Source organism: Alistipes sp. D31t1_170403_E11 (assembly GCF_015553985.1).
Classification (GTDB): domain Bacteria; phylum Bacteroidota; class Bacteroidia; order Bacteroidales; family Rikenellaceae; genus Alistipes; species Alistipes montrealensis.
In genome coordinates this window covers 1-100,946 of the sequence record NZ_JADNHQ010000009.1, presented here as the reverse complement: position 1 = coordinate 100,946, position 100,946 = coordinate 1, and the positions used below count along the sequence as shown (strand labels likewise).

Here is a 100,946-nt window from a genome sequence, read left to right as displayed (position 1 = left end):
AAACTGCTCTACCTGCTCTGTACGTCCGGGGTTCCGCTGCTCACGGGCGTGGGGATGCTCTCCGACGTAATCGGCTTTTATCCCTACCGGCAGTCGTTCGCCTCGATCTGCCGCGGCCTGGAGCACGGTGAACTTTTTTCGGCGTGCGTGGCGCGCTTCCCCGCGCTGTACGACCGCAAACTCACGGCCCTGATCCGTGTCGGCGAGGAGACCAACCGCCTTGCAGAGATGCTCCGCCGCCAGGGCGACGCCCTCACCGACGAACTCGAATACGGAATCCGCCGCATGGGCTCGCTGCTCGAACCCGCCCTGATCATGCTCGTCGGCCTTCTGGTCGCCGTAATCCTCATCTCCATGTACATGCCCATGTTCCGACTCGGCGGGATTATGGGATGAAACAAACTCCCGGCTGCCGGAACCGGGAGTGAGAGCATTACCCTTGACGGTTATTTTACCGTGTCCATGAATTTCGGTGCCGGCTTGAATGCTGGGATATCGTGCTCGGGGACGATCAGTGTGGTATTCTTGGAGATGTTCCGGGCGACCTTTGCTGCCCGTTTCTTGACATGGAACGTCCCGAAGCCGCGCAGGTAAACATTCTCATGGTTCCCCAATGAATCCTTTACGCTCTGCATGAACTGCTCGACAACGGTCAGTACGACCGTTTTATCGACACCTGAAGATTTGGCGATCTGTGCTACGATTTCCGCTTTTGTCATGGTATGGGATGATTTGAAGTTTGCTTGAGGACAAAGATAGCAAAACTTCCATTAGGTCAGCCACGGATTCTTATACGGGTCGAAATCCGTCTGAAAGGTCGCCAGCTGCCAGTCCATAACCGGCTGCTGATCCCGGGAAAGTTTTCGGGGAATCTGCGGATTGAGCCGTAGATTGGCCGCATCGTTAAGCCACTTCATCGAATCCTCGTAGTCGCGCAGGCGGACGACCGAGACGTTATTCGGGGCGATGAGTTTGGTCAGCTCATAGACGGCCAGGCGTACCATGTGCTTCTTGAGGTTGTAGTTGCGCGGGTCGTGCAGCGCGAGGTTCACGCCCGGTGCCGGAATGTCGGCGTTCACGTCCATCTCCGGCACGAAGACCTTCCCGCCATAGACCACATAGTCGTGCCCCGTGAGCTCATAGGCGTTATACTCCGCAGTGTAGTCGGCGATCTCACCCCAGCAGGGAGATTCGTCCGGCGGCAGGTTGTTGTCGAAGCCCTCGATGGTGGTCAGCGTATAGAACGCCCCGTTATAAGCCACCGTGTCCCAAAGACTATACAGCACAGGCTGCCAGGCCGTAGTTCCGACTCTGCTCCACCCTTCGACACCCGGAATGCGCACCTCTGCGAACCTGTAGCCATGTTCGCGGCGGCAGGTGTAAACCAAATTGTTATACAGAACCTCGTCGCCCGCGTAGTAAGTTCCGAACTGAGAGTATGGTTTCAATCCCGGTTGTTCCTGATTGCAGAACGGATTCTCGGTCCAGGCGGGTTCGGTGGCCGGGGCCTTGAAGCCGCTCAGCGAGCGGATCACCTCGTGAATCTGACCCTCGAAATAGATATGCACACCTACGGGATAGGTGATGCGCCGGTCGTATGGGGCGATATACTTCCCCCGGGCCAGTTCTTGCTCGACCTCATAGTTCTCGGATAGACGCTCCACCAGGGACATCTCAGCCGACTCTTCGGCCTGCAGAAAACGGTCTTCGTCGCCGCGCGTGAGCTGTGCGAGGGCTTCGGGTGTGATCAGCCCCAGATAGTCGTTGTTGTTGAGAAAACGTCTGTACATATTCTCTAGTAGGTAAATCCCTCGTGAATAGTTGCTGTGGTGACCACATAACCGGCCGCATCACCGCTCTTGTATTTGTACCAGCTATCCCGCAGGTAGTAACACAACAGGTAGTCCAGGCAGTCGGACAGATGGCCGTAGCGCTCGTATTTCACGCCCGTCTTGGGGTCGGTGGTCTTCTGCTTCGACTTGCTGCCGTCCTCGTTTTTGAGTTGGTAAATAAGGTCCTCGGTGAGCTTGCGGCACTTCATATCGATAGCGATCTCCCAGCCGTTGTAGCCGTCGAAGACCTCGTTGACGAACTCGCAGCGCGTAACCTGCGGCGGCTGTTTCTTCAAGAGCTTGACACGGGGCCGCAGCACTCCGCCCCCGAACGTATCGACGATCACGGTGAAATTGTTCACCCCGTCCTCGCTGGTGGTCGAGCGTTGCAGACCGGCGGGGTCGCCCGTCACGTCCACGCCGCCGACGTGCTTGTCGCGGTATAGTTTCGCGCGGAGCTTGCGGGCCAGCGCCGGGGTGTTGTTCTCCTTATTCTCCGGTTGGCCCAATACCTCTTCCAGAACGTAAACCTTCTTGGCCTCATAGTCGATCTGCGCCGTAAGCACCGACATACGGGGTGCGACGTTGAAATCCCAGACGGTGATCAGCGGCTTGGTGGGATCATATACCCGCTCCCGAAGCCCCGTCACCAGATGACGCACGCCGTCGAATCGGTGGTAGATAGCCATGTCGTTGGCCTCGACGAAATCCCAGTTGCCGTACAGCAGGCGTTCTTTGGTGGCCTGGTCGCGGATCTTGTTCAGCGCCGCTTCGTAGGTTTGGCGGAAGGCGATGTTGGGGTTGTCGAAGACCGAGAAGGGCACGTAGGCTTCGCCTTCGCGGCAGACGACTTTGTCTCCATTCTCGTCCTGCACGAAGCGAGACCGCACCCAGTTGACTGTGGGGTTCGTGGTCATCAGCATCCGAGGTGTCATGAAGGTTTCGTGCGTGCGCCATCTCAGACGCGAGAAAAGTACCTCTATTGCCCGCTCGGAAATCTCCGACACCTCGTCCACCAGGGCGATCGTATATTCCGAGGAGCCGAAGCGCTCGAAGTTCGGATCGCTGGGTATGTCGGCCATCTCCTTCATGATGATCACCGAATCGTTCCAGAAGGTGAGCGTCCCTTCGAGGTTATTGATCTTAAAGTTCACATCCTCCCGCAGGCCCCAATCTTTGAGAATCGACTTAATGGTGTTCCAGGTCGACTCCTTCAACGATTTGAGCGTCTTACGCGCCACCACGGCCCGGATATTACCGAAGCGGATGCAGCTGCTTATCAGCCAGACGCTGCCGATATAGGATTTTCCTCCGCCTGCCGCTCCGCCTCCCAAAATCAACTGTGGCAGGTTCTGTGTGCGGCATTGTTCGCAATGGGGTTTGTACTGGGGGTTGTGTTGTGCGTCGTATCCGATGAGAATCTGCTCGATCTCCCCGCCGCACTGCGGGCAGTGGTTGGGCTGGAGGAGTTTCCATAACTCAAACTGCCGAGGCGATGGCGAGAATTCGATTTTTAGGTTCCGGGGCGCTTTCAGACGATTGGCAGCCATCAGCAGATCGTGATGGTTATCTTGCTCTGCTTTTCCAATAGCGCATTCAGCCTTTCGGAAGCAATCCGCGATTCGAGGACCTTTCCCTTGACCTTGTTCTTGCCGACGAGAATACATCCGGAGCTATCGTTGGCATCATTGCCCGAGTGAATCATTATGCCGAGGAAATGCGGCACGTCATGCAGCAGCGGCAGTCGCCGTTTGAAGCGGGGGCTATATTCGAGGGTAATGCGGTAGGTTCCGGCGGGAATCGCCGTGCGGGCATAGATTTTCTCCCGGCAAGCACAGGGAAGCCCCCTCGGTGTGTTCGGACAGAGTGTAGGTAGGGAGCGAACGGCATCTTCGAGCGTGTCGCAGAGATATTGTCCGTCGATGAATAGCCTGCCTATTGTGTAGTCGGGGCCTTTGTGAATACGTTGGAGCGTAAGTATCATCCTTTGACATATATTAGGTTATGTCAAAGAATAGGAAAGGATAGCGTGGAAAGATTGAGAAATTATTATCTTTGTATAATCACTTAAAAGCGAGCGAAAATGAATGACAAATACGTAAAGAAAGATATAACCATCCATGTTCAGCCGTATCTGGCTTCTGCCACCATCGGGCTGATTCGCGGATTTCTGCCCGCCATCCTCGAACAGTTAAGACAGGCAGGTCTGCAATCCGGCATTACAGTCAACGATGAATACTACGGTGCTATGAAGGAAACCCTGGATGAGATTTACGAGAAGTGCATCGCTCATACCGACATCCGGGAGAGTGCAGCCGAATGGATGGATATGCTTGAGATGACAGACGGTGTATGGCCTGCCGACAAGGAAAGTTAAGTCTGGATCGACCTTATCGTTCGATAGCAATATACTCCGAATATTTCACCTCGACATAGGGATTGTCGCTCGAGATGGTCTGGTGCACGGCTTTCACCCGTTTCCAGAATATCCACCGGCGCTTGTATTCGATCCACACGGCCTGCCGCAGGGTCACCGGCAGCCGTATGTCGCCTTGCAGCCGACCCTCCTCGATGATGCCCTGCATCTGGATATGCGGGGTGTGCATCTCGACCCGCTGCACCGCAATGGGCATGGTGTCACGGAGGATGACCGTATCCCTCACGGCGGCATCGATGGGGCCGGCGACCTGGATTTGGTGCTTTGCCGCCGCCTTGAGGTTGCGGATCTTCACGCCCATGGCCTTGATTTTGGTCATATCTTCGGCCCTGTAACGCTCGAACTCCTCGATCGAGAGTCTCAGGGTGCGGACATCGAGGGCCGTAGTGGCCGAGTCGATACGAAAGCGCGTCACTTCCAACAGCAACGCCTCGTTGTTGTGGCGGTAGCGATCGCGCTCGTCAGTAAGCCGCACTGAGCGCCTGTGCTGGACATATACGACCAGACAGAGCGCCAGTACGACATACCATGCCAAGCGTGTGAGCAGCCTACTCATAGCAACCTGCGGATTCTGCAGGAATATACCAAAGGGTTTCGTCCAGATAAGGATGGTAGAGCTGTACCATGTATCCCTTGTCATTGCGATCCTGCGTAAGGTCTTCGACGATGACGCCCTTGCGGCCCACCAGCTCCGAGAGACGCATGCGGGTGAGTCCCTGCGAGGGTACGATTGTGATGTGTCTGTCCATGTTTATTTTTCGTATAAAAGTTGAAATTCCGTTTTACGGCGACGCTCGAGCGCCGGCAATACCTTGCCTTTGTATTTTCGGAAGGTGATGTACTCCGCATAAATATCCCGGTCGCCAGCTTCGAGTTTGCGGATCAGACGGCTGCGGGGCCGGCCCCCGCCACCCAGCAGCGTGTACTCCCCGACGTTGTAGGCCAGCACGCCCAGAAGCAGGGAGTCGCGCCCGAAGCGGCGGAATGCGGCGCACTTCTGCCGCAGGTCACTCCGTAGCAGGGAGTCGGCCCGCTCTTCGGTTATTCCGGCTGGGAACTGTTCTCCGGGCTGTAGCCGATGTCCATATCCTACATAGGGATGATGTTGTGCTGCGTGCATTCCCTCGGCTTGTTTGATGAGGGCTACGGCTTGCTCGAAGCGATCCTGCGCCTGCACCCCCGCGGATAAGACGACTGCGGCACAGAAGATGATGCGACGTCTCATTTCTGCATCATCAGCAGTTCGCGGATGTCGCCCCGCATCTCCCGCAGGTCGGACTGCATGATCGAGAGCTGGGTCATCGTGGCCTCGAAGACGGCCTTGTCCAACTTGATAGCATCGATTTTTTCATACTGGTCTTTGATCCGCAGTTCGATGTTGTTGCAGCGCACGGTCAGTTCGTTGATCCGGGCGATGTTGCCCACATGCTGGATGTAAATCGTCACGATGAACGACAGCACGATGGAGAGCATCTTGAAATTGCGGAGGATAAATTCTTTCAGGTTTTCCATATTTTCATTGTTCGATAATAAGTTGAAAGGCATCTCGCAGGGCACGGATCAGAGGCTCGGCTGCGGCGCCGTCCCTCAATCCGTAGAGCGCCCACAGCAGGATCAGGCCCAGGTAAATCCAGAAAGCCACCTCCTGTTTATCGATCTTCTTCCTCGGCATGCGTGGGTGCTGTTTGGGGTACGATGACGTTGAAGACGATGTTTCCGTCGCTGCCCTCGATGCGGAGCCTGCTCTGCTGGGCATGCTTGATGGGATAGAGGTCCATCAGGGCCTTGGCGGCATTCACCGACACGGCACGCAGAGGCGCCGGGGAGAGCGGCGACCCGAAGCGGTCGAGGTAGTTCTGCGTTGCCGCCTCGGCCATCACGGCTTTGAGGGTTTCGGCGACCTGCAGTTTCACGGCTGCGGTCTCCAGCTCGTACTGCTCCGAGGACATCATCTCCTTGATGCGGGCCGTTACCCAAGGCTGAAGCAGCAGGCTGCGGGCGGCCGCCGAGTCCCGTACGGAGCCTGTGCCGCCGAAAATTTCGCGGTAGCATTTCAATGTCCGGCCTGCGAACTCGATGCCTCCGTGGACATAGAGCTCGCAAAAGGCCGCCTCCTGCGCGGTCAGTTCCTTCTCTTGTGTCGTATCTTCGTTCATGGCGTCTCTTCTTTGGGAAGAATAGGCATTTGTGCTGCCGGTTGTTGTGCGAAGGATGCTTTCTGTGCCAGTAGTTGCTCCATCAATACTTCGTAGAATATGTCGGCCAGGGCATTGGCTGCCGCCTCGGCATCCGCGAGGGAGTTTATCAGCCGCATGTTGAAGCGTATGTCCAGGTCATAGCCCGAGATGACGGCCATCAGCTCCGAGCCGTCGTAGTTGACCGCACCGTACATCATGCGTTCGTTGGTGCGGAAGGTTACGATCTTCTTTTCTTCGTTCAGTTCCATCGGGTCATATTTTGAAGTGTCTGCGTGTCTTCTCGGCCTGCGGTGCGAGGGCCACACTGCCGCCGTTGCGCAGCCGCGCGGCATATACTGCGGCGATGTCGCGTGTTGCCGCGACGTCCGCGTCCGCGTCGTGGGCATCCGCGAGCTCCACGCCCAGGCGCTCGGCGATGAGTTCGAGTTTGTAAGAGCCGACCGACGGATCATGTGCAAAGGCCACATGGCCCAGGTCGAGCACGTCGATGTAGCGGGGCTGGAAGTTGCCGTAGAAATCTACGCTCCCGGCGAACGCCTGAGCGAACTCTTTCGTAAGATGGGCATAATTCATCATCTGCTGCAGGAATCCGATGTCGAAGAGGATATTCTGCCCGATCAATACGGGCTTGTATTGCGGGCCCTTGCTCAGAGTGTTCCGGGCGGCAAAGGCGATAACCTCGGCGGCTGCCGTTTTCAGATCGACGCCCTCGCGTCGCAGTTGTTCCAGCGTGATTCCCGTGATGTCGAGCGCCGCCTGCTCATAGCGCATGGGTTCGGCCTCTACGGCGAGCGCCTGCTCCCGGCGTGTGCGCAGCACCTTGCGGCGCGGTCCGCCACCCAACGCTTCCCGATTGTAAGGCGCGATATAACGGGCATAGCGGTCCACGAGCTGCCAGGTGTCGAGGCGCACGGCCTGCAGGGCGATCTGGGTACAGCCGCAGGTCGTGCAGTCCAGTCCTCCGGTCTCGAAGTCCAGGACGATGGCGACGAATATCTTGGGCGTTACTGCAGGTGCTGCCATTGTTCCAGAATTTTCAGCATGTCGCGGGCCGCCTGATAGAACTCACCGAGCGTGCCGTTGTTGAAGAGCGCGTAATCAACCCATTCATAGCCGAGGTCTTTCCTTCCGGCATCCCGTGCAAGGCGTGCGGGATCGACACCCCGGTCGATACGGATCTCGGGCTTGCACTGCACCGTGACGGAGAATACCCCATACTGTTCTGCGGCATTGCGTCGGAGCGCCCGGATGCCGTTCTCCTCCACAACGTAGGAGCAGAATCCCGAGCGTGGCAGCTGCCGGCGAAGGGCATAGTATTCGTAGCCGCCGAAACGGGTAAAGGTGAGCATTTCGCAGGGTTTCGGACGCACTCCGCCGCTGACGAAGAAGTAATCTTCGCCCTCGATCTCGCCCTCGCGGCGAGGCCGCGTGGTCGTGGAGACGAGGGTGGGTATGTGCATTTCCTGCTGCAGAAACTTGGCAAGGGTTGTCTTGCCGGCGCCGCTGGCACCCGAGATGGCAATTAGGATCGGTTTCATTATAAAGAGGATAGTTGGGATGATTTGGTGGTGTGGAGGCAGTTTTGGCCCGAATAGTCGCTATAGCGGACCATGGCCGAGAGGATCACGACCCTGTCCTTCGAAGCGGCGACCTCCGTGTGGTGAGCCGTGTAGAAGTCGTTCCAGCAGACCAGCTCCATGGTGTCGTTGTTCTGCTGGAGGCGCAGTTTGGCGAAACGTACCTTCTCGCCCGAGGTCTTGTCCTTGTAGGACGCCTCCGCGATGTCGGCGACCGTAGCGCAGACCACCACGCGGCGCCCTTCGTTCTCGCTGTCGGTCGCTTCGCGCAGGGTTAGGTAGGCCGTGCGCCCTTTGAACTGAGCACGGGCTTCGGAATTGTCATATATACGACGGTAGTCGATCGAGCCGATGCCCGAGAGTGCGATCTGCTGCTGCGACCAAAAGTAGTGCTTGTCGGCGAGCTGCGCCGGGATCTCCGCCTCGGAGAGCGCAAATCCCAGCAGGCGGGCCGCACGTTCGAGTAACGACCGCCGCTCACAAACGGACTTTACACCCTCGACCTTGTCGAAACATCCGGCGAGGATCAGGTGCTTCACATGCCGGGCATTGACGGGCAGGCGCTCCGTATCCTCGTCCTTGCCGCGTCCTTTACGCTGTCGGTCCCCGAAGATGCGGCGGATGAAATCTTCGACCGAGGCATACGCCCCGCCATGCTCGCGCACAGCAACGATATGCTCCACGGTACGTATTCCCAACTGTCGGATACGTGTCAGGGACCAGAAGATCTCGTCGGTGGCGTAGTCGGTGAAGAACTCCACGCCCGAGCGGTTCACGTCGGGCGGCACGATGCGCGCCGTGGAGCAGGCTTCCATCTCGCCCATGAGCTGCGCGATCTGCCGATCGTCGGCCCATTGCAGGGCCACGGTGTAGAAGGCCGTGGGATAGTTGGCTTTGAGCCATGCCCCGCAGTAAGCTGTGAGGGCATAGGCGGCGGCGTGCGATTTATTGAACCCGTAATTTCCGGCTACTTCGATCTTGTGCCATATTTCCTCGGCCTCGTAGTCGGGGCATCCGTTGGCGACGGCTCCGGCGATGAAGTCGGCTTTGAGCGTCGCCATCAATTCTGCTTTCTTCTTGCCTATGGCCTTGCGCAGAGAGTCGGTCTTTCCCAGATCGAAACCTCCGAGCGTGTGGGCAATAGACATGAACTGCTCCTGGAAGCACAATAGGCCATAAGTACTTTTCGTCGCTTCGAAGCATCCGTAGTTGTAAACCGGCGCCGCTTCGCCGCGGCGGAAACGGATGAAGTCCTCCGTGGCCCCGATGTCGAGGGTCGCAGGACGGTAGAGGGCATTGACGGCGATCAGATCCTCGATCGAGGCGGGCTTCACATCCTGCAGGAAGCGCGTGATGCCCGGCGAGGAGAACTGAAAGACATTCTGCGTGTTGCCCTCGGCCAGCAGGCGGTAGGTTTTTTCGTCCTCCAGCTCCTGCTGCGTGATCCGCTCGATGGTAAGCTGCCGGCCGTAATGGTCGTTGACCAGGGAGATCGTGGCGCTGAGCTTCGCCAGCTCCTTTGTCGCCAGCACGTCCTCCTTCAAAAGGCCGATTTCATCTACGGCATAGCCGTCGAACTCAGACACCAGCAACCCATCCATCTTTCGGATAGGCAGGAAATCGAAACATTCGGCCGGGCAGCCGTCTTTGGTTTCGGGCGTCACGATGATCGCCGAGGCGTGGATCGACGCGGCTTTGGGCTGTCCCAGGATGCCCCGCACATCTTCGATCACCTGCGGGTAGTCGAGGATGAACCTGCGCACGCGGCGGTGCACGGCCGCCAGGCGGAAGAGTCCCGTCCAGTCCATGTCATCCTCTAGGTTCGCAGTGATATAGTTGACCTCCTGCAGCGGCACGCGGTGCACGCGGGCCACATCTTTGAGCGCAGCCTTAAGTTTGAGCGTCGTGAAGGTGCCGGCGGAGAATACCCGCTGCCGACCCCCGACGTTGTAGCGCTTTTCCAGGTACTCCTTCATCTGCTGCCGCCGGTCCGAAGCATAGTCGACATCGATGTCCGGCAGCGACGCATGTCCTTCCGGCACAAGCCCCCGCTCGACGAAGCAGTCCATGACCTTCATTGGCCGTATTGCCCGCCGTATGTCGCATCGCGTAATTTTCATCGTATGTATTTCTTGTAGCGTATTATGGCGCTTACGGTCTGGCTACTCACGTCATATTGTGCGGCCAGCGCTGCCTGCGTCGATTGTCCCGAGTGGTACCTCGTACGGATCTCACGGGCCTGGGCATTCGTGAGCTTGGCATTTGCACTCTTCTCTCCATAGTCGTTCTTTAGCAGGTGAATGATCGAATGGCGAACATTCTCCTGGTGGGTGCACATCTCCAGGTTGTGCACGTCGTTGTTATCCCTGTTTCCGTCGATATGGTTTACTTCCAGCGTGGGGGTCCAATTCGGAAGGAAATGCTCCGCCACCAGCCGGTGGACGGAATATTTCTTCCTGTTCCCGTCTTTATAGAGCCGTACACAATGATAAAGCGATGTATATCCTCGCCAAGGCGATAGTATCCGTTCTTCTTGTAAAACAGTGGTTCCATTACGTATGATGTATCGTTCCAGACTACGGACCCGTCCCCGGTCGCTCACTTGATAATATCCTTCAAATCCCCTTATATCCCGCCACCGCTCCGGTGCGTCAGTCATGGGCAATATTATTCATTGACTTCGAGTTCTTTAAGCGTCCATATCGAATCTCGGCGGTCGAAAAGAATCTCATCGCCACAGGTCAACTGATCGGCATATATCGTCTTTTCCGCATCGTGGCGGAGAATTCGCAGTTGTGCGTCGGGGTGCAGCCGGTACCGGACGCCGGCAGCTTCGATCTCCACGTAGCGTTCACCCCGTTCGAGCGCCACATCCTGAGCGATGACCGTCAGGGCCTCGCGCCAGCCAAGTCCGCAGCGCTCGGGCACCAGGAAGCGCGAGAACAGCAGACCGTAGCGCAGCGGGTCGAGGGCGGTGATCCCCAGTAGGTACGCGACGAGCGAGCCTCCTGCCGAGCCGCGGCCGATGCCAGTGGCAATGCCCCGGCGGCGAGCCTCCTGCACCATATCCCACTGGATCAGGAAGTAGTCCACATTGTCCGTCGATTCGACGATGTAGATCTCCTCCTCGAGCCGCTCCCGATAACGGGCCTGCTCTATCGCCGGAACCTTCTGCGCCAAACCTTCGTCCAGCAGCCGGCGAAGCAGCGTGCGTCGGTCGCTACAGCGGGCCTTTTCTTCGTCCCGCATCATGTAGCGGGGCATGAACATCCGTCCCGTCTCGAACCGTGCATGCGCGGCATGAGCGATGCGTAGGGTGTTATGGCACATCAGTCCGAAAAGAGCCTCGAGGTTCCACTCTTCGCCGAACAGGGGTTGCAGGGCGGCATAAAGCTCATCCACGTCCTTGAAATACTGCTCCTCGCTCTGACGGTGGGCAGCTCCCGCAGCGATCTTGTTGAGCACCGTTTTGTTGCGGGCGTCGTCCCGATCGAGGTAGTAGCAGTCCGAAAGAAGAATAGGCTCCACAGCGAACGAACAGGTGGCTTTATCGTACGAATTCCGAAAGAACGTCTGCATGGCCAGGAGTCCTTCGCGGTCGATGCGCTCGGCCTTGTACTCCGCGGTGTCGATCTGGTAAAAGGTCATCCCGAAGGCCGCACGTAAGGCCGCGACCTCTTGAGGGTGTCGTACCATCCAGTCGGCGGCCAGCATGCCGAAGACCAGGGCACAACCCTCGGCGTGCGTAAGCAGCAGGTCATACGTAAGCACATGATCCGGGGATTCGACCATCACTTCCTTCTGGATACGTAGCAGCCCCTGCAACCCCTTTTGTGAGAGCGCATAGATTTTCATCTCGAGCTTCTCGCCTTCGTGCTCCATGCTCAGCGAATAGCCGAATACGGGCCGCAGATCTGCGGCCTCGCAGGCTTTCTGCAGGCTGAGGGTCGCGGCCATGGTATTGCGGTCGCAGATGCCCAGAGCCCTGTGGCCGAGGTGCCGTGCCTTGCGGACCCAATCGGCAAGGGCTCCCGAGCCGTTGAGCAGTTCGTATGGCGTGTGAACGCCGAGGTTGACAAATGGCATGTCCAGGCGGCATGGCTGTCGGCGGCCGACATATTTGAGGATGTTGAAACGGAACTCTTCCTCCAGGTCGTAGTAGTACCAGTTGTCACCGAACGGGAAGGCGACATAGCGGATGCCCTCGTCGAGCAGCACCTGCACATCTTCCGAAAGGTTGAAGCGCACACGCTCGCCTTCGACCTTGAAGATGGACTCCACGCCCGAGAGGTCGGCGCGGTACATGCGGCCGAAGCCGTCGATCTCGAGCACCTGGTCGTCGATCGGCTGAAAAGCTATTTTGTTGGCATTGAGCCAGCGAACCAGTCCTTCCATCATTGCTGTATTTTACGTAGGCAGTAGTCGAGCGGCCGCATCAGCCCGCTCATGAAAATATCCCGCACCTCGTCCTGCGTCAGCTCCTCCCAGTCTTTGGTCGGATCGGCGATGGCGGCAACCTGCACATCGAAATAGGGGCTCAGCTGCGCGATGGTTTTCTTCGTGGCTTCGACGGCATCCCCGTCATAGCCGACGATAACCTGTCGCACGCCTTTCGACTGGATCTTATATATCTGGGTCCGAGATATCTTCTTGCCGAAGGTGGCGACCGCGACCATGGCGGGATTGTCATAGAGATCGAGCGAGCGTGTGAGAGCTACCACGTCGAAAATACCCTCGCTCAGCACCACGGTCTGCGTGACGCCCGACCGGATGGCGTCGTAATTATAGAGGAGTCTGGAAAACTCATTCTCCGTGGAGTTGCGGTAACGCAAGATCTTGTGGCCACCCGTGCGCTTTGCCTGCCGGTTGTACGCATCGATTTTGGATTTGGACCAGATGTGGCGAGCGACGTAGCCGACCGTGTCGCCCTGGTCCAGAACCGGGAAGATGACGTAATTCGTGTAGCGACGGTTCAGACGGTCCGTGTCACCCACGGGGAAGTACCCGAAGTCATCGCTGGCGAAGCCGCGGGTCAGAAGATATGGATGAGCGAAACGGCGGCGGTAGAAGTCCGGCAGCTCCACGATGCTGAGCGTGTCATCGATCTCTTCCTGCTGGGGCGGCGTCAGCCACAGGGATGTCGCTACCGGAGCTGCGAGATCCGCGATTGCCGCAGGCAGCAGGTCCAGGCGGCCGAGGTCCTGCAGCAGCTGCCCGAGTGTGGTGGTCGAGTGGCCGCACGAGAAACAGTGTGCCATGAAGGGCTGCTTGCGCTCGGTAGGCTCCCCGACGTAGATGCCGTACTTGCCGCCCTCCTTGCCGCAATACGGGCAACGCGGAACGACGAGGTTCTTGCCCGTGCCATCTGGGCGCGCCCCGAGCTCGCGGGCGAGTTCTTGGATGATTTCTTGCTTCACATATGATAATAGAGCAGAAAAATCATCTTGGTTTTCAATTTAATAGATTTTTTGGTACTTTTACTGTCACAAAAATGTCATAACCATGATTACTGCCTTTATATCGCACAGCAGCCAACAAAAACGTTTTGTTGAACAACTCGTATCGATTCTAAGCAAAACCAACTGCTTGGTGGACGAATATGATTTCGAGCCAGCAAAAAAAAGCAAGGACGAAATATTCAGCAAAATTCGTAAGGCTGATATTTTCATTTTATTGATTTCCCGGGCTGCACTTGAATCGGAGTGGGTCGCCATTGAAATCGAGAAGGCCCGGGACAGAATGAGGAAACAAAGACTCAAATTCTTCCCTTATATTATCGATTATACAGTAAATTTTAATGACAAAAATATTCCGGCATGGATAAATAAGGAGGAAGTATTCAATTTGAAGACTTTCACCAACGTAGTACTTCTTTCACGTGACATCTTGCAAAAGCAACGTGAAATCATCTATCAGCAGCGGCCGGAGTTGAAACTTCGGGAAGAGTTGTTTGTTGGCCGCAATGCCGAAATTGAAGAACTTGAAACAAAATTATATACAGGCAATTACGCCGATGTAAAGGCTATCGTGGTTAGCGGTCGTCCAGGTGTCGGTCGCCGTAAGTTCATAAAGAAATATGTTCAATCCAAATTAGCCAACTATTCCGATGAACCTTATCGTATCGATTTGACCTCCAAGGATTATATCGAGAACTTCATCATGCAACTCAATAGTTATATGATGCTTTACAATCTCACTGATTTTGAATGGGACATATGGGATAAGGACAAAAAGGTTTCCGTGGCTGTGGAGTTGATAAATGAAGCGTACAAGACCAAGCAACACATTTTGATAGTCGATGACGGAGCCTGCATTACTCCGAAAGGAGGCGTTTCCGAATGGTTGGTCGATATACTCACCTATCCTACGCTTACTCGATTTTTGGGTTTGTTTATTGCAAGTTCGCGTACGCCGAAGACTCATAGGATCACCAATAGAAAGGAATGTATTTTCTTAGAATTGCATCCCCTGAGCGATGATGACCTTACAAAACTATTCTACGCATACATAGCACAAAGAGGTATTCCGGATTTTGATAAAGTAGAAGTTGAGTTTTGGGTGTCGAAGCTCCATGGCTCACCCGAACAACTTTTTTATGCAGCCGAAGCAGTAAATCGGGAAGGGAGAACTTTGGCCAAATCCAATGTGGATCGGATCGTTGCTTTCGGGGACAAATCGCTTAAAGATATTATCGAGTATTGCACCAATACGCAAATTGGGAAACTGAAATTGATTGACCTAATGGGTTTACTGACACATTTAGGGCCTATAAACGATCGTCTTTTGATCCGAATTGTTGGGGATGACTTAAAGGAGACCTGTGATAAGATGCTTGAAGAACTATTCAATCTCTCGATTATTGAGGTCTTCGGGCCCAGTAAGGAAATGATAAAGCTGGATGCAGGAATTGCAGATTATATCGACCGATCCGGCTACAAGATTTTAGACCGTTTCGGCAAGTCGATCGACAAAATATCGAAAGAGATTCTCGAGGAACCCATTGATCCACACGATGGAATAAACGATCTGTCGGACTATATGTACCGCATCCAGGTGAAAATCAACGCCGGACAATGCGATGCTAAATTGTTCATTCCATCAGTAGCCATAAAATCGATTATCGACCTTTATAAAAGCGAAAAGTACGATTCGGTTATCAACCTTTGCGAAGGCTTCCTTAAACACAAGGATCGAATTTATAATGACGCACGGCGCGAGATTATTTATTGGATGTGTTTATCGTTAGCTCGAAAATTGAACCGCCAAAAATTCATTATTGCGGTTGAAGAGATTACCGGTATAGCGAAAACCTTCCTGCAAGGTTTCTTCCTGCGGCTCTCGGGAGATCTTCCCGCAGCAGAGCGGAAATTCCGAGATATACTGGACAAATACCCCGATAATGCAAAGGCGTTGCGGGAATTAGTTACAGTCTTGCTCATGAAACGAGACTATCCGCAGGCACTTAATATGGCTAAAAAGAACCATGAAGCCAATCCCATAAACCCCTATCACATCGAGGCATATTTTAGATGTCTTGTGCGGAAGAATTCGCTCACATACGATGACCGTAAAAAACTCGAAGAATTGATCCATGCTATGGAGTCAAGCTACGACATACATAAAGATAAGATTGTTAAGACCATGAATGCCGAATATAAAATTTATGTCGAGCGGGAAGTACAAACCCCGCTAAAAATTCTGATAGAACTTAACAAACAGCCCCATGTTTTAAATTACACGCGCCAGGCTCTCAATGAACTACAGGAGAGACAGGGGATGCCTACCACCTGAATGTTAATAAATTAGCGCCAGTGAGCGCTGTGCATCGTAAAATATCTCATTGTCGTAGTCGGTGGCAATCTTTATGGTGTCGCCTTTCTTGAAGAATCGGCTCTTGGCGACGTGCAGGCGCATGATGTCCTCCTTACGCTCGGCCGAGGACTGGTTCAGGGAGATAAGGTGCGTGCAGGGCCGTGCAAGGCCCTTTGCTTCGGAGCAGTTGTATTCGGTCAAGACGTTGCGCTCGTCGTTGAGCCAGTCCCGATCCTCAATGGTCGACTGGTAGGTCACCACCATCCACACGTTCTCGTCGGCCGCGAGGTCCTTGAGGTCGTTGGCCACGGCGATACGCTTGGCCCGCTCATGCTCGGCGTTCCACACGCGGCGTGATGCGTCGGTCAGCAGATCCATGGAATCGATGATCACAATGTCGGGCTGCCGGCCGTTGATCTTGCGGTACTCGGCGATGCCGTTGCGGATGTCCAGGGTCGAGACGCGGGCGTTGAAACGCGGGAAGGAGCGCACGGTGATGCTCCCGGCATACTGCTCGACAAGGCGTGCGAGACGCAGCATCTCCGCCTCGGGGAGCTTCCCCTGCTCGTAGTAGTAGGCGTTGCGGGAGATCAACCCTCCGGAATAGGCGTTCAGGGCCTCCTGCTCGGAACCTTCGAGCTGGAAATGCAGCACATGGAGTCCGTCGTCGATGTCGGCACGTATGCCGATATGCTTGGCGATATGGCTCTTGCCGACACCCGTGGAGGCCAGGAAACAGGTGAGCTGCCCGCGCAGGCTGCGACCGTTGTTCAGGGCGTCCAGGTATGGGATGTAGAAACGTGCAACCTGCGGCATGTCGGAGTGTGCCTGCTGCTCTTCGCGCCGCCGGTTCTGCTCGTATCGCTCGGTAAAGGTGGCGGCCACATCCACGAAGGACGAGGATTTGAGGGTGAAGCCCGCGAGCCACTCGGCATATGCGCGCAGCACCTCCTCGGCCTTCTGCTGCCGGGACTGGTTGTACAGTTTCCCGACCTCTGCATACACGGCCTGGAGCTTCACGCCCTTGATGTAGGCTTCCAAAAGGTCCGTCAGGGCCTCGGTATTCTGCCCCTGGTCATACTCCCGGAAGGTGTTCAGCAGCTCCACGGCGTCGTAGTCGGCGCCCAGGGCTTGCGTCAAAACAGCATAGGTGGGCGGAGCCTTATAGGTCGTGTAGTGATTTGCGAGCACCTGCTGCACCTGCTGGAACGAACGATCCGGGAGATACTCGCTCAGCATGTGCTGCACTACGATTCCGCACAGGGCATCGCATCGCAACGCCGCGGCATATAACTCGTATAGGAACTCCGCGCTGAGCGGATTTGTCGTAGGTTTACTCATGCTTCATGCTGTGCCTCGCAGCGGAGGCGGTATAACTCGGGATACAGACGCTGTGTACGCTCGCGGCAGCGCTCCCCGTACAGACATCCTGCGCATGCGGGCGACTGCGGGGACCAAAGGAGTGTGGAACTGCCGCAGACAAGGTATCCGGCCTCGGTGGAGAGGACCCGCCGCTTGGTAGGCTCCTCCCACGCGGGGAAGAGGAATCTTTGCAGCGGATGCTCCCGCCGCTCCACCACGGCCGCCAACCCTTCACGCGAAAGACCATGACCGCGCAGCCACCGGTCTTCGTAGAAGCGATGGGCAGGCGTGGCGGCGGCGAAGCGTTCACGGGCTTTCACCCCGAACGAATGCGCCGGGCGCCAGCGGCGACGATACTCCTCTCCATAGCCGCTGATGACATACGCCTGGCAGATGCAGAAATCTGCTATCCGCTCGGCAGATAACGCTCCGTGGGTGCGCTCGAGGGCCTCGGCACATGCTTTTACCGCCCGCTCGGCCGAGCCGCCTCCGGGGAAGCGGAATCCGGGCCACAGCGTGCAGCGCAGCAGATAGCTGAAGAGCCTGCGGAACTTACACCCGGGGCTTGGTTCGCCGCTCACCGTCACGGGTTAGGAGTTCGCGCAGTTGCTGCTTGGCCAGGAACAGGCGGCTTTTGACCGTCTCGATGTTGCGGGCTTTGAGCGTGCCGTTGCGGAATGTTATATCCATGATCTCCTGGAGCTTGTAGCCGGCCTGCTGGAGCAGCAGCGCCTCGCGGTAGATAGGCTTCAACTGCGCCAGGGCCTGCAGGATGTCGTCGTTGTAGAACTCGCGGTAGTTATCCACCCCCATGCTGTTGGTATGGGTATCCTCGCCGGCCATGAACCCTGCGGGCAGGTCGCAGATCTCCATGTCGTGTGTGACGGGCAGCCGGCGCCGCATATTCAGGTCATAGACGTAGCGCTTGGTTACGATGTGCAGCCAGGTCTGGATGGAACGCTCGGGTTTGTAGGTTTGGATATAACGGAAGAAGTTGACGAGAACTTCATTATAGTTGTCAGCAATATCCTCTTGCCGAAACGTATAGCGGATGCAGAGGGCGTATATCAGATTTTTATGAGGCAGCACGTAACGGTTGAACAGCTCCGTGCGTATTTCTGCCGACTCCTCGTTTGAGGAGGTGTCGGACGTCTTTTCTTGTTTCACGTATCATAGGCTCATGCGTGGCACACAATCTGGTGTCTCAATCTCTCAGCCTTACGGGGGCGTCATAACCTGTGCTTGCGCAGGAAGTAGTAGAACAGATGGCAGGCGTCGGCGGCATTGTCATCGATGGGCAGGATGCCGTAGCGTTGGCGGCAGGCGTCGATCATCCTGGCCTTCGTGGCGCGGCCGTCGCCCGTGGCCCATTTTTTGAGCGTGGCGACGTTCACGAATTCCGGCTCCGGGAGGTCCAATTCATCGCAAACCTCCAGCAGGATACCCCGCAGCTCCGCCAGACGCCGCATGTCGTAGAAGTGGCGGTTGACGCACACGTCCTCGGCAACGATCTGCCGGATGCCATAGCGGCGGATGAAGGCCAGGAGCATGGCGCGGAAAGCCCCGTGGAGCTTGTTGCCGTTGCGACGCTGGGATTCCGTGAAGTTCCATGTTCCGGCCTCGTGCATCGAGAAATAGCCCGTGTGGGTTGCGATGTCGAGGGCCAACACCTGTTCACGCCGCAGCGTGTCAGGCGTCGATGCGGGACTCTCCATTCTCCTTTATGATCAACAATTTGTGAGGATAACTCTCGGCCACAGCACCGTGCGAGACCACCAGCGCCGTCATGCCGAGGCGGTTGAGTGCCGCGAACACGCCGGCCAAGCCGTCGGCATCCATGGCGTCGGCGATCTCGTCGATACACATCAAGTCGAAACCTTCGCCGGGGTCGCAGTTCCCGTTTACAAGTCGCTGCATGGCCACGATCGAGGCGAGGTTTACCCGCGCTCGTTCCCCTTCCGAGAACTTCCCGAAGCTCCCGGCGTCCAGTCCGTCCCGGATGATCGTGACGGAAATCTTCTCCCGCACCGTTCCGTTTTTCAGGGCCGTGTAACCCGAAAGATTTACCCGCAGGTCGGAGCCCAGGTCGGCAAGGACCTGATTCATCATCGCTCCGAGTGCCGTGATCTTCGTGTTCGCCAGGTAGGATTTGAACTGCATGAACAGTTGCTCCTGGGCCGTGAGCGCCGCCAGCCGCCTTTCGGTCCCGGTCTTTAGCGAGAGCACCTTGTCGGCCTGTGAGCGGTTGGTCTGGAGCGATGCCCGGAGCGAGCGGAGGACCTCTTCGGGCGATGTTCGCTCGATTTCGGCAATCGTCTCTTCGAGAGTTTGGATGGAGCCGCGGGCCGCGCTGGCCTGCTCCCGAATGCGGCTGATGCTGCGCTGGTTTTCCTGCATGGCGTCGTCGATTCGCTCGTAGCCTTCCGCAAAGACCTTTTCCCGGATGTGCCCGATCTGGGTAGTGCGTGCCGCCAGCCGCTCTTCGACGCGCTCCAGATTGAACCTGTAGCCCTGCATCTCGTATTGGGCTGCCTCGACGGCCCGCTTTCCTTTCGAGAGCCGGTCCTCCCACTCCTCTTTGCGGGCAACGAGTGTGCGGCTCGCGCCCCGCACCCGGCTCTGCATCTTCTCGACTTTCTCGGCTTCGAGGGCGGCATCCTGCAAGCGGGCGTCCAGCGTACTGAGCGTCTGGCGGTTCGCCGTCAGCTCCTCACGTGCCGCAACAATGTCGAACGCGCGGTCCGACACCAGAAATTCATGCCGGCACGCGGGGCAGATGATGCTGCCGGCGAGCTTAGCCCCGAGCGACTCGATGGCTCCGCAAAGGGCGATCTTGCGTTTCCGGAGCTCCTCCATCTGACCGTTGGCCGCCATAAGGCGGCCATTGAGGTCGGACATCTCGGCCGTCAGCTCCTCGCGCTTTTGTCCGAATACTGCGGCAAAGGCGTCGAAACCTGCGAGTAGGTCCCGGTACGCTTGCTCCGCCCCGGTGATCTTCTGGGATGTCTGGCCGAGGATCACCGACCATTTGTCGATCTCGGTGCGGGCCAGAGCGATTTCCTGCTTCTTCGTGTCGATCACCCGGGTCCAGTCCGTCAGGGGTTTCGATGCAAAGGAGCGCAGGAGCTCATGGACGCGGCGGACACATTCGTCCAGAGGGATATCCGATGCCTCTATTGTCTGCAACTGCCGGTTCATGCCGTCGATTTCTTTGCCTTTATGCTGATACTCGGCGAGTGTTTCATCCGCCTGCCGGATGACGCTCCGTTTCTCGGCGACAGAGGCTTGCAGCGTGGCGATCTTCTCGGCCCGCGAACGCTGCTTATCATCGCGGGATTCTTCTTCCTCGAGGATCTGCTCGGCGAGCATTTCGATGCGTCCGTCCAGCGTGGCCAGCTCCAGTTCGGAAGCTTTGAGCGAACGGCTCAACGGCTCGATATCCTCGCGGAGCTTTTCCACGGCCTCGTCCACCAGCACGCCGTTCGAGAAGCGGTTGATGATCTCTTTCTTCTCTCGGTCGGATGTCGAGAGGAAGTCGCTGTACCGTTGCTTGCTCAGGATGAAGGAAGCGTAGAGTTCGTCGCGGCGGATTCCCAGCTTGTCGAGGATGTATTTGTTAAAGGCATCCACGGAAGGCTGAGCCACCTCATGCGACTCTCCGCGGCATATTAGGGTGCAACGCACTTCCGACGCCGACTTGCGGAAGATGCCGCGCTCGATGCGGAGCCGCTCGCCGCTCACGTCATTGGTCAGGTCCAGACACACCCGGCACTCGTCGGCCGCATCGTTGATGATCTCCTCGGTGCGGACCTTGCGCAAGGGGCTGCCCGTGATTCCCACGGCAATGGCCTCGATCAGGGTGGATTTCCCCGAGCCGTTGCTCTGCTGGCTCTCGTTGTCGGCATTGTGTCCGAAGATCAGTGTGGTGACGCCCTGCACAGGCGTGTATTCCACATGGCGGAAGGAGCAGAGGTTCTGAGCCTCGATATGCGTTAATTTCCACATGGCGTTTCGATTTTGGAGAGGTAGGACAAGCCCAGCGCAGGGTCTTCGACCTGCTTGCGGGAACAAAACTCTTCGTAGGACGCGCGGATTCTGCGGCTGTCGAACTTTTCGAGCACCCCCTCTTCGGGCGTTTCGATCGTCTCGACGTCGGGGGCGACGAACTCCACCTTGGCGGCGCCGGCTTGGTAGAGTTTCTTCTTGTCCACGGCCGAAAGACGCGCCTGGTCCCCATGAATCCGCACTTTGATGCGACAACGTCCCTGCGTGCGCGTTTGGTCCAGCATATCCGCAAGGTGAATGTCTGCCTTCTCGGCCGACACGTCGATCACGCGGTAACGGATGTTGGCTTTGTTCTGGAGGAACTCGTGCCGCCCGTCGGTGTAAAGCACCGTGTAACCCTTCTGTTCGTCTTCTCCGAAGTTGTGCTGCCGGGAGGAGCCGATGTACTCGATGGCTGTGCCTTTGAGGAGCGTGCGGTTGTGGTAATGGCCGACGAAGACACGGTCGAAATCCCCGAACAGCGCGGCCGGCAGCTCCGTTTCGGACGGTTGCGCCAGGGCGCCGCGGATACCTTCATGGATGTAGAGGTAGTTGAGTTTGTCCGCTTCGAACGAGCCGGCGCACAGGGCTTTCAGCCGCCCGGTAAAACTGCCGTTTTCCGGGAAGTAGCTCATCATGTGGAGCACGAAATTCCACGCGGGATCGGCGAGGGTCAGAAAATCATCGACCACCGTCACGTTGGGATGCTGGTCGAAGACATGGCAGTAGCCGAAGGTCGCCTCCTGATCGACCAAATCGTGATTGCCCTCGGCCAGGATGACTCGCACGCCGGCCTCGGCGGCTTCAAGCAGGGCGCCCCGCACAGCCAGCAACACATCGAGGGTCTGGGCCGTGCGGCTCAGGAACAGATCCCCGCCCACGGCGAGCTGCGGAATGTTCCGCTGCCGGCAGATGTCGAGGGCCTCCTGCCAGTTGGCCGTGAATTCGGGAATATTATCTTTCGAAACGTGAAGATCATTTAACAGAAGCAGGCATGCAGTAGATTCCGCCATAGGTGTGTAAGGGATGGCAAGAAGCGCTGCAGCGCCCCTTGCCGGTTACTGGTTACATGAATCTTGCGGGATGCTACCTTCTGCGTCGTGCACGCTCCTCGCGCAGCTGCTCGGGAGCTGCTGCGGGCTCCTCATCCTCGGCGGGTAGTTTCTGCAGTTCCGCCTCGATCATATCGAGCACCTCGCGGTTGGAGGTCGTGCGGGTGATGCGCACGCTGAGGCCCTCGCGTTCGATGTATTCGCGGATGGCGGCCCGGAGCTCCTGCCCCTGCTCGGTCTTATCCCCGAGGCCCTGGGCATCGAGACTCTCGAGCCGCTCGAACAGATCGTCCAGGGAGATGTTGCCCCCGGCAGCTCCTGCCGAGGCGTTGTCGCGGGCATCCTTTGTACGTTTGTCGAAGCTGAAGGAGCTGGTGTCCTCACGCGGCAGGGCCCGGCGCAGCGTCTCGACGGCCTCGCGCATCTCTTCGAGGGCCATGATCCGTAGGTCGTATTTGACGTCGCACTGCGCGAGAAACTCTGCCGTCGCCTCGAATTGGTAGCGGGAGTAGCGGTAGATCACCTCCGGGATGCGGGGTGCTGCCATGAGTGCTGTCAGCTCCTCTTTCGAGAGGATGTCGTTGTCGGCTTCGTTGTCGATGGAGATCAGGTATTCGGTTTTCTGGCCGTTCTTGCGCTTCTCGATCTCCACAGGATAGGCATTGTAAACCGACGAGATAGGACAGGGATGATGCGGGTTTTTCTGGAGTTTCTTCTGCCACAAGCGGAACTTGCGCTCGTCGAGGTCCTTGAACTGGGAGTGCGAGAGGGTCAGAAGTTGCGGTCCCTTGGTGCGCTCCGCGAGGTCCAGCACATACAGGGCATGGCCGTAGCCGTACTTGAGGCCCCCGCCGAAGGAGCCGCCGCCGATCTTGTCGGCGAGTTTCTCGTCGCCCTGCTCCTTAGCCTCGGTGACGGCCAGACGGCGGTACACGTCGATGATGTCCAGGTCGTAGCCGGCATCCGTGGCACGGGGAACGGTGACATAGAGGTAGGAGGTTTTGCCGCCGGGAGCCGCAGGACGTTCGATTTCCAGCAGAAGCTGGTGCACGGGGAACTCGTAGCTGCGGCGCTCGGCCGTGCCGTCCATATTGGGCACGGCAGGCAGCACACGAAGGCGGTATGTGCCCATCTTGTCCATGCGCAGGAACTCCGTGCGGCGGAATGCTTTGTTCTCTTCGAGGGCGCGGGCCTGCGCCTCTTCATAGGATTCCTGAACGCCTAAGAAGAGTTCTTCGACGTTCATCGAGGGCTGCATCTCTGCGGCCTGTGTTTCGTTTTGCATAGCGATGCGTTTATAAGGTTATCATGCCGAAGTTTCGAATCTGAAGGGTACCCGCGGAGTTCGGTTGTTCCGCAGGTTTCAGCTGATAATATCGGCGCCGGACGGCGCACCACGCATCGCGGGGATGCTCAGGAAAAGCGTACGAATGTAGCCTTTTATACCCAAATAGCATGAGACGCAGAAAATAGTTTTTCCGCCTGACGATTATTTTGCTTGTAGGGTGCGATTTAATCTCTCTTTTTCAAAATCTCTTGTATGAAGTCCGTCATCGGACGCGGCTTCTCGCCCTGCGCGCGGGCCTCGCGGCTCAGGGCCGCAAGCTCTTCCCGATGGCGGGCGACGAACTCGGCGATCTTGCGCCGACGCAACGCTTCGTAGTAGGCCCGGCGAGAGGGGGTCAGGCGCTTGGCGCGGTGACAGCAAACCCCATGCTGACGGTACTCCTCGAGATAGCGCCGGAACTTGGGCTTGCGAAGCGACGGATCACCCGAGGCGTCACAGACGGTCTTCACCACCTCCCACTCGGGTTCGAAATACGCATGCCGGGGTGCTACCAGCTGCAGCAGGTGGTACACCAGCGGCGCCTCGTAACGGAGCATGAAGCCCAGGCGCGTTTCATGGAAGGCGAAACGCTTAAAGGTTCCTTTTGGCCTTCCGTCTTCCGGGTACCGCGGACTCCGCGTGAGCGTCGAGCGGGTTATCCTGCGGTTGCAGCGTCGCTTGGCTCGGGGCATGGGCTTGCGAGTTTGATGGTTGAACACCTTTTGCGGGGCTGCGCTCCGCAATGCGGCGACGGCTTTCGACATCGCGCTGGATGTTGAGTTTTTTGATCATACGAAATAGGTGAAGTTGAGTTCCACGTCCACGTTGTACATGCCGCTCTCGAAGAGCTGCACCTTGCGCGAACCGCCGTACACGACGAACGAGCAACCCCGGTTGTAGGTGTGGTCGTCGTTCCAGTTGGCCGCCGTGCAGCGCACGCTGTACTTCGGAGGCTGAAGAGCGTTGGGAATCAGCGCCAGCGTGCCGCCCTGATTGCCGCCGTCCCGCTTGGCCGTGTTGACAGATCCCTGGATGGATACGATGTTGCCGATCTGGCGGATAAATAAATTCCGGGCGTCAGTCCCCGAACCGCTGTCGGACATCCGGAGCCAGCCCGTGTCGGCCAGCCGGGGCTGGTACTCCTCGGCGTAGGCGGCTCCGAGCGTGCGGCATGCCTGACGCCTGGACTCGTCGCTCGCAAGTACGAGGTCCGAGAGCTTAGCGTCGCGCCGCAGATAGCCCTGCACGATCTCATCCTTAGAGAGCACGTCGAACTTCTCGCGCAGCGTCTGCTGGGCCTCGGCCGTGGTCTTGCCCTGCCCCACCAGGTAGGTGATGTAATCCTGCAAGAGACGCTCCACACAGGCGAAACGTCCGTCGGCCGCCGTGCGGGTGTAGATTCCGAGGTTCGAGGCAATCGTCTCCTTCTCCGAGGTGTTGTAACCATCCATCAGCCGTGCAGCCTTTTTGTCGAGCTGCTGCACAACCTCCGAAGTGGTGGCGTAGCCTTCGACAAGAGCATGTGAGGTTCCCTCGTCGTCCGTGTAGGCGAAGACCCCGCGCTGTATCGATTCCAACTTTCCCCGCAGCTCCTCGGTGAAGAGCACTCCCGCATAGGCATTCGCACTGTCGAGTTTGCGGGCCAGCAGGCCGTCGATGCGATCGATGGAGTAAACATCCAGGTTGCGACGTGCCGCGTCCTTATCCGCTACGTCCGCGAGGTTGGAGGCTTTCGAGAGCTTCAGGGCCCCCGTGCCGGCCTTCTCGGCGTCGAGGACCGTCCGCACGGCCTGCTGCCGCTGGGCTTTGAGGGCCCCGGCCTGCTCGGGCGAGAGTCCGTTGATCTCCTCGGCCGTCAGGGCCACCAGCTCCCCCAAGCCACCGGACACGGTGAGGAACCTTGCAGTGGCTTCTGCTTTGGAGTAAACATCCATGTTCAGCCGTGCCGCACCCTTGTCGGGAATGTCCGCGAGGTTCTGCGCCGCTTCCAGGCGCAGGTCGAGCGCCGCCGACACGGAGGCTGCGGTCACGTAGCCCGTGCCTTCCGACTGTATGCCGCTGGTGGTGATGGCTTCGAGCTTGCGACGGTGTTCGGAGGTGAAGTCCTCGGTCGAGAGCTGCTTGCCGGCAAGTACATCCACCTTGCCGGCCATTGCGGCCGCGAAATCCTCTTTCGAGAGATAGGTCGCGGCGATGTCGATGCCTCGAATACGCAGGTCACCCTCGATGTCCACCCATCCTCGGGGTCGCAGGACGATGCCGCCCAGCGTGTTGCGCAGCGAGAACTCGAAGTCCTCGGGCGAGAGGTATCCCGCCTCAGCGAGGATCTCGTCGTCGCTGTCGCGCCACGTCACGGCGCCTGTGAGCTTCGGATCATCTTTCAGGTAGGAAGTGTTGACGATCGATAGTCCGCGGCCGGCGCTCAGAACCGTCAGAAGACCCCCGACGCGGGTCTCGGCACTTCGACCCACGACAGCCAGAAGAGGCCGCGCAGAGCCTTTGCCGTCATAGACCTCGAAGTTGCGGAAGCATGTGGCGCCGCACTCGAAACCGGTGTAATTGACACATACAGCGCCACCGTCCGTATTATCCTCTATATTAGCGATATGATTGCCTTCAAGCAGAACGGAGCCCACACGCATATTCTGCGCCGCGGCCGAGGGAAGACGCAGACCCTCCGTCGTCAGGGACGCCAGCTCCCGCTCCTGCTTCATAAAGCGGACCTGCCCGTCGGTAGTGAGGAGGAGTTCGAGAACGGGAAGGCCGTGCAGGTAACATCCCAGCGATACGTCACCCGAGGGTCTGAGCCGCAGCTGCGCCGCACGGCCGCCGGCGTCATCCACGACCGTCAGAGCCGTGCGGGAGGCGACCTCCTTCCCGACGGTGAGGGCTCCCGACATCGTGAGGTCCCGATGCAAGGTCTGTCGCGCAAAGGGTGTGTCGGTCAAAAGGGCATAGCGCCCGAAGAAGCCGTCCGCAAGACGCGGAGCGTAGTCGGCCCGCACCTCGATATAGCGGGGTGCCGCACCCGTCACGAGGTCTGACACCGTGGGGATGCTGCCGCTGCCGGCACAGAGGTGGCACAGGCGCCCCAGCTTGTTTTCCTCGTTGGCATAGACCACCGACTCCGTGCGGTTGGTTTCGTAGAGGTAGTACGGGAACACAGCATCCGTGCAGCCCTCGAAGCGCCGGATCTTGCCCCCGAGCCAGAGGTAGCCGGGGGAGATTTTCATCCCTTCGACCTCGCAGCCCGCAATGATGAAGGGGTCGCAGCCCTCGAACAGGGATGTCATGCTCAGAGCCAGAGTCTGCAGGTTCTCGATATCGTCGGCATAGGTATAGCGGCCGCCGGCTTGTGCTATGTATTCCTTCATAGTGTATTTGTAATGTGGGGTTCAAACTCCTCGGCGTCGATGCGTATGAGATATGTGCGGCCTGCAAGGCGGTAACTATTGACCACGCACGAGAGCATGTGCACGAATTCTTCGTGCGGGATGGTGATGCGGGGCACGCAGACCATGAAGCTGACCTTGTTGATCGTCCTCTCCTCGGTGATGCGGTGCAGAGCCCGGGGCTGCTCGTCGGGGCGCACCGTGGTGACGGCCTCACCCTGGAACCAGACGGTATAGGGCCGGGCGGACTCCGCAGCCTCGTGGTAGATATCCACACCTACGGGCGTGCTGTCGCGCAGGAAGATACGGTCCGAAGGATTTGTGAGGTATCTGCCGAACCGATCGTTCAGGAACCACTCGAAGTAGAGGACCTGCGAGGTCATGCGGGCTTCGATATGCTTGCGGCGTGCGAACTCCCGAAAGCGCTCGTTGAGCGAGACGAGCGGATAAAGGCAGCTCTGCACCAGTAAGATGAAGCGCCGCCCCGCGAGGAAGTGCGGCACGAGCTGGTTCACAAGGCGATCTACGGGGAGCTTATACCTCATGGCTTTCGACCTTGAGGGTGAGAGCCTCGCGGAAGGTCGGCAGCTCGCATTGCTCCTGCGTGCCCGCCGACTGCGTCAGGTATCCCGAGGCGGTGTGCAGCACGCGCTCCACGCGGCGTGTGCCCGTCAGACACCCGTCCACGTCATAGGATGCCACGAAGATGCCCTGCGCCGGCACGGCCGCCGTGTCGATATACACGTCGGTCACATGCTCGGCAGCACGCATCGCCGCCACGACCTTCGAGACGTAGATGGCGGCATCGAAATCCACCGAGGACATGTACTCGTTGAGCTTCGCCTCGATGCCGTCCAAAGCCGCGGACTCACGCACGGCACCATCATAGTAAACCGTGACACGGGGTATGAGCACGTCGCCCTTGCGGGAGGTGACCTCTACGCGGGTGCCGGCGAACTTCAGGCGTGCGATGTAGGCGTTGAGCAGTACCAGGTCCTCGGCTCCGACGGGTTGGAGGCGCCCCTTCTCGCCCGTTGCGACCTTGAGGATCAACTTCGCATCCAGGTTGTCGTCCTCCACGCTCTCGGTGTAGGTGGCCTGCGTCACCAGACGCTTGGATTCGTCCACGGAGGCGTAACCGAAGGCCAGGCCGTCCTCGCGCACCGCCAGCTCGTCGCCTTTCTGGTATTGCAGCAGAGCCCGGACATAGTAAGCCGGGGTGCCGTTTATGCGGCTGTTGATGACCTCGGAGATATCCATGGCGAAGGTGTCCAGCAGCACCTCGAAGGTGTAGATCACGGCGGCCGTGACCCAGAGTATGCCGTTCAGGATCGAGAGCTTGGAGTCGCTGTTAAATTCCCGCAGCTCCAGGCGCCGGTCGCGCTCCGCGACAGCCTGGTCATATATTTCTTTGATCGTCCGGCTCATAGGTGTATGTCTTCTCGTCGATGATGAATTTCCAACTTGCAGCCTCGTTCCAGGACTCCTCGTGCGTGATGACCCAGAGGGCTTCCATGCCGCTTGCGGGGGCATAAGAGCCTGCGGCATCCCGGGCGGGCTCCCGGTAGTGACCAGTGGGAGCGCAGGGAAGATAGACGCTGCCGCTGCGCCGTGCGCCATAGCGACGTACCAGCTGGAGCAGGTAGCCGTCGAGCACCGAGGGTTTCAGTGGGCTGTCCCGCAGGTCGAGGGTCATCAGCTCACTACAGGCCACCAGGGACCGCAGGTCCGGGCATTGCAGTCCCTGCAGATTCAGGCAGTAGGTGCCGCGCAGCAGCGCCAGGGCCCCGATGCCGAGCGTCGCATCCCGCAGGGTGAAATGCTCGAGGGGCAGCGGCATGAGCAGGTACAACTCCGAGGGTGCCGCGGCCGAGAGGTCGAGTGTCCGGAGCTCCGCATCGCCGTAGAGCCGGATGCGGCGGCTCCCGGCCACGGCACTGTCGAAGGTATGGGTGTAGCGCCGGGGTGTGTCTTGTAAAGCGAGCATGTACGGCGGGGCGTTGTCGCCCCAGTCGACTTCGAGGATTCCCCGTCCCGAGGCGGTGAAGGACGCCGACGTTTTCCCTTTGTCCGTGAGCAGCTCCGCCAGCAACGGACGGGTGAAATCCTTGGGATAGACCTGCCGCTCCCCGCCTGCGGGTATGAGGCCGCTCGTGCGGAAGTAGGCCGCCACGTCCTCGTCCAGCAGAAAGTCGTCCGAGAACTCGAGTGTCTGCCCCGCCTGCAACCGCTGGGCGAGCGAGAGCGTCGGGTTGCACATCATAAGATCGACGATACCCTCGATAGAGCCGTAGAGGTGAAGGGCCACGTCGTATATATTCTGCCCCGCTGTGATCGTGTACCTACCCATCTTTCTCCGTTACTTCCAGCACCAGCTCCCCGGTCAGGGAGTTCATCGAGGCGTTGTGTATGATCATCCCGTCGTCGGTGAACTCCTTCAGAAGCCGTTCCGCGAGGCCCGTATTCTCGAAGTTGCCGTGCAGGAAGTCGATCAGAGCGACACCCGTGGTAGGATGCTGGTAGAGATTCCCCGCGGAGGCTTTCAGCAGCAGTCGCTCGTTCTGTGCCAGAGACGGTCGGATGCGGGCGTCGGTCTCGGCACCGCTGTACAGCGCCAGGTAGCCCTCGCACGGCAGCAGGTGATAGCGGCTCGCGGCGTTGACCTTGCGGTAGGCGCTCAGCAGCACCGCCAGGGGCCCCTCATAGGACTCGAGAGCCACCAGATGCCAGATGCTCCCGTCAAGCGGGTTGCGAATGAACGCCTCATCCCGACCGCCCTCACAACGCAGGCGCACACGCAGCTCCTTATAAACAGGCGTGTACGGGATCAGGGTGTGAAATCCCGCATGTGCGGCATAGCGGCGCTCGAAACCCTCGGGTACGAGGATCTCCCCATAGGCGTAATGCTCGTCATCGAGCCCCGCGGGGCTCTCCAGCAACGTGAAGGGATAGAGGGCTTTGCCCGCGATGTTGTCGGTGGTTTCCAGCTCGCCGTAGTTTACGTCGATAGCGATATCCTGTCTTGCCATAGCTCGAAGAGAACACCCCGGCCGCGAAGTGGCCGGAGTGCACTCCGTAAAAGAGTAGCCGGTGGCGAGAGGTTTTGTTTAGGATCCCGATGCCGCGTCGTACAGGGCCTCGATCGTGGACCACATGTCGTCCGGGAGCTGCTCGTTGGTGAGCTTCTCGCAGACGCTCTTCAGGTAGGTGATCTCCTCCTGCGTGAAGTCCACATGCAACGGTGTCTCCTTGTCCACGTTCCACTCGATGCGCTTGCTCTCGGGGTTCTCCCGCAGCCCCAGCGCCTCACGCTCCCCCTCGGAGATGGCCGTCTTGCGGCGGATCTCTTTTTTCAAATTGAATTCCTTGAAGGTGCCCTCCTTGGGCAGCAGAGCCGGTATGTATAGCCGGTCCTTGATCATCAGTTCCATCTTGTTCTCTTATGTGTTTGTTAGGAATAGTCCTCTTTAGCAGTGGGGGTTTAGAGCGGACCCGAAGTAATCCAGTCCGCCATGCTGATAACCTGAAAGGTGAAAGCCCCAGCTTGCGAAGAGTCCGTTTTCACGGTGAAGCCGGCCGTAGATTTCTGTGCCAGGAAGACATACCCTGCGGTGGCGGCGGCGCTCGACCAGGTGGCCATGACCGTGTAGTCGCCCACGGGCACGGAAGTTCCCGACGGGAAGGATACCTCATACGTCCCGGCGGCGCTCTGGCGGCAGGTCAGCATGCCGCCCTCGAAGGACTTGTACTTCACCAGCCGTCCTCCTTCCACCCAGCCCTCGTAGAGCACCTTAGCCCCGAAGCCGTACTTTTGTGTGGTTCCGAGGTCCCCGCGATGTATGACGATCCAGCCATAGAACGCGGAGCCCTCGCCGTAGCCTTTGAGGATGATGTATTCGCGGCTCAGGATGATCTGCTTCTTGAGCAGCCCGTCTTCAAAGAAGTACTTGCCCGCAGGAGCCTCGATGCTCATCTTGCCCCACGTGACATCTCCCTTGTATTTGTAGTTGACGATGGTCACCGTGCGTCCGTTCTGCGTCGCATCCCACGGGAAGTTGGTGCTCAGAATCGCACCGTCGCCGCCCGGCATGGTCAGGTTGTCGTGAGACTCGGCCTCCGTGGGCATGTCTTGGTCGCTCCACCACCAGGAGCCGTCGTAAGCGACGAAGGGCGAGCGCGAGGTGCCGGTCATGAAGATGTTCTCCAGCGTGGCGTCCCTGCACTTCAGGTTGCCGTCGCGGTCCCACGAAAAATTGCCGCCGGCCAGGTACCCCGCTCCATCCTGATCGAAGAAGGTCGTGCCGCAGCCGAAGGTCGCAGAGCCGTCGGCATGCAGCGCCCAGTAGTCTTCCCCCGTCTCGGGGTTGTCGTTATGTATAACTCCCGAAGCGGAAAGATAGACCCTGTGGCCGGAGGCCGGAGCGGCGGCATGGAGAGCCCCGCGCTCGAGGTTCCAGCCCCCGATGCTGCCACCCACAGCCGTGATGCCGGCACGGTCGAGGGTGACCATGACCCCGTCACCGGCGTCCCTTACCGATATGCTGTCCTCGTAGCTATGACCTCCGACCACAAGGGCCGAATCGATGCGCACCTGCGCGGCATGCACCTCTCCCGTATAGATTCCATTCGCATCGATGTAGGTTCGCTGGCAGGAGTTGGTGTTCACACCCTGCGGAATGCCGCCGATGACCGAGGTGCTGAGCTGAGCAGGGGTGTAGTAGTCGTCGAAGTAGGCCATCAGTCCGTTGTTGCGCCCCAGGCCAGGCATGCCGATCAGGGCGAAGGAACAGGGGTCGTCGTAGCGCAGCGCCGCAGCCCCGAGGCGCTGGAGGGCCCGGTCGAGAACCTCCGTAATGAGCACGTAGCCATAGGAGGCTACAACGACGATACAGCCCGAAGTCAGGGCATCGAGACTCCGGGCCAGGGCCTCGGCTTCCGAAGGGTCCTGGTAGGTTGCGTGGAGCGTGTCGGTGGCAACGGACAGGTCTTCGGCCCGGAGCACCACGACCCGCAGCCCCGGCTGCCGATCCTGCACGAGGGTACGGCCATTGACCACCAGAAGCCGCTCGTAGGTGGGGAGTCCTATACCCCGAACGTAGAGGGTACCGCGCACCAGGGCATCACGCATGTCTTCCTGCCATTGCAGGGACACCGACTCCCCGAAGATCACATGCCCGGCGGCATCCCAGGAGATGTTGCCTGCGGCCAGGTGCCCCGAGCCGTCATTGCCCAGGCGCCATAGTGCACCATTGGTGATCGAGCCGTCGCCCGAGAGGCAGACGTTGCCCTTGCGTATGGATGTTTTGTCCAGCAGCCACCCCGCAAGGGCGTTTGTGGAGCCCAGGCGGGCGACACACTCCCCGTCATTGTCACGGGCCTCGAGGCCGAAATCCTCCTCGCTCGCGTAGTGGAGCTGCACGCACGGGCCCCCGCGATCCGAGGCTTCAGGGCCATAGACGGCGATACGCTTATGTGCGCTGTCCAGGAGGATGTGATCCCCCGCAAGAGAACTCGAGGTGACCTCCCAGCCCCCGATAGTCCCTCGGGAGAAGGTGCAGCACAGCCCCTCGATGTACTCCGTGTCGATGATCCGGGCGCGGATGCTCGCGGCATCCAACTTCGAGGCGTCCAGGCTCCCGGCGGCGATACGCTCGGCACTCAGGGTGCCGGTGCGGATGCTTGCGGCGTCCAGCTCCAGGACGTTGACCTGCGCAGCTGTCAGGCTCCCGGTATAGATGCCCGTTGCGGCGATGTGCGTGAGCTTGGGGTACCCCTCACCGCCCAGCGCTGCGGCGATGCCCTCCAGAGGCTCCCGCCAGCTCAGGGACGCGGCGGCGGAGAAGGAGACCTTGCCGGCCGCATCCCAAGCGATGTTGCCCCCGGCGATATATCCCGAGCCGTCATTCCCCAGCTTCCACTTCGCAGCGTGGGCAAGCGAGCCGTCGGCGGCCAACGAGACGTTGTTTTTCCAGATCCGCTCGTGGTCGAAGCTCCAGCCGGCGATACGGTTGTAGATATCCTTCGCACCGGTGAGTCGAGCGTTGGCCGCGAGGCAGAAGTACTCCTGGCCATCCCAGCTCATCATCTGCAGACCGATGAAGTCCGTCTTGACGCTTCTGCCGCTCGCCGCCACCTGCCCGAATACCAGGTGTCCCGCATTGGCGCTCTTGCACCAGGTCATCGTAAGGCCATAGGGCCGGTATGAGCCGTCGTACCAGAAACCTGAGCCTTCGGCCGCAGCCCGGAGCTGCAGCGGCGTGGCGCCCGCAACCCCCGGAGTGCCGACCATAAGGCTCTGCTCGCCGATCTTCCAGCCTCCGATACGGCCCTGCACGAAGGAGCAGTCCAGACCGCTCACATAGGCGGCATTGATGATCTCGGCACGCAGACTCGCAGCGTCGAGTTTCTCGGCCGTAATGCTCCCGGCAGCGATGCGGTCGGCCGCGAGCGTGCCGGCGGTGATCTGAGCAGCCGACAGGCTTCCCGTGTAGATGCCCTCGGAGGTTATCTCGGTAAGACGCGGATAGCCCGCGCCACCCAGGGCTGCGCAGAGAGCCTCCAGGGGTTCCGACCACTGGAGACTGACACTCGGGTCGAAGAGGACGTTTCCCGCAGCATCCCAGCATATGTTGCCGCCGGCCAGAGCTCCGGCACCCGAGGACTCCAGACGCCATCCGTAGCCCCGCAAGCCGTGCGTGCCGAGGGTCATAGCCCCGGCTGCTGCGGTGAAAGTCCCTGACGTATCGGCCTTGGATTCCCGGAATATCGACTCCCCGTCCAGGGACCAACCCCCGACGGTGCCGCGTGTGACGTGCAGGGTCAGGGCCTCGATATTCCCGGCTGTGAGCAGAGCGGCCTCGAGCGCCGAAACGTCGATATGGTCGGCCGTGATCTTCCCGGAGGTGATCTGCGAGGCATCCAGTTGCAGGGCACGGATCGTCGCGGCCGAGAGTGCCCCCGTGAAAATGCCGTCACCATCGATATAGGACGCTCCGGCCCACCGCAGGCTCACACCCTCGCCGAACTCGATCTGTCCGGTGAGGGCGTTATAGCCGATACGCTGATCCCCGCATCCGAGCTGTACGTTGCCCCCGTTGTCCAGGCAGAAGGTCCTGACCCCCTCCTTGAAACCGCTGATGCCCTCGACCCTCTCCGTCGACGGCATCCCGGAAGCATTCCTGACCCTTACCGTATAGCTCCCCATGGCCGTACCCGTGATGGTGCCGTCAGGATTCCGGACCCCGGCAAAAAGCTTGGGCGTGATCACCGTGCTCTGGTCGATCTGCGTGCGTCCCGAGTTCCACTCCTTCACCCAGTCCAGCATGTCGGCATCGGCACCGGCAGGCCCCGCCTTGACTTTCGACCACACGAACTCCGGGCGGTAAGTCACGCCCGCAAGATTGACGGGTATAGCTACCGCACCATGGTCGGCAAGAGTGTGCGTGCCGGCGGCAACCTCGAAGGTGACGGTCTTCAGGTCATTGTCGATAACGATGGACGCGAAGCCCGCAGGGACGCAGACGGGGCCTATCACGAATGCGGTTACGGGCTCCTCGCCCTGCGTAACCGCTACATGGGTTACCACGGAGACGGAGACGGGGAGCACCCCCTCGTACGTGGCCGGGAAAAGGTATTCACCCAGGGACAGCGTAACGGTATAGGCATCCGTGATCGTGGCGATGGTCGCCTGGGCGCGGGCAACAAGCACTTGCGGCATATTCTTTTTGGAAAGAATAGGCTTCTGTCCGTCGCTCTGTTGAAGAGGATGGGCAATAAACAGTTTATTGACACGTAATTAGTTCCCGGCGGAACTAAAAAGTGTTCTGTCCGAAGATGATGAAGTCGAAAGCCGAGCAGTCCGGCTTACCCTCGCTGCCGACATTCTGGATGATGAAATAGCTGGCCGTACGTTCTACCAGTCTGTAATAACCGTGGTATTTGGTGTAGGACCATTGCTGTGCGAAAACCGTGTAGTTCAGGTGCCGCAGGTTATGCACCACTTTGTACTGCCCGTCGCCCAGGTGCGTAAAGGATGAGACGACGACCCCGTCGCCCCAGATTTTGCGGTAGCTGCTGTTGAATCCTTCCGTGTATTTGCACCCGATATAAAGCACGCCCGGGACGTTCCACTTCTCCGAGGCCCGCTGCCCCAGAATCACGGGACCGTAGGATTCGATGGCATAGTCGGAGCCGCAGTTGGCGACGATCTGCAAGCCTTTGGCTCCCGGGGCGTAGGTCTGGATGAAGATGGCCGTGCGGTCGCTGTCGGCACGCATGCTCAGCAACGCTCCTGTGCCGGTGCCGTTGATGATGAGCGACGCCTTGCCCATCAGGGACGTGAACTCGATCGACGAGTCGGCTGCCGTGTTCAGAAGCCTGTTGCCGTTGATGGTGAAGCCGGCAATGCGGCCTCCCGTGGCTGTGATGGTGCCCCGAAGCTCGACATTGCCCGCCGTGTCCCAGCGGATATTCTCGCTGGCCAGGTATCCCGAGCCGTCACGTCCAAAGCAGATGGTGCCATAGCCGAACGTTGCCGAGCCGTCCGGCTTCAGACCCCAGTAATCCCTCCCCGTGTTGGGATTGTCATTGTACAGGTAGCCCGAGGCCGTGAGGTACACCCGGTGTCCGGATGCCGGGGCTGCCGCGCAGATCGTCTCTTCGTTGATGATCCATCCGCCGATGCGACCCCCGACGGCCGTGATGCCCGTGCGGTCGAGGGTCGCCTTCACGGCGTTCGCCCCGTCCCGTACCGAGATGCTGCCGTTGTGATTGCCGCCCCCGACAACGAGCGTCGTGTCGATGTCGATCTGCCCGGCGCTGATCGATCCCGTGTAGATGCCTGCGGATGTGATATTCGTAAGCTTGGAGTACGACTCTCCACCCAGAGCTGCGGTGATCTGCCCGATTCCGGCGCTCCAGGCAACGGACACCGATTCCCCGAAGGTGACCTCCCCCGAGGCGTCCCAGCATATGTTGCCCGCAGCTATGCGGCCCGAGCCGTCGCTGCACAGCTGCCATTGCGTGCCGTTGGCTATGGTCCCGTCCTCGCCCAGCATCACGTCATTCTTCCAGATTCGCGCATGGTCGAAGCACCAGCCCGCAATACGGTTATAAACCTCCGTGCGGCCCTCCTGCGCATAGTTGGCTGCGAGGCAAAAATACTCCCTCCGCGCCGACCAGTCCATCATCTGAAAGCCCAGGAAACCCTCGCGTGTGCGCAGGTCGGAGCCCGCGACTTGCCCCAGAACCAGATGCCCCGCATTCGCGGGCCGCTGCCAGCAGAGCATGGTGCCCATCGGTCGGCATCCGCCATCCCAGGGTGCGGCACCTGCCGCGGCAGCGTTGTGGCATATGCTCACGCCCCGGCCCCCGGCATCCGGCATCTCGACGCTCAGGGATGCCGCCGCGATGCTCCAGCCTCCGATAAGCCCCCGCGTGAAGGAGCAGCTCAGACCGCTGATGTAGTCCGTGTCGATGATCCGCGAGCGGATGCCGGCGGCATCGAGCCGCTCGACGTCGAGCGTCCCGGTACGGATGCTCGCGGCGTCGAGACGCAGGGCGTTGACCTGCGCCGCGCTCAGCGTTCCGGTATAGATACCTTCGAACGAGATATGTGTGAGCCGGGGGTAATGCGTGCCACCCAAGGCCGTGGTGATGCCATCGATCGGACCGGTCCAGCTCAGGGAAACCGAAGGAGCGAAAGTGAGGACCCCAGCGGCGTTCCACGAGATACCGCCCCCGGCAAGCTGACCCGAGCCGTCGCTGCACAGCCGCCACTTCGTGCCGTGGGCAATGGAGCCGTCCGTGCCGAGGGAGACGTTGTTTTTCCATATCCGTTCATGGTCGAAACACCAGCCCGCAATGCGGTTATAGACCTCCTGCGAGCCGCTGAGCTGCGTATTGGCCGATAGGCAGAAATACTCCCGGCCGTCCCACGACATCATCTGCAGACCCGCGAAATCCTGCTTGACGCCATTACCACTCGCGGCGACCTGGCCGAAAACAAGATGCCCGGCATTGGCGTTCCGGCACCACAGCAACGACAGGCCATAGGGGCGATATGCGCCGTTATACCAGGAGCCCTCGCCACTGGCGGTCGTGCGCAGCTGCAGGGGCGTGGCTCCCGCGACCCCGATCCCTGCGCTTGCCAGGGCGTCGCTGCCGATCTCCCAGCCTCCGACTGTGCCACGGGAGAAGGTGCAGCGCAGGCCGTTGATGTATTCGGTGTTGATGATCGAAGCCCGGATGCTCGAGGCATCCAGCTTCTCGGCCGTAAGGCTCCCGGCAGCTACACGCTCCGCCGAGAGCGTGCCGGTGGTGATCTGCGCCGCCGAGAGACTCCCCGTATAGATACCCTGTGCCGTGATCTGCGTAAGACGCGGGTAATCCGCGCCGCCCAGCGCCGCCGTGAGCGACGAGATAGGACCCGACCATTGGAGGCTGACAGAGGCCCCGAAGAGAACCTCACCCGCGGCATCCCAGGAGATGTTGCCACCGGCAAGGGCCCCGGCACCGGAGGCTTCCAGGCGCCAGCCGCGGCCCCGCAGCCCCTGCGAACCGAGCGTTACGGCACCCGCAGAGGCCGTGTATGCTCCCGGGGTATTGTTCTTGGCACCCCGGAATATCGCCTCTCCATCCAGCGACCAGCCGCCGACCGTGCCCCGTGTTACGTTCAGGGTCAGGGCCTCGATGTTCCCGGCCGTGAGAAGCGAGGTCCTGAGCTCCGCAACGTCGATATACCGGGCGGCGATCTTTCCCGAGGTTATTTGTCCCGCATCCAGGCGCAAGGCCCGGATCGTCGTAGCCGACAGTGTGCCGGTGAACAAGCCCTCCTTGTCGATATAGGTGGCACCCGCCCACTGCAGACGCACGCACGCGCCGAACTCGACCTTGCCGCTCGACGCATCGTACCGAACAAACTGATCCCCACGCCCGAGCTGCGCGCTGCCGCCACTATCCAGAAAGAAAGTTCTGTATCCGTCCCGAAAGCCGCTGATGCCATCTACCGTTGCAGCACTCACCCCTCCCGCAGCGTCCCGGCCCCTCACCGCATACCGGCCTATGGCCGTGCCCGTGAGGGTGCCGTCGTCGTTCCTTACCCCTGCGAAGAGCTTCGGCGTGATCACCGTATTCCCGTCGATCTGCGTACGTTGCGTGTCCCACTCCTGCACCCAGTCGAGCAGGTTGGCATCCGCACCCGCAGCACCCGCCCGGGCCTTCGACCAGACGAATGCAAGGCGGTAAGTCAGGCCCTCGATGAAGATCGGGATATCCGCAGCTCCGTGGTCGGCCAGAGAGCTTGTGCCCGCCGTCACGGTGAAGGCGACGCTCTTGGCCTGGTTATCGACCTCCACCCGTGCGAAGCCCGAAGGTCGGGTGACGGCACCGATGGTGAAGTCCCTGTACGGCCGGTCGCCCTGCGTAACTTCGATATGGGTTACAACGGTCGCGGCAGCGACGATGCGCCCATCGTGCGTTGCGGGGAAGATATACTCGCCGGCCGACTGCGTGAGGGTGTAGGCGTCCGTGAGGGAGGCGATGGTAGCCTGCGCACGGGCCAGAAGCTCTGAGGCCATATTCTTTTTGGGAAGAATAGGCCGAAACGTAAGAACCTGTTGTTTCTATCTATTAAGATAAATCTAATGATAGAATGCGCTTCGGCAGAATCAAACCAAATTCATCAAAATACGATGTTATTTTAATTTTGTTGATTAGTAAATATTTTATATCTTTGATAAGAACAATTAATTAAGGGCCGCATTATGTCCAAGATTAGCAATGTAGATAAAATTTTATCTATCTTTAATTCTGCTTTAGGTATTGGAAGCACTACCTTCGTATATATTTGGAAACCGGAGTATTTTAATTTTGTGCTTATTGCTGCAATCTCATTAATAGTATTGACAATTCTTAGAATTACGTATGTTAATTACAAACAGAAGCGAATTAATAACGAATTAACAGTGCGTATAAATTATCAAGATGAAAAAATAAAAAAGCAGAACGAGCACATTGCTTTGTTAGAAAAATTAATCAATGTGCCATTTTTCAAAAAATGGAATCTTATATATACTTTTTTATGGCGTTCATCTAAAGACTCATTGAAAAATAATGTATCTATATTAGAGACGCACATTTCGAGGACCTTAAGTGGTAAGGGCAAGATAAAAGATAATAATCTGGTTTATAGGTTTACTGGTGAATTCCTTGATAAGTCAAAGGTTTTTAAGATATGTATAGCGGGTATTGATCATGATTTAACACTTGAAGATATTGAATTTACGGCTTTAGATATTCGGACAAATGAAGTTCTATTTGCTCAAATTGAACAAAATAGGCGTGATAATATTGTCAAGGATATTGTAATATTTTTTAAAGAGGAGAAGAAACAGGGGAGTTTATTCGAAATTGAATTAAAATGGAAGTGGCCAAAAACGGCTTTCTCGAAATCGGATTATTTTTCATTTCCTAATATCTATGCAATCAACAATAAGAAAATCCTAATGGATTTCAAGCCTGCTGATGATATGAAGTTGAAAAAAGTAGAAATCTGGAAATATGGAATAGATGACGGTGAACCAGAATTTGTTTCTCATGTTTATCCACAAGATGGGATTTATAATTATGAAATTGTAAACCCAGAAATGAATGCTGATTATATTTTATATTATGAATAATGATGTCATTTTGTTATTAAACGAATTTATTGATTTATCAGAATTATTAAAGAATGACAATATATTCAAATCAAATAAAATAGTTGTCGATTTGTTTTTTAGTAATAAATGTAATTTGAATTGTAAACATTGTTACTTTGGAAACACAATAAATATAAATTCTCCACTCAATTTTGATGAATGGACTAAAACAGTTGATTCTCTTTATGAAGGTGGAATTCGGCACTTCCATATTTCAGGAAAAGAGAGTGCTCTGGAACCCCACAGTAGAGATTTAGTCTATTATATTAAAAACAAAGCAGATACCTATTGTGGCGTAGTAACAAATGGCACGGGACCTAATACATATTATGAAAATTTAGTAATATCTAATATCGATTATATCGAGTTTAGCATTGATGGGTTAGAGCATCAACACAATTATATAAGGGGAAAAGATATATTTTCAGCTACTGTTAAAACGATAAGCGACATTGTGAGAATATCTTCTACCAATACAATAAATATTACATCCACTTTAAACAATAAAAATTGGACCGAATATATCAGCATAATTTCATTTTTCACTGAGATAGGGATAAAACGTTTTTTTGCGGCTCCCTTCCTTGAAAAAGGGAATGGCAGTTTGATTCATGACTTATTATTATCAAGTCAGCAATTTTCACAACTTATTGAAGACACATTCTCCTTTTTGAAATCGACCAAAGAAACAGGAGTGGTTATAAAGTATTGCATACCTCATCATTTAATTGTTCCTATGTCGAATGAAAATCCAGTTATAAAAGAAATCATAAGAAAATATTTATTGGGAGAAAATGATTTAATTTTTAGAATAAATGGTAATATTATCCAGCTATCTTTCTCATTTATTGAATTAGATTATTTAAATATGCTTATTATTACAAATGATGGGTATGTACTTCCATGTGCTGACGATATAAGTTGTCCTAATTACTCTAACTTTGCTTTGGGGAATATTCGTCGCGACTCGATCAAGGAAATTTTTGAGAAAAGGCAGAATCTAATAAAACAAGAAATAGCTAAACACTCATTTAATTTATAAAGTATGAAAGTAGAAACTATTAAAAGATCAATTCAGGAGATTATTGATTCTACACTTCAACCAAGTGCTGGATCAAAGGGTATTTTCCCAAGCTCTAATGAGGTCGAAGACCAAAAGTAAACAAGTCGTTGTTAAGCTAAGATGGGGCTGTCTAACAAGTCCCCAAAATTGGAAATCACCCCTGCCAGAGCTTGATCTGACGGGGGTGAAATTCTAAAAATCGGACTTGTTAGACAGCCCCATCTTTTTTTATATAAAATATCTGAAACACGTCATATTTTGAGAAAAGACCTCACTGAGCTATTTTGCTACTTCGCACATGAGCACCCCTTTACCCGTTACGTCGGCCTTCGAGACGGTGATCGACTTGCCGGTGTAGGTCTTGGCAACGGAAGTGCCGGCAGCATTCCACAGCTTCCAGGTGTACGTGTAGGCCGTACCTGCGGCGTCGAGCTCCTCGCCGTTGCGGAACAGCACGGCCTTGACATCCACGTCGTTCGCATTGTTTTTGATGGTGAAACCCTTCTGGCTGACCAGATCGACTGTGATGGGGTCCGACATATCCGAGAAGGAGATGATGTCGCAGACCACCTTATTGGCCGAAGCGTTACCCGAGGAGGTGTCCGTGTCTTTGATGGCACATTTGAAGGTCTCGAAATTCAACACCGCATCGGACGTGATGGTGATCTCGTTGGTCGTCCAGCCCGCCGTCACACCCCGCGGGTTCGAGGAGGTGAGGTATGCCCAGCCGATTCCCAGCATTGCGTTATAGTATGGGCAGGATACCGCCACTCCGGAAGCAGCCGCGGCGCTGAGCCCCGAGGTGAGGGTTACGACCTTTGTGGAGGTGTTCACCGAAGAGATCGTGTACTGCGCCGAGGCGATCGAGAGCTTGCCGCCGGCCTCCATGTTCGTGACCGAGGCTACGGTGATGGTCGTGGCATTGGCCGCGGCAGCGGCCGTGAGTGTCGTGGGTGCGAAGATCGTGGAGTCCTTGATTCCCCAAGCATAAGTCACGTCCGTGGTGTCGATAGTGGCTCCGCGCCACAGGTCGCAGTGGGCCCGAAGCGAGGAGACCTCGTCGTTCTTGAATACCACGCCGTCCGGTGCGTATGCCACGGCCGTGATGGTCGCACCGGCCGAGAGGTGCTGCGTAAACTGAATCTCTGCCCGGAACTGAACTTCCAGCCCATTGCCATCGATGTAGATGGCTTCGAAGGCGTAACGCACCTGCGGGGCCGCAACGGTCATGTGGTTGGCCTTGACCGTCAGGGCATATTTGTCCGAGGCTGCGCCGACGGTGCAACTGTCCTGCCCCGTAGTGATCGCCGAGCCATTCTTATACCATTTCGCCGAGCCGCTTTTGATGCCCGGCGTCAGGGTTGCGGCATTCCCTACGGAGGTGATCTGATCCGTGGCTCCCTTGCCGCTGACAAAGAGCGAGGGCGTGAGTACCAGGTAGGGAGACCCTACCCACGAAGGAACGTAGATGCCGGTATCCTTGTTGAAGACCTGCGTGAGCGGCTGCGAGGAGCCGACGAAAGCCTGCAGGGAAACAGCATCCGTCTGGTCGATGATCGTTACTTGCCCGCGGGCGACTTTGATAGCCATAGTATGTTCTTAATTTAGTGACACTTCACAATCGAATACCGCACGGCGGGCTACATCATCTCCATCGATGGTAAGGGTGCGGCCACGATGTTCTGCGGCGTTCCAGTCGGCATCGCCGTTGGGATCGTCGCTCTGCCGCGTCCACAAAAACTGCTCTTCGGCAATGCGCTCCGTTACTTCCTCGGCCCCGCGCATCACTTGGGCCCAGAGGGTCGTCTCACCCGCTCCGTTCTGCAGCACCGTACCACGGTCGGCACGGATATATACAGAATAGGCACTTTCCCCGTCGTATTGTTTACTCACAGTGCAGGTTGCCGAATGGTCCGTGTCGGGGCCGGTGGCGCTGTAACGCAGCGTCAGCACCTCGCGGCCTTCCCAGGCGTGGAAGTCCGGGGTGAGCAGGAACGAGGTAGTACGACCCCCGGCATCCTTCCAGGCGCCCTCTGCCGAGAGGTAGTCCCAGCGGCGGGCTTCGGCCGTGAAGTTCTGCTCCGTGGCCACGAGCGTGATGGATGCCGGCTGCGCCTGGGGATCGAGGGCATCGGCATAGTGGAACGTGTCGGGCCCCGAGATCGCCACCGACTTGGGCAGCAGAGCCTCCTGCGCCTTCTCGTCGAAGTCCTCCCAGCGGATCGTGATGCCCCGCAAATCGATGGTATCCCCCGTCCAGCGGAAGCGCCCGCCGGCGAAGTGCCCCGTACCATCGGCGTTGATGACGAACGAGCCATTTGCCGAGCAGATCGTACCGTCCTCTTCCAACTTCAACAGGGGATTTTGGATCGTGCCCCCGATGCCGCCGCGGGAGAACCAGGCTCCGTACTCGTCCGTTTCGCGCAGCACCTCGTCCGTAGGCTGGTAGAGCGTCGGACGATCTCCCGCCTCCAACTGAGGCGAGGCGACGTCCACCATCCCGGCAGCCGACAGGAGGATTTCCAGCCCCTGCCCGGCCATGTGCTCCACGGTGAAGGACACATGCCGCCGCTGCCAGGAGGTGGTGGCCCGAACGACCCCGAGGGATACGCTGCCCAGCGTGAGCGTGAGAGCCGTGGGCGCCGCGCTGCGGCACCAGAAGGAGAAGCAAAACCTTGCGCCCGCATGTGCCGCGGTCCACGTGTCCCCTTGGCAGACGAGCCGGTGTTCTCCCCGCGACAGCCGGCGTATGTTCCCCACACCGGTCGGAGGACGTTCGTTCAGCACCTCCGCGTGTGCCGAGAAGTCGCAGCCGAGGCTGTTGCGCAGCACGTTCCTATGGATGCGTCCTACATAGAAGGTGCTGGCGAAGCCCTCACAATCGCCGGCCGTGAGGGTGCCGGCAACATTGACGTTGCGCGTGGCGTAGAGGTTCTGGAAGTAAGCGCCATATCCGTCCAGCTTCCCGAACAGCGGGTCGGCGATGCCCGTGATCCGGCCGACACGGACTTTCGAGGCTGCGGAGAAATTGCTCAGGTCGCTTTGCAGCACGACCTTCAGCTCCCCGATACGCAGCACATCATCTTCCCGCGTGAGCTGCTCCGTAAGGTCGAGCGTCAGCATCCGCGCCCGCATGGGCGGCAGGTCGATGGTGATGGCAAAGAGGTGGTAGCTCCATGACGTACCGGCATCGAACGTTGTGCTGCCGTCCGCCTCCGAGCCGTCGGCATAGCCCACAAAGAGCGGAATACCCGAAAGGGGCCTGCCGGCACGAACGCGGAACGAGATCACGATTCGTTGGGGATGCGCGAGGTCCGGGAGCTCCTGCCGCAGCCCGAACGGGCCGGAGTATGCGGCGGCCGTGCGGCGAAGGGTGCAGATGCGCGTGACTCCCTCCTGCTCCGGAGTGTAGGTCGCAGCCAACGCCTCCGCACCCATGCAGGCATATCCCCCAGGTCCCAGGTACTCCGGATGGCACAGCGCGCGATCCGCAGCCATCCCGTCGATGACATCCAGATAGGGAGCCTCCGCATCGCCGGCCGTCAGGTACAGAGCACCGCTGCGATCCGGGGTCGTGAGGCTCGTAAGACGCACGAAGTCCAGCAGCTCCCCATCCCGCGGCGGGTCGCCCTCCAGCAACGCACCCACGAAATACGCAGATGCGCGTTCCACGCCCTCCCTTCCCGCTACGGCGTCCGTGCCGGTCGCCGTCACAACCATCAGGGAATAGCGCGTATTCTCACCGTCCGTATATTGGCGGCGCACCACATCGCCGGTCTGCAACCCCTGGCGTTTCCTGGAGTCGGGGGCCAGGCGGATCTTGAATTTCGGGTAGTCGTATATCGCCATGGCTATACTCTTTCCACGCTGTCCCCCGAGCAGCTGTCGCTGATCCACAGTGTTCCGTCCGTAGCGCGCGTTCGCTGCACCTCCATCTCATATACCCGCAACCGGCGGCGGACTACCACCTCATCGAAGGTCGCCGTGACGTTCCCGGTCGTGCCGCTGCGCCGCACGGCCCAGCCCGTGCCGGCGAAACCCGAGGTGAACGTCTCGGAGCTGATACCCGCGCAGAAGTAGGCCACGCCGAAATGCCGGATGCCATCGGCCACGTCCAGCAGATAGTGTCCTTCGGCAAGGTCGAGACGCCCATCCGCAAGGCGTGTAGGAGAGCCGTCGATACCCACATGCCCGCGGGCCTCGAGGGGTGCATCGACCGTCATAAAGTCGGCGTCGGTCGAAATCACGAAGCTGTCGGATGCTCCATTCAGGGCGGCATAGCTGCTCGTGGAAGGTCGGTGAAAAAGATGTGTTGTATGCGCTGCAGAGCGAATGCCACCGTCGGTAATATGCTCCACCTGGGTGACGAATTCCAGCCCAGTGGATGCACCTCTCAGGAAACAGCCCACGGACGTGCCGAACCGCAGGTGCTTGTGGATGACCATGCCTTCGTCCGCATCGTCCACACGATAGGATGAGAGCAGCTCGTCTCCGTAATTATGGCGCACGACAAGCGATGCCGGGAAACAGGCGGCACCATAGGGCGAGAGCAGCAGGTGCTCGCCGTCCAGATCCCCGATGCCGCTCAGAAGCCGCACCATGCCCGTTCCGGCGCCACCCAGCAGCAGGTCGCCGCCGATGCCGCCGAGCATAATGTCTTTTTCTCCGCTGCCAATGAGCACATCCTGTCCCTTCATGCGGATGCCGCAGCCCACGCCGAAAGAGAGGTTCCCGGCCAAGGCCAAAACCCCGGGATACAGCATGGCGACGGTAGCACCCGCAGCTCCCAGCTCCACACCCTGCAGAGCCCGGAAGAACCCCGTATGCTCGGTGGCTCCGAGCACCGAGAGGTTGCCCGCGACCGCCGCATCGCGCATCGTCCAGTCAACGGACGGGAGGTTGGCGTTGCCCGCATGGTACACGTTGTGGCCATGTAGCCGGATTGCTGCCGGGGAAAGGTAAAGCCCTCGCTCTTTGTCCTCCCCAATGATGATTTCACCCACTGTGGTCGTCGTGGCCGCTCCCATATCGATCTGAGCAGCATCCAGCCGCAGCTGTGCGTCCATCTTATCATAGCTTACGGCCCGGTGACCGTCGAAGAGCAGACTGCGACCTCCCAGCAGCACGTCCCCCGCGATCCGCACGCCGCAGTCGGTGCGCAGCAGGCTGCCGTCGTCATCCCTCACAGGCTCCGCAATGAGCTCCAGAATCCCCGTATTGCCGACCCCGGCCTCAAAGCCGTAACGGGCCCGCAGTGGCCCGGTCATCGCGCCCCCGGACTTGCGAAGGTACTCAAGCAGCACGCCGCCTGTGCCCGTCTCCCCGTCCCCCGCGACGGCCCCGGCGATCGCAGCGGCGAAATCGTAGGCCGTGTTATGCAGGCGCACGGAGGTCGCGTCCCCCTCGCTGAGGGTGCCCGCATCCTGCGCGTTGAAGAAGTTTTGGTAGAGCTGCGAATAGATCGTGTGGCACAGGCTCTGAGGGTCGAGTTCCGCGATGGCGGGATTCAGTTGTACGGTCATTTCGTATAACTCGTTTTCGAGAGAAATTGCTGGATACGCGACGTCAGGGACGCGAAGTTCGGAACGTTGATGGCCGGCATGGTTCCCATGAGCGTCGGGGTGGTGATCTGCGAGCACTCAGTAAGGAAGTCGAGCATGAGCTGCGCAAGCTCGTTGCCCAGCACCAGGGGTTCGGTGGCCTGCTCGTCCCCGAGCGATACCTTGCCGTCCGCGACCGTCACGGCGGTCTTGTTCACCTGCTGGGTGATCTTCTCCGCCGTATGGCTTACAGTGGCTTTATCGATATGCTGCGTGATCTCATCGGCTGAGATCGCCCACGAGGTCTCCTTGTCCCGGTCGTTTCTCACCACCGAGCGTATCCCCGTGGCCGTATGCACGGTCGAGGAGGCGTTGCCCGTAGCCGCCAGATGGTCGTAGTCGGGAGAAGACTCGTTCGTGGGGTCTATCTCCTCGGTCTGCGTGACCTCGATCGACACCTCGCGGTGAGCCCAAAGACGGATGATATCGGCATGGGAGTAACCCACGATATAGGCGTGGCGCGTGGCGGCATCCAGCAGCATCGTGACCTCCGAGAAAAGCGTCGGGATGATCAGGAAGCCCCCGTCGTTATTCCGCGCGGCGGCCGGCAGCACCCCTTTGTGTATCAGGGGTTCCGAGGAAGACGTCTCGTCGGGGTATTCACCCACATCGACCGTGCCGCCGTAGGTTTCAAACTCCTCGTCTGCGGGATCGGAATGCACCTTGGCCACATAACCGTGGATCAAGCGGGCCGTGCCCACGCCCGACAATCCGCCCGGAGCCATGTCGATGCGTTCCAACGAACGCCCCAGGGCGATCTTGCGGATCGCCTCACGGATAAGGTGTTGATTATTATGATAGGTCGACTGCTTGTCCTCCATCGTTTCTCTTTGTTAAGAATAGTCCTCCCGGATGATTCGGTATATAATCCCTATGTTATTTGAATAGTTCTGATTTTTTTATTAAGTTTGATTAACAAACAGTTTAACCCAATGATAGACGAGATACTAAGCGCTACTTATCCCAAAATCGATGATACGACCAAACCCATTCTTTTGATCGGGATTGGTTTTGCTGGCTGTAATATGCTCAGGCGTATCAGAGATAAATACGGAGAAGGGAATGCACAATTCTGTTATATTAGTTCGGATGCGAGTAATATCTCCGCCCTTAGAGCTATCAAGGGTGAAAAAATTCTCATAGGTGTTGGAAAACACAAAATCGCAACCCCCGACGATATAAAGCATATTGTTGAAGCCGAACATATCAATCGTATTACCGCATCTCTTCAGAAAATTCATCGTGAGTCCCAAGCTCAGGTAGCCATCATATACGCAGGATTCGGAGGTAAAACAGGTACGGGGGTTACTCCCGTGGTGGGAAGGATCCTAAACAATATGCAGATGACTGCTTTCTGCGTTGTGACGGTACCTTTTTCATTTGAGGGCACTCAGAGAATGCAGGTAGCCGATGCAGGGATAAAAGCTCTTCATCAGATTGATGGATTAAATACCTTTGTTCTTCACAACAATATGCTGATTGATAAGAATAAAGGCGGTATATCGATAAATGACGCTTTTTCGTTGTCCGATGATTTTTGTGTACTTCCCTATGAGTTTATCGAAGGACTGTTTATCCAAGAACGCGATTTGGTCAATGTGGATTTTCAGGACGTGCGACGCTGCTTGAGAAATTCTGCAACCTCTTTCTTTACCTATGGACGCGGGGCAGGAGAAAATCGAATTTCGGAGGCACTCGACGAAATCGTTAATTCCCCCTACCTGTATGGGATTGATTATGATGATATTTCAAGCATATTGATACAAATAAGCAGTTGTTCAGCAGAAAATTTACTGTATTCGGAAGTCGTTGATGCTCTTCAGAAAATTCAATCTCACTTCTCTAAGGATAATGGAAGAGTAGATTTATTATGGGGCACGCTTGAAGATAAGGAGCTAAATGATGATATTGTCATAAAGGCTGTCATTGGATGCAAGTCCAATCATGAAATATCGTATTTTACTGCACCAAGTGAATATTTAGTAGAAAGAAGTGTCCCCTTCGATCTGGAGTTACACGTCTCGCGGCTGAAAAATGACTATCCAGGTAAAAAAATAGCTTTTATCATTATGAGGTTTGGGACCGGTAAAGCATACGACTCGATCGTAGCATCCATCCGCAAAGTATTGGAGCCTTATGATATAGTCGCTTTGCGTGCCGATGATAAAGAATATCACGATGATTTATTCCCCAATATACTGACTTATATCTACGCTTGCGATTTCGGTATCGCAATCTACGAAAATATCATCGATAACAAACACAACCCCAACGTGGCGCTCGAAGTGGGTATCATGTTCGGGCTGGGCAAGAAAGTGTGTCTGCTCAAACAAAGAGGTACGGAAATGTATTCCGACATAACAGGTAAATTATACAAGGAATTCGACATCCAGGATATTGAGGAAACGATTACAAGCAGCCTGAATAAATGGGTGAAAGATAAGAAGCTATACGAATAGCTCCGGGTGTCATGCGTTGCTGCTCGATGCTACACGATACGGGATGGTAATTTTCTGCCTGTACCCGTTTACCCCGAATGTCGTTGTAACCTGCTCGACGATGTACACGCCGTTCTTCGAGGGGTTGCGGTCATCGATAAGTTCGACCTGCACGGCCGTCGTAAGCGCCAGATCACCGAAAAGTGTGAGGCTCCCGGTAATCCCGTTCTGGTTGTAATTACGGAAATATTCGATGGTCTCCTCCACCAGTTTGTCCGAGTCGATACGCATATTGGGAGATATATAGGGCACCACGGTATAGGTCGAGAGATCGACCTTGGTCTTGGTCGCGGCGCCCTTGGCTGTGGTGTTGCCCGTCACCTTATGCGTCTTGCGGGATATCTGCGTGGCATTCACGACCTGAAACTCACGGCTCGCCTTATTGGCCGGGTCGTATTCGGGGTTCAGGCGCACGGTAACCTCGAAAAATTTCTCATCAGTCCCCAGAGCCTTGCCCGTCACGGCCAGAAACTGGGGGTTGGTTTTCAGGATTTTCAGGTCGCAGTGTGCGACGTTGTAGTTGAAATAAACCTTATAGGGCATCGCCACGGCCCGATCCTCGGGAAAGACCGGCTGCCCCTTGCTCGAGGAGTAGGGCCGCCCGATGGCGATCGTAGGCATCGCGGAGGGATTCTCGGCGTCGTACTTGAGGAAGCAGTAGACCTTGTACTTCGACCACTCCGAAAGAATATCCGCGACGGTAAAGTTGTCGGTGATCTTGAGCATGCCGATGCGGATGTCGAACCGCTTTGTATCGGAGTGTATCTCAAACCCGGTATCTTTCAGAAGGCCGTACTTCTCACCCAGAATGTCTTTGACGCTCACCCCGCTTGCGGGGGTCTCGAACTTCGGAGCCTGCCGCAGCTTGAGCTTGTGGGCCATGTTCTCGCATTCGATTTCGAAGAGGCTGTCCGAGTTGTAAGCCGTGATGTAACCGTCGAACATATTCTTCATCACGCCATTGTATCCCAGTTTGATATTGATGCGCTGCTCAACCTTGATGACATGCTGATCGAGTACCCCCTGTGAGGTGCGTTTCTCGATGAGCGCACCGCTTTGCATCACCTCGGCCGTGAGGCGCGAGGCGTCCTTACCCTCGACGGTCGCAGCCCCCAGGATGGTGCTGCGGAAGAGCGTGCCCCGCGGAAAGCGGAGCTTAGCCGTGCCGATAAGGTTTTTGTAGGATTCGTGTATCTCCAACTCTTGCACCTCGCGGATTTCGAGGGCCCGCAGGATGTTCATGGGGTTTGCCGGGTCTTCGTCGCCGATGGTTATACGGCAGCAGAGCACATCCAGAGGACTCAGAGCCATTGCTGCGTAAGGGTCAGGAGCGTGGTGGGATCCAGGACCTTCGTGCCGTAGTTGACGTACTTGATCCACTTGTTGGTATGCTTGATCGCCTTATCGACCTTCTCGCGGTCGGCATGTTTCACCTCCACGGCTTCGGAGGGCTCCACGGCCACGCACTGCAGCGTGTAGGGCTGGATGTTGCGGCACACGGGCGCCGTGAGGGCATAGCTCTGGACGATGAGCCGTGTGATGTTGAACTGCCGCAGGATGGTGTTGTCGCATTCCAGGATACCCCGATACTGCATCAGCTTGAGGAATTTCGAGACCTCGGTCTCCGGGTAGACATCGGGGTATTTGGAGGTGATCTTGCCCTGGACGCTGATTTCCAGATCCCCGCCCGAGATGAGCTCCTTGCGGGAGTAGTCCCGGCCTTCGACTGTGGTGAGCAGGATGTTGTTCTTGCTCGAAACCTGCACCTGGGGCTGCAGGTCCACGAACTCCTGCGCTCCGTACAGCATGTTGGCCTGCATCATCCCCCTCTTGTTGTCGTAGTAGAGACCGAAGACATCGATGCGCAGACGCAGGTAGTCTTCGACGATGCGCCCGACGATCGTATCCGTGTAGTGTGCCTGTGCCGCCACGGCTTTTTGCTTCTGTATCAGCTGGTAGTACTGTCCGCTCTTGTTTGCCAGGCTCGTCTGGGACTGGGTTTCGAGGTATTTGTCGCGGTTGCGCTGCTCCCAGTAGCGGATGTAGCGGGGATAGGAGCGCAGAAGCCCATAGGCGGTCTGTGAGGGTATCTGCACCAGAGCCCGCTTGAGCAGGTTGCCGTTCTTGGCAAAGTAGCCCACCTGGCCGTCCTGCAGCTGTGCCAGGCCCAGCCCCAGGGCACGGCGTGTTGCGTCCGTGAGGTAGCCGCTCAGCGTGCCGCTGCCGATAATGCCGCCGCTCAGAAGCGTCGAGAGAGCGATGTTGAATAATCCCATAAGCGAGTGTTTAGGCGTTCCACGAGGCGTCGAAGTCGTGAACCACGTCGATGAGCGCCTGGGCGAGTTGTTCTTTGAGATTCCGTATCTCGGCCGTCTGAGCCTCGGGGGATCTCATCAGGTCGATGGTCTTGACGTTCATCAGGTTCTCGATATTGACGATCACCTGCTTGGGTGCTGCCGAGGAGAGCTTGCCCGTGCCAGAATAGTTGCCGCCGGCGCATCCGTCATCCACGCCGGTCACGGTGATGCCGTTGGCATCGAAGGGTCGCTCGGCCGCCGAGTCCGGCTCATTGGAGAACATACTGAGGTCGAAGCCCGCACGTTGCAGGATGTTCTGGGCAATCTCGGCCGAGCCGCCGAAGGTCTCACGCAGCGATTTTACAATATTGAGAAGGGCCAGGTGCGCCAGCTTGCGGTTGGCGATGCGCTCTTCGCGGTCCTCATCGGTGGCATTCGCACCCAGGGGCCGTTGGTACCACTGTCCCTGCTTATCCTGGACATAGCCCCATTTTCCCAGGTTCCCGAAATCCAGACCTCCCTCCCGCAGCGCCTCCAGGGCACTCTGGGGCGTGGCGATGGCTTTGCTGTACGCCCCGGCTGCCGTGACGATCTGGGGCAGGATATTCTCGTTCGTGTACAACGCATAGTCGTACGTCTGCGCGGCCTTCGCCGCCGGAAGATCCTCGACGCCGGGGACGTAGATCGTCCTATCGCCCTCGCGGCGGAAGAGCGTCCTGTCCAGGTCCGTGTCCGTGAATCCGAACTCCTCCTTGATCGTGCGCATGAAGGCATTGACTTCTGTGAGGGTCTTCATGCCTCCGAGCTGGGCATAGGCGGCGTTGATCTTCTCCTGGCCGTGTTTCTCGGCCAGCGTGATCAGCGCTGCCCGCAGGTCGTCCTGCCGCGCATCTTCAACCGTATAACTGGGCGGCGTATAAAAGCCCGTGCGGGCCCCGTGCGACAGGGAGCTTCCTTCATACAAGGTAGCTTTCAGCCAGTTCTTCGTGTAGGCCCCGATCGTCTGTCCCGACTCCTCCTGAATGGACTTTCCCCCGACGACATCCTCCACAGCCCGCTTGGTCTTGGTCGCCATCTCGTAGGTATTGCGCAGCGAGGCATACAGGGCTTCGATCGAGGGATAGCGATACTTACGGTTGGCCTCGATCTCTTCCAGCACGGCCTCCTTGGCCTGCTTGACCTTCCACATCTTATAAGCCACCCACCCGAGGATTCCGACAAGGCCGGCGATAGCCCCCGTCGCCGCGATAGCTCCCGTACCCAGGGCACTCAGGGAGGCTGCGGCACCGACCATGCCGTTACCCGTTGCGACCTGGGAGGCGAAGAGCGCCGGGAAGGCTCCCCGTCCCAGCACCATCGAAGCGTTGCCCACGCCCGCAGCAAGCAGCGCCTGGCCCATGGCTCCCCGGCCTGCGACACCCATGCCGCGCATGGCCGTAACCAAAGCCCGCTTGTTGGCGAAGGATAGAACGGCCGCACCGCCCTTCATCCCCGCCAGGCCACTCAGCAGCTGCATGGTGGAGCTGGCGACGGATTGCTTGCCCAAAAAACCTATGGCTACGCCGATGTTGGTGATCGCACCGGCCAGCTTGAAGAGCTTCGTGGCGACGACCCCCGTGAAGAGCAGGGGTTCGATCCAGCTGAAGTTGCGCGTGAACCATGTGGCCAGGTTGCCCAGCACGCCCAGCAGGTCCAGCAAGGTTTGGCCTATCGAGGCGATGCCGCGGGCGAACTCCGGGGCTTTGAATTTCTCGAGCAGCCGCTTGAGGGTGCTGCGGATCATCGGCTCCACGAGTTCGTAGCCCTGCATGAAGCCCTCGGTGAACTGCGAGGTGACCTGCGCCCACAGCCCCTTGGTCGTACGCTGCTTGGCCTGGGCAAGCTCCGAGGAGATGCCATAGGAGTTACGGTTCTGCACCGTGAACCGCCGCAGCTTCTCCGCGTTCTCCATGAACATCATGGCCGCATTGCCGCCGTACTTGCTGAAGATGGCCTGCATGTCGCCCAGCGTAGCGCCTTTTTCCTTCATCTGCTCGAAGATGTCGGCCAGGGGCCGCAGCTTCTCGACCTGCCGCCCCTCGATATCCACCATGTGGGTGAACTGCACGCCGAGCTTATTCAGGATCTTGCGGGCTTCGCGCGTGGGCTTGGCAAAGCGTGCCGCCATGGCACGCAGCGACGTGCCCGCCATGGTGCCCTTGACCCCCATATTGCCCAGCAGTCCGATCGCAGCGGCGCTCTCCGAGAACTCCACGCCCGCCATGCGCAGGTAACCCGCGGCCATCTTGTACGACTCGGCCATCTCGAGGATGTTGACATTCGAGCGCGAGACCGTCGAGGAGAGGATGTCGGCAACAGAGTTCATGCTGGCGCTTTGTATATTGTAGCCGGTCTGGATGTTGGTCACCAGGTCGGCGATCTGCGCCACGTCGTTGTCGCCGATAAGCGCCAGGTTCGTAATGGGGCCTATCGTGTTGTTGATCGTCTCGATATCCAGACCGGCCATGGCCAGATACTTCGTAGCCCCGGCGATTTCGACGGCGGTATATTTCGTGTCCACGCCGATCTTGCGGACATGACGCGCCATCTGCTCGAAGCGGCTCTCGAAGGTCGCCAGGTTCCCGTCCGCGACCCGCAAAATCGAATGCGCCGACTCCATGATGTTGGCGTAGTCCACAGCTTTCTGCAGCTCCGACCTGATGGCCCCGTAGAGCATGTAGCCGCTGAACATGTACGCCATGGGAAGGTTACGCCACGAGGGAGCTTTGGCATATTGAAGACGGTTGATGGCCGCGCGTCGCTGAGCCCCATAGATGCCGTCGTTGACGAGTCCCTGACGTCGCGTAGCGCGGGCTACGGCGGCCGCCGCCAGCGCCTGGCGCCGTTCCTGCTCTTTTTGCTGCCGCACCTGCTCCGCCAAGGAGCGTTTCTGTGCCTCGGCCTGCGCCTTCATCAGGGCCTGACGCTCGCGCTCCGCGCGCCGCATGTCGGCCATCTGTTGCTGCTGGACAAGACGCCGTGCCCGCTCCTGTGCGGCAAAGGCGGCTTTCTGTCTGTGCAGTGCGGCCGTCGTGTAGAGCTTCTCCTGCAGACGTCGGTTCACATCCTGCGGAAGAACAAAGGAACGCCCTGGACCGAAGATATACGGGGCCTTGACAGCACCCGTGGAAGCCACCGCACCGGCGGCGGGAACCACCGTCCCCATCCCGAGCGGGATGTTCGCGGCACGCTTTATCGCCCCGAGTTGCGCGAGGACGCCATTCAGCCGTGCTGTCGCCTCCTCGGTCTGCACCGTGAGGCGGTATCCGCGTTCGAGGCTTGTCAGCGCACCTCGCACCTTACCTACGGAGTGCGTGATACGCCGCTGCATATCCAGCGTCGACGACACGGCTTCCGCGGCCGTCTTTTTCTGGGCATCCGCCGTGAGAGCCGCAACATTGCGCCGGACCTTGGCTTTCAGGGTGCTGCTTTTGAGCGGCTCCCCGGGGTTGACAACCACATGAATGCCTTGCGCGAGCTCCCGGATCTCCCCGAGCATACGCTTGACGGTCTCCAGCTTCTCGACGCTGGCAGATGTGTCAAGGCTGAATTTATAGTTGAAATCCCGCTTGCGGCCGGTTTTCTCCGAGCGGAAGATCTTGTCAACGGCCGCAAGGGTGCTTTTCAGTTTTGTCGCCAACGGCGTGAGGTCCGTCTGCGACGCCCGCATCAGCCGCTCGACGGCATCCGCGAAGTGGCCGACCTGCTTGGCGCCCTCCGTGGCTTCGACATCTATGACGTAACTGACCCTGAAATCCTTCTCCGGCATCTTAGGCTAACTCTTTTCATTAAGAATAGCCTTTTATGGCACCATGGGGTTGACTCCGCGAGCCCGGCGCAACAGAGACGCGGGACCGCATATTACAGCGGTCCCGCGTGCGGAAGATGCTGAGCAAGGCTTGTAATCTGCATCTGCTGGTGCAGCCACAGAGCCTCCTCGGAGAGCATGGCGAACTCTTCGTCGGAGAGCACATCCAGGTTGACGCCGGGGAAGTAGTGACGGATGTAGATGGTGCGTTGTCGTATGCGCTGCTCATCCGTGACCACCCACCGGCCGATCAGTTTACCAGTGCGCTCTGGCGTGTGGAGATGACCTCCGAAAGCTGGGCCATAAGCCCGAAGAGGAACAGCGAGTCGTCGTCCACGAGTTCTCGGTCGCCCTCGACGAAGCAGTCCTTGGCCAGCGTACGCATGGCCGTAACCTCGTCCTTTTTGGACGCGGCCATGAATTTGGAGAACTGCGGGAAGGTCGGCTCCGCGAGGTAGGCGACATAGAGCGCCTTCTCGTCGCACGTCTCATCTCCGAAGACTACCATCGGGAAAATCTTACGCAGCTTCTTCTCTGCCTTCAACTTAGCGGCTTTCGCCTTGATCTCGGTCTCCTGCTGGAGCGTGAGGGTTCGTGTTTCCATATCGATTAGTTGTCGAAAGCAAATAGAGGATTCCGGAAATAAAAGATTAAAATTCTATACAAGTCAGTAAAGTATTATTTGTACTATAAATTGCGTATTATCGGAATTTATAGTAACTTTCGTGTCAGTGGGCAAGACTCGCTAAGCATGCACTCAGTATAAAAAACTTTAATAAATATCCTCATGAAAAGACTGACCTTTTTATTGATTTGTGCGGCATTTTTAAGCTGCTTCACACGCATTAATGCTCAGGAAACCATAACCGGGGATGTTGTCATAGCTAATTCCGGCGTAGGCGTGGGTTTGGAAGCCCAATTGTCCGAAGGCACGATGGGCCGGTTTTCATTTAATGGCTCGGATCTTTCGCTGGAAATCAATCAAAACCTTTATGAATCGGTCCAGGTATCCGCAGGATTGGGCTTTCGTCCGGATGGCGAATCATGTTTTTATGTCTCGTTCAGTGATGGACTTGACAAAGGATTGATTGAGGTGGAAGGAACGGATAATTATTCCGGCGAATCTTTGATTGTTAAAAACGTGAATTTCGGCACCAAAATAGAATTCTGCCCCAGATGGGTAATGAATACAGCCACAATCTTCACACCGTCTATTGGGGGCTATCAACGTATGGCTGCCCGCCCCCGTGCTCATACACGATCTATCCCCCGGTTGATTTGGGAATCTCACGTGAAACCAAGTGTTTCTTATGAAGAGGATATGGAGAAAACACTGGTATTACATGATAAATCTTCCGAAGTCATTGAAGCATACTGCATTGATAGTGATAAGAAAATCCCGATGGCGGGGTTAGCTATGAAATACGACAAAACGTCGGCAGAATTGGATGAACTGTTTTCTTTATTACCTGAAACACAGTCTTCCTCGTTAAAGGCTGATCTGGTTCAAGATGCTATTTATCAATATATCGATATTTTGGAATTAGAAGCTTCAGATATTTTAATGGTTGGGTACGTATTTCCTGCGTATTTTATAATGTTACGAGGAGGAGTGCTATATTTTATATACAATCGAGAATGCGCAGAGAAAGATGCAATGGATTCCTTGTGTGGTTTAGGGTTAATGTACACTATTAAGATCGAATCATATACTGTGTATAGTTATACGGCTGCGGCCTTTACGCCTCTGACGAAAAACGGAATTTGTTTATCGTCCATTCTTCCAAACCTCGCAAAAAACGAATTGTTGATTTACGACAACCAAGATAGAACGGAGGAGGAACGGCAGCTAATAAATTTATTTACAAACAATTTGGAATATGAAAGAAGTTTAAGCAATTATAAAATTTATACCGGCTTGAACAATGACTTTTTTGACAATATTATGGGAAATATCACGCAAGAAATTATGCAGAACCTCATAGGACAATAAGTTAATTATTAACGTTATAAGGGCCGATAAATGCAGCCCTTATTCTGTAAACGGTGCTTCTGGAGCGGAAGGGTTGAAATCCTTAAAGAATATCGCCCGAGCTTATGTAACCTTTTAGGATATGTAACCTTTTCCGGGTAAGCCATTGGTTTTCAAAAATGCTTATCTGAAAAAGGTTACATAATATTTGGCTAACTTGCATTGGAAGGCAGCAACTTCGCTGCCTTTTTTATTGCTTTAGCCTATGAAAACAGTTTACAAAACCTACGAAAAACTAACCCTTGCCGCCTCACAGTATCTTCGAGGGCTGGAGAGGTCGGAGAGTTCGACAATCAGAATATGCCTTTGGACTTGGGGGAATTTCCAATATCGGATCAAGGTTCAAGGTTGCTTAAATGTATATGGAAGAAAACGGACTTCTTAACGACTGGACGAATGAACACCCCCTTTTCGACAACGGCCAGGGTGATAAACTCTCAAGGAAATCAATAGCCGCCATCGTCAAAAAGTATGCGGTGAAGGCTCGCTGTGTGAATCCGGCGATTATCCCGGAGGGCATTAGTCCTCACTCTATGCGTCACTCCAAAGCCATGATGTTGCAGGATACCGGTATTAATCTGGTTTACATCCGCGACTTCCTCGGTCACTCATCCGTAACTACGACAGAGATATATGCTCGGATAGGTACAAGGCAGAAGTTAGAGGCTATTGAGAAAACTGCATTGTCCCCGGAGCCTGGGTCATTACCGATCTGGCAACGCAACAGAGGGCTGCTTGAAATGCTGGAGAACCCTCGGGATGTAGTTTTTAATTATTATCTTTAACGTAAATATTTTGATTTTCCTTACCCTTAACTAACAACTATGAACCCTTCAGAGTTTATTGAAAACATCAGTAGTAATCCATGGCTCAGCATTATCTCATTGGTTCTGACGGCAATGGGTATTTTCCTATCTATATGGTTTTATCGAAAAGGTGATAAAAAAAAGAAACCTACTTATTGCTCACGAACGATAAATTTAGTTAAAGATAGCATTAGCAAGGTCAAGCACGTAGAGATTCTATTTAAGGGTGCAAAAATTGAGAATCTATCCACGACTGAGATTGCTGTTTGGAATGCAGGAAAAGAAACAATCAGTTTCTCTGACGTTGCTCAAAATGATAGATTTAGAATCGAACTGGAAGGTGATGGAAAGATTCTTGAGTTTGAGATAATTTACCTCAATAATACGGCAAATGATTTCAAGCTAAAAAAAGTGAACGAAAAAAGGATAGAGATTATATTTGACTATTTTGATTATAACGAAGGTTTTATCGTTCGTGTATATCACACGGCTACAACGGATTTACTAAAAGTTACGGGTGCTTTCAAAGGAACAAAATATGTTTCTATTAATCATTTTATGGTCAGGGAGAATTTTTTTGATAAATTTTTATCATTAAAAATAAGCCCGAAAACTATGCGAATACTTTTGGGTGTCTTTCTTGTAATCACTCCTGTCTTGTTTATTTTAGATGCTTTTACGCCTGAAATATTTAGTCCCGATAGCATTCAAAAAATTAGGAAAGCGCTATATGTCTTTCAATACCCTGTAATGATATATTTTGCCCTTTTGTTTTGGTATATGGGGTACAGAGTCTTAAAACGGAGGGTCCCTAAAGATTTTAAATTGTTTGAAAAAGAATTTTAAGGCCAATCGATGTAACCTTTTTCAGATAAGCATTTTTGAAAACCAATGGCTTACCCGGAAAAGGTTACATATCCTAAAAGGTTACATAAGTAGTGGTATGTCTATATAGACATACCGTCCCCAATTTGAATATCGAAGGGATTCAAGGAAAACTCGTGCGTGATATTTACGTCATCCTGCTGACTTTCAAGGCAATCTTCATCGAAGATACAGCCTTTCAGGGTTACGGTCGTGGTAGTCCAGTCGTCCGAGGCCATGGGGTTGGCGAAGGAGACGATCAGGTCGAACTCGCCGATCGACATCAGACTACCGTACACCGAGCGCAGGGTCTGCTGTGTTGCATAGTCCATGGTGATGGATGCGGTGTAGGTGATGTTGCCGAAGCCGCGGCTCACGGGCTTCCCTCCCATGCCGTAGTTGCTCTCGATCTTGCGCTTCTTGGACCACTTGATGCCGCTGACTCCTTCCAGGACCGTGGAACCCTCGTCGATACCCAGTGCTGTCGAGGAGAGCGTGATCATCGACCACGAATAGGCTACGTTGTTTATAATTGCCATAGAACAGGTTATTTAGCGGTTAGTGAGAGGCCCTCTTCGACGTAGATCATCGTCGCAGTACCCACGGGCACGAGCGTATAGGAAATCCGAAGCGTGTCGTTCACGAGCACGTTCTGATTCGGATCGATGGTCACGGCGTATCCCGAGATCTCCTGGTCGGCCTGCATCTTCTGCAGGATGTCACCCACCAGGGTCTTGAAAGCCGCGATCTTGGATGCTGCCAACATGCCCGTCGAAGGGTTGACCATCAGCGGAGAGTTGACATAGGGCAGCAAGGCGGCACGCACGGCACGGCGCGACTTATTGATCGTGCGGTTGCGGGCAATGGTGCGGTAGTCGCCATTGGAGCAGGTTTGATCCCGAGAGATGTAGATGCCGTTCTCACGCCCTGCGTACTTGATGGGGAAGATGTAGCCCTTGTCGTCCAGGTCATCCAGAAGCACGGGAGACAGCGACTCGTAGAGATTCAGGCTGAGGAAGTTCTCCTCCGCATCGTCGAGGTTGATGTCCCCGAATCCCAGCTCTATTTGCTGGAAGTCGTCCGCGAAGAGGTTGAATTGCTTGACCCAGGCGATAGACTCCTGGACGTTGGCCCTGGCCAGGGCGCCCATCACGGCCCCGAGGAAACCGACGGGCGTGTGGTTCACGTTGCGCATCTGCATTGTCGAGATCAAGGCGCTACGTGCCTGTCCGAAGATGCAGCTGGTGCGGCTCGACTCGCAGATGCACGTGGGGATCTTCTGCAGGTCGATCTGCCGGCCTTCCGTGGTCGTGGCACCCGTGGTCGCGGGGTTGGCTGCAAGCACTATCGAGAGAGGCTGGTTCTGGCTGGCCAGATAGACGGCTTTCTCGTTCACGGACTTCACGACATTGAGGTTGTACTTTTCCTGTGCGCCGTTCGCTTTCCATAGGGGCTGCTCGGTCCAGATGCCCAGCTGACTGATGGCGCCGCCCGCAGCCCGCTGCATGGTCTCTATGGCATCCCAGGATGCCGAGCAGTCCGCGAACATCACGTAAAGGCGGCCCGAGGCGTTCACGTTGCCCGACATGCGGAAGAACTCCCGGATGTGGTAGGCCGGGATGCCGTGCAGAAAGTTGACGTTCGCCTCCTGGTCGGCCGTCGCGGTGACGCGCTCGATGATTCCGAAGTCCTCCGCTGCGGAACGCAGGGAGGTGACGTAAGCCACGTCTTGCAGCTTGATCTTGGCCTCATTGGTCTTGCCGTACCCTTCGGTGAAGAGCGTGGGCTGCTGCCAGACGTCGAAAAGAAGACCCGTGATCTTCTCGTTCGAGGCGGCGGTCTGATTGGGGATGTTGCCGTCGACATCGGTAATGAAGACATTGCCCAGTGCCATTATCGGTTCGTGTTATGGGATTGGTAAAAAGGATTCGTGTAGAGCACCGCCGCACCCCGCAGGGCCGCGGGGGTCGCAGGGGCGTAGATGCCGCCGCTGCGGTCGATATAGAGGGTCTCATAGCAGGGGAAGCAGCGCAGAATAGCCTCGATATGTTTCTCGAGCCGTGGCACCGCAGCCGGCATTTGCGATGCTGGAGCTGCGGCCGGGGTTATCAGCTCCGGGGTGCTCTGCCCGGCAGCCTCCGCAGCGGTAGTTTTAGGTCGTGCCATTTAGGGGTACTGTGTTAAAAGGTTGGGGAGCGGAGCCGAACTCCGCTCCCCGGGTGGAAAAAATCAGCATGAGAGCCTATGGAAACTAAGCGGTAAGGGTGTAAGCGGTGTGTACGACGATCTCGGCAGGACGCACGATGGTCACGTCCATCTTCATGCGCATCTGGAAGAAGAAGAGCTCCGAGTTGGACTGCAGGCGATCGACCTTCAGGACCTCCGTGTCGTTGGCGTAGTCCACGCCCATCCAGAGGTTGGAATCCATGCCCGTCGAGAACTCACCGAGCACGATGGTATGCTCCGGGATGCCGACGATGGGGATGATGCGTTTGCCCTTGAAACGGTAGCGGTTGACCTCGGTATTTTCGCTGTACTTGACCTGTTTGTCGGAGATGTACTGGTCGTAGGCATCCCATGCGTCCCAGCCGATGACGAAGGCCAGCGAGGACTTCTTGCGGATCTGCTTGGGACACTTCTTCCACATGGCATACAGAGCCGCCTCGACCGCTGCGCCGTCCGTGAGCTCCGTGGTGCCCGAGACGATACACTGGCCGCCGGCCTTGGTCTCGGCATCCGTGGCGTTCACATTGTCGAGAATGCGCTTGACGATGCCGTCGAAGTACTTCTCCTTGCCGGCGCCGATCTTGATGCAGCCCGTGGGTGCCGTGATCTTGGCCGCAGCCTCGCCACCCTTGGCGGCCGTCCAGATGGCGTTGCCGATGTATTCGTTCTTCTTGTCCATCAGCAGGCGCAGCATCGTAGCCTGAATCTTGGGATCGAGTTCCCGGAACACGAGGTTGCCGTCCGGCTGCGCGAACTTCCAATACTTCTCGTAGTCGCGGGGGTTGAACTCGAGATAGACCATGAAATCCTGCGGTATGAGGTAGCGCTCGGTAAACTGGTACTCGTTTTCGCCGTTGGGGCCCTTTTTGCCGTGGTTCGAGGTCGGCGTGGGGACATTGTCCTGGATGATGTCTCCCAGCTTGATGGCCGGAAGCGTGTATTTGTGCTGGATGCCCGGCTTGATGTGGATCAGCCCCTCGCGGAAGGTGTCGTTACCCTGGGCAGTGTAGGTCAAGAGATCTTCGAGGACCTCGCCGTTATAGCCGTTTTGTAAGAATGATACGGTGTCAGCCATATTTGTCGATTACGTTTTCTGTAGGTTTGGAATCTCGGCCGACACTGTGCGGAGGTCTCCGCGGAAGCGACACGGCATATCAACTTGTGAAAGGTCGCAGTACAAGCCTGTGCAGGTCGCTACTTGAGCTTTCCGAAGGCGAAGTCCTTGCCCACGACCGCAGCGACCTGCTGAGCCATGCGCTCCTCGACACCTCGGGTAGCATCTGCCGCCGCCTGCACGTTCGCGGGGTCCGCAGCGATCTGCGCCGAGATCTGCTCCCGCGCCGGGATCGACTCGATGGTGCTCTGCACCAGCGGGAAGTTCGTCTGGGCCATCTCCTCCCAGCTGGGGATCGTCACGGCTTCGATCTTGCCCTCCTCGGCGGCTTTTTCCAGGAAACTTCGGATTGCCGAGGCTTTCTGGTCGGCCTCCTGCTTCTCGTATTTCTGTAATCGCTCGCTTACGTCGGCCATATCTTGCTGTAGGTTCCGGATCGCAGCGTCCTTGCCGGCCAGCACCGTCTGGGCGTCGGCGAGCCCCTGCTGTGCCTGTCGCAGGCGCGCTTCCACGCCCATGAGTTCCGCGATGCGGGCCATGACATCCTTGACGCCCGTCTGGTCGTTCATGCCCAAGGAGGCGATGACGGCGCCGAATTCCGCCGATACTGTTTTCTCTTCGCTCATTCGAGGTTGTTTTGTTTGGTTAAGAGTAGTGCCTGCCATCAGAAAGTGTTTATTCTCCGCCGCGACACGGGACATAAGCTCCTCGATGGCGGCCGTGTCGGTGAGGGACGTCAGCTCATCGTGCACGCGGAGCACGATCTGCGGTGAGGTGGCGAGGATATTCTCGGGCGGGATGATGCCGCACCGCACAGCCGCCGCAGCGTCGAAGTAGGTGCCGTCCTTGCCGGCCTCACCCTGCATGATGGCCCGCACATGCCCGGCATCCAGGCCGAAGCGTTTGCGGTAGATGGTCTCGATCTGGCGCGTGAAAGCCTGCACCATGTCGGAAGGCTCCGCATCCCCGCCCGGCAGCATCGGATTGTGGATCATCAGGATGCCGTAGTCACGCATGAGCGAGCGGTGCCCGGCGGCCCAGATGATCGAAGCCATCGAGGCGGCCATGCCCTCGATCACACACTCCGTATCGACCTGCGCGTTCTGGATGGTCGAATAGGTGGACATGCCGTAAAGCACGCTGCCGCCCTCGGAGTTGATCAGAACGCGGATGCAGGAGGGACGCACCTCGTTTTCCAGGTAGTCGAACTCCTCGTTGAAGCGCGCCGTGCTTTCTGCCGTCACGCGCCCGAAGAAACGGATCGTGGCGACGGCGCCCGGCGTGGCTGCGCCGACGACGCATTGCAGATTGTCGATAGACATACGGATTCTTTGGCAAGGAATAGGAGTCGCCACACCGGATGGTTTGAACACACAGAGGAGCCCCTGTCGGCTCCTCTGCGTCCTACCATGCCTTATAGACCTACTTGTCGAAAAGCCCGAGAATGAACTCCCGGCCTTTTGCTGTCCAGACCATAAAGGCACCGATGGTCGGCTCGCCATCCTCGTCGAAGCCATTCTGGAAGTTTTTGATGCGCGTGTAGTCTTTCCCCGAGTAGGCTTTTGTCAGCACCCACATCTTGCCGCTGCGGCGCTGCACGCCCTGCTGCTCCAACAGGCGGTTCAACTCCGCGGCTTTGAGTCCCAGCTCCACAGCGATCTGCGAGATGCGGAAGATGCGTTTCTGCTCGTTCTCGTTCAGGCAGCGGTGCACCTTATCGTAGAAGGCCGCCTTGTGGGCCTGCGCATCCAACTGCTCGCTCAGCCGCTCATTCTGCTGCCGCAGGCGTAGGCTCTGCTCGTAGCCGTCGCGGATCTCATCGAGCACCCGCAGCACGAACTCCGGATTGCCGGCAGCACGCAGACAGGTGTCGGAAGTCGCCGTAAAACCTGTTTTCAGCAGCTCCTTGATGCGGTCGTTGACCCACAGCCGGAAATCCACGCTCAACCACTGTGCGAAATCAATGGCGATATCTTCGTGCATCCAGGTGCCTGGATTCGTTCCTCCCCGCAAAGTCATAACTAATTGATCTTCTGCAATGTGAGAAAATCTCACTTTGGCCGTAATCAGCTCATTGGTAGAGGGTAAGCGCAAATAGTCCACGGGGCGTTTGCCGAAGGGTTTCGCCATCTCCGTAGCGTTAATCATCACTCCCTGCCCATCCGAAAGACGGAACGAGACGGGTGTGTCGTTGTAATTGAATACCTGTAATGTTGTTTCCATAATGCTTTTAGGAGTTTTATCCATTAGCAACTAAGGGCTGCGGGCGGGCAATGTTTGAAATCAGAGGCATTATTTTTCATTTTTTTCTCGTCCTGCTCCTCCCCGCCACCGGGGACATCAACGGCGGGGGCGAATCCTGAACTCTGCTCCGGTGTGGGGGACGCATGGAACCCGTGATGGACGCTGTCATGCTCCGGGGCGTCGCTGTGCTGCGTGAAGGGCGGCATCACAAGATAACGTTCCACCCAGTCGCGGTAGCGCCAGGCCGAGGATTCGCGGAACCAAACCTCGTAGTCCACCCAGTATGCCTGGAGCATGTTGGTGGTGGTGGGCATGTCGAAGAAGGTGAGGTTGCAACGCTCGTTAAGCGCCGGCTCCCGGTCCTTGGCATCCTGGATGGCGACGTTTACACGCTGGAACACAACGAAGGGATCGCACTCCCGTGCAGGGTCGGCGTTGTTGAGCGTGTTGAGAATGAAGCGTACGCGCATGGTGGCGCGGCCCTCGCCGATGCGCTGCTGCTGCACCAGGTAACGGACATTCACGAAGTGGATGAACACGGCCGGAAAGGCGACCTCATACTCCATGTTCCTATCGCGGATGATGCGCGTGAACTGCCCGTTGTCGAGGGCTATGGTCCGAAAGAAAGGCTCACTCTGCGGATCATCCTCCCGAGCCCGGAGGGTCAGCAGCGCCCGTCTGACCGCCTGATACATATGGACAAAGGGGTTCTGCGCAACCTGCTCGGGGACGGAGACCGCAGGGGCCGGGGTCGGTGTCGTGGCCGGGGATGGCGTCTTGTCTTTTATCATTGGGGGAAACCGTCGAAAAGGTGAGGCAGGAACTCTGCGGCGATATGATCCTCGATGACGTCGTTGAAGCCTATGAACTGACGCTGCTCGGGTTTGCGCCGGGAGTGCTGATTGACCGTATAATCCGTTTTCCGGGGATCGCTGTTGTGGAAGGCTGCATAGGTGTTGTAGTACGGGACGTTTTTCGGCTCGCCGCGTCTTGTGGTGTCGATGGTGCTCACCTCGTTCGTGCCGATCTCGTACTTGAAACGCCTGATGAAATCACGCTTTCCCCGGGTGCTGTATACGAAATTCCTGGGACCTCCCTTTATGGAATCTCTCAGGGTCCCCGTATCCAGAAGCGCGGGATGCGCATGCTTCTTGCGCTTGGCCCACTTGGAGGTGCAGGGCGCCCACTTCCGGCCGGTGCCGTAGAAGCCGCCCTGTGCGAAGGATTGCCGGAAACATTCGGCAGCATATACTCCGGCCTTGGTGGTGAATTCCTCGGCATTGTAGGCCAGGCGGCTGGCCAGCGTGCGCGAGGTCTTCGGGGTTACCCAATGGGCACAGAACTCTTTGAGGGTGATCTTGGTCATATTCCGAAACGTGTTTTTAAAGCCCGGGCCACAGCCTGCAGATCCGCGGGCAGCGGCCGCAGGAAGTATGGATGTGCCGCAGAGAAGATACGCCCTCCCGTGGCCAGGCTCTCACGGAAGATCGGGTCCACGTGTCGCCGCAGCTGCTTCGACAGCACGACCCCGGAGACTGCGCCGAAGCCCTCGGCCGTGAGGTAGCAGCGGCAGCCCCACTCAAGGGGCGGAATCAGCTCCGCGGGAAACGCATGCTTGAGATAGCTGACCCCTTCGTGCGAGAGATGCCAGGCCCGCACACGCTCGTCCCCCTGTGTGTTGAACGTAACGACGGTCTGGGCATCGACGGTAAGCCACCAGGCCGCGACGCCCGCGGCGTAGGCTACCTGGTCATTTTCCACTTCGGCGTAGATGAGGTTATAACGCTCGCAGAGCGCTTCGTACTCCTCCATCCGATCTTCTACGGGCTCCTCGGGCAGCTCACGCAGCATCGTGAACTCCTCGGCCACAGCGAAGTCCACGAGATTTCCGAGGGCCGCGACCAGAAGGTCCCGCTGCTGGCGCTCACGCTCCGAGATAAAGTCGTTATGGCCTCGCAGCAGGTCCAGTGCCCGGTCGAAGTCAATACGCAAGCCCGTCAGTGCGCGGTCGCAGAGGAACGAGGCTCTCAGCGTGATGATCTCTTCGATGATATCGCGTCGCTCGGCGCTGTGCTCCCAGTTGTAGATCAGACGCCGGAAGGCATCCAGGATCATGGCGTACTCACGGCGTGCCACCCAGGACACGGGCATGTCGGCAGCTACGGCATCGAGGGTGTGTATAAGCTCTGTACTCATCGTTTACCGCGCAGGTAGCTGACAACTTTCGAGCTCCGCGTGTGGCCATAGCGGCGGTAGTACTCCTGGTCGGACATGATATGCCGGTCGGAGCTCCCAGACGTCGCACCGGCCGGGCCCGGGGCTCCCATCGCCTCAAGGGTGTTGAGCTGCCGGCCGACGTTGATGCCGAACTCCTTCTCGATCTCATCGGCCGAAACCTCGTACTTGTCCGTGATAAGCTGGTAGAGTTTGATGCGGTCTTCGTTGTTCATCTCGATGCGGTTCGAATATTTGAACTCCAAACCCTCGGAGATGTAACCCATGGCGACCAGACGGGGTACGATCTGCTCGTTCATGATGTTCTCGATATAGCGACGGTAAACCTCGATGCGGTCGCGGAAGATGTCCTGGTGAGCCTTGGTAGAACCCACGTAGGACTGCATGCCTCCGGCCATGGACTCCGAGCCGAGCACCAAATTGGAAACCTCCTTGTTCACGAACTCGATGAGCGAGGTGTAGATCTTCTCCGAGTTGGACATCGTGAAGGTCTTGATGTCCACCTCGTCCTCGATGCCGGTGACGACCACCTTGTTTTGGGCGGCATTGGCGATATTCTGGGCCAGGCGCTGACGGTCGGCGTTGCTCTCCGAGACGGTCTTGCCGTGTATAATCGGCTGCCCATAAACCGCCGCGAAATTCGTGTAGTTCGCCAACGTGAACTTCTTGGCCAGGATCAGAGGCGCGGTGGCCGAGAAAAGCCCCAGGTCGCCCGTGCTGATCAGGACGTATTGCTGTCGGTAGGCCGCGTCTCTAAGATTCCAGTGCGGCAGCCAGATGCCCTGGCGCTTCACCACGATACGCTGGTCGGGCAGCACGTTGCGGCGCTCGACGATATTCACTTCGTCGAGCTTGCCGGTCTTTTCGTCCAGATGCGGCATAATCTCGAGTAATGTGTAACCGTAGAGCTTCGCCTCGACGATGCCGCGGATGATCTTGTCGAACTGCGAGCCCTGGATTTTCTGCGTCTGGGACACATCCTTGACGTACTTGCCCTTCTCATTCATGCGAGCCAGCATGTAGCGGTCCCCCAGGATCTGGCTTTCAAGGGTCTCGATGACCGAGCGGATGTGGGCATCCTGCTGCAGGCATGCCTCGTACAAGTCGATAAGGCGGGCCCGGTCATCGAGGATGCAGCCCAGCTGTACATCCTGGCGCGACGAGCGGTAGCGGTTGTAGCGTTCGATCTCCCGGACATATTCCTGGATGGTTTTCTTCGAGGTGCGGAAGATACTTTCGAGCAACGCCCCATGAAAAGTACCTTCCGAAACGGCTGTCTGCAAATTTTTTTACACTTTTTTTAGAATAGTTGTTGCCCGATTATTATGTTGAAAAGCACTCTCGAAGACGAACGGTGCACAAAGCGGCGAAAGAGGTTAGAATTGGGCTGTTACGCCGGTCTCATATAGAAAGATTTTTGCACCTCCGATTCGCCTCTTTCGAGCTCATAACAAATTGTATATCAGTTTATAATGCTTTGATTTGTGGTGTAAAATACTATATCTTTGCCAATATAAAATTGCAGATGGATCAAACATAAAGAAACAAATTATGCCCATGTACTTCAAACCGATATAGAAGACATTACGGAGCCCCGCCGCAGGACCGCCTCCAGGGAGTATGGTATATTTCGTTGCCATGCCCTTCGCTCTTTGTATAGGCTATGGTCTGCTTCCCACGGCCCGCCGCTCCCAGCCATAACCGGCGACGTGTGCGGACCGCGAAATGTCCGCGCACACGGCTCCGGGATATTTAAATTGATGAGCACTGACGCCGCTCTTAGTTGCGCATATGGATCCGGCGTTCAGGACCTGTATGTACGAGCGGTTTTCCTGTGCTACGAACGGCTGGCGCTTGCCTGCACGGCCGTGAAAAGATTGTCGAAAGAAACCCAAACCAATTTCAAATCAATAATGAGTAGCAGTTTCCGAAAATCCAAACTTGTACTGGTATTCAATAGGTCTCAGATCCTTATAGGCGTCCTTCGTTCCGTACATACCACTGCTGAATTCTCCCATGGAAACCTTCAGTCCATCTCTTTCTGCTGCAACGGCCGTTTCATCTCGGCCGGCGGCTACTATTTCCGTTACGTCAACGAAAACATCCTGATCGAAATCTCGGACCTGGACACCCTCAAGCTGCCCGACTACGACCGCATGTGCGGCGAGAAGCGGCAATATCATTCCAAAAAGGCGATGGCCAAGGTGCTGAAATTCATAGCCGCACGCCGGGTGAACCACATCATTGAGAAACATCTTAAATCCAGGAGCCATGAGAAGGAAGATTAGCACCCGCACTTTCGAGCAGCGGCAGATTCGGGTTCTCACCGATGAGAACGGCAAGGTCATCTGGGTAAATCTGGGGGACATATGTGCGACCCTGACAAGAGTCTCTACTGCAGTGCAGGTCGATGCGGAGCAAATGAGGACGATGTATCCCCAGAACACGAAAATACCCTTCAAGGAGGGTGGCCGCCCCCTGTGGGCGATAAAACCCTATGACCTGCAACGCCTGGCGCAACATTACAAGGAGCTGGCAGCAGCCGCACAGGACGGCGCCGCCGAGGAGATCTGCGAGCGTCTGGACCTGTGGGCCTGCAACCTTCCCAAAGGCGGTGAGCGGCCCATTATGCGCCTGCCGGGAGCCAAGGTGTGGCCCGACAAGGAGTTCCGCTTCCGCGGGCAGCAGGCGGTAACCTTCCGCAGCGAGGACGGCATCCTGATGGTCAACGCCACGCAGGCAGGACATATCTTCCAGAAGCAGGTGACCTGCTGGCTGAACCTCGCACCGACACGCAAGCTGCGCAAGGAGATGGCCGTGAGCGGCACGTCGGCCGTGTACGACAGGCAGGTGAAGACGACACGCGGCCGTAACCGAGGCGCTACATGGCTCGAATACCGCCTGGGAATGAAGTTCGCCCAGATGCTCGGCCCCGAGTTCCTGGAATGGTACCGCTCCTGCATAGCGGAGCTTACACGCTACGGCTACGTCATCCTGGAGGTCGAGAAAGATGCCCGCGAGGAGGCCGTACCCGAAATTCCCGTGCCTCAAAGCTTCGAGGATGCCCAACAGATCATCGAACGCCAATGGAAGGAGATTTGCCGCCTGCAGAACATCATACGCGAGAACAAACCCAAGGTGGACTATTACCTCCACCTTGTCGAACAGCGCCCCTCGTTCCGCTCCACGCAGGTCGCCGACGAGCTGGGGACTACACCCCGTCTGTTGCATCACTTCCTCAAGGAACACGGGGTATGCGTTTTCGAGAGCCCCAAATGGGTGGTCACGCCTAAATACCAGTCCCTGCAATGCGATGTGCCCTATATGCGGCGCAACAAGCATGGCCGCCTTTATGTCATCGGACATGCCAAGCACTGGACCAAGGAGGGCCGACAGTTCGTGTTGGAACTGTGGAGGGCCTACCACCAGGATGCACTTACCCAGCAGCAAAGCAACGGGCTATGACCGCCCTGGAACGCATCATGCGGGTTACGGGACGCCGGCCGACAAACTGCGCATGCCAGGTATGCCGTTCGTACTGCCGAACCCCGTGTCTAGGAACCCCGGACGACATCATGAGGCTACTCGAGGCCGGCTATGCCGCGAAGCTCACGCTCACATACTGGGCCGTGGGGATGCTCCTCGGCGTGACGCAGACACCGATTGCGATGGTTCAGCTTATCATGCGCCCCCAGGGGTGCATCCTCTTTCGAGACGGGCTGTGCGAGCTGCATACACGCGGTCTCAAACCCACGGAAGGACGCCTGGCACATCACATCCTGACCGAAGAGAATCTCTCGTTCCGCAAATCCCTCTCCTGGAATGTGGCCAGGGAGTGGATTCGTAAAGAGAATGAACCCTTGATCCAGAAGATCTTCGAGCAACTTGCGGAATTCAGAAACCGGTCCCGAAAATAGCAGAAAACCGGCAATTACCGAAGTTGGCAACCTATTTTGTTTCATGAAGAGATGTTTGGCTATGCTGACCATCTCTTTTTTTGTCAAAGAACTCCGATGCCGTTATCCGGAAACGGCATATCGGAATAGGTGCATTCTGGAAGGAAAGTTCATAAAAGATGGGACATTCAGAAAATGAATAACTTCGATTTTTAGGTAAAGTATCATGTATATATGTATAATAGTTATATAATTACTCAATAGGATACTATAACTCTTCTTTCTTGGTATCTCCCAAACCTGACGGTTCGGAAGATACCAAGTTATGTTCTTTTTCTTTTCTGAAAGAAAAAGAACCAAAAAGAACATTATGGCAAACGGCCCGTTAGGGCCGTTTGTGTCTGTTTTTTTTATCCGAGAAAACCGATACGATAAATCCAATAATGGTAAACGAAGCCGATCTTCTTCCAGATTTTTTTAGAGAAAATTCAGTAGGGAAATACAGTTGTGGTATAGACAGTAAATGATTCCCTTCAAGCTATCTTCGGTTTTTTCTTCAAAACTGCACGAATAAGTACCCCTTGAAAACGGCTCTTTCAGTTGTTAAAAAATGAAACTTGAAATCGGGGGCAGAGCATAGAAATCGAACCCGCAACGGGAGGCCACCCACCTCCATATTTTTATATCATTGATATATAACCATTTAATACCTTCACTTTTGTACTAAGTGAAGCTAATTATCAATTAGTTACGAAAACTGTAAGCGTTTTTGCTATTAACAAACATTTAAGAATGTTTATCTAAACTGTAAAATATTGATTTATAATGTATTATAAGGTTTTTCTATAAAGTTACGGTTTTTCATAAGCAAAGACCCCGGTAATTTCCAATTATTGAGAAAAATTTAATTTTTCAAAAAAAATGATCTTTTTTACAACGGCTTATTATTCAATAAGATACGTCGTCCTCTCGCGCGTAGGCGAACATATATAAGAAAATGATAAACAGATTGTTACGAATGAAAATAAATGCACAAAGATTTGGAAATAGAAAAATAGTTGTTAGTATTGAATCAAACGGAACAGACAACGACACCGATTCAAACGCTCTTTTAAATCATGTTCAAAATCCGGCTATCACGACCGGAACAGATACAAGTCCGAAAGTATCCGCGCACGTTCAAAAAGGGGCAAGCGGGTAACGATACGGAAAAGCCCCGCGCCGGAACTTTGACGGCACACATACGAAACGGCAAAAGCGCAACACGCGCAATGCCGGACGGCCTTTGCAAAGGTTTACACAAAAGGCCGACGAAACGGAGCGCGACGAATAAAGGATGCCAGACATCAAGTAATAAAACGCGCATCGGGAAAAATAGAGTTTGCGAAAAAGTAGCGGACACGAAACCACCGGAAAATTTCGGCAGGTCGCAACGGAAAAAGTAGCAAACCACCGCCCGACCGATTGAATAGGCATTATTCGGGTTTTGCCTTGCAAGCCCGCCCCGCAAAGGGAAAAATGCGGTAAACATCGGACAGGTTCCTGCGGCCTGACAAGCCGCCCCGCTGAAAATATGCGGGTATATACTGCCTTAAATGCGAACGAAATAGGAGTAATTCGCAACGTTAACCGAAATAGCAGTACGAAAGCCAATGCAAACTACTTGCGGAGTGCAAAGGGTGAAATTTGCACCCCGCATTTTATAGGGGCACGGCATAGGCCGGACGGGGTTATATACCCGGTTCGCCGTTCGTTCGGCGAGGCCCCACTATAAATTACAAACGAATAAAACCATTCACTAACTAAAAACAATTAAAGCCATGAAAGCAAACAACATCAACAACAACAACAACAACGCAAACAACAACGGACAAAAGGTTCAGACGTTGAACGGTAAGCAATTCGCGGCCATGATACCGAATCTTTCCCAGCACGCCGGCGTCATTCTGGTCTATACGGGATCGACAGGCGCACAAACAGCCCTCCGTTTTTACGGTGCAGACTTCACACCCAAGAACGGCAAGCAGGACGAAGCGTTCCGGTGCTGGAAAAACATTTACACGGTATTCCGCACCGTAAAACAGGCCGAGAACGACCTCCGCGAGAAAAACGACGGAATCCGGTCTAAACTCCGCGCCGGGACGCCCTCGCATATCTATTTTGTAACCGAAGAGGGGAAAGTCGTGCAGACCTACGAACTGACGGACAGTATTTGGAAATCGGTCGGCCTTGTTCCGACCAAAAAAGACCTCGAAAAGACCGGGCGCGACCTCAAAAAGTCCATCAACGACGCCGCCCGCGCATCGTTCACGGCAATAGGTATGCGCGACCTGCTCCCGAAAGAATCGGACGCCGTAATCCTCGACAGCACCCCCGAAAGCGCGGAAAAAGCCGCGTAACCCACACCACGACCAACGACCACCCGAACAAAGGGCGCACGGGATAAGTGCGCCCTTTTCCATTGCCCGTCCGCCCTTGCGACGGGCTTTTTTACGCCCAAATACGCCCGTATAGCGTAAACGTGCTACGCAGGAAAAAATCCCCGGCGGAGGTGGGCCATGCAAGCAGATGCCCGTATAATTTGTAACGGCTGACAGCAATTACACCTATACACCACTCACTTAAAAATTTTGCCTCTCCTAAATGCGGGAAAACTATGCCCGGCGGTCAACGAAAAAAGTAATCACTTAATGCCTGTATCCCATGGTTGAAATATACACTCTCGATTGTACTGTCCTTATTGGTAGGTTCGATCACTTCAAGAACGCGAAAACCTCGCTCGAAGAGTTGCGGCAGAGCGGCTACTTTGAGTCCCGAAAGCAGGCGGTATTCGTTCAAAAGTATAAAGACGGAATTCCCGGCGATGCCTATATAGCTGTTTTCCGTGACGGATGGCGCACGCTTAATACGAACCTCAAAAAGCCGAAAAAATCCTCTTGCAAGCCCAACTTGAAACATTATTACGACTACTCGAAGCTGCAGTTAAAGCCCGTTGATATTCCCCGGCAGTAACATAGCCCCTTATCGGCACGCATACAAGCGCATCGGAACCCGATGCGCTTCTTACATAACCCTAAAACATCCCAAACCATGAAAAGCGAAAACATCCCCGCCTTTGCAGGCATCCCGGCCCATAAGATCGCTCAATATGAGCGCGAATTCGAACGGGTATATCCCGCCATGTCCTCCCTGCGTCCACGGCGCAGGCGCATCGTTCGGCATGAACGTGTAATTCCGGCACAACAGACGCAGTAAAGCGCGGCGGGAACGAGATACCCTCCCCCGCAAAATCATATCAACCGATACATACGCCAATGATAGTCCATTGTGAAGAGAGGCTCCGCGAAGCGCGGGAATATGCCGCACAGCTCGGAGACCATTCGTTACAGAAATGCCTCGACAAACTCGAAAGCTGGGAGCGTGATGGCCGCATGGTGCATCTGTGTAGGGATCATGCCCCTTATTCCTTTGGTTTCAGACTGGTGGCTCCGGACGGACGGCTGATTATGAACGGCGGTCTGCTGTACCACGGTTTCCCGGATCGATCCGACGCCGTGACGTTAGACGACCTAAACCTTTGGCAGACACATACCTGAACAAGACCTACGGGACAAGCACGGTCAATTTCGGCCGTGCTTTTTTATTCACATAAAATCATCTTTTTATGACACACATAGAAGCATTACAAAATGCTACCGTAGAAGGCAATATCATCAAATTGCCCCCGGTACAACTGGATAGAGATGTCTACCTGCAAGTGAAAAAATCGCTGGAATTGATCGGCGGAAAATGGAAAAGCGGCAAAGTACAGGGCTTCGTCTTCGAGCAAGACCCGACCGAACTGCTGGCCCGGATTGCCGATGGCGGGGAATGCAATCTGAAGAAAGAGTTTCAGTTCTTCGCCACGCCCGACAAGATCGCCGACCATCTCGTAGCACTGGCCGACATTCGTCCCTCCGACAAGGTACTTGAGCCGAGCGCCGGACGCGGAGCAATAGTCAACGCAATTCATCGACTGTACCCCAATATGGTGGTGGATGGCTGCGAACTTATGGATTTGAACGTAACATTCCTCGAGAAGATTCCGAATTTCCGTTTGATCGGCAGGAATTTACTCACCGAGTGCAACGATAACTACAACGTAATTGTGGCCAATCCGCCATTCTCCAAGAATCAGGACATCGAACATATTATGAAAATGGAAAGCCTGCTGTGTCCGGGTGGGCGCCTTGTGTCGATTGCCAGCATTCATTGGCAATTCGCAGGCAGCAAGAAGGAAATGTCTTTTCGGAAGTGGCTGGAAGAGCATAACGCAGAAATCATACCTATTGACCACGGTGAGTTCAAAGAATCAGGCACAATGGTCAGGGCCTGTATTGTACGGATTGTCAAATAGATTTTTTGCCGGGAAGTTGTGCCGAAGTCATCGGCAAAGCATCTATCCGGGAACCCGCTAAAATGCACGGACGCGAAACGCCGTGCTTTTTTATTTCCATAAATCAGCGCGGATTCTCACCGCGGCGGATGAATTACGCCTATTCCTAAACAACAAATCAATCATGGTAAAAATGAGCCTATCAGATTTATCCGTACTACGCGAACGGTGCTTATCTCTGGTACGGGTGGAACTTAAAGCCTGCTATAAGGGCGAGCTTCTCGACGAGTACATCACCCTCACCCTTCAGCACCGTATGTTACCGGCAGTCCCGCTGGTGGAAGAAACCTATAAGGGGATTATCGGGTACTACAACTACCTGCAAAAGAATGGTCGGGACACCACGCTGTTCCTGCAAGACGCCCTGCATGACCTGGCCGAATGCCTGCACATCGAGCGCAAGGACGGCTACAGCCCACGCACGGCAGGTTATGTCAAATTCTATGAACCAGAGACCAATAATAAAAACAGAAATTTATGAGCAGACAATTACGAATTGCCAAAGTGTATAAAGTTGAACTGGAATACGGCGGGCTCTGCAATAATGAACTATGTGCTTTTACAGGGCTTCTCAACCTGTTCGACATCGAGATCAATTTCCAGAGCGACGACGACAGCGAGTATGAGATAGAACGTGCAGAACTGGAATACCTGCGCGACACCCTCTCTACCCAGAACAAAACCTATCAGGAGAACGCCACCGAAGTCGAAGAAACGCTCTCGGAAGCCGGTATTACGCGCGAGCGGATGATAACCGCACTCAGCGTGATGATTTCCGAAAGCGATCAGGACGACAGCCTCGTACACATCTTTTGCGATTAAACGCTACTATCATGCAACGACAAACTATCCGCTCGCTCCGTAAGGGCGAGTTCTTCCGCCTCACAGACAGCGATACAGCTCCGGTATGGGTACGCGGCGAGTATAGCCGCGAAGCAAGGAAATACAGTACCCACAAATTTTACGACATAAACCACGAGCAGCAGCTCCCGGGGGATAGGCTCGTTTATGTGGGATTCACATTCTAAATTACTAACAATGCGCAACTATGAAAGAGATAAAAATCCGATTCCACCACATCAATACGGGCTACTGCCAGGAGTTCTGGGAGATATTTCCCGAGGGCAAGCAGAAGCAGCCCTGTTTCATCATCCGCGACACTTCGGGCCCCGGCGGCTCGTGGCGCATCGCCAGCGGCGAGTTCTTCGAGCCGGGTTTCGAGGTATCCGAGGAGGTTACACTCATTCTCTGCAATCACGCATGGGAAGAGCACCTGCGCGTAGGCAACGACAAGGGACGCTTCCCCATAGGATTCCCGACATTGCAGGAAGCCTGCCGTAAGGCGTGGAACGACTTTCCCTGCAAGCCGGCCCGTCTGCTCGATCTTCCTGATTTCTGGTGGTGGTTCGCGCCGCACATCCCGCAAGGACTCCCCTCATGGGAGCAGGACAACTGGCGCGACAATAACCGCCGGATCGTCAAACGCGAGATACTTTCCCGTTTCGACTTCTGCAGCGACGAGATGACAATCGTCCGCATTACCGAGCGCCATACCGAGTGCGGGCTTACGTGGCGCAAGTATTTTGCCGACTGGGCCGAGGAGGATCGCTCCTCCAGCTATGTGTGGTTCTTCGGCTATGAGGTAGGCAACGACAGCCGGGTATGAACAAAACGCTGAATAACAATGAAAACACGTAAATTCTGCCCGCACTGCGGTCGTCCTGTGGTACGGTCTCGAACACCGGGCTATGTCTTTCAGTGCCATGCCTGCAATGAGGACTTTTACCGCTTCGAGGTGCTCAACACGCGTCAGATTCCGCTGGTGCGTGAGCTGCGCTGCATGGAGCGGGAGCGAAAGTTAAATCCCGACGACGAGGTGCGGAGCATCATCATCAGCCGCTCACTGCTGGTCGATCACGGCTACAATCCCGACCTGCCGAACAAAGAAGAGATGAAAATCATCGCCCGCGAACTGCTCGAATACTGGGGTGTGAGCGGCGGATTCAAAGATGCGCTCGCCAGTACCATGCAGAGCATGTTCGGCAATGACAGTAAAAGAGAATAAACCGACCAAAAATGGAAGAAGACAAAGAAATTTCGGCAGTGCTGCTCGACATTGCAGACAAGCTCAAACGTAACGACGGGAAACCGTGGGATCTTACGAACGACTGCGGCGATCCTACCGTTTTCGACGCCGGGAGCGGACTCTATATCCGGGACGTCGTACTCGACAAGGACAATCGACCCTGTGCGTTGATTCCGCTGGGATATTTCGAAGACGATACGATCCGCGAAATCGCCCAAATGATGCGCCAATAAACCGTCTGTTCACTCCGGGCATCGAATTTCAAAAATAAAACACAGGCAAATACGACCTGTGTTTTTTCATGAATTGAGGAATAAAGACAACCAATGAAATACAGAATAAAATGAAACTTATCGTAAGTCAGGAACTCAAATCTCGGCTCGGTAATGCCGCATTGAACGGAAGCATAATCGCCAAAGACATTCTGGCGGAAATTCACCGCAAGTCCGATGCGTCGGAAATCGTCCGTGGCACGATCAATTATTTCGACACGAAACGCAAGAAAACGGCGGCTGACGGCCATACGAAAATCAAAGTGGTCTTCACGGCCTGCAGCAAGGATTTGTCGCATGAAAATTTCCCGGACAAAGGAAATCCGCAGGCCCCTTGGTTCAAGGAGAACCGCACCGACATGGAGCCGGCCACCTTCGTCAAATGCTTCACGTCGCTGCCCGATTATTCCGATCAGGACATGGAGTATTTCGCGAACTGCATCTGCGTGGACAGCCGCGTCACGGTCAAGTTGTATTCCACCATGCAGGATTTCATCGAGGCATATAGCGCGGAGAACTACTCGACGATCGCACAGGCGGGCGATAGCACGCTGCACAACTCCTGCATGCGTCATGAGGAGACGGCCCGCAATGCCGCCGATTTCTATTTCAACTTCGCGGGAGCACAAATCCTCATTGCGACCGATGCTGCCCACAACATTCTCGGCCGCGCCATCGTCTGGCCGAATGCCCGAACAAACTCCACCGATACGCCTATTACGGTATCCGTGGTGGATCGCGTCTACTACACCCACTCCTTCGTACACAAGATGATTCTCCGCCATGCCGAAGAAGTCGGTATCACCTTGCGTAAACGCCACAACGATTACAGCCACTGTGCCGACTTTGTAGTTATGAATCCTGTCGAAGGGTTGGATGCCGACCCCGGTGCTACTTTGGCCCTTCATCTGAGCATCAAAGTTCCCGCGTCCAAATGGCACAAACGCGGGGTGCCTTACATGGACACCTTCCTCTCCATTCGCGTAGCACGTACCGAGAACGACAAACTGCAGTTGGAACTCACGAACTGGCGTGATTCGAATCGTATTGCCAACTGCCAGAGCACCAGCGGATATGCCGTTCGGGAAAGAGTCGTTTGCCCGGCCTGCGGCAAGCTCCACGATAATCCGGATCGGGGGCTGTGCGCGAGCTGTTACGACAAAATGACGGAACAGACGCTCTTAGGACGCATCATCGTGGGCAAATCGGTAAAATATCAAGGGAGAACCTATCCGGCCGACCTGATCCACAAAGGAAAGCCGATCCCCACACTGGTACTGTATCAACAAACGTCCAAATTGTTCGGCGAAAATTAAATCGCGGCCAACCATGAAATTACTGCAAGCATTATACCGCATTGCCGCTCCTTCGGGCAACGAGAAGGCCATGCTCCGGTTCCTCGAAGAGCGCCTGAAGTCGATCTGTGGCGTAAAATACGATATCGATACAATAGGGAATATCTATGTCGTCAAAGGAAATGCCGAGACCTATCCCTGCGTGGTAGCCCACACTGACGAGGTGCATCGTCGCCCTGAAACGGGGTACGAAGTGATTTCCGTCCACGATGCGATCGTTCTTGGCTACAACAGCACGCTCAGGGCTTTTTCCGGCATCGGTGCCGATGACAAGAACGGCATCTGGGTCGCGCTCAAATGCCTCGAGAAATACGACGTCCTCAAATGCGCGTTTTTCGTGCAGGAAGAGCGCGGCTGCGTTGGAAGTTATCGGGCGGACATGGGTTTTTTCAAAGATTGCCGTTTCGTGCTTCAATGCGACCGCAAAGGGAACAGCGACCTGATCGTCAACATAAGCGGTATGACTTTGTGTTCCAAACAGTTCATCAAGGCCATCGAATACAAAAAGTTCGGGTACAAACGTGCGACGGGCCTGATTTCCGATGTGGCGGCCCTCAAACAGAACGGGCTGGGCGTATCGTGCGTAAACATCTCATGCGGCTATTACGAGCCCCATACCGACCGGGAATATACGATCGTAGCGGATCTGTACAAATGCCTCGATTTCGTACGGCACATCGTCGAAACATGCACGGAAGTGTATGCCCATGTCTATAAAGCGCCGAAGGGGCATCGTTTCGCGGGAGTCTACGACTGGGGTGGCTTGACGACGATCTGTTCGAGCCGTATTATACCAGAAGACCGGTTCGTCCGAAACTCGCGGACAATTATCTGTCCCACTACCGTGTCATGCTCGAGCGGATGACGCAAATGGTCGACACCGACCCCTCGCTCGGCCTCGCAGCCCTTGCAGCACGTTTGGGTCGGGAGTTCCCAATGATGCGTTATTCCGATTTTTCGATGGCTTACAGCGATACCATGGGCAAACAGTCCATGATTCCAGCCACAGAACGACATTAAAATTACTAAATCCGTAAAAATGGAAACAATCTTATTGACCAAAAAGAACGCGCACCGCGCCACGATGGTGCGCCGCAAGGACGATCCCGCAAGCACACCCGTGCCGTTCCGCTGGCGCGGAGAGCGCCGCTTCGGCATCGGCAACTTCGACCACCTCCTCGGCGATGGTGACGAAGCCCGCATCATCAAACCTCACGAGTTCGACCAGTGGGAAGTGGTCGAGACGAGCCATCCGGGCTACCTCGAAGAACTGTGGGATGCGGCTTACCGCGCCCATTACTGGAGTTCCCAGAATCCCGACATCCGGGGCGAAGACGAGATCACCCAATATGAAAAGGAACTGCACGACGACCTCACAGCCATGCCCGAAGAGCAGCGCGAGCAGTACCTCTCGAACTACAAGAGCCGCCTCTCCGGTGTCTGGGCCTCGGAAAGCCGTGTGGCCAGCGCCTACGTCACCGGTCCTGCAAAATTCAACTACCGGCGCAACGAGAAGGCGAACAACGCCTACCGCAACAAGTACGAGGCATTCCGCCAGTGGCGCGAGCGTGCGCTCAAAGCCGTCGAGCGATACAGGGAGTCCCTGAAGACGGACGAGCAGCGCGCCGACGAGCTGTGGCGGAAAGTGGAGGCTGACATCGACAGTACGGCCGCGACGATCCATGGCATCGACACGGGCAAGAATCGCGGGTGTTGCCGCGCTCTTTTCGTCTCCAACCTCTTCGGTCGTATCGCCACATACGCCAAAAACGGCAACGTCGAGATCGTGGAGCGTGCCGTAGCCCGCGTCCGCGAGTGGAACGCTAAGTGCCAAAAACCTATCGTCACCGAGCGGCACTCGCTGTTCAAGTTGCCCGATGTAGCCCGCAGCGTTAGGCAGAAGGCCGAGCAAACCGCTAACCGCGAAAACAAGGAGGTCGCTTTCGAGGGTGGCAAGGTGGTCTTCAACTATGCGGAAGACCGTTTGCAGATTCTTTTCGACAAGGTGCCGGAAAAGGAGTTTCGGGAACGCATGCAACGCGAGTTTAGCTTCAACTGGTCGCGCAGGAACATGGCGTGGCAGCGCCAGCTCACGGACAATGCCGTGCGTGCCGCCCGCCGCCTGCTCGGGATCGACAACATGTAAACGGCCGACCATGATGAGTACACGCGAACCTGAAGCAGGCGATACCGCTATTCTTCACAAGCCATACTTCGGCCATCGCCGAATCGAACTGATCGAAAAGTATTTCTATAAATGGTTGGTCCGCCTCTGCGATAGCGGACTGGAGATCGAGGTTTACGAAGACGAATTTGAAATAGACGAATAAACACATACCACCATGCAAGAAGAAAAAATAGCCAATTACATCGGTGAAGCGGTTATCCTGCTTACAGCCGACCATCTGGGCATCGAAACGGAGATGCTCCATTTAGCCAAACAAGTGTGGCATACCAAACGCCTGCCCGATGCTCCGCTGCTGGGGCATTACGCCTCGGCAGCCCGTAAAGCACAGGAGGCGGTGCTCGCCAAGGGGCTCGGCGAGCGTGCCGACCGACTCGGACAAGTGTTCTACATGACCGGGGCATTTCCCGAACCCTGTGAGATCGTACGCTACCGGGATTTCCTTACGACCTATGTGTTGCGCAGTACGCTTAGCGATTGTACGAACGGAGGCGTGTCGAGCCGTGCCGAGAGTCTCGAACTGTTCGCCCCGCACCTCTCGTTCGCCCAAGTGGCGAACTACTGCCTCGAAAACGGTATCGACGTGAACAAAGCTATAAAGCTGGTCTATCGAGAGAATCTCGACTACATTCATGCCGAGCCGGTCATCGACCGGGGCCGGCACTACATGTTCGGGGGTAATTATCTGAAGACATCGGATTCGAGGTTCGAAAACATTGCGGGCATCCGCTATCCGGTGCCCGTACACGATCGTACGGAGGAATAGACATGGGGACCATCGTAACCCCCATCGGCGAAGGAATTGCCTATTACAATGACTTGTATGTGTGGGCCAAAAGTTTCGACGACGACCCGGACGATCCCGATTTCGATGCCTTGAGCTATCTGGAAGGTGATCCCGATATTATCCGCTGCAACGGCAAAAAGCTCTACTTCATGTCCATCGTGTTGAAGGGTAAACGCTACGTATTGACGCACGACGAGGTGGACTCCACCGAGCGCGAGATGCTGACACAGTTCTTCGAAGAGGATTTTAGACAGTATTTCGAGACGTTGCCGGGCGTAGAGCAACCCACAAGTGAAAACCAATAAATCCGAACTATTATGTGTACACGTGAACCGCAGGTTGGCGATATTGTCACCATGCCCATGCCTTTCCTCGGCTACCGCCGCATCGAACTCATCGAAAAGCTCCAGTACGCATGGCGGGCCCGCATCTGCGACAGCGGGAGGGAGATCGAGGTCCGCGAAGACGAATTCGAACTGAACGACTAAAACGAAATTTTATGCAAAACGACGAAAAGAACAAAACAAAAAAAGTACCTGTCCTCATTGCCGGCTTCGCCTGCCGTATCAACGCAATTAGGGATGAGGCCCTCAGCTTGATCCGGAGTGCCGTGGCCGAACATCAGGTCATCGGCACATTCTACAAAAACCTGGGTGAGCATTACACCCATGATCAGGAGCCCCAAGAGTACGGCTCTTCGCCCATCGTGGTTACCAACAATACGGATTTCGGCTCATACGGCGGTTACGAGGCCGCCACGGTGTACGAACTCTTTACTGATGGTAACCGCCTGCTCTGCATCCTGAACGGCGAGGCGGGCGCAGATTTCGACGAACCTCTCGAACATATCCAGACCGAAGGGCTGCTGTGCATCGTCGAGTGGCTGGTAGAGCACGGCTTTGTCTCTGACGACCCGTGGCGCTGCGAGGAGTGCGGCTCGCTCTCCGTACAGGCCCATGTATGGATCGACTCGAATACGAGAAAGGTAGTCCTCGGAGCTCAGAACCGCGACGAACACCATTGTGCCGATTGCGATGCAAATACCTGCCAGATCCGCGAGAGCGAGCTGCAGCGGAACATCCGCCGCTGGTTCGACACGGCCCCGACTCATGCGCTGGCCTTCCTTTCAGGATACCGCACCGAAGATTATGCGGACGAGGCGCTCTTCCGCCGAGCCTGCCTCGAATATTGGGAAACGCTTCCCATAGATAAGAAAATCGAAATCTGGAACGAAAATAACTAAAAGCTATGACAATCGAACAGAAATCCGAACAACTGACACGTACAATCGTCAAATGCTCTGAATGCGGAAGTAGACATCCCGGCACTGGTCAACCCCAAGGCGTACGATGCAGCAGTTTCCGCATACTGGAATGCCTTGAGTGACGAGCAGAAAATCAACTGCTGGAAGGCATTGACTTACGATAAACGAAATAACGAAGAATAACCTTAAATGAATCCCTATGGAACGACAACCGAATTTGCATATCACAAACGAATTGTGGGATTTCATCGAGGCAAATGTCCCCGACTACCACGAGCGCGAAGACGTGATGCGTCAGGCGCAGCTCCAGAATTTCATCGACGGCCACGAATCTACCGTGGCCGGCATCCCGCGCGAGGAAGCCATTCTGCTACGCGACAAGATCGTGTACGGCCTCTGCGCCGAAGCCATTGCGGCCTTCACGGGCGAGGCGGTTTCGGGCAGCGGTTACTTGCGCGACTATGCCGAGGCGCTGGCCGATATCGCCTACGAGGCCGGGAAACGACGCTTCCGATTCGCGGGCAACTCCCGCGAGACTATCAGTACGTTTATCTGCTGGGCCGATGAGTTCTCCCGGCGCCACAAGGATACGGACTGAACGACAAAGAGTACCTCGATGAGATTTACAATTTCACGGAGGAGAAGTTGCGAACGGCGCAGTCCGGCAGCGTTTCCGAATCGGAGTTCGAGATCGCTTTTCTGGACCGTGCGGCGCTCGAACGACATGGATATGACTCGAAAAATATTACCGACAACGACCTGCAGGAGCTGGCCAAATTGGTAGGAGACAACTATTGCAACAACCCGAAATTCAGCGAGGACCTGTGCGCCGCCTGTACATCCCTCGGATTGAAACGAAATTAAAAGTACGGATATGCTTCAACAATTACTCGACGACCTGCGGGGGTATTTCGCATCCAAGCCCTCGTTGACGGAGACGGAACAGGCATTGCTGGTCCGCCTCAAAGAGGACGTTTTCCCGATCCTCACACTGCGAAGGGACGACCTGGCGCAAAAGGGATTCGACGTGCGCCGTATTACGGCCGGGCAGATGCGCAGGCTCGCCGAACGGATGCAGGCCGATTATCGCCGATACGATTATTGGGACCGGTTGGAGGACACTGCCATCGACGTTGATATGCCGCGACACGCGCAATGTCCGGCCTGCGAAAGCCGCCGCACGATCTTCGACCAAAAAAGAGGAGTGCTGCGCTGCGAGGTCTGCGACCAGACGTGGCACGAGGACTTATACGTGCTGGTCGAGTTTCCCGACGACGCTTCCTATTTCGAAGAGAACGACATCGGCTATCCCTCGTTCGAAAGCGATGACAACGGCGCCCGCTACGTGCCGGAATACGATTACATCCGTCATTTTCACAAAGCTCCGGCCCAGAACGCCTATTATAAGCCCCTGCGCTGGCCGGAGTCCCAGTCGTACCTGTTCCCCGACGAGCCGAACGATGCGGTCGACGCGCTCTGCGAACCGGTGCAGGACGAGAAAGGTCTTGCCCACTTCGGGGAACAGGCCGTATGGATGCCGCTTTGCAACATCAAAAAACCAACGACATGAAGGCACAAAAACTGACAACCTATTTCTTCGGCCATAAGGTCGAGGTAACGCTCGCATTTTCCGAGGAGCGCGACAAGCCTTATACCTTCGTCCCGAACTCCATTGCGGACGACTTCTCGGAAAGGATCGAGTGCGGCGATCGGCACGGCACGTTCGAGAACCTGCCGGACGACGAGCTGAGCAAAGGCGGTCACGGTTTTGCCCTTTCCGGCAGCTGGCGCATCGTGGAGATCGACTACGAGAAGATCAGCCGCGTGCTGGCATGGGACTATAATTTCGCGCCGGACGAAGCGCTTACCGAAGAGTTGTTCATCCGCTACTTCGGCAGCGTCATGGGGCGCCACTACTACGAGAAATGGAGCCTCATCTACGGCTATGACCTGCGGCTGATGCTGGCCTATTTCGATAACAACCTGCGCGAGGGGCAGTGCTTCTGCGACATGGTTGCCGAGCAGGTCGCAAAATACGAACAGCGCCAGAAACAAGAACGCCAATGATGCAGCTTCCCAACGGTCTGTTCTATGAGTTGGAAGATCTTCCTGCCGAGGTACAGGTGCGGGCCATACAGTCTTTTTTAGCGGGCAACAGGAAAATCATCCGCGCCATGATCCGCCAGCGGAGGTGCGACGTGCAGGAGTTCGGTTTGATGTGGATGATTCACTGCCGAGATCAGGATACGTTTCAACGCAAACGGCCTAATCCGAAGATCTTCGTCTATCCGATTACTTGTAAATCCATCGCCCATAGTCTGCAAAACCAGCGCAAATGGGAGCGAGATCGCGAACTCTGTCGGAAGATCATCATCGAAAACCTTTGCCTCTTCACTACCGAGGGCGAATATGTACCAATATTCAATTACGAAAACTAAACCAATAAGGCGCTGACAAAACAGCGCCTTATTCATTTTTAATTATCCAATAGAATGGGAAAAGGATATGAAGCTCCTGTTGAAGTTCGGGAGCTGGAAATAATGATAGATGATTTTACATACAGACACGGGCTGGATGTGCGGAATGTCTTCCGGGATCTGTTAAGATATATCATTCACGGATTTTCGCTGCCGGACACTCCGCCTCTTGCAGATTGACGGTATACAAAAGAACAAAACCGGGCTTTCTACGATATGAATGTTGCGTGGATTCAAATTATGCAAAAACAAATCGCCCGTCAAGGTTATTACGATGCATTCGGCGATTTATATATGGCGCTTACCTCCAAGCGAGACCAACAGCAGAGTGGCCAATTCTTCACTCCGACAAATATCTCGGATATGTGTCAAAAGATGCTGATGGGCATAGAGAAGAAAATTAATACGATATATGATCCGGCAGCTGGCAGCGGCCGTATGCTGATCGCTTCGAAAGCCGATAATCCAAGAAGTTATCTGGCAGCCTGGGACATCGATTATACATGCTGTTTGATGTGCGTATGCAATTTCCTGATGAACAGCTGCGTAGGAGAGGTCGTCTGCATCGATTCACTACGCATGGACAAGTTCCGGGGTGCGTGGCTCGTCAATGAAGCCTATTACCGTACGGAATTGCCCTCGGTTCGCTGGTTGAACGAGGCAGAATATTGTAGATTCAAACAAGCCGACCTCCCGCCATACCTATTCTTTTGCGACCAGGAACAGTATGACAGTTACTTCAAGATGCGAGAGACAATAGCGCACATATTGAAAATCTTCGAACAGGTGCCGGGCTCGTCTCAGGCCGTGGATGAGGCAAAGAGAATCAATCTGCATAATATGAATTTTTAACCAAAAAACGGAGGACTGCCACTCTGCAATGAAATAACGATCTATTATTCAAAAAAAAGACTTTATGAATTCTCGGAAAACAGCGCCGTGCCCGTCCTCCAGAAAGGCATGGCATATACCACTTACCTATGTAACGACCATAAGGTAGCCGAAACCATCTATTACGCCTGCGTAGCGTCTGGTAAGCATTATTTCGGCAAGGGCAATGAAATCTATCCTGCCGAGGTGATCGTGCGCCACTCTATAAATATATCTCAAACCCGACGAAACCGAAAAAAATATCACAAAATGTCACAGAAAGGACAACGTACCACCGCAGAGGCGCTGGAGTATGAGGACTTCATCCGACTGCTCTCCAGCCTGCATGAAGACAAAAACTACCTTTGGGAACTTTATTGCTGCATCTCGTTCTGCACGGCCTGCCGCATCTCCGACGTACTGACGATGACCTGGCAGGATGTGCTGAAGAAGAGCGCGCTTTACAAAATCGAGCAGAAAACCGGCAAGATGCGCCTGATCACGCTAAACAGTAATGTGCAGCAGCTCATCGTCAGCCTGTATGAACTGCTCGGATCGCCCGACAAGCAGCTGCCCGTCTTCTGCAACACCCGAACCGAAAAACCCTACTCCAAACAGTATATCAACGAGAGGCTGAAACTGTTTCGCTGGAAATATAAACTACCGATCAAACACTTCTCAAGTCACACCTTCCGCAAAACCTTCGGTCGTTACATTTACGAAACGATGGGACGCTCCATGGAGGCACTGATCCTTCTATCGGCGATCCTCCGGCACACTTCGCCGCGGGTCACGATGGTTTATCTGGGTATACGGGAGGAGGAGATCGAAGGCATTTATAATACCATTCAACTCAATTACTAAAACGCCACATTATTGATCATAATGATAAGCGGAATCATCCGAGGCGCAGTCCTACTTAAAAAAATCTATACAGAACGTGGCCCAAAAAGTTTCACGACCCACTAATCTTAAATAAAGATATGACACAGGAAAAACAATCCGCTGCCGGGGTTGTCGCAGGTAACCGGCAACAGGCGCCGACTCTGATCGGCCAGATCAAGGATCTGCTGCGGACAATCAACGTAAACGAACTCTCGCTGGAAGAGGTTGAATAGCCGCCCATGGCCCTCTGGTGGGACAATAAGGGGACTCCTCGCGAAACGATGGTGCTGGCCGTGGGCGTGGACGACAAGGGCGACCTCTACCTGACGCTCGACAACGGTTGCGGCGGGGACGTGCAGATTTGGGAGAGTTGCGGTCAACTTTCGGATAACGATCTGGAGTCTGTGCTTGAAAAATCCGGGAGCTTATGGCCGAAGCAAAGTAAATCACGAATCTCAAAAACCATGAACCTGAATCACTATTACGCGAAAAACAAAGACCGGATCAACTCGTCGATCATGGAGATCGCCTCGGATCTGGCCGTCGGCCGTATGGTCGACAAATACAAACAGCCCTTCGAGGCATTCGTCGAGCCGGATGACCCCGACGATCCCGACGGCGGAACTCACTACAAGGAAGAGTTTCAGGACGAGTACGACCGATTCTATGACGAGGAGTATGAGCGCGTGGCCTCGCTGATGCGATTCGACATCGGCGCGGAGGATGGCATCCGCAAGGAAGAGGATGCAGACGATTCTTTTGCTTCGCTCGTGGGGCGTGCGAATGCCTGGCAGCAAGAAGCACGCGAGCGGATCATCGAAACCCTCCGCCGGCGCGGCGGACGCGTGACCTACACGCCGGAAGAGGAAGACGGGGATTATCCGGTCACTTCGTCGCTCTACGGAAGACGTGACTTTCCACGCATCAAGATCACGGACGTCTACCTCGAAGAGGGAGCCTATATCATGGCCGACGGTATCGACACAGACGGCGACAAGAGAACCGGATTCCAGATCTACGACGAACAGCTCTACGACATCGCGCTGTTCCTCAAATGGGTGTTGTAGCTATGGCCTCGAAAGCTGTTTACATCACCGTCCGTCTCGATTTGGAATGTATGGAGGCGGAGGCTATCTCCGACGAGGTGGTGGCGGACTTCATCTGCGAGATGGATTACACGTTTACCGCGCCGGAAGGCTGCGGTATCACGATTACCGATACCGAAATCTGCGGACTGAACGAATGATAGCCTGCCTTAAAACGATAAACGTATGATTGATATCCCTTTGAACCTGCGCGTACCGCCGCAGGGCCGCTACAACCGCGGCGTTTACACCTGTTACAAATGCGGCTTCGAGCCGCCGCACTACAACGTGGTCCCGCACATGCTCGGATTGGCCGAGACTTCCGCCGGGGTGATGGTCGTCTGGGAGTGTCCCCGATGCGGGCAGAAATCGATGTTCCACTACCGAGCACAGAACGACCGCGAGGCTTTCGACTATGCCGCCCAGCTTATCGCTTTCCGCCGCGGTGATCCCGACTGGCGCATGGTGCAGAATCCCGACTGGCTTGCAGCACAAAAGAAAAAATAATCGACCTGACATTTGATCCTATGACACGAAAAACAACCGCGACTCCCGTATTGCAGGAAGGGATAGCCTATACGATCTTCCTCAAGGACGGACGCAAGATCGCCAATGCCATCTATTACGCCTGCATTGCCTCCGGCAAGCCGTACTTCGGCAAGGGCAACGACATATACCCCGCCGAAGATGTGCAGAGCCATTCGCTTATCGGGCATAATGTCCCTGGCAATGACGAGGAAGCCGACACCGGCGATCCCGACCGCCTTGCCATTACCGACGAGGTGTGCGAAGTAGTCGATGTTATAACGACCCCGACGGTCAATCCCGAAATGTTCCGTCGCCGCGTCAAATGCCTGATGATCTCAGGCTTGTCGCAGGAAGAGGCTGAGAAGACCATCGCCTCGACGCCGCTCCAGATGGAGCTTTTCTATGATATCGGTCTGGGAGGCTTTGCCATCGATGCAGAGGCGGTCGGCAACGCGATCTTGTACAACCCTTATTCGGGAGAGGAAATTCCCGACGAAACCGAATAAACACCACTTAAATCAGTTGATATGATCGTATGCAGTCTTTGCGGCGGCACCGACGTCAAGTGTGCCGCTGTCGTCGATCCCAATACCAAAGAGTTTATCGAGTTCGGCTACGAAGCCTTCCTCGATGGAGAATGCAGTCAGTGCGGCAATGTCACCCTGACCGATCCCAATGAAATAAAGTCCGACATAGACAAGCGCTGGACGGAATACACGGCCCGGAACGGTTCACGCCCCAACTTCGCTCTTTGCCGGATCGTCCGTACAGACAATTACGACGGATACGGACAGGCACGTATCCGCATCGGAGGCCCATCGAAAGCGGTCGAGAAATGCAATACCGTCGCTGCATGCCGCGACCTCGACGAACTCAAAACCCTGACCGACCCCGATCCCGAACGGGGATTTACCCTCGTCGAATGTCAGGCCTTCGAGTTCCGGCCGGTTATGGAGAACCGCATCTACTTAATCGAAATCGACGGTGAAAGTATTCCCGTAACCACGGAAGAGGTACTGAAACTTTATCCCGAGCAGCACAACCTGACGCAGGACGATATCGAGCGGTATGCGGCCACCTACACGGCCCAGATCAAATCCTATCGGGGATGCGAGCGGTGCCTCGATGCGGTACTCGTCCGGCGGCTTCTGGACGAAGAGCGGCTGATGAAGCCCGGTGAGAGCGACAGCTTCAAACTGCAGCAGCGCTTCCAATGGTTCGTGCGAATCCGTAAAGAACGGGAGAAACCGTACGCCCCATTCCGTTATACCGTAGAGGCATTCTGTCTGGACAACATCCAAACTTTCACGCGCCGCTATGTCAAACTCGAAGAGGCGTTGCTTCATTGTCTGAACGGTTTCAACGAAAATGCGAGCATTCCCGATCGCTACCGATCCATGGACGAGTATCTAACTAAAAACCAAAAGCAATGAACTTTACCAGTATCCAAATGCAACAAACCCTCCGTCAGTTGGAATCGACCATGACGGATATAACACCCGAGCAGCTTGCGCTGCTCGGCGAACTGAACGCCCAGATCGAAGAGAACGGACGCCACTACATCGTCGAATCCCTGACCGTAGAGCAGATGCGCGAACATGGCTACGACGTGACGGAACAGGATGCCGGCGTCATCGACCGCATTGCCGAGAAGGTCGAGGTGGGTGCCGACATGCTTTGGAATAGTGTGGCAATCTGGGCCAGAAATTACGGAGTAAAAACACTTGAGGACTATTAGCTGATGACAAGAGAAGAATACCTGCAGCGCCCTTCGATCGAGGGTGTTGTCTACAAAATCGACAAGAATGAGATACGAGTACAGAATGATTGTACCTTATTCATTCAAATCCGCAACTGCCGGAAGGTTACCCTGCAAGAGGTGCAGGCGCGTTTTCGCCAACTGAAACAAGAGGCCAGTGCATCCGAAAAATTCAAACTGAAAGGTACGACCAAATTCATGCCTGCTGTCCGAGAACTCTATCCAGCGTACCGTGCCTCATGCGATGATATAGAACGACTTTTCGCCGAACTGACGGAATTCGTCCAGCGTATAAAACTGGACGGGATTCATTACGGCTGCTCTGACGACGAACTGCTGGAAGCAGCCACACAGCGACAGAATGAGATCTCAAAATATTATTGGCGCAACAGTGCCTATTCCCGCTTTCTAACCTACGACAAGTGTATCCGCAATGCAATGCTGGACAGGCCGTGGGAAGACGAGGAAACCGTAAACTACACCCTGACTATTGCATAATTTAAAAAAACATACCATGATCAAAGCAACGATTATTTGGGGCATAAATGCTGTCGCCCATTACAACAAGAAGCAAGAGATACCTTCCGCCCGGTGGCTCAAAGACAACGGCGGTCTGGTCGTTCATATCGACTTTCGCTCCAAAGTAGAATACTACACCTACAGGCAGGCTCTCTCCGATGGCCACGGCTGGAACGATTACAAAATGATCGAACACGATCAGACGCCGCAGGACTGCCCCTTCTGCCGCCAATGGCGCGAATACTTCGCCGATAAGAAAACCACCGTTTACTGTCCGGACTGCGGGCAGCCGATCTTAAATTCTTAATTCAAACCTAAAACTATGCTACAAATCGAAAAGATAGCCAAAGAAATAATTGCGGACCTCTGCCGCACCGATGAGCCTCCAGATGACTGGCTGCCCCAAACCGTTCACGTAAAAGAGGTTGGGGAAGACGAGAAACTCGGAGACATTCCGCCAATACGAAAATCCGACTTTCCGATGACCGGCGGGAGTTCTTCGCCTACCCACATGAGATTCAACCTCTCGAAGCACCAGAACATCCGTAAACACTTGAAGCCGTATCGAAAAATCCAAAGGGAAATAATTATGGAAATACAACCCTTAATCGATGCCTACCGCAAGAACGCCGATGCGTTTTATGCCGCTGTCTGCAACAACACGCTTCGTAAAAAAACAAAAGCCCCGACAAAGCCTGATTATCAGGCCGAAGTCATCGTGCCCATTCTAAACGAGTTGATCCGCTTGTTACCCGAATATCGGTTCAACCCGCCCGACGAATCCTATGCCATGCGCTGCGATTACTATCACATTCATTACGGGAAGTTGACGGTCGGCGGGTTACAGCCTGACGAAGATTACAATCTCACGTTCACACCTCTTGGTAATCAGAAGGCGATTGGGCCGTGTGTCCCTATACATAGTATGGACGAACTGGTTGCTCAGGTTCGGCAGACTATGGCCGCAAAAACAACTCCTAAACAAACAGCTAATCCCTTAAAAACTGAGTACCATGAATAATTCCCGCCGCGCCCTCATTGGTGAAATCAAAGACAGCCTGGATGAGATTCGGGATAGAATCGATGAAGTCCGGGAGGAAGAACAGGAATCTTACGACAATCTTCCCGAATCGTTTCAGGAAGCAGAGCAGGGTGAAAAGATGCAATCGGTCATCGATACTCTCGACGAAGCAATGTCATCCATCGATGAAGTTCCTGAATATCTGGATACGGCTGCCGCCTAAAAACAATCCGCCATGAACAACCGAACATTTCACAAGCAGAACGAGACGCGCATTCGGCTGCTTATCCTGGCCAAACTGCTCCCGTGGCTCTTCATCGGGCTTATCCTTATGATCGGCCTTATCAGGGATTGCTCCGGGCCCGACGTCGATCCGATAGACGACAGTTATATGAAGAGCATCGGGGTTGTCGATCATGTCTACATAGTCGATACCACCCGGAACGGATTCCGGGCAGTTTATAAAACTGTGAAACCCGTAACCGATGCCCGATTGCAGGAGATTCGCAAACGGGAAAAAATCCGAGCCGCTTTCGCACGGTTGCAACACGACGCACCGATCCATTTCGGGGGGTCGCTGCTCTACACCGATATTTACGATTTTGCTGTTTTCGCAAAGCAGTACGATGTAGGTCCCGATGTCGAGTTGCACAACATATTCGTAATGGGATATGAGAAGATGAATCTGTACATCGGCCCGAATCCCGGTATTGAAAATTCAGCACGCTGGATGAATATGGGAACCGAGCAGGGAAACCAATATCTGAGTTCTCGTGAAGTTTTTCGCTGTTCTACCGACACACCGTCGATCTATCGATACTGGAAGTGCCGGGCTCCGCATGATATTTCGCTGACAGACGAGCGGTTCAGCCATTTTTCCGAAGAGGAAAGGCTGTATTAGTCCTATGCATTTTTGTTGTCTATACTACGCTTAAACCGCTGTAAAATAACCGATTGATAAGTTGTTTTGCATCGTTTTTCACTGTATATTCGCAGACTTTTATACAAAAAATGACTGAAAGGAGATTGTTAATTGAAAGAAAAAAAAGATTGCATTATGACATAGGTATATGACATTGGAACATTCGCAACTCAAATTTGCGAAATCGGAATCCACGGGAGAGCTGATAGGCTTTGTCTCGCGGCATTCCAAAACACGTCAGTTGAGAGGAGTTCGTGAGGACTCGAGATTCGGGAAACAGATATGCGTTCTTTCGGAAGATTTGAAGGGGACTGTTCTGCCCAACATTTTGTACGCAGTAGACCTCAAACCCATGCACAAGCAGCACGGTTATGTGGTGGTCGCAGCGACTCCGATTTTGTTCGAAGCCGCCATCGAGACGATCATCGTACCCAAGACGATCTACCAGGTGACGGTAACCTTCGGCAACAAGAAGATTTTCTTTGACCCCAAAGATGGCAGGAGCATCAACAGCCGAACCATCGAAGGTGTGGCCGCTGTACTGGATGCCAGACCGGACATTGCCGACAAAGAACAGGTCATTGCGGCCTTCCGCAAACAGGCGCTGTCTTTGGTGCGTAACATGGAGACGGATGGATACATTTATGTTCAGCCCAAGAAAATCGGGTCGAAATAAGTGGACGTAATCGGGGACGCGGCCCCAATTCTCTTTCCGACAATGGTGAAAATCAAGTCGCAAAGCGATAGGTATGTTGAGTTGAAAGAAAAAGATTACTTATTGCTACTTGAAAACACGATCATGATTGAGGCCCTCAAGATTGCCGGTATCGAAGCAATGCCTATCTTTAAGGCTATGCGGAGGATTATCGACGACAAGAGGGTTGAAATCAACCTGAAGCCTGTCAATCATAGGTACTCCTGACAGGAACCTATTTCCCGGACGTAAATGAGGCCCATCTGGAAATCAGATGGGCCTCATGTCGTCAGATTTGGAGGGGAGGAACGTCGAAAAAATGTTGTCTATACCTCTTTGAAAGAAAATTGATATAAATCAGCTAAATATCCGAAAATTCATCGTACTTTAGCTCCCGATATTTTTTTAGTATTAACCGTCGTCCATGCAGTCTATTTTGTAGGATTCCGGCTTTCAGGCAAAAAATATCGCTGTTTTTCAACTCATTATAACTAAAAGCCCCGACCCTGTTTCATGGGGCGCTCTTTTTTTTCGAATTGCCGCAGGCGGGTTACTCCATCGGCCGGACACGGATATCCGTCAGGCCTTCGGTTTCGCGGACCAGCCGGTCGATGTCGGTCTTTTCGTCTACTTCGCCGTAGTGGTAGGGGTAGAAAATCGCCGGTTTCAGTACTTTCACTGCCTCGACGGCCTGGTCGACGGTCATCGTGTAGGGCTGGTTTACGGGCAGGAAAGCGATGTCGATGTTCTTCAGGGCCTTCATCTCCGGAGTGGGCTCCGTGTCGCCCGCGATGTAGATGCGCGTGCCGCCGACGGTAAGCACATAGCCGCAGTCTTCACGCTCTTTGGGGTGGAACTGCAGGTGACCTGGCGTGGTGTTATAAGCTGCGACGGCTTCGACCTTCACGTAGTCGCGCGGCGTGGCGACGCTGCCCGGGCGCATCGTGTAGCAATTCATCTCGAAGGCCTCGGCCGAGGTCCGGTCGCAGAGAATTTCGGTGTCGGAGGTGAGCAGTTTTTCGACAGCCGCAACGTCGAGGTGGTCGTAGTGCGAATGGGTGATCAACACGACATCGGCCTTGGGCAGTGCGCCGTAATCGGCATTGGCGCTCACGGGGTCGACATAGATGTATTTGCCGTTCACGTTGATCGAGAGCGAAGCATGTTTGAAAAAGGTGATCGTAAATTCAGTCCCGTTGCGGGAGGTGAGTTTGTCGGCGGGGTATTCGGGACCCTTTGCGCGGCCGCATCCGAGAAATGAGAGCAGTGACATAAGAATTAGTGCAGTTAATTTGTATTGTTTCATAATCTTTCGACCGTGAAATTTGCAATCAGCGTATGGTTGGCAAGCAGCCGCAGTCCGAAATAGCCGTCGCCCTCGCCGGGAGCGAGTTCTCGTGAGAAGAGCACTTCGCCGTCGGCCGAGAAGGTTGTTTTTTTGTCGGCGACCGTGATTTCGATGTGCAGCGGGCGGTTGGGCCGGAGCAGGTGTTCCGCATCGGTGTATTCGCCCAACAGGGGTTTGACCTCGTCGGCCGGGGCGCCGAAACGTTTCCCGTGATACTTGCGGAAGCGGGTCGTCGTGTTGTCGTTGCCGCCGTAACCCACATAGAAGAGGTCGAGTGAGTTGTAGGCGGCGAACGCTCCTCCCCGCCAGGCCGAGCGGGCGAAGAAGTCGTCCGGGTGTTCGGGGTCCGAAGCCGCCCAGAAACAGTTGAGGTCGGCGAGCCGGTCGTGGGGACCTTCGCCGATCACCACCGTGGCGTCGTAGCAGATGCGGTAATCTCCCGAGAGCGGCTCCGAAAGCCAGAGCGTCAGCCCTTCGGGCGCTACGATCTCGATGGTGTCGCCCCGTTCGGCAAACGTCACCGAACCCCCTTCGGATTCGAAAATCCAGCGGCTGCCGGGACTGCATGCCGCCAGCAGTCCGGCAAAAAAAAGTGTCGTCAGTCGGAGCATCATGGAATAAAGATACAAATTTGCTGCGAAACGGCAAAATAGATTTCGCGTCCGCGAAAAAAAATCTATCTTTGTCGTTGTATAACACCCGGATAATCGATGAATAATTTTTTCAGGAAGCTGGCCCTGCTGGCTGTGGCGGTTTTTACGATCGCAGGCGCGGCGGCGCAGGATGCGGATAAGATTCTCGGCGTCTACAAGGCGGTCGAGGAGGGCAAGGAGTCGAAAGTGGAGTTCACGCGGCAGGCTGACGGATCGTACCGCGGACAGATTATCTGGCTCAAACAGCCCGACAACCCCGACGGAACGCCCAAACTGGACGTGAAGAATCCCGATGCGTCGAAACGTTCGGTACGTGCCGACCGGGTAGTGGTGGTCGACGGCGTGAAGTACGACGCAAAGAAGAACGTATGGAACGGCGGCCGGGTTTACGACCCTACCAAAGGCAAGGACTACAAGGTCGAAGTTTCGTTCGAGGACGCCCGGACGCTGCGTGTCAAAGGGTCGCTGCTGGGGTTCAGCAGGTCGGTTTACTGGACGAAGATCGAATAGGAGCAATTTTTTTTCGGCATCCGCGCAGTATATTGCCGCAGGGTGCGTTTATAGAATAAATTAACTTAACATATCGTATGAATAAACTTTTTGCAACAATCGCGCTGGCAGCTCTCGCATTTACGAGCTGTATCAAGGAGGACAGTACATATAAGGATATGCTTCCCATACAGCCCGGACGGAGTATCTATCAGTTGACGATGAACCAGAATACGATCGCCATGCGGCCCGCCAACGCGGCGTTGCGCCTGGCGATGCTGCTGGCCGAGGCCGACAAGCAGGAACTGGACCTCGCTACGGCTGAACTGGATAAGGTCAAGGTGGGAAACACTACGGTTCAGAGCGATCTTTTCGGTTCGCTGACCAAGATCGAGCGGCAGGGCGACGATTACCTGATCACGTACAGCGAGAACTCCATGCTGCCCGACGGCCTTTACATGAAAGGTTCCGTGCTGGTGAAAACCGGTGGTGCGAAGTTGCTGATCGACGCTCCGTACAATGCGCCGTGGGTCGTGGAAATGAAGGACCTCAAGGTGATTGCTTACGCGGAAACCGGACAGCCCCAGACATTTAATCTCAATAGCGGCCGGACGACGCTTTACTACGAAGAGGGCGGTTTGTATATGATTGACGTAGAGGCTTTCCAAGCCAATATTGACGATGTAGATGCTTCTTCCAACTGGAGCGGTAATTTCAATCTGCGCGCCGAGGATTCGAGCCTGGCTTATTCGACCTGCTCGGGCAAGGATTTCAAGATCGAAGGCGAAGCCTCGGGGCCGACGGTTTATTCGTCCGAAACGACCAAGTCGGTAGGTATGTCCTATGAACTGGAGGACGGCGTTTTCCGCGGTACGCAGATTCTGAGCGGCACGCAAATTTGCAGCTTTACCTCCTATTTCGAATACGATACTGCGGCATATCCTTCGTCGACGGTGACTTACGAATGGACGTACGACAGCGCAGCCAACAGGATTTACCAGAAGATTTATTACAACGGATACGTTTATCCGAAAGATTGATAAAAGGGCTTTTTAGCACTTGCTTGCGAGGCGCGAATGGATTGTCAACCATTCGCGCCTCATCTTTTTTGGCTGGCGCCGGGATGTTGTCCCGGCGTTATGCCTTGCGGTCGAGCCGCATGACCGAGGGGATGAAGAAGCCCGTCAGGCCGATCGCGGCGATGACGGTTCCGGCGATGACGAACGTCGTCGTGAGGCCTACGTTCTCGGCGAGAAAGCCCGTGCCCAGCAGTCCGAGGGCCGCAGGCAGCAGCCCGAAACTGCGGTAGAGGGACATGACGCGTCCCAGTACGCCGGTTTCGATGCGGGTCTGGACCACGGAAACGAACGATGCGTTGAAGATGCTGCTGGAGATGCCCGCGGCTGCCGTGAAGAGTGCGAACCAGAGGAATCCCGCAGGCGACAGAAGCCCGGACAGGGCGAATGAGAGTCCTACGACAAGATACATCAGGTTGACCAGTACGATGCGGCTGACCTGGTAGGTGCGGGCGCCCATGACGGCGCCTCCGATGAGCGCTCCGCCGCCCCAGACGATCTCGATCAGGCTCATTTCGAGAGTACCCCCGCCGAAGTGCTGGAGCGTCATCAGCGGGAACATCACCCCGACGGGCATGATGAAGAACCACACGACGATGGACAGCGTGAAGAACCATCCCATGCCCGGAATGGCGTGCATGGCCGAGAAACCTTCGCGGAATTCCCGCCACAGGTCGGGTTTGCGAGCTGTGTCGCGTGCCGGATTGGGAATCCGGACGAACAGCAGCGACGTGCAGGCGATGGCGGCTCCTGCGACATCGAGCAGCAGGATGTTGCCGATCGACGTGAGGTTGATGAGCAGCGCCCCGAGAGCCGGACCGGCGATACTCGACAGTGAGGCGATGATCTGGTTGACTCCAGCGATGCGCGTGAGCTGCGACGCGGGAGCCAGCAACGGGACCGATGCCTGCATGGCAGGCATGTGGAAGGCCGAGCCGGCGGAGCGGCAGGCCAGCAGAATGTAAATGTGCCACATCCGGGCTACGCCGAGCCAGAAGAGCACGGCCAGCGCCAGTGTGCAGAGGGCGATGAAACTATCGGCGAGGATCATCGTGCGCTTGCGGTCCCAACGGTCGACGTAAACCCCGACAAACAGCCCCAGTAGCGACTGGGGCAGTATTCCGGCGATGGCTGCGAGAGCCAAGACCTCGGCCGAGCCGGTTTCGATGCTCATCCAGAAGATGATCGAGTAGGCCACGACCTCGCTGCTGAGGATCGAGGCCAACTGCCCGCTCCAGATAACGGCAAATGTTTTTTTCCAGGTTTCCATATAAATAATTGCGACAAGTGCCAAAAAAAGCGGATACCGAGGTATCCGCCGCGCTAAAACCTTTCTTGCGAAAGGCTATTTAACTGCTTTAACTATTGCCTCGAATGCTTTGGGCTCGTTCATCGCCAGGTCGGCCATAACCTTACGGTTGAGGACGATTCCTTTGGCGTTGAGTTTGCCGATAAACTGTGAATAGGTCATTCCCTGGGCGCGGACTGCAGCGTTGATACGCGTGATCCACAGCGAACGGAATGTCCGCTTCTTGAGGGCGCGGTGTGCATAAGCATAGCACAGACCCTTTTCGACCGTATTTTTCGCAACGGTCCAAACGTTTCCCCTTGAACCAAAGTTGCCTTTGGCAAGTTTCAAAACTTTCTTTCGACGTGCGCGTGACGCAACAGCGTTTACTGAACGTGGCATACTATAAAGTTTTTAGAGGACTGCCAGCGATACGGTTCTCCCGTATTCTTTGGGGCTGGTTCGTCCCGATTAATAAAATACTGCTGATTAATTACTTAACGAGCAGGTTCTTGATTTTAGCCTCATCGGCTGCAGAAACGGTTCCCGAATAGCAGAGGTTACGCTTCTGTTTCGTCGTCTTTTTGGTCAGGATGTGACTGTGATAAGCGTGTTTGCGCTTGATCTTTCCTGTGCCGGTGAAGGTAAAACGCTTCTTCGCAGCGGCATTGGTTTTCATTTTCGGCATTGTCGTAAATAGTTAATTAGTTAAACATAGCCTGCAAAAATACGAAATTTTTCCCATAGTGCAACCTTCCCTGACGATATTTCTTCGCAATCCGGTATTTTTTGCTATATTTGTACAGGACCCCAGTTGTTCCGGCGATGTGTTTGCCGGGATGATGGCAGAACATTTGCTGTCCGGAGAACCGGGGCGATGGCTATTTGAATATTTTTTGCGGGGTTGAGCCCGAAGTGCTTATGGAGATGGAGTGGAATTTTATCGTGCGGCTGTGTGTGGCGGGCCTTTGTGGGACGATCATCGGCCTCGACCGGGAATACCGGGTCAAGGATGCGGGCTTCCGTACCCATTTCCTGGTGGCGTTGGGCAGTGCCTTGATTATGATTGTATCGCAATACGGGTTCGAGGAGTTTCTGGCGACCCATGACGGGCTGCGGCTCGATCCCAGCCGTATTGCGGCGCAGGTGGTCAGCGGCATCGGTTTTATCGGGGCCGGGACCATCATCATCCACCGCCAGTTGGTGCGGGGACTGACCACTGCTGCGAGCCTTTGGGCTACGGCCGGCATCGGCCTTGCAGCGGGAGCGCATATGTATATAGTAGCCGGAGCGGCCACGGTGCTGACATTGTTCGGTCTGGAGGTTCTGACATTGGTCTTCGGCGGATTGGGGCGTCGGCGGACGATGATTGTCTTTTCGGCGTCGAAGAAAGAGTTTATCAATGCGATGTTCGAGCGCCTCGAGAGTAAAGACTATTCGGTTGTCTCCTATGAGGTCGAGGCTCTGCGTACGTCCGATGGGATAGTGCATCGCGCTACGATCGTTATTCGGGCCAAAGGTTCGGCCAGCGAAGAGGGGTATATCGACCTGCTGCGCGAGAATCCGGACATCAACGTTGAGAAAATCGTCTAGGAAATACGTCCGCTGCCTGCTGCTTTCGCGTTCTCGTTTTCGCCGTTTTCTGCTCCGGATGTCAGCTTTCTGTTATTTCCGATCCTTTTCCGCATCCATTTTTCTGCTTTGCTTTGGCTTGTCAGTGTTGTCATCCGTTGTTTTTTCCTGCTTGTAAGTTGTTTTATCCGGACAGAGTTCGGACCGTTTCTGTTCTCGAAAATGGCCCAAATAGTCATACCTATATATAATATAGATTCCTGAATCGTCGCTTTGGAATCAGCAGCGCTTAGATATTAAAATATTTTTGCAACTAACTCGCTGATCCATAATCGGGTGGAAAAAAGGCGTGAAAATTGTCGAAAAATAATCACGGAATTATTTGGAAGTTGCCTGAAAAAGCCCTTATCTTTGCACCCGCTTCGAGAGAGAAACACCACTCGAAAGCGACAAAAACAGGTTCTGAAAAATTTTGAAAAAAGTTCCGAAATCTTTTGGAGATTCAGAAAAATGACTTACCTTTGCACCCGCTTCGAATGCAACACACGGTTCGAAACGATACAAAAAAAGGTTCTGAAAAATTTCTGAAAAATTCTTTCAAAAAGATTTGGTGGTTCGAAAATAAACACTTAACTTTGCACCACTTTCCGCTGAAAAATCGCGGTCAGAACAACGGGAGAGGCCGAAAGGTCGGAGCCCGGACAAAATAAGAAATTGTTCTTATAGTAATATATTGAACAGCGTTCTTTGAAGTATTTGAGCAGCTAAAAAGTTTTTTCCACTCTCGCAAGAGAGTGATTTCAAACAATACCTTTGAGATTAGAGCTAAAGATTTAAAACAAAACATTTTTATACAATGGAGAGTTTGATCCTGGCTCAGGATGAACGCTAGCGGCAGGCCTAACACATGCAAGTCGAGGGGC

The 100,946-nt window shown here is 55.4% G+C and carries 113 protein-coding genes, 1 rRNA gene and 1 pseudogene; 56 read left to right on the top strand and 59 right to left on the bottom strand.

Features of this window, described 5'->3' with window-relative positions; translation table 11 throughout:
• On the top strand, positions 1-396 hold a 396-nt coding region (locus tag I2E69_RS14060), incomplete at its 5' end, for a type II secretion system F family protein (protein WP_195461856.1).
• Between the two features lie 50 nt (positions 397-446).
• On the opposite strand, the pseudogene I2E69_RS14055 reads toward I2E69_RS14060, so the two are convergent.
• The 4 genes and pseudogenes from I2E69_RS14055 to I2E69_RS14040 form a co-directional block, all read right to left on the bottom strand.
• Positions 447-731 (bottom strand): annotated as a pseudogene (locus I2E69_RS14055) (HU family DNA-binding protein); the annotation flags it as partial.
• A gap of 39 nt (positions 732-770) precedes the next feature.
• Entirely contained in the window at positions 771-1,790 is a 1,020-nt protein-coding gene (locus I2E69_RS14050) for a hypothetical protein (protein WP_195461854.1), read from the bottom strand.
• 5 nt (positions 1,791-1,795) lie between these two features.
• Positions 1,796-3,382, bottom strand: a complete 1,587-nt coding sequence (locus I2E69_RS14045) for a phage terminase large subunit (protein ID WP_195461853.1) — start codon at positions 3,380-3,382, stop codon at positions 1,796-1,798.
• Positions 3,382-3,816 (bottom strand): DUF5675 family protein, encoded by a 435-nt coding sequence (locus I2E69_RS14040; protein WP_195461852.1) that lies wholly within the window; start codon positions 3,814-3,816, stop codon positions 3,382-3,384. The genes I2E69_RS14045 and I2E69_RS14040 overlap by 1 nt, the downstream gene beginning before the upstream one ends.
• A gap of 99 nt (positions 3,817-3,915) precedes the next feature.
• On the opposite strand from I2E69_RS14040, the gene I2E69_RS14035 reads away from it, so the two are divergent.
• Entirely contained in the window at positions 3,916-4,209 is a 294-nt protein-coding gene (locus tag I2E69_RS14035; protein WP_229095544.1) for a hypothetical protein, read from the top strand.
• Positions 4,210-4,222: 13 nt separating this feature from the next.
• On the opposite strand, the gene I2E69_RS14030 is transcribed toward I2E69_RS14035, so the two are convergent.
• The 13 genes from I2E69_RS14030 to I2E69_RS13970 are packed head-to-tail and all read right to left on the bottom strand — an operon-like array spanning position 4,223 to position 13,461.
• Positions 4,223-4,825 carry a DUF6549 family protein gene (locus I2E69_RS14030; RefSeq protein WP_195461851.1) on the bottom strand — a complete coding sequence of 201 codons (603 nt, stop codon included), beginning with the start codon at positions 4,823-4,825 and terminating at the stop codon, positions 4,223-4,225.
• On the bottom strand, positions 4,818-5,018 hold the full coding sequence (locus I2E69_RS14025; RefSeq protein ID WP_229095543.1) for a hypothetical protein: 201 nt from the start codon (positions 5,016-5,018) through the stop codon (positions 4,818-4,820). Before I2E69_RS14025 ends, I2E69_RS14030 begins: the two co-directional genes overlap by 8 nt.
• 2 nt (positions 5,019-5,020) lie before the next feature.
• Positions 5,021-5,494, bottom strand: a complete 474-nt coding sequence (locus tag I2E69_RS14020; protein ID WP_195461850.1) for a glycoside hydrolase family protein — start codon at positions 5,492-5,494, stop codon at positions 5,021-5,023.
• Positions 5,491-5,781: a hypothetical protein gene (locus I2E69_RS14015; protein WP_195461849.1), complete on the bottom strand. Its 291-nt coding sequence runs from the start codon at positions 5,779-5,781 to the stop codon at positions 5,491-5,493. Before I2E69_RS14015 ends, I2E69_RS14020 begins: the two co-directional genes overlap by 4 nt.
• A gap of 4 nt (positions 5,782-5,785) precedes the next feature.
• Complete coding sequence (locus I2E69_RS14010; protein WP_195461848.1) at positions 5,786-5,941, bottom strand: hypothetical protein; 156 nt, start codon at positions 5,939-5,941, stop codon at positions 5,786-5,788.
• Positions 5,919-6,425 carry a hypothetical protein gene (locus tag I2E69_RS14005; protein WP_195461847.1) on the bottom strand — a complete coding sequence of 169 codons (507 nt, stop codon included), beginning with the start codon at positions 6,423-6,425 and terminating at the stop codon, positions 5,919-5,921. Before I2E69_RS14005 ends, I2E69_RS14010 begins: the two co-directional genes overlap by 23 nt.
• Positions 6,422-6,715: a hypothetical protein gene (locus I2E69_RS14000; RefSeq protein WP_195461846.1), complete on the bottom strand. Its 294-nt coding sequence runs from the start codon at positions 6,713-6,715 to the stop codon at positions 6,422-6,424. The genes I2E69_RS14005 and I2E69_RS14000 overlap by 4 nt, the downstream gene beginning before the upstream one ends.
• Before the next feature lie 4 nt (positions 6,716-6,719).
• Positions 6,720-7,490, bottom strand: coding sequence for an exonuclease domain-containing protein (locus tag I2E69_RS13995; protein WP_195461845.1), 771 nt, complete (start codon positions 7,488-7,490; stop codon positions 6,720-6,722).
• On the bottom strand, positions 7,472-8,005 hold the full coding sequence (locus tag I2E69_RS13990; protein ID WP_195461844.1) for a hypothetical protein: 534 nt from the start codon (positions 8,003-8,005) through the stop codon (positions 7,472-7,474). Before I2E69_RS13990 ends, I2E69_RS13995 begins: the two co-directional genes overlap by 19 nt.
• On the bottom strand, positions 8,005-10,164 hold the full coding sequence (locus I2E69_RS13985) for a DNA polymerase III subunit alpha (protein WP_195461843.1): 2,160 nt from the start codon (positions 10,162-10,164) through the stop codon (positions 8,005-8,007). Before I2E69_RS13985 ends, I2E69_RS13990 begins: the two co-directional genes overlap by 1 nt.
• On the bottom strand, positions 10,161-10,703 hold the full coding sequence (locus I2E69_RS13980; RefSeq protein ID WP_195461842.1) for an HNH endonuclease: 543 nt from the start codon (positions 10,701-10,703) through the stop codon (positions 10,161-10,163). Before I2E69_RS13980 ends, I2E69_RS13985 begins: the two co-directional genes overlap by 4 nt.
• An 8-nt stretch (positions 10,704-10,711) precedes the next feature.
• Complete coding sequence (locus I2E69_RS15405) at positions 10,712-12,439, bottom strand: PHP domain-containing protein (RefSeq protein ID WP_317191102.1); 1,728 nt, start codon at positions 12,437-12,439, stop codon at positions 10,712-10,714.
• Complete coding sequence (locus tag I2E69_RS13970) at positions 12,439-13,461, bottom strand: toprim domain-containing protein (protein ID WP_195461840.1); 1,023 nt, start codon at positions 13,459-13,461, stop codon at positions 12,439-12,441. The genes I2E69_RS15405 and I2E69_RS13970 overlap by 1 nt, the downstream gene beginning before the upstream one ends.
• A gap of 85 nt (positions 13,462-13,546) precedes the next feature.
• Between I2E69_RS13970 and I2E69_RS13965 the strand changes: the two genes are divergently transcribed.
• A complete protein-coding gene (locus I2E69_RS13965) occupies positions 13,547-15,835 on the top strand; it encodes a toll/interleukin-1 receptor domain-containing protein (protein ID WP_195461839.1) in 2,289 nt (762 codons plus the stop codon).
• 3 nt (positions 15,836-15,838) lie between these two features.
• On the opposite strand, the gene I2E69_RS13960 is transcribed toward I2E69_RS13965, so the two are convergent.
• The 16 genes from I2E69_RS13960 to I2E69_RS13885 all read right to left on the bottom strand — a co-directional run bounded on the left by I2E69_RS13960 (position 15,839) and on the right by I2E69_RS13885 (position 38,609).
• Complete coding sequence (locus I2E69_RS13960; protein ID WP_195461838.1) at positions 15,839-17,197, bottom strand: DnaB-like helicase C-terminal domain-containing protein; 1,359 nt, start codon at positions 17,195-17,197, stop codon at positions 15,839-15,841.
• Positions 17,194-17,799, bottom strand: coding sequence for a hypothetical protein (locus I2E69_RS13955; protein ID WP_195461837.1), 606 nt, complete (start codon positions 17,797-17,799; stop codon positions 17,194-17,196). Before I2E69_RS13955 ends, I2E69_RS13960 begins: the two co-directional genes overlap by 4 nt.
• Entirely contained in the window at positions 17,771-18,304 is a 534-nt protein-coding gene (locus I2E69_RS13950) for an RNA polymerase sigma factor (RefSeq protein WP_195461865.1), read from the bottom strand. Before I2E69_RS13950 ends, I2E69_RS13955 begins: the two co-directional genes overlap by 29 nt.
• A 143-nt stretch (positions 18,305-18,447) precedes the next feature.
• Complete coding sequence (locus I2E69_RS13945; RefSeq protein ID WP_195461836.1) at positions 18,448-18,933, bottom strand: hypothetical protein; 486 nt, start codon at positions 18,931-18,933, stop codon at positions 18,448-18,450.
• A complete protein-coding gene (locus tag I2E69_RS13940; RefSeq protein WP_195461835.1) occupies positions 18,908-21,223 on the bottom strand; it encodes an AAA family ATPase in 2,316 nt (771 codons plus the stop codon). The genes I2E69_RS13945 and I2E69_RS13940 overlap by 26 nt, the downstream gene beginning before the upstream one ends.
• Positions 21,211-22,275, bottom strand: coding sequence for an exonuclease SbcCD subunit D (locus I2E69_RS13935; RefSeq protein WP_195461834.1), 1,065 nt, complete (start codon positions 22,273-22,275; stop codon positions 21,211-21,213). The genes I2E69_RS13940 and I2E69_RS13935 overlap by 13 nt, the downstream gene beginning before the upstream one ends.
• A 73-nt stretch (positions 22,276-22,348) precedes the next feature.
• Positions 22,349-23,599 carry a hypothetical protein gene (locus I2E69_RS13930; protein ID WP_229095542.1) on the bottom strand — a complete coding sequence of 417 codons (1,251 nt, stop codon included), beginning with the start codon at positions 23,597-23,599 and terminating at the stop codon, positions 22,349-22,351.
• 227 nt (positions 23,600-23,826) lie between these two features.
• Positions 23,827-24,405: a hypothetical protein gene (locus tag I2E69_RS13925; protein WP_195461833.1), complete on the bottom strand. Its 579-nt coding sequence runs from the start codon at positions 24,403-24,405 to the stop codon at positions 23,827-23,829.
• Between the two features lie 24 nt (positions 24,406-24,429).
• Positions 24,430-27,015, bottom strand: a complete 2,586-nt coding sequence (locus I2E69_RS13920; RefSeq protein ID WP_195461832.1) for a hypothetical protein — start codon at positions 27,013-27,015, stop codon at positions 24,430-24,432.
• Positions 27,012-27,578: a hypothetical protein gene (locus tag I2E69_RS13915; protein ID WP_195461831.1), complete on the bottom strand. Its 567-nt coding sequence runs from the start codon at positions 27,576-27,578 to the stop codon at positions 27,012-27,014. Before I2E69_RS13915 ends, I2E69_RS13920 begins: the two co-directional genes overlap by 4 nt.
• Positions 27,568-28,461: a hypothetical protein gene (locus I2E69_RS13910; protein ID WP_195461830.1), complete on the bottom strand. Its 894-nt coding sequence runs from the start codon at positions 28,459-28,461 to the stop codon at positions 27,568-27,570. Before I2E69_RS13910 ends, I2E69_RS13915 begins: the two co-directional genes overlap by 11 nt.
• Complete coding sequence (locus I2E69_RS13905) at positions 28,433-29,383, bottom strand: hypothetical protein (RefSeq protein ID WP_195461829.1); 951 nt, start codon at positions 29,381-29,383, stop codon at positions 28,433-28,435. Before I2E69_RS13905 ends, I2E69_RS13910 begins: the two co-directional genes overlap by 29 nt.
• On the bottom strand, positions 29,376-30,062 hold the full coding sequence (locus I2E69_RS13900; protein ID WP_229095541.1) for a hypothetical protein: 687 nt from the start codon (positions 30,060-30,062) through the stop codon (positions 29,376-29,378). Before I2E69_RS13900 ends, I2E69_RS13905 begins: the two co-directional genes overlap by 8 nt.
• A gap of 78 nt (positions 30,063-30,140) precedes the next feature.
• A complete protein-coding gene (locus I2E69_RS13895) occupies positions 30,141-30,464 on the bottom strand; it encodes an RNA-binding protein (protein WP_195461828.1) in 324 nt (107 codons plus the stop codon).
• 50 nt (positions 30,465-30,514) lie between these two features.
• Positions 30,515-34,750: a hypothetical protein gene (locus I2E69_RS13890; RefSeq protein ID WP_195461827.1), complete on the bottom strand. Its 4,236-nt coding sequence runs from the start codon at positions 34,748-34,750 to the stop codon at positions 30,515-30,517.
• A gap of 94 nt (positions 34,751-34,844) precedes the next feature.
• Positions 34,845-38,609 carry a hypothetical protein gene (locus I2E69_RS13885; protein ID WP_195461826.1) on the bottom strand — a complete coding sequence of 1,255 codons (3,765 nt, stop codon included), beginning with the start codon at positions 38,607-38,609 and terminating at the stop codon, positions 34,845-34,847.
• 186 nt (positions 38,610-38,795) lie between these two features.
• On the opposite strand from I2E69_RS13885, the gene I2E69_RS13880 reads away from it, so the two are divergent.
• Positions 38,796-39,710: a hypothetical protein gene (locus I2E69_RS13880; protein ID WP_195461825.1), complete on the top strand. Its 915-nt coding sequence runs from the start codon at positions 38,796-38,798 to the stop codon at positions 39,708-39,710.
• Complete coding sequence (locus I2E69_RS13875) at positions 39,682-40,773, top strand: radical SAM protein (RefSeq protein WP_195461824.1); 1,092 nt, start codon at positions 39,682-39,684, stop codon at positions 40,771-40,773. Before I2E69_RS13880 ends, I2E69_RS13875 begins: the two co-directional genes overlap by 29 nt.
• A gap of 300 nt (positions 40,774-41,073) precedes the next feature.
• Here the strand turns inward: I2E69_RS13875 and I2E69_RS13870 are convergent, their stop codons facing one another.
• From I2E69_RS13870 to I2E69_RS13855, 4 genes are all read right to left on the bottom strand, one after another.
• Complete coding sequence (locus I2E69_RS13870) at positions 41,074-42,384, bottom strand: hypothetical protein (RefSeq protein WP_195461823.1); 1,311 nt, start codon at positions 42,382-42,384, stop codon at positions 41,074-41,076.
• 9 nt (positions 42,385-42,393) lie between these two features.
• Positions 42,394-44,691 (bottom strand): hypothetical protein, encoded by a 2,298-nt coding sequence (locus I2E69_RS13865; RefSeq protein ID WP_317191100.1) that lies wholly within the window; start codon positions 44,689-44,691, stop codon positions 42,394-42,396.
• Positions 44,646-45,716 carry a hypothetical protein gene (locus I2E69_RS15310; RefSeq protein WP_229095540.1) on the bottom strand — a complete coding sequence of 357 codons (1,071 nt, stop codon included), beginning with the start codon at positions 45,714-45,716 and terminating at the stop codon, positions 44,646-44,648. Before I2E69_RS15310 ends, I2E69_RS13865 begins: the two co-directional genes overlap by 46 nt.
• A 596-nt stretch (positions 45,717-46,312) precedes the next feature.
• Entirely contained in the window at positions 46,313-47,215 is a 903-nt protein-coding gene (locus I2E69_RS13855) for a hypothetical protein (protein ID WP_195461821.1), read from the bottom strand.
• Positions 47,216-47,326: 111 nt separating this feature from the next.
• Between I2E69_RS13855 and I2E69_RS13850 the strand changes: the two genes are divergently transcribed.
• Entirely contained in the window at positions 47,327-48,853 is a 1,527-nt protein-coding gene (locus tag I2E69_RS13850) for a hypothetical protein (protein ID WP_195461820.1), read from the top strand.
• A gap of 9 nt (positions 48,854-48,862) precedes the next feature.
• On the opposite strand, the gene I2E69_RS13845 is transcribed toward I2E69_RS13850, so the two are convergent.
• The 5 genes from I2E69_RS13845 to I2E69_RS13825 all read right to left on the bottom strand — a co-directional run bounded on the left by I2E69_RS13845 (position 48,863) and on the right by I2E69_RS13825 (position 55,640).
• Entirely contained in the window at positions 48,863-50,203 is a 1,341-nt protein-coding gene (locus I2E69_RS13845; protein WP_195461819.1) for a hypothetical protein, read from the bottom strand.
• Entirely contained in the window at positions 50,194-51,168 is a 975-nt protein-coding gene (locus tag I2E69_RS13840) for a DUF6046 domain-containing protein (RefSeq protein ID WP_195461818.1), read from the bottom strand. The genes I2E69_RS13845 and I2E69_RS13840 overlap by 10 nt, the downstream gene beginning before the upstream one ends.
• Positions 51,169-51,178: 10 nt before the next feature.
• Positions 51,179-54,997 carry a phage tail tape measure protein gene (locus I2E69_RS13835; RefSeq protein ID WP_195461817.1) on the bottom strand — a complete coding sequence of 1,273 codons (3,819 nt, stop codon included), beginning with the start codon at positions 54,995-54,997 and terminating at the stop codon, positions 51,179-51,181.
• A gap of 92 nt (positions 54,998-55,089) precedes the next feature.
• Complete coding sequence (locus tag I2E69_RS13830; protein ID WP_195461816.1) at positions 55,090-55,275, bottom strand: hypothetical protein; 186 nt, start codon at positions 55,273-55,275, stop codon at positions 55,090-55,092.
• An 11-nt stretch (positions 55,276-55,286) separates the two neighbouring features.
• Positions 55,287-55,640: a hypothetical protein gene (locus I2E69_RS13825; protein ID WP_195461815.1), complete on the bottom strand. Its 354-nt coding sequence runs from the start codon at positions 55,638-55,640 to the stop codon at positions 55,287-55,289.
• A 183-nt stretch (positions 55,641-55,823) separates the two neighbouring features.
• On the opposite strand from I2E69_RS13825, the gene I2E69_RS13820 reads away from it, so the two are divergent.
• From I2E69_RS13820 to I2E69_RS13810, 3 genes are all read left to right on the top strand, one after another.
• Positions 55,824-57,029 (top strand): hypothetical protein, encoded by a 1,206-nt coding sequence (locus I2E69_RS13820; RefSeq protein ID WP_195461814.1) that lies wholly within the window; start codon positions 55,824-55,826, stop codon positions 57,027-57,029.
• 401 nt (positions 57,030-57,430) lie between these two features.
• Positions 57,431-57,853, top strand: a complete 423-nt coding sequence (locus I2E69_RS13815; protein ID WP_195461813.1) for a tyrosine-type recombinase/integrase — start codon at positions 57,431-57,433, stop codon at positions 57,851-57,853.
• A 39-nt stretch (positions 57,854-57,892) separates the two neighbouring features.
• Positions 57,893-58,720 carry a hypothetical protein gene (locus I2E69_RS13810; RefSeq protein ID WP_195461812.1) on the top strand — a complete coding sequence of 276 codons (828 nt, stop codon included), beginning with the start codon at positions 57,893-57,895 and terminating at the stop codon, positions 58,718-58,720.
• Positions 58,721-58,821: 101 nt separating this feature from the next.
• Here I2E69_RS13810 and I2E69_RS13805 read toward each other — a convergent pair whose 3' ends face one another.
• From I2E69_RS13805 to I2E69_RS13760, 10 genes are all read right to left on the bottom strand, one after another.
• Positions 58,822-59,277, bottom strand: a complete 456-nt coding sequence (locus I2E69_RS13805) for a hypothetical protein (protein ID WP_195461811.1) — start codon at positions 59,275-59,277, stop codon at positions 58,822-58,824.
• 8 nt (positions 59,278-59,285) lie between these two features.
• Positions 59,286-60,632: a DUF2586 family protein gene (locus tag I2E69_RS13800; protein WP_195461810.1), complete on the bottom strand. Its 1,347-nt coding sequence runs from the start codon at positions 60,630-60,632 to the stop codon at positions 59,286-59,288.
• On the bottom strand, positions 60,632-60,904 hold the full coding sequence (locus tag I2E69_RS13795; RefSeq protein ID WP_195461809.1) for a hypothetical protein: 273 nt from the start codon (positions 60,902-60,904) through the stop codon (positions 60,632-60,634). The genes I2E69_RS13800 and I2E69_RS13795 overlap by 1 nt, the downstream gene beginning before the upstream one ends.
• 85 nt (positions 60,905-60,989) lie before the next feature.
• Positions 60,990-62,039, bottom strand: a complete 1,050-nt coding sequence (locus tag I2E69_RS13790; protein ID WP_195461808.1) for a hypothetical protein — start codon at positions 62,037-62,039, stop codon at positions 60,990-60,992.
• 119 nt (positions 62,040-62,158) lie between these two features.
• Positions 62,159-63,400 (bottom strand): Clp protease ClpP, encoded by a 1,242-nt coding sequence (locus I2E69_RS13785; protein WP_195461807.1) that lies wholly within the window; start codon positions 63,398-63,400, stop codon positions 62,159-62,161.
• A 100-nt stretch (positions 63,401-63,500) separates the two neighbouring features.
• The gene (locus tag I2E69_RS13780; protein WP_195461806.1) at positions 63,501-64,301 is read right to left on the bottom strand and encodes a KilA-N domain-containing protein; all 801 of its coding nucleotides are present in this window, start codon (positions 64,299-64,301) and stop codon (positions 63,501-63,503) included.
• 23 nt (positions 64,302-64,324) lie between these two features.
• Complete coding sequence (locus I2E69_RS13775; protein WP_229095539.1) at positions 64,325-65,113, bottom strand: hypothetical protein; 789 nt, start codon at positions 65,111-65,113, stop codon at positions 64,325-64,327.
• Complete coding sequence (locus I2E69_RS13770; RefSeq protein ID WP_195461805.1) at positions 65,110-65,688, bottom strand: hypothetical protein; 579 nt, start codon at positions 65,686-65,688, stop codon at positions 65,110-65,112. Before I2E69_RS13770 ends, I2E69_RS13775 begins: the two co-directional genes overlap by 4 nt.
• Positions 65,685-66,518: a hypothetical protein gene (locus tag I2E69_RS13765; RefSeq protein WP_229095538.1), complete on the bottom strand. Its 834-nt coding sequence runs from the start codon at positions 66,516-66,518 to the stop codon at positions 65,685-65,687. The genes I2E69_RS13770 and I2E69_RS13765 overlap by 4 nt, the downstream gene beginning before the upstream one ends.
• Complete coding sequence (locus I2E69_RS13760; RefSeq protein WP_195461804.1) at positions 66,515-67,840, bottom strand: DUF935 family protein; 1,326 nt, start codon at positions 67,838-67,840, stop codon at positions 66,515-66,517. The genes I2E69_RS13765 and I2E69_RS13760 overlap by 4 nt, the downstream gene beginning before the upstream one ends.
• Positions 67,841-68,470: 630 nt before the next feature.
• Here I2E69_RS13760 and I2E69_RS13755 point away from each other — a divergent pair.
• The 3 genes from I2E69_RS13755 (at position 68,471) to I2E69_RS13745 (ending at position 70,474) form a co-directional block, all read left to right on the top strand.
• Positions 68,471-68,845, top strand: coding sequence for a hypothetical protein (locus tag I2E69_RS13755; protein WP_195461803.1), 375 nt, complete (start codon positions 68,471-68,473; stop codon positions 68,843-68,845).
• On the top strand, positions 68,829-70,022 hold the full coding sequence (locus I2E69_RS13750) for a phage antirepressor KilAC domain-containing protein (protein ID WP_195461802.1): 1,194 nt from the start codon (positions 68,829-68,831) through the stop codon (positions 70,020-70,022). The genes I2E69_RS13755 and I2E69_RS13750 overlap by 17 nt, the downstream gene beginning before the upstream one ends.
• A gap of 110 nt (positions 70,023-70,132) precedes the next feature.
• Positions 70,133-70,474, top strand: a complete 342-nt coding sequence (locus I2E69_RS13745; RefSeq protein WP_229095537.1) for a hypothetical protein — start codon at positions 70,133-70,135, stop codon at positions 70,472-70,474.
• Positions 70,475-71,564: 1,090 nt separating this feature from the next.
• Here I2E69_RS13745 and I2E69_RS15305 read toward each other — a convergent pair.
• A complete protein-coding gene (locus I2E69_RS15305; protein WP_229095536.1) occupies positions 71,565-71,984 on the bottom strand; it encodes a hypothetical protein in 420 nt (139 codons plus the stop codon).
• Positions 71,985-72,273: 289 nt separating this feature from the next.
• On the opposite strand from I2E69_RS15305, the gene I2E69_RS13735 reads away from it, so the two are divergent.
• The 40 genes from I2E69_RS13735 to I2E69_RS13545 all read left to right on the top strand — a co-directional run bounded on the left by I2E69_RS13735 (position 72,274) and on the right by I2E69_RS13545 (position 93,825).
• Positions 72,274-72,852 carry a hypothetical protein gene (locus I2E69_RS13735; RefSeq protein ID WP_195461799.1) on the top strand — a complete coding sequence of 193 codons (579 nt, stop codon included), beginning with the start codon at positions 72,274-72,276 and terminating at the stop codon, positions 72,850-72,852.
• Positions 72,853-73,156: 304 nt separating this feature from the next.
• Complete coding sequence (locus tag I2E69_RS13730; protein WP_195461798.1) at positions 73,157-73,465, top strand: hypothetical protein; 309 nt, start codon at positions 73,157-73,159, stop codon at positions 73,463-73,465.
• Positions 73,466-73,543: 78 nt separating this feature from the next.
• Positions 73,544-73,708, top strand: a complete 165-nt coding sequence (locus I2E69_RS13725; RefSeq protein WP_195461797.1) for a hypothetical protein — start codon at positions 73,544-73,546, stop codon at positions 73,706-73,708.
• Between the two features lie 59 nt (positions 73,709-73,767).
• Positions 73,768-74,049, top strand: coding sequence for a DUF4120 family protein (locus I2E69_RS13720; RefSeq protein ID WP_195461796.1), 282 nt, complete (start codon positions 73,768-73,770; stop codon positions 74,047-74,049).
• Positions 74,050-74,117: 68 nt separating this feature from the next.
• Positions 74,118-74,849, top strand: a complete 732-nt coding sequence (locus I2E69_RS13715) for a methyltransferase (RefSeq protein WP_195461795.1) — start codon at positions 74,118-74,120, stop codon at positions 74,847-74,849.
• A 163-nt stretch (positions 74,850-75,012) separates the two neighbouring features.
• The gene (locus I2E69_RS13710) at positions 75,013-75,369 is read left to right on the top strand and encodes a hypothetical protein (RefSeq protein ID WP_195461794.1); all 357 of its coding nucleotides are present in this window, start codon (positions 75,013-75,015) and stop codon (positions 75,367-75,369) included.
• Positions 75,366-75,710, top strand: a complete 345-nt coding sequence (locus tag I2E69_RS13705) for a hypothetical protein (protein WP_195461793.1) — start codon at positions 75,366-75,368, stop codon at positions 75,708-75,710. Before I2E69_RS13710 ends, I2E69_RS13705 begins: the two co-directional genes overlap by 4 nt.
• 11 nt (positions 75,711-75,721) lie before the next feature.
• The gene (locus tag I2E69_RS13700) at positions 75,722-75,916 is read left to right on the top strand and encodes a hypothetical protein (protein ID WP_195461792.1); all 195 of its coding nucleotides are present in this window, start codon (positions 75,722-75,724) and stop codon (positions 75,914-75,916) included.
• A gap of 20 nt (positions 75,917-75,936) precedes the next feature.
• On the top strand, positions 75,937-76,554 hold the full coding sequence (locus I2E69_RS13695) for a hypothetical protein (RefSeq protein ID WP_195461791.1): 618 nt from the start codon (positions 75,937-75,939) through the stop codon (positions 76,552-76,554).
• Positions 76,555-76,611: 57 nt separating this feature from the next.
• A complete protein-coding gene (locus tag I2E69_RS13690; RefSeq protein WP_229095535.1) occupies positions 76,612-76,953 on the top strand; it encodes a hypothetical protein in 342 nt (113 codons plus the stop codon).
• Positions 76,954-76,964: 11 nt separating this feature from the next.
• The gene (locus I2E69_RS13685; protein WP_195461790.1) at positions 76,965-77,207 is read left to right on the top strand and encodes a hypothetical protein; all 243 of its coding nucleotides are present in this window, start codon (positions 76,965-76,967) and stop codon (positions 77,205-77,207) included.
• Between the two features lie 110 nt (positions 77,208-77,317).
• A complete protein-coding gene (locus I2E69_RS13680) occupies positions 77,318-78,562 on the top strand; it encodes a hypothetical protein (RefSeq protein ID WP_195461789.1) in 1,245 nt (414 codons plus the stop codon).
• A gap of 13 nt (positions 78,563-78,575) precedes the next feature.
• The gene (locus tag I2E69_RS13675) at positions 78,576-79,466 is read left to right on the top strand and encodes a hypothetical protein (protein ID WP_195461788.1); all 891 of its coding nucleotides are present in this window, start codon (positions 78,576-78,578) and stop codon (positions 79,464-79,466) included.
• 174 nt (positions 79,467-79,640) lie between these two features.
• Complete coding sequence (locus I2E69_RS13670) at positions 79,641-80,747, top strand: hypothetical protein (protein ID WP_195461787.1); 1,107 nt, start codon at positions 79,641-79,643, stop codon at positions 80,745-80,747.
• Between the two features lie 10 nt (positions 80,748-80,757).
• Entirely contained in the window at positions 80,758-80,931 is a 174-nt protein-coding gene (locus tag I2E69_RS13665; RefSeq protein ID WP_195461786.1) for a hypothetical protein, read from the top strand.
• A gap of 12 nt (positions 80,932-80,943) precedes the next feature.
• On the top strand, positions 80,944-81,552 hold the full coding sequence (locus I2E69_RS15300) for a hypothetical protein (RefSeq protein ID WP_229095534.1): 609 nt from the start codon (positions 80,944-80,946) through the stop codon (positions 81,550-81,552).
• Positions 81,553-81,554: 2 nt separating this feature from the next.
• The gene (locus I2E69_RS13655) at positions 81,555-81,878 is read left to right on the top strand and encodes a hypothetical protein (RefSeq protein WP_195461785.1); all 324 of its coding nucleotides are present in this window, start codon (positions 81,555-81,557) and stop codon (positions 81,876-81,878) included.
• Positions 81,879-81,890: 12 nt separating this feature from the next.
• Complete coding sequence (locus tag I2E69_RS13650) at positions 81,891-82,061, top strand: hypothetical protein (protein WP_195461784.1); 171 nt, start codon at positions 81,891-81,893, stop codon at positions 82,059-82,061.
• An 11-nt stretch (positions 82,062-82,072) separates the two neighbouring features.
• Positions 82,073-82,816, top strand: a complete 744-nt coding sequence (locus I2E69_RS13645; protein WP_195461783.1) for a hypothetical protein — start codon at positions 82,073-82,075, stop codon at positions 82,814-82,816.
• Positions 82,817-83,036: 220 nt separating this feature from the next.
• Entirely contained in the window at positions 83,037-83,435 is a 399-nt protein-coding gene (locus I2E69_RS13640; RefSeq protein WP_195461782.1) for a hypothetical protein, read from the top strand.
• Between the two features lie 47 nt (positions 83,436-83,482).
• On the top strand, positions 83,483-83,701 hold the full coding sequence (locus tag I2E69_RS13635) for a hypothetical protein (RefSeq protein WP_195461781.1): 219 nt from the start codon (positions 83,483-83,485) through the stop codon (positions 83,699-83,701).
• A 10-nt stretch (positions 83,702-83,711) separates the two neighbouring features.
• The gene (locus I2E69_RS13630; protein WP_195461780.1) at positions 83,712-84,407 is read left to right on the top strand and encodes a hypothetical protein; all 696 of its coding nucleotides are present in this window, start codon (positions 83,712-83,714) and stop codon (positions 84,405-84,407) included.
• Positions 84,404-84,904, top strand: coding sequence for a hypothetical protein (locus tag I2E69_RS13625; RefSeq protein WP_195461779.1), 501 nt, complete (start codon positions 84,404-84,406; stop codon positions 84,902-84,904). Before I2E69_RS13630 ends, I2E69_RS13625 begins: the two co-directional genes overlap by 4 nt.
• Positions 84,901-85,275: a hypothetical protein gene (locus I2E69_RS13620; RefSeq protein ID WP_195461778.1), complete on the top strand. Its 375-nt coding sequence runs from the start codon at positions 84,901-84,903 to the stop codon at positions 85,273-85,275. Before I2E69_RS13625 ends, I2E69_RS13620 begins: the two co-directional genes overlap by 4 nt.
• A gap of 255 nt (positions 85,276-85,530) precedes the next feature.
• Complete coding sequence (locus tag I2E69_RS13615) at positions 85,531-86,166, top strand: N-6 DNA methylase (protein WP_229095533.1); 636 nt, start codon at positions 85,531-85,533, stop codon at positions 86,164-86,166.
• A gap of 288 nt (positions 86,167-86,454) precedes the next feature.
• Complete coding sequence (locus I2E69_RS13610) at positions 86,455-87,048, top strand: tyrosine-type recombinase/integrase (protein WP_195461776.1); 594 nt, start codon at positions 86,455-86,457, stop codon at positions 87,046-87,048.
• A gap of 119 nt (positions 87,049-87,167) precedes the next feature.
• Positions 87,168-87,302, top strand: a complete 135-nt coding sequence (locus I2E69_RS15370) for a hypothetical protein (protein WP_262894114.1) — start codon at positions 87,168-87,170, stop codon at positions 87,300-87,302.
• A 6-nt stretch (positions 87,303-87,308) separates the two neighbouring features.
• Positions 87,309-88,136: a hypothetical protein gene (locus I2E69_RS15295; protein ID WP_229095532.1), complete on the top strand. Its 828-nt coding sequence runs from the start codon at positions 87,309-87,311 to the stop codon at positions 88,134-88,136.
• A gap of 2 nt (positions 88,137-88,138) precedes the next feature.
• Positions 88,139-88,315, top strand: a complete 177-nt coding sequence (locus I2E69_RS13600) for a hypothetical protein (protein ID WP_195461775.1) — start codon at positions 88,139-88,141, stop codon at positions 88,313-88,315.
• Positions 88,316-88,340: 25 nt separating this feature from the next.
• Positions 88,341-88,661, top strand: coding sequence for a hypothetical protein (locus I2E69_RS15290; protein WP_229095531.1), 321 nt, complete (start codon positions 88,341-88,343; stop codon positions 88,659-88,661).
• A 20-nt stretch (positions 88,662-88,681) separates the two neighbouring features.
• The gene (locus I2E69_RS13590; protein ID WP_195461774.1) at positions 88,682-89,188 is read left to right on the top strand and encodes a hypothetical protein; all 507 of its coding nucleotides are present in this window, start codon (positions 88,682-88,684) and stop codon (positions 89,186-89,188) included.
• Between the two features lie 21 nt (positions 89,189-89,209).
• On the top strand, positions 89,210-90,115 hold the full coding sequence (locus tag I2E69_RS13585; RefSeq protein WP_195461773.1) for a hypothetical protein: 906 nt from the start codon (positions 89,210-89,212) through the stop codon (positions 90,113-90,115).
• A gap of 17 nt (positions 90,116-90,132) precedes the next feature.
• Entirely contained in the window at positions 90,133-90,420 is a 288-nt protein-coding gene (locus I2E69_RS13580; protein ID WP_195461772.1) for a hypothetical protein, read from the top strand.
• Positions 90,421-90,423: 3 nt separating this feature from the next.
• Positions 90,424-90,939: a hypothetical protein gene (locus I2E69_RS13575; protein ID WP_195461771.1), complete on the top strand. Its 516-nt coding sequence runs from the start codon at positions 90,424-90,426 to the stop codon at positions 90,937-90,939.
• Between the two features lie 16 nt (positions 90,940-90,955).
• Complete coding sequence (locus tag I2E69_RS13570) at positions 90,956-91,267, top strand: hypothetical protein (protein WP_195461770.1); 312 nt, start codon at positions 90,956-90,958, stop codon at positions 91,265-91,267.
• Between the two features lie 15 nt (positions 91,268-91,282).
• On the top strand, positions 91,283-91,981 hold the full coding sequence (locus I2E69_RS13565; protein WP_195461769.1) for a hypothetical protein: 699 nt from the start codon (positions 91,283-91,285) through the stop codon (positions 91,979-91,981).
• Entirely contained in the window at positions 91,974-92,204 is a 231-nt protein-coding gene (locus I2E69_RS13560; protein ID WP_195461768.1) for a hypothetical protein, read from the top strand. The genes I2E69_RS13565 and I2E69_RS13560 overlap by 8 nt, the downstream gene beginning before the upstream one ends.
• 12 nt (positions 92,205-92,216) lie before the next feature.
• Complete coding sequence (locus I2E69_RS13555; RefSeq protein ID WP_195461767.1) at positions 92,217-92,882, top strand: hypothetical protein; 666 nt, start codon at positions 92,217-92,219, stop codon at positions 92,880-92,882.
• A gap of 349 nt (positions 92,883-93,231) precedes the next feature.
• The gene (locus I2E69_RS13550) at positions 93,232-93,579 is read left to right on the top strand and encodes a hypothetical protein (protein ID WP_229095530.1); all 348 of its coding nucleotides are present in this window, start codon (positions 93,232-93,234) and stop codon (positions 93,577-93,579) included.
• A gap of 42 nt (positions 93,580-93,621) precedes the next feature.
• Positions 93,622-93,825 carry a hypothetical protein gene (locus I2E69_RS13545; protein ID WP_195461765.1) on the top strand — a complete coding sequence of 68 codons (204 nt, stop codon included), beginning with the start codon at positions 93,622-93,624 and terminating at the stop codon, positions 93,823-93,825.
• A 322-nt stretch (positions 93,826-94,147) separates the two neighbouring features.
• On the opposite strand, the gene I2E69_RS13540 is transcribed toward I2E69_RS13545, so the two are convergent.
• Complete coding sequence (locus I2E69_RS13540) at positions 94,148-94,870, bottom strand: MBL fold metallo-hydrolase (RefSeq protein ID WP_195461764.1); 723 nt, start codon at positions 94,868-94,870, stop codon at positions 94,148-94,150.
• Between the two features lie 29 nt (positions 94,871-94,899).
• Complete coding sequence (locus I2E69_RS13535; protein ID WP_394369672.1) at positions 94,900-95,556, bottom strand: DUF6250 domain-containing protein; 657 nt, start codon at positions 95,554-95,556, stop codon at positions 94,900-94,902.
• 99 nt (positions 95,557-95,655) lie between these two features.
• Between I2E69_RS13535 and I2E69_RS13530 the strand changes: the two genes are divergently transcribed.
• Both I2E69_RS13530 and I2E69_RS13525 read left to right on the top strand, forming a co-directional pair.
• Positions 95,656-96,108, top strand: coding sequence for a DUF2147 domain-containing protein (locus tag I2E69_RS13530; RefSeq protein ID WP_195461762.1), 453 nt, complete (start codon positions 95,656-95,658; stop codon positions 96,106-96,108).
• 77 nt (positions 96,109-96,185) lie between these two features.
• The gene (locus I2E69_RS13525) at positions 96,186-97,127 is read left to right on the top strand and encodes a hypothetical protein (protein WP_229095529.1); all 942 of its coding nucleotides are present in this window, start codon (positions 96,186-96,188) and stop codon (positions 97,125-97,127) included.
• A 97-nt stretch (positions 97,128-97,224) separates the two neighbouring features.
• On the opposite strand, the gene I2E69_RS13520 is transcribed toward I2E69_RS13525, so the two are convergent.
• The 3 genes from I2E69_RS13520 to rpmI all read right to left on the bottom strand — a co-directional run bounded on the left by I2E69_RS13520 (position 97,225) and on the right by rpmI (position 99,139).
• On the bottom strand, positions 97,225-98,433 hold the full coding sequence (locus tag I2E69_RS13520) for an MFS transporter (protein WP_195461761.1): 1,209 nt from the start codon (positions 98,431-98,433) through the stop codon (positions 97,225-97,227).
• Between the two features lie 75 nt (positions 98,434-98,508).
• Positions 98,509-98,853 (bottom strand): 50S ribosomal protein L20, encoded by a 345-nt coding sequence (gene rplT, locus I2E69_RS13515; protein ID WP_010265672.1) that lies wholly within the window; start codon positions 98,851-98,853, stop codon positions 98,509-98,511.
• Between the two features lie 91 nt (positions 98,854-98,944).
• Entirely contained in the window at positions 98,945-99,139 is a 195-nt protein-coding gene (gene rpmI / locus I2E69_RS13510; RefSeq protein ID WP_009598828.1) for a 50S ribosomal protein L35, read from the bottom strand.
• Positions 99,140-99,372: 233 nt separating this feature from the next.
• Between rpmI and I2E69_RS13505 the strand changes: the two genes are divergently transcribed.
• Positions 99,373-100,044, top strand: coding sequence for an MgtC/SapB family protein (locus I2E69_RS13505; protein WP_195461857.1), 672 nt, complete (start codon positions 99,373-99,375; stop codon positions 100,042-100,044).
• Here the strand turns inward: I2E69_RS13505 and I2E69_RS13500 are convergent.
• The gene (locus I2E69_RS13500; RefSeq protein ID WP_195461760.1) at positions 100,041-100,178 is read right to left on the bottom strand and encodes a hypothetical protein; all 138 of its coding nucleotides are present in this window, start codon (positions 100,176-100,178) and stop codon (positions 100,041-100,043) included. The two genes, I2E69_RS13505 and I2E69_RS13500, sit on opposite strands and share 4 nt — an antisense overlap.
• A 698-nt stretch (positions 100,179-100,876) precedes the next feature.
• Here I2E69_RS13500 and I2E69_RS13495 point away from each other — a divergent pair.
• A 16S ribosomal RNA gene (locus I2E69_RS13495) occupies positions 100,877-100,946 on the top strand; the annotation flags it as partial.

Coding starts and splice junctions, on each gene's coding strand:
- I2E69_RS13715 (WP_195461795.1), top strand. CDS start 74,118: ATGACACACATAGAAGCATTACAAAATGCTACCGTAGAAGGCAATATC.
- I2E69_RS13645 (WP_195461783.1), top strand. CDS start 82,073: ATGCAAAACGACGAAAAGAACAAAACAAAAAAAGTACCTGTCCTCATT.
- I2E69_RS13885 (WP_195461826.1), bottom strand. CDS start 38,609: ATGGCCTCAGAGCTTCTGGCCCGTGCGCAGGCTACCATCGCCTCCCTC.
- I2E69_RS15290 (WP_229095531.1), top strand. CDS start 88,341: ATGATTGATATCCCTTTGAACCTGCGCGTACCGCCGCAGGGCCGCTAC.
- I2E69_RS14025 (WP_229095543.1), bottom strand. CDS start 5,018: ATGGACAGACACATCACAATCGTACCCTCGCAGGGACTCACCCGCATG.
- I2E69_RS15295 (WP_229095532.1), top strand. CDS start 87,309: ATGGCCCTCTGGTGGGACAATAAGGGGACTCCTCGCGAAACGATGGTG.
- I2E69_RS13895 (WP_195461828.1), bottom strand. CDS start 30,464: ATGGAACTGATGATCAAGGACCGGCTATACATACCGGCTCTGCTGCCC.
- I2E69_RS13710 (WP_195461794.1), top strand. CDS start 75,013: ATGGTAAAAATGAGCCTATCAGATTTATCCGTACTACGCGAACGGTGC.
- I2E69_RS14030 (WP_195461851.1), bottom strand. CDS start 4,825: ATGAGTAGGCTGCTCACACGCTTGGCATGGTATGTCGTACTGGCGCTC.
- I2E69_RS14000 (WP_195461846.1), bottom strand. CDS start 6,715: ATGGAACTGAACGAAGAAAAGAAGATCGTAACCTTCCGCACCAACGAA.
- I2E69_RS13735 (WP_195461799.1), top strand. CDS start 72,274: ATGAAAGCAAACAACATCAACAACAACAACAACAACGCAAACAACAAC.
- I2E69_RS13525 (WP_229095529.1), top strand. CDS start 96,186: ATGAATAAACTTTTTGCAACAATCGCGCTGGCAGCTCTCGCATTTACG.
- I2E69_RS13625 (WP_195461779.1), top strand. CDS start 84,404: ATGAAGGCACAAAAACTGACAACCTATTTCTTCGGCCATAAGGTCGAG.
- I2E69_RS13630 (WP_195461780.1), top strand. CDS start 83,712: ATGCTTCAACAATTACTCGACGACCTGCGGGGGTATTTCGCATCCAAG.
- I2E69_RS13905 (WP_195461829.1), bottom strand. CDS start 29,383: ATGGGTAGGTACACGATCACAGCGGGGCAGAATATATACGACGTGGCC.
- I2E69_RS15405 (WP_317191102.1), bottom strand. CDS start 12,439: ATGGAAGGACTGGTTCGCTGGCTCAATGCCAACAAAATAGCTTTTCAG.
- I2E69_RS15305 (WP_229095536.1), bottom strand. CDS start 71,984: ATGTTTACCGCATTTTTCCCTTTGCGGGGCGGGCTTGCAAGGCAAAAC.
- I2E69_RS13675 (WP_195461788.1), top strand. CDS start 78,576: ATGAAATTACTGCAAGCATTATACCGCATTGCCGCTCCTTCGGGCAAC.
- I2E69_RS13650 (WP_195461784.1), top strand. CDS start 81,891: ATGTGTACACGTGAACCGCAGGTTGGCGATATTGTCACCATGCCCATG.
- I2E69_RS14015 (WP_195461849.1), bottom strand. CDS start 5,781: ATGGAAAACCTGAAAGAATTTATCCTCCGCAATTTCAAGATGCTCTCC.
- I2E69_RS13980 (WP_195461842.1), bottom strand. CDS start 10,703: ATGACTGACGCACCGGAGCGGTGGCGGGATATAAGGGGATTTGAAGGA.
- I2E69_RS13755 (WP_195461803.1), top strand. CDS start 68,471: ATGAGTAGCAGTTTCCGAAAATCCAAACTTGTACTGGTATTCAATAGG.
- I2E69_RS13845 (WP_195461819.1), bottom strand. CDS start 50,203: ATGGCTCTGAGTCCTCTGGATGTGCTCTGCTGCCGTATAACCATCGGC.
- I2E69_RS13500 (WP_195461760.1), bottom strand. CDS start 100,178: ATGACAACACTGACAAGCCAAAGCAAAGCAGAAAAATGGATGCGGAAA.
- I2E69_RS14020 (WP_195461850.1), bottom strand. CDS start 5,494: ATGAGACGTCGCATCATCTTCTGTGCCGCAGTCGTCTTATCCGCGGGG.
- I2E69_RS13890 (WP_195461827.1), bottom strand. CDS start 34,750: ATGCCGCAAGTGCTTGTTGCCCGCGCCCAGGCGACCATCGCCACGATC.
- I2E69_RS14040 (WP_195461852.1), bottom strand. CDS start 3,816: ATGATACTTACGCTCCAACGTATTCACAAAGGCCCCGACTACACAATA.
- I2E69_RS13540 (WP_195461764.1), bottom strand. CDS start 94,870: ATGTCACTGCTCTCATTTCTCGGATGCGGCCGCGCAAAGGGTCCCGAA.
- I2E69_RS13825 (WP_195461815.1), bottom strand. CDS start 55,640: ATGGAAACACGAACCCTCACGCTCCAGCAGGAGACCGAGATCAAGGCG.
- I2E69_RS13795 (WP_195461809.1), bottom strand. CDS start 60,904: ATGGCACGACCTAAAACTACCGCTGCGGAGGCTGCCGGGCAGAGCACC.
- I2E69_RS13935 (WP_195461834.1), bottom strand. CDS start 22,275: ATGGCGGAATCTACTGCATGCCTGCTTCTGTTAAATGATCTTCACGTT.
- I2E69_RS13745 (WP_229095537.1), top strand. CDS start 70,133: ATGAGGCTACTCGAGGCCGGCTATGCCGCGAAGCTCACGCTCACATAC.
- I2E69_RS14005 (WP_195461847.1), bottom strand. CDS start 6,425: ATGAACGAAGATACGACACAAGAGAAGGAACTGACCGCGCAGGAGGCG.
- I2E69_RS13750 (WP_195461802.1), top strand. CDS start 68,829: ATGAGAAGGAAGATTAGCACCCGCACTTTCGAGCAGCGGCAGATTCGG.
- I2E69_RS14045 (WP_195461853.1), bottom strand. CDS start 3,382: ATGGCTGCCAATCGTCTGAAAGCGCCCCGGAACCTAAAAATCGAATTC.
- I2E69_RS13775 (WP_229095539.1), bottom strand. CDS start 65,113: ATGATAAAAGACAAGACGCCATCCCCGGCCACGACACCGACCCCGGCC.
- I2E69_RS13570 (WP_195461770.1), top strand. CDS start 90,956: ATGATCAAAGCAACGATTATTTGGGGCATAAATGCTGTCGCCCATTAC.
- I2E69_RS13965 (WP_195461839.1), top strand. CDS start 13,547: ATGATTACTGCCTTTATATCGCACAGCAGCCAACAAAAACGTTTTGTT.
- I2E69_RS13610 (WP_195461776.1), top strand. CDS start 86,455: ATGTCACAGAAAGGACAACGTACCACCGCAGAGGCGCTGGAGTATGAG.
- I2E69_RS14035 (WP_229095544.1), top strand. CDS start 3,916: ATGAATGACAAATACGTAAAGAAAGATATAACCATCCATGTTCAGCCG.
- I2E69_RS13670 (WP_195461787.1), top strand. CDS start 79,641: ATGGAAACAATCTTATTGACCAAAAAGAACGCGCACCGCGCCACGATG.
- I2E69_RS13685 (WP_195461790.1), top strand. CDS start 76,965: ATGGAAGAAGACAAAGAAATTTCGGCAGTGCTGCTCGACATTGCAGAC.
- I2E69_RS13665 (WP_195461786.1), top strand. CDS start 80,758: ATGATGAGTACACGCGAACCTGAAGCAGGCGATACCGCTATTCTTCAC.
- I2E69_RS13995 (WP_195461845.1), bottom strand. CDS start 7,490: ATGGCAGCACCTGCAGTAACGCCCAAGATATTCGTCGCCATCGTCCTG.
- I2E69_RS13820 (WP_195461814.1), top strand. CDS start 55,824: ATGAAAAGACTGACCTTTTTATTGATTTGTGCGGCATTTTTAAGCTGC.
- I2E69_RS13505 (WP_195461857.1), top strand. CDS start 99,373: ATGGAGATGGAGTGGAATTTTATCGTGCGGCTGTGTGTGGCGGGCCTT.
- I2E69_RS13545 (WP_195461765.1), top strand. CDS start 93,622: ATGGTGAAAATCAAGTCGCAAAGCGATAGGTATGTTGAGTTGAAAGAA.
- I2E69_RS13940 (WP_195461835.1), bottom strand. CDS start 21,223: ATGTGGAAATTAACGCATATCGAGGCTCAGAACCTCTGCTCCTTCCGC.
- I2E69_RS13945 (WP_195461836.1), bottom strand. CDS start 18,933: ATGGAGAGTCCCGCATCGACGCCTGACACGCTGCGGCGTGAACAGGTG.
- I2E69_RS13620 (WP_195461778.1), top strand. CDS start 84,901: ATGATGCAGCTTCCCAACGGTCTGTTCTATGAGTTGGAAGATCTTCCT.
- I2E69_RS13800 (WP_195461810.1), bottom strand. CDS start 60,632: ATGGCACTGGGCAATGTCTTCATTACCGATGTCGACGGCAACATCCCC.
- I2E69_RS13535 (WP_394369672.1), bottom strand. CDS start 95,556: ATGCTCCGACTGACGACACTTTTTTTTGCCGGACTGCTGGCGGCATGC.
- I2E69_RS13785 (WP_195461807.1), bottom strand. CDS start 63,400: ATGTCTATCGACAATCTGCAATGCGTCGTCGGCGCAGCCACGCCGGGC.
- I2E69_RS13780 (WP_195461806.1), bottom strand. CDS start 64,301: ATGGAAACAACATTACAGGTATTCAATTACAACGACACACCCGTCTCG.
- I2E69_RS13695 (WP_195461791.1), top strand. CDS start 75,937: ATGAAAGAGATAAAAATCCGATTCCACCACATCAATACGGGCTACTGC.
- I2E69_RS13765 (WP_229095538.1), bottom strand. CDS start 66,518: ATGAGTACAGAGCTTATACACACCCTCGATGCCGTAGCTGCCGACATG.
- I2E69_RS13915 (WP_195461831.1), bottom strand. CDS start 27,578: ATGAGGTATAAGCTCCCCGTAGATCGCCTTGTGAACCAGCTCGTGCCG.
- I2E69_RS13655 (WP_195461785.1), top strand. CDS start 81,555: ATGGGGACCATCGTAACCCCCATCGGCGAAGGAATTGCCTATTACAAT.
- I2E69_RS13680 (WP_195461789.1), top strand. CDS start 77,318: ATGAAACTTATCGTAAGTCAGGAACTCAAATCTCGGCTCGGTAATGCC.
- I2E69_RS13600 (WP_195461775.1), top strand. CDS start 88,139: ATGGCCTCGAAAGCTGTTTACATCACCGTCCGTCTCGATTTGGAATGT.
- I2E69_RS13580 (WP_195461772.1), top strand. CDS start 90,133: ATGCAACAAACCCTCCGTCAGTTGGAATCGACCATGACGGATATAACA.
- I2E69_RS13840 (WP_195461818.1), bottom strand. CDS start 51,168: ATGGGATTATTCAACATCGCTCTCTCGACGCTTCTGAGCGGCGGCATT.
- I2E69_RS13900 (WP_229095541.1), bottom strand. CDS start 30,062: ATGGCAAGACAGGATATCGCTATCGACGTAAACTACGGCGAGCTGGAA.
- I2E69_RS13985 (WP_195461843.1), bottom strand. CDS start 10,164: ATGAAAATTACGCGATGCGACATACGGCGGGCAATACGGCCAATGAAG.
- I2E69_RS13875 (WP_195461824.1), top strand. CDS start 39,682: ATGCTGATTATATTTTATATTATGAATAATGATGTCATTTTGTTATTA.
- I2E69_RS13960 (WP_195461838.1), bottom strand. CDS start 17,197: ATGAGTAAACCTACGACAAATCCGCTCAGCGCGGAGTTCCTATACGAG.
- I2E69_RS13615 (WP_229095533.1), top strand. CDS start 85,531: ATGAATGTTGCGTGGATTCAAATTATGCAAAAACAAATCGCCCGTCAA.
- I2E69_RS13870 (WP_195461823.1), bottom strand. CDS start 42,384: ATGGCTATCAAAGTCGCCCGCGGGCAAGTAACGATCATCGACCAGACG.
- I2E69_RS13575 (WP_195461771.1), top strand. CDS start 90,424: ATGACAAGAGAAGAATACCTGCAGCGCCCTTCGATCGAGGGTGTTGTC.
- rplT (WP_010265672.1), bottom strand. CDS start 98,853: ATGCCACGTTCAGTAAACGCTGTTGCGTCACGCGCACGTCGAAAGAAA.
- I2E69_RS13835 (WP_195461817.1), bottom strand. CDS start 54,997: ATGCCGGAGAAGGATTTCAGGGTCAGTTACGTCATAGATGTCGAAGCC.
- I2E69_RS15370 (WP_262894114.1), top strand. CDS start 87,168: ATGACACAGGAAAAACAATCCGCTGCCGGGGTTGTCGCAGGTAACCGG.
- I2E69_RS13805 (WP_195461811.1), bottom strand. CDS start 59,277: ATGGCAATTATAAACAACGTAGCCTATTCGTGGTCGATGATCACGCTC.
- I2E69_RS13925 (WP_195461833.1), bottom strand. CDS start 24,405: ATGTCGAAAGCCGTCGCCGCATTGCGGAGCGCAGCCCCGCAAAAGGTG.
- I2E69_RS13705 (WP_195461793.1), top strand. CDS start 75,366: ATGAGCAGACAATTACGAATTGCCAAAGTGTATAAAGTTGAACTGGAA.
- I2E69_RS13770 (WP_195461805.1), bottom strand. CDS start 65,688: ATGACCAAGATCACCCTCAAAGAGTTCTGTGCCCATTGGGTAACCCCG.
- I2E69_RS13520 (WP_195461761.1), bottom strand. CDS start 98,433: ATGGAAACCTGGAAAAAAACATTTGCCGTTATCTGGAGCGGGCAGTTG.
- I2E69_RS13640 (WP_195461782.1), top strand. CDS start 83,037: ATGGAACGACAACCGAATTTGCATATCACAAACGAATTGTGGGATTTC.
- I2E69_RS14050 (WP_195461854.1), bottom strand. CDS start 1,790: ATGTACAGACGTTTTCTCAACAACAACGACTATCTGGGGCTGATCACA.
- I2E69_RS13730 (WP_195461798.1), top strand. CDS start 73,157: ATGGTTGAAATATACACTCTCGATTGTACTGTCCTTATTGGTAGGTTC.
- I2E69_RS15300 (WP_229095534.1), top strand. CDS start 80,944: ATGCAAGAAGAAAAAATAGCCAATTACATCGGTGAAGCGGTTATCCTG.
- I2E69_RS13560 (WP_195461768.1), top strand. CDS start 91,974: ATGAATAATTCCCGCCGCGCCCTCATTGGTGAAATCAAAGACAGCCTG.
- rpmI (WP_009598828.1), bottom strand. CDS start 99,139: ATGCCGAAAATGAAAACCAATGCCGCTGCGAAGAAGCGTTTTACCTTC.
- I2E69_RS13855 (WP_195461821.1), bottom strand. CDS start 47,215: ATGGAGGACAAGCAGTCGACCTATCATAATAATCAACACCTTATCCGT.
- I2E69_RS13880 (WP_195461825.1), top strand. CDS start 38,796: ATGTCCAAGATTAGCAATGTAGATAAAATTTTATCTATCTTTAATTCT.
- I2E69_RS13530 (WP_195461762.1), top strand. CDS start 95,656: ATGAATAATTTTTTCAGGAAGCTGGCCCTGCTGGCTGTGGCGGTTTTT.
- I2E69_RS13700 (WP_195461792.1), top strand. CDS start 75,722: ATGCAACGACAAACTATCCGCTCGCTCCGTAAGGGCGAGTTCTTCCGC.
- I2E69_RS13590 (WP_195461774.1), top strand. CDS start 88,682: ATGACACGAAAAACAACCGCGACTCCCGTATTGCAGGAAGGGATAGCC.
- I2E69_RS13850 (WP_195461820.1), top strand. CDS start 47,327: ATGATAGACGAGATACTAAGCGCTACTTATCCCAAAATCGATGATACG.
- I2E69_RS13555 (WP_195461767.1), top strand. CDS start 92,217: ATGAACAACCGAACATTTCACAAGCAGAACGAGACGCGCATTCGGCTG.
- I2E69_RS13565 (WP_195461769.1), top strand. CDS start 91,283: ATGCTACAAATCGAAAAGATAGCCAAAGAAATAATTGCGGACCTCTGC.
- I2E69_RS13725 (WP_195461797.1), top strand. CDS start 73,544: ATGAAAAGCGAAAACATCCCCGCCTTTGCAGGCATCCCGGCCCATAAG.
- I2E69_RS13815 (WP_195461813.1), top strand. CDS start 57,431: ATGGAAGAAAACGGACTTCTTAACGACTGGACGAATGAACACCCCCTT.
- I2E69_RS14010 (WP_195461848.1), bottom strand. CDS start 5,941: ATGCCGAGGAAGAAGATCGATAAACAGGAGGTGGCTTTCTGGATTTAC.
- I2E69_RS13585 (WP_195461773.1), top strand. CDS start 89,210: ATGATCGTATGCAGTCTTTGCGGCGGCACCGACGTCAAGTGTGCCGCT.
- I2E69_RS13810 (WP_195461812.1), top strand. CDS start 57,893: ATGAACCCTTCAGAGTTTATTGAAAACATCAGTAGTAATCCATGGCTC.
- I2E69_RS13990 (WP_195461844.1), bottom strand. CDS start 8,005: ATGAAACCGATCCTAATTGCCATCTCGGGTGCCAGCGGCGCCGGCAAG.
- I2E69_RS13910 (WP_195461830.1), bottom strand. CDS start 28,461: ATGAGCCGGACGATCAAAGAAATATATGACCAGGCTGTCGCGGAGCGC.
- I2E69_RS13720 (WP_195461796.1), top strand. CDS start 73,768: ATGATAGTCCATTGTGAAGAGAGGCTCCGCGAAGCGCGGGAATATGCC.
- I2E69_RS13930 (WP_229095542.1), bottom strand. CDS start 23,599: ATGCAAAACGAAACACAGGCCGCAGAGATGCAGCCCTCGATGAACGTC.
- I2E69_RS13790 (WP_195461808.1), bottom strand. CDS start 62,039: ATGGCTGACACCGTATCATTCTTACAAAACGGCTATAACGGCGAGGTC.
- I2E69_RS13920 (WP_195461832.1), bottom strand. CDS start 27,015: ATGAAGGAATACATAGCACAAGCCGGCGGCCGCTATACCTATGCCGAC.